The organism is Arthrobacter sp. SLBN-53, assembly GCF_006715585.1.
Lineage (GTDB): Bacteria > Actinomycetota > Actinomycetes > Mycobacteriales > Mycobacteriaceae > Mycobacterium > Mycobacterium neoaurum_A.
Map to the genome: position 1 here is coordinate 567,800 of NZ_VFNN01000001.1, position 115,343 is coordinate 683,142.

At 65.9% G+C, this 115,343-nt stretch carries 101 protein-coding genes, 1 tRNA gene and 3 rRNA genes (2 of these 105 running past the window's edge); 35 read left to right on the forward strand and 70 right to left on the reverse strand.

Features of this window, described 5'->3' with window-relative positions:
* The 5 genes in view from FBY28_RS02785 to FBY28_RS02805 are tightly spaced (at most 47 nt apart) and all read right to left on the reverse strand, a layout consistent with a single transcriptional unit that may run on beyond the window.
* On the reverse strand, nucleotides 1-812 hold the start of the coding sequence (locus FBY28_RS02785) for a heavy metal translocating P-type ATPase (RefSeq protein ID WP_030133923.1). The gene continues 1,156 nt to the left of window position 1, outside the view; only the first 812 of its 1,968 coding nucleotides appear in the window; its start codon is at nucleotides 810-812; the stop codon falls past the left edge of the window.
* Complete coding sequence (locus tag FBY28_RS02790; protein ID WP_036469507.1) at nucleotides 812-1,213, reverse strand: ArsR/SmtB family transcription factor; 402 nt, start codon at nucleotides 1,211-1,213, stop codon at nucleotides 812-814. The genes FBY28_RS02785 and FBY28_RS02790 overlap by 1 nt, the downstream gene beginning before the upstream one ends.
* A gap of 23 nt (nucleotides 1,214-1,236) precedes the next feature.
* Nucleotides 1,237-2,205 carry a sterol desaturase family protein gene (locus tag FBY28_RS02795; protein WP_030133921.1) on the reverse strand — a complete coding sequence of 323 codons (969 nt, stop codon included), beginning with the start codon at nucleotides 2,203-2,205 and terminating at the stop codon, nucleotides 1,237-1,239.
* A 47-nt stretch (nucleotides 2,206-2,252) separates the two neighbouring features.
* On the reverse strand, nucleotides 2,253-3,026 hold the full coding sequence (locus FBY28_RS02800; RefSeq protein WP_042509753.1) for a helix-turn-helix domain-containing protein: 774 nt from the start codon (nucleotides 3,024-3,026) through the stop codon (nucleotides 2,253-2,255).
* 10 nt (nucleotides 3,027-3,036) lie between these two features.
* Entirely contained in the window at nucleotides 3,037-3,396 is a 360-nt protein-coding gene (locus FBY28_RS02805; RefSeq protein WP_081843341.1) for an ArsR/SmtB family transcription factor, read from the reverse strand.
* A gap of 87 nt (nucleotides 3,397-3,483) precedes the next feature.
* Here FBY28_RS02805 and FBY28_RS02810 point away from each other — a divergent pair, with 87 nt between their 5' ends.
* Complete coding sequence (locus FBY28_RS02810; protein ID WP_030133918.1) at nucleotides 3,484-4,833, forward strand: NAD(P)-binding domain-containing protein; 1,350 nt, start codon at nucleotides 3,484-3,486, stop codon at nucleotides 4,831-4,833.
* Nucleotides 4,830-6,053 carry an MFS transporter gene (locus FBY28_RS02815; protein WP_141864116.1) on the forward strand — a complete coding sequence of 408 codons (1,224 nt, stop codon included), beginning with the start codon at nucleotides 4,830-4,832 and terminating at the stop codon, nucleotides 6,051-6,053. Before FBY28_RS02810 ends, FBY28_RS02815 begins: the two co-directional genes overlap by 4 nt.
* A gap of 40 nt (nucleotides 6,054-6,093) precedes the next feature.
* Here the strand turns inward: FBY28_RS02815 and FBY28_RS02820 are convergent, their stop codons facing one another.
* From FBY28_RS02820 to FBY28_RS02840, 5 genes are all read right to left on the reverse strand, one after another.
* Nucleotides 6,094-7,503 carry an FAD-dependent oxidoreductase gene (locus FBY28_RS02820; RefSeq protein ID WP_141864118.1) on the reverse strand — a complete coding sequence of 470 codons (1,410 nt, stop codon included), beginning with the start codon at nucleotides 7,501-7,503 and terminating at the stop codon, nucleotides 6,094-6,096.
* Nucleotides 7,504-7,574: 71 nt separating this feature from the next.
* Nucleotides 7,575-8,000, reverse strand: a complete 426-nt coding sequence (locus FBY28_RS02825) for an arsenate-mycothiol transferase ArsC (RefSeq protein ID WP_141864120.1) — start codon at nucleotides 7,998-8,000, stop codon at nucleotides 7,575-7,577.
* A 14-nt stretch (nucleotides 8,001-8,014) separates the two neighbouring features.
* Entirely contained in the window at nucleotides 8,015-8,686 is a 672-nt protein-coding gene (locus FBY28_RS02830) for an arsenate reductase ArsC (protein WP_141864122.1), read from the reverse strand.
* A 4-nt stretch (nucleotides 8,687-8,690) separates the two neighbouring features.
* Nucleotides 8,691-9,806 (reverse strand): ACR3 family arsenite efflux transporter, encoded by a 1,116-nt coding sequence (gene arsB / locus FBY28_RS02835; protein WP_030133913.1) that lies wholly within the window; start codon nucleotides 9,804-9,806, stop codon nucleotides 8,691-8,693.
* Nucleotides 9,803-10,177: an ArsR/SmtB family transcription factor gene (locus FBY28_RS02840; protein WP_030133912.1), complete on the reverse strand. Its 375-nt coding sequence runs from the start codon at nucleotides 10,175-10,177 to the stop codon at nucleotides 9,803-9,805. Before FBY28_RS02840 ends, arsB begins: the two co-directional genes overlap by 4 nt.
* Before the next feature lie 356 nt (nucleotides 10,178-10,533).
* Here FBY28_RS02840 and FBY28_RS02845 point away from each other — a divergent pair, with 356 nt between their 5' ends.
* A complete protein-coding gene (locus FBY28_RS02845; RefSeq protein WP_286177680.1) occupies nucleotides 10,534-11,688 on the forward strand; it encodes a L,D-transpeptidase in 1,155 nt (384 codons plus the stop codon).
* Nucleotides 11,689-12,303: 615 nt separating this feature from the next.
* Entirely contained in the window at nucleotides 12,304-12,975 is a 672-nt protein-coding gene (gene ripB / locus FBY28_RS02850; RefSeq protein ID WP_216847463.1) for an NlpC/P60 family peptidoglycan endopeptidase RipB, read from the forward strand.
* Between the two features lie 33 nt (nucleotides 12,976-13,008).
* On the opposite strand, the gene FBY28_RS02855 is transcribed toward ripB, so the two are convergent.
* From FBY28_RS02855 to FBY28_RS02880, 6 genes are all read right to left on the reverse strand, one after another.
* On the reverse strand, nucleotides 13,009-13,635 hold the full coding sequence (locus tag FBY28_RS02855; protein ID WP_216847464.1) for a winged helix-turn-helix transcriptional regulator: 627 nt from the start codon (nucleotides 13,633-13,635) through the stop codon (nucleotides 13,009-13,011).
* A 260-nt stretch (nucleotides 13,636-13,895) separates the two neighbouring features.
* The gene (locus tag FBY28_RS02860; RefSeq protein WP_141864128.1) at nucleotides 13,896-15,158 is read right to left on the reverse strand and encodes an MFS transporter; all 1,263 of its coding nucleotides are present in this window, start codon (nucleotides 15,156-15,158) and stop codon (nucleotides 13,896-13,898) included.
* Entirely contained in the window at nucleotides 15,155-16,336 is a 1,182-nt protein-coding gene (locus FBY28_RS02865; RefSeq protein ID WP_286177684.1) for a PLP-dependent cysteine synthase family protein, read from the reverse strand. The genes FBY28_RS02860 and FBY28_RS02865 overlap by 4 nt, the downstream gene beginning before the upstream one ends.
* Nucleotides 16,337-16,377: 41 nt before the next feature.
* Nucleotides 16,378-16,788, reverse strand: a complete 411-nt coding sequence (gene lpqS / locus FBY28_RS02870; protein WP_141864130.1) for a putative copper homeostasis (lipo)protein LpqS — start codon at nucleotides 16,786-16,788, stop codon at nucleotides 16,378-16,380.
* A gap of 374 nt (nucleotides 16,789-17,162) precedes the next feature.
* Nucleotides 17,163-18,083, reverse strand: a complete 921-nt coding sequence (locus FBY28_RS02875; protein WP_141864132.1) for a M56 family metallopeptidase — start codon at nucleotides 18,081-18,083, stop codon at nucleotides 17,163-17,165.
* Nucleotides 18,080-18,580, reverse strand: coding sequence for a BlaI/MecI/CopY family transcriptional regulator (locus FBY28_RS02880; protein WP_286177686.1), 501 nt, complete (start codon nucleotides 18,578-18,580; stop codon nucleotides 18,080-18,082). The genes FBY28_RS02875 and FBY28_RS02880 overlap by 4 nt, the downstream gene beginning before the upstream one ends.
* Before the next feature lie 257 nt (nucleotides 18,581-18,837).
* On the opposite strand from FBY28_RS02880, the gene FBY28_RS02885 reads away from it, so the two are divergent.
* From FBY28_RS02885 to FBY28_RS02905, 4 genes are all read left to right on the forward strand, one after another.
* Complete coding sequence (locus FBY28_RS02885; RefSeq protein WP_064896048.1) at nucleotides 18,838-20,082, forward strand: IS110 family RNA-guided transposase; 1,245 nt, start codon at nucleotides 18,838-18,840, stop codon at nucleotides 20,080-20,082.
* Between the two features lie 263 nt (nucleotides 20,083-20,345).
* Entirely contained in the window at nucleotides 20,346-21,722 is a 1,377-nt protein-coding gene (gene ripA, locus FBY28_RS02890) for an NlpC/P60 family peptidoglycan endopeptidase RipA (RefSeq protein WP_216847465.1), read from the forward strand.
* Between the two features lie 410 nt (nucleotides 21,723-22,132).
* On the forward strand, nucleotides 22,133-22,879 hold the full coding sequence (locus tag FBY28_RS02900; protein ID WP_216847466.1) for a response regulator: 747 nt from the start codon (nucleotides 22,133-22,135) through the stop codon (nucleotides 22,877-22,879).
* Between the two features lie 116 nt (nucleotides 22,880-22,995).
* Nucleotides 22,996-24,060, forward strand: a complete 1,065-nt coding sequence (locus FBY28_RS02905) for a HAMP domain-containing sensor histidine kinase (RefSeq protein ID WP_286177688.1) — start codon at nucleotides 22,996-22,998, stop codon at nucleotides 24,058-24,060.
* Between the two features lie 19 nt (nucleotides 24,061-24,079).
* Here FBY28_RS02905 and FBY28_RS02910 read toward each other — a convergent pair whose 3' ends face one another.
* Entirely contained in the window at nucleotides 24,080-24,769 is a 690-nt protein-coding gene (locus FBY28_RS02910; RefSeq protein WP_141864138.1) for a DUF305 domain-containing protein, read from the reverse strand.
* A gap of 353 nt (nucleotides 24,770-25,122) precedes the next feature.
* Here FBY28_RS02910 and FBY28_RS02915 point away from each other — a divergent pair, with 353 nt between their 5' ends.
* Nucleotides 25,123-25,866 (forward strand): F510_1955 family glycosylhydrolase, encoded by a 744-nt coding sequence (locus FBY28_RS02915; protein WP_216847468.1) that lies wholly within the window; start codon nucleotides 25,123-25,125, stop codon nucleotides 25,864-25,866.
* A gap of 57 nt (nucleotides 25,867-25,923) precedes the next feature.
* Entirely contained in the window at nucleotides 25,924-26,721 is a 798-nt protein-coding gene (locus tag FBY28_RS02920; protein ID WP_030133898.1) for an alpha/beta fold hydrolase, read from the forward strand.
* Between the two features lie 21 nt (nucleotides 26,722-26,742).
* Here the strand turns inward: FBY28_RS02920 and ripC are convergent, their stop codons facing one another.
* Together ripC and FBY28_RS02935 are read right to left on the reverse strand one after the other, a co-directional pair.
* Nucleotides 26,743-27,834 (reverse strand): peptidoglycan hydrolase RipC, encoded by a 1,092-nt coding sequence (gene ripC, locus FBY28_RS02925; RefSeq protein ID WP_141864141.1) that lies wholly within the window; start codon nucleotides 27,832-27,834, stop codon nucleotides 26,743-26,745.
* A 1,374-nt stretch (nucleotides 27,835-29,208) separates the two neighbouring features.
* The gene (locus FBY28_RS02935; RefSeq protein ID WP_216847469.1) at nucleotides 29,209-29,676 is read right to left on the reverse strand and encodes a hypothetical protein; all 468 of its coding nucleotides are present in this window, start codon (nucleotides 29,674-29,676) and stop codon (nucleotides 29,209-29,211) included.
* A gap of 394 nt (nucleotides 29,677-30,070) precedes the next feature.
* Here FBY28_RS02935 and FBY28_RS02940 point away from each other — a divergent pair, with 394 nt between their 5' ends.
* The 3 genes from FBY28_RS02940 to FBY28_RS02950 all read left to right on the forward strand — a co-directional run bounded on the left by FBY28_RS02940 (nucleotide 30,071) and on the right by FBY28_RS02950 (nucleotide 32,983).
* Entirely contained in the window at nucleotides 30,071-31,198 is a 1,128-nt protein-coding gene (locus tag FBY28_RS02940) for a tyrosine-type recombinase/integrase (protein WP_046363131.1), read from the forward strand.
* On the forward strand, nucleotides 31,188-31,520 hold the full coding sequence (locus FBY28_RS02945) for a helix-turn-helix domain-containing protein (protein WP_141864143.1): 333 nt from the start codon (nucleotides 31,188-31,190) through the stop codon (nucleotides 31,518-31,520). Before FBY28_RS02940 ends, FBY28_RS02945 begins: the two co-directional genes overlap by 11 nt.
* A 332-nt stretch (nucleotides 31,521-31,852) precedes the next feature.
* Nucleotides 31,853-32,983, forward strand: a complete 1,131-nt coding sequence (locus FBY28_RS02950; protein WP_216847470.1) for a hypothetical protein — start codon at nucleotides 31,853-31,855, stop codon at nucleotides 32,981-32,983.
* Nucleotides 32,984-33,332: 349 nt separating this feature from the next.
* On the opposite strand, the gene FBY28_RS02955 is transcribed toward FBY28_RS02950, so the two are convergent.
* Nucleotides 33,333-34,025 (reverse strand): TetR/AcrR family transcriptional regulator, encoded by a 693-nt coding sequence (locus FBY28_RS02955; protein WP_011856876.1) that lies wholly within the window; start codon nucleotides 34,023-34,025, stop codon nucleotides 33,333-33,335.
* Nucleotides 34,026-34,244: 219 nt separating this feature from the next.
* Between FBY28_RS02955 and FBY28_RS02960 the strand changes: the two genes are divergently transcribed.
* The 3 genes from FBY28_RS02960 (at nucleotide 34,245) to FBY28_RS02970 (ending at nucleotide 35,851) form a co-directional block, all read left to right on the forward strand.
* Nucleotides 34,245-34,640, forward strand: a complete 396-nt coding sequence (locus FBY28_RS02960; RefSeq protein ID WP_216847471.1) for a PaaI family thioesterase — start codon at nucleotides 34,245-34,247, stop codon at nucleotides 34,638-34,640.
* The gene (locus FBY28_RS02965; protein ID WP_011856878.1) at nucleotides 34,637-35,308 is read left to right on the forward strand and encodes a TetR family transcriptional regulator; all 672 of its coding nucleotides are present in this window, start codon (nucleotides 34,637-34,639) and stop codon (nucleotides 35,306-35,308) included. Before FBY28_RS02960 ends, FBY28_RS02965 begins: the two co-directional genes overlap by 4 nt.
* Before the next feature lie 78 nt (nucleotides 35,309-35,386).
* A complete protein-coding gene (locus tag FBY28_RS02970) occupies nucleotides 35,387-35,851 on the forward strand; it encodes a DUF6188 family protein (protein ID WP_059166595.1) in 465 nt (154 codons plus the stop codon).
* 48 nt (nucleotides 35,852-35,899) lie between these two features.
* Here FBY28_RS02970 and FBY28_RS02975 read toward each other — a convergent pair whose 3' ends face one another.
* On the reverse strand, nucleotides 35,900-36,949 hold the full coding sequence (locus FBY28_RS02975) for an LLM class flavin-dependent oxidoreductase (RefSeq protein ID WP_011856880.1): 1,050 nt from the start codon (nucleotides 36,947-36,949) through the stop codon (nucleotides 35,900-35,902).
* Nucleotides 36,946-37,542, reverse strand: coding sequence for a TetR/AcrR family transcriptional regulator (locus FBY28_RS02980; protein WP_011856881.1), 597 nt, complete (start codon nucleotides 37,540-37,542; stop codon nucleotides 36,946-36,948). The genes FBY28_RS02975 and FBY28_RS02980 overlap by 4 nt, the downstream gene beginning before the upstream one ends.
* Nucleotides 37,543-37,624: 82 nt before the next feature.
* Here FBY28_RS02980 and FBY28_RS02985 point away from each other — a divergent pair, with 82 nt between their 5' ends.
* The 4 genes from FBY28_RS02985 to FBY28_RS02995 are packed head-to-tail and all read left to right on the forward strand — an operon-like array spanning nucleotide 37,625 to nucleotide 40,388.
* The gene (locus FBY28_RS02985; RefSeq protein ID WP_286177690.1) at nucleotides 37,625-38,812 is read left to right on the forward strand and encodes a cytochrome P450; all 1,188 of its coding nucleotides are present in this window, start codon (nucleotides 37,625-37,627) and stop codon (nucleotides 38,810-38,812) included.
* Nucleotides 38,813-38,840: 28 nt separating this feature from the next.
* On the forward strand, nucleotides 38,841-39,002 hold the full coding sequence (locus tag FBY28_RS25710; protein ID WP_156442342.1) for a hypothetical protein: 162 nt from the start codon (nucleotides 38,841-38,843) through the stop codon (nucleotides 39,000-39,002).
* Complete coding sequence (locus tag FBY28_RS02990; RefSeq protein ID WP_011856883.1) at nucleotides 38,987-39,439, forward strand: PaaI family thioesterase; 453 nt, start codon at nucleotides 38,987-38,989, stop codon at nucleotides 39,437-39,439. Before FBY28_RS25710 ends, FBY28_RS02990 begins: the two co-directional genes overlap by 16 nt.
* A 58-nt stretch (nucleotides 39,440-39,497) precedes the next feature.
* Nucleotides 39,498-40,388, forward strand: coding sequence for an alpha/beta fold hydrolase (locus FBY28_RS02995; RefSeq protein ID WP_011856884.1), 891 nt, complete (start codon nucleotides 39,498-39,500; stop codon nucleotides 40,386-40,388).
* A 133-nt stretch (nucleotides 40,389-40,521) separates the two neighbouring features.
* On the opposite strand, the gene FBY28_RS03000 is transcribed toward FBY28_RS02995, so the two are convergent.
* Nucleotides 40,522-41,391, reverse strand: coding sequence for a metal-dependent hydrolase (locus tag FBY28_RS03000; protein ID WP_011856885.1), 870 nt, complete (start codon nucleotides 41,389-41,391; stop codon nucleotides 40,522-40,524).
* A 104-nt stretch (nucleotides 41,392-41,495) separates the two neighbouring features.
* On the opposite strand from FBY28_RS03000, the gene FBY28_RS03005 reads away from it, so the two are divergent.
* From FBY28_RS03005 to FBY28_RS25945, 5 genes are all read left to right on the forward strand, one after another.
* Nucleotides 41,496-42,131, forward strand: coding sequence for a TetR/AcrR family transcriptional regulator (locus FBY28_RS03005; RefSeq protein ID WP_011856886.1), 636 nt, complete (start codon nucleotides 41,496-41,498; stop codon nucleotides 42,129-42,131).
* Between the two features lie 330 nt (nucleotides 42,132-42,461).
* Entirely contained in the window at nucleotides 42,462-45,584 is a 3,123-nt protein-coding gene (locus FBY28_RS03010; RefSeq protein ID WP_011856887.1) for an MMPL/RND family transporter, read from the forward strand.
* A 182-nt stretch (nucleotides 45,585-45,766) separates the two neighbouring features.
* Nucleotides 45,767-51,574: a MobF family relaxase gene (gene mobF / locus FBY28_RS03015; protein WP_174241523.1), complete on the forward strand. Its 5,808-nt coding sequence runs from the start codon at nucleotides 45,767-45,769 to the stop codon at nucleotides 51,572-51,574.
* Nucleotides 51,575-52,445: 871 nt separating this feature from the next.
* Nucleotides 52,446-52,628, forward strand: a complete 183-nt coding sequence (locus FBY28_RS26350) for a helix-turn-helix transcriptional regulator (protein WP_216847472.1) — start codon at nucleotides 52,446-52,448, stop codon at nucleotides 52,626-52,628.
* Nucleotides 52,629-52,750: 122 nt separating this feature from the next.
* Nucleotides 52,751-54,151, forward strand: coding sequence for a tyrosine-type recombinase/integrase (locus FBY28_RS25945; protein ID WP_216847473.1), 1,401 nt, complete (start codon nucleotides 52,751-52,753; stop codon nucleotides 54,149-54,151).
* 109 nt (nucleotides 54,152-54,260) lie between these two features.
* Here the strand turns inward: FBY28_RS25945 and FBY28_RS03035 are convergent.
* A tRNA-Pro gene (locus FBY28_RS03035) sits at nucleotides 54,261-54,337 on the reverse strand.
* Nucleotides 54,338-54,438: 101 nt separating this feature from the next.
* Here FBY28_RS03035 and FBY28_RS03040 point away from each other — a divergent pair.
* Nucleotides 54,439-55,929, forward strand: a complete 1,491-nt coding sequence (locus FBY28_RS03040; RefSeq protein ID WP_286177691.1) for a cryptochrome/photolyase family protein — start codon at nucleotides 54,439-54,441, stop codon at nucleotides 55,927-55,929.
* Here FBY28_RS03040 and FBY28_RS03045 read toward each other — a convergent pair.
* From FBY28_RS03045 to FBY28_RS03115, 14 genes are all read right to left on the reverse strand, one after another.
* The gene (locus FBY28_RS03045) at nucleotides 55,909-56,835 is read right to left on the reverse strand and encodes a sulfite exporter TauE/SafE family protein (RefSeq protein ID WP_141864152.1); all 927 of its coding nucleotides are present in this window, start codon (nucleotides 56,833-56,835) and stop codon (nucleotides 55,909-55,911) included. The two genes, FBY28_RS03040 and FBY28_RS03045, sit on opposite strands and share 21 nt — an antisense overlap.
* 208 nt (nucleotides 56,836-57,043) lie before the next feature.
* Nucleotides 57,044-57,826, reverse strand: a complete 783-nt coding sequence (locus FBY28_RS03055) for a sulfite exporter TauE/SafE family protein (RefSeq protein ID WP_141864154.1) — start codon at nucleotides 57,824-57,826, stop codon at nucleotides 57,044-57,046.
* A gap of 103 nt (nucleotides 57,827-57,929) precedes the next feature.
* Nucleotides 57,930-59,348: a ribosome biogenesis GTPase Der gene (der, locus tag FBY28_RS03060; protein WP_019512130.1), complete on the reverse strand. Its 1,419-nt coding sequence runs from the start codon at nucleotides 59,346-59,348 to the stop codon at nucleotides 57,930-57,932.
* Nucleotides 59,345-60,031 carry a (d)CMP kinase gene (gene cmk / locus FBY28_RS03065; protein ID WP_141864156.1) on the reverse strand — a complete coding sequence of 229 codons (687 nt, stop codon included), beginning with the start codon at nucleotides 60,029-60,031 and terminating at the stop codon, nucleotides 59,345-59,347. Before cmk ends, der begins: the two co-directional genes overlap by 4 nt.
* Nucleotides 60,028-60,771, reverse strand: a complete 744-nt coding sequence (locus FBY28_RS03070) for a pseudouridine synthase (RefSeq protein WP_030137475.1) — start codon at nucleotides 60,769-60,771, stop codon at nucleotides 60,028-60,030. Before FBY28_RS03070 ends, cmk begins: the two co-directional genes overlap by 4 nt.
* 1 nt (nucleotide 60,772) lies before the next feature.
* A complete protein-coding gene (gene scpB, locus FBY28_RS03075) occupies nucleotides 60,773-61,501 on the reverse strand; it encodes an SMC-Scp complex subunit ScpB (protein WP_174241524.1) in 729 nt (242 codons plus the stop codon).
* The gene (locus FBY28_RS03080) at nucleotides 61,501-62,337 is read right to left on the reverse strand and encodes a segregation/condensation protein A (RefSeq protein ID WP_019512126.1); all 837 of its coding nucleotides are present in this window, start codon (nucleotides 62,335-62,337) and stop codon (nucleotides 61,501-61,503) included. The genes scpB and FBY28_RS03080 overlap by 1 nt, the downstream gene beginning before the upstream one ends.
* Nucleotides 62,334-63,227 (reverse strand): ParA family protein, encoded by an 894-nt coding sequence (locus FBY28_RS03085; RefSeq protein ID WP_019512125.1) that lies wholly within the window; start codon nucleotides 63,225-63,227, stop codon nucleotides 62,334-62,336. Before FBY28_RS03085 ends, FBY28_RS03080 begins: the two co-directional genes overlap by 4 nt.
* A 111-nt stretch (nucleotides 63,228-63,338) precedes the next feature.
* On the reverse strand, nucleotides 63,339-64,286 hold the full coding sequence (gene xerD / locus FBY28_RS03090; RefSeq protein ID WP_141864159.1) for a site-specific tyrosine recombinase XerD: 948 nt from the start codon (nucleotides 64,284-64,286) through the stop codon (nucleotides 63,339-63,341).
* Nucleotides 64,283-64,903 carry an NUDIX domain-containing protein gene (locus FBY28_RS03095; RefSeq protein WP_141864161.1) on the reverse strand — a complete coding sequence of 207 codons (621 nt, stop codon included), beginning with the start codon at nucleotides 64,901-64,903 and terminating at the stop codon, nucleotides 64,283-64,285. Before FBY28_RS03095 ends, xerD begins: the two co-directional genes overlap by 4 nt.
* Entirely contained in the window at nucleotides 64,896-66,668 is a 1,773-nt protein-coding gene (gene pyrG / locus FBY28_RS03100; RefSeq protein ID WP_141864163.1) for a CTP synthase, read from the reverse strand. Before pyrG ends, FBY28_RS03095 begins: the two co-directional genes overlap by 8 nt.
* A 178-nt stretch (nucleotides 66,669-66,846) precedes the next feature.
* The gene (locus FBY28_RS03105; protein ID WP_141864165.1) at nucleotides 66,847-67,776 is read right to left on the reverse strand and encodes a copper transporter; all 930 of its coding nucleotides are present in this window, start codon (nucleotides 67,774-67,776) and stop codon (nucleotides 66,847-66,849) included.
* A gap of 26 nt (nucleotides 67,777-67,802) precedes the next feature.
* Entirely contained in the window at nucleotides 67,803-68,987 is a 1,185-nt protein-coding gene (steA, locus tag FBY28_RS03110; RefSeq protein WP_019512120.1) for a putative cytokinetic ring protein SteA, read from the reverse strand.
* 100 nt (nucleotides 68,988-69,087) lie between these two features.
* Nucleotides 69,088-69,612: a CGNR zinc finger domain-containing protein gene (locus tag FBY28_RS03115; protein ID WP_141864167.1), complete on the reverse strand. Its 525-nt coding sequence runs from the start codon at nucleotides 69,610-69,612 to the stop codon at nucleotides 69,088-69,090.
* A gap of 107 nt (nucleotides 69,613-69,719) precedes the next feature.
* Here FBY28_RS03115 and FBY28_RS03120 point away from each other — a divergent pair, with 107 nt between their 5' ends.
* Together FBY28_RS03120 and FBY28_RS03125 are read left to right on the forward strand one after the other, a co-directional pair.
* On the forward strand, nucleotides 69,720-70,175 hold the full coding sequence (locus FBY28_RS03120) for a VOC family protein (RefSeq protein WP_141864169.1): 456 nt from the start codon (nucleotides 69,720-69,722) through the stop codon (nucleotides 70,173-70,175).
* A gap of 7 nt (nucleotides 70,176-70,182) precedes the next feature.
* Nucleotides 70,183-71,064: a pyridoxamine 5'-phosphate oxidase family protein gene (locus FBY28_RS03125; RefSeq protein WP_141864172.1), complete on the forward strand. Its 882-nt coding sequence runs from the start codon at nucleotides 70,183-70,185 to the stop codon at nucleotides 71,062-71,064.
* Nucleotide 71,065: 1 nt separating this feature from the next.
* Here FBY28_RS03125 and recN read toward each other — a convergent pair whose 3' ends face one another.
* From recN to FBY28_RS03195, 14 genes are all read right to left on the reverse strand, one after another.
* Nucleotides 71,066-72,835 carry a DNA repair protein RecN gene (recN, locus tag FBY28_RS03130; RefSeq protein WP_286177692.1) on the reverse strand — a complete coding sequence of 590 codons (1,770 nt, stop codon included), beginning with the start codon at nucleotides 72,833-72,835 and terminating at the stop codon, nucleotides 71,066-71,068.
* A complete protein-coding gene (locus tag FBY28_RS03135; protein WP_141864174.1) occupies nucleotides 72,820-73,758 on the reverse strand; it encodes an NAD kinase in 939 nt (312 codons plus the stop codon). Before FBY28_RS03135 ends, recN begins: the two co-directional genes overlap by 16 nt.
* Nucleotides 73,755-74,561, reverse strand: coding sequence for a TlyA family RNA methyltransferase (locus tag FBY28_RS03140; protein ID WP_141864176.1), 807 nt, complete (start codon nucleotides 74,559-74,561; stop codon nucleotides 73,755-73,757). Before FBY28_RS03140 ends, FBY28_RS03135 begins: the two co-directional genes overlap by 4 nt.
* Before the next feature lie 19 nt (nucleotides 74,562-74,580).
* Nucleotides 74,581-74,772 (reverse strand): hypothetical protein, encoded by a 192-nt coding sequence (locus FBY28_RS03145; protein ID WP_023985929.1) that lies wholly within the window; start codon nucleotides 74,770-74,772, stop codon nucleotides 74,581-74,583.
* A 26-nt stretch (nucleotides 74,773-74,798) separates the two neighbouring features.
* Nucleotides 74,799-75,791 carry an HAD-IIA family hydrolase gene (locus FBY28_RS03150; protein ID WP_141864178.1) on the reverse strand — a complete coding sequence of 331 codons (993 nt, stop codon included), beginning with the start codon at nucleotides 75,789-75,791 and terminating at the stop codon, nucleotides 74,799-74,801.
* Nucleotides 75,792-76,673 (reverse strand): tetratricopeptide repeat protein, encoded by an 882-nt coding sequence (locus tag FBY28_RS03155; RefSeq protein ID WP_141864181.1) that lies wholly within the window; start codon nucleotides 76,671-76,673, stop codon nucleotides 75,792-75,794.
* 191 nt (nucleotides 76,674-76,864) lie between these two features.
* Nucleotides 76,865-76,977 (reverse strand): 5S ribosomal RNA (rrf, locus tag FBY28_RS03160).
* Between the two features lie 189 nt (nucleotides 76,978-77,166).
* Nucleotides 77,167-80,287 (reverse strand): 23S ribosomal RNA (locus FBY28_RS03165).
* Nucleotides 80,288-80,704: 417 nt separating this feature from the next.
* Nucleotides 80,705-82,224 (reverse strand): 16S ribosomal RNA (locus FBY28_RS03170).
* The 16S, 23S and 5S rRNA genes sit together here, the layout of an rRNA operon.
* A 407-nt stretch (nucleotides 82,225-82,631) precedes the next feature.
* Complete coding sequence (gene tyrS, locus FBY28_RS03175) at nucleotides 82,632-83,924, reverse strand: tyrosine--tRNA ligase (RefSeq protein ID WP_174241525.1); 1,293 nt, start codon at nucleotides 83,922-83,924, stop codon at nucleotides 82,632-82,634.
* A 17-nt stretch (nucleotides 83,925-83,941) separates the two neighbouring features.
* Nucleotides 83,942-84,553 (reverse strand): DNA-3-methyladenine glycosylase, encoded by a 612-nt coding sequence (locus tag FBY28_RS03180; protein ID WP_141864186.1) that lies wholly within the window; start codon nucleotides 84,551-84,553, stop codon nucleotides 83,942-83,944.
* 48 nt (nucleotides 84,554-84,601) lie between these two features.
* On the reverse strand, nucleotides 84,602-84,820 hold the full coding sequence (locus FBY28_RS03185; protein ID WP_031601564.1) for a Trm112 family protein: 219 nt from the start codon (nucleotides 84,818-84,820) through the stop codon (nucleotides 84,602-84,604).
* Between the two features lie 2 nt (nucleotides 84,821-84,822).
* Nucleotides 84,823-85,257 carry a hypothetical protein gene (locus tag FBY28_RS03190; protein WP_141864188.1) on the reverse strand — a complete coding sequence of 145 codons (435 nt, stop codon included), beginning with the start codon at nucleotides 85,255-85,257 and terminating at the stop codon, nucleotides 84,823-84,825.
* A gap of 52 nt (nucleotides 85,258-85,309) precedes the next feature.
* Nucleotides 85,310-88,279, reverse strand: a complete 2,970-nt coding sequence (locus FBY28_RS03195; protein WP_216847475.1) for an acyl-CoA synthetase — start codon at nucleotides 88,277-88,279, stop codon at nucleotides 85,310-85,312.
* A 130-nt stretch (nucleotides 88,280-88,409) separates the two neighbouring features.
* Between FBY28_RS03195 and FBY28_RS03200 the strand changes: the two genes are divergently transcribed.
* Nucleotides 88,410-90,197, forward strand: coding sequence for an ABC-F family ATP-binding cassette domain-containing protein (locus tag FBY28_RS03200; protein ID WP_141864193.1), 1,788 nt, complete (start codon nucleotides 88,410-88,412; stop codon nucleotides 90,195-90,197).
* A 39-nt stretch (nucleotides 90,198-90,236) separates the two neighbouring features.
* Complete coding sequence (locus tag FBY28_RS03205) at nucleotides 90,237-91,541, forward strand: hypothetical protein (RefSeq protein ID WP_141864195.1); 1,305 nt, start codon at nucleotides 90,237-90,239, stop codon at nucleotides 91,539-91,541.
* On the opposite strand, the gene FBY28_RS03210 is transcribed toward FBY28_RS03205, so the two are convergent.
* The 14 genes from FBY28_RS03210 to FBY28_RS03275 form a co-directional block, all read right to left on the reverse strand.
* Nucleotides 91,498-91,947, reverse strand: coding sequence for a hypothetical protein (locus FBY28_RS03210; protein ID WP_141864198.1), 450 nt, complete (start codon nucleotides 91,945-91,947; stop codon nucleotides 91,498-91,500). The two genes, FBY28_RS03205 and FBY28_RS03210, sit on opposite strands and share 44 nt — an antisense overlap.
* Nucleotides 91,944-92,510 carry a hypothetical protein gene (locus tag FBY28_RS03215; RefSeq protein ID WP_141864200.1) on the reverse strand — a complete coding sequence of 189 codons (567 nt, stop codon included), beginning with the start codon at nucleotides 92,508-92,510 and terminating at the stop codon, nucleotides 91,944-91,946. The genes FBY28_RS03210 and FBY28_RS03215 overlap by 4 nt, the downstream gene beginning before the upstream one ends.
* Complete coding sequence (locus tag FBY28_RS03220; protein WP_141864202.1) at nucleotides 92,507-93,112, reverse strand: hypothetical protein; 606 nt, start codon at nucleotides 93,110-93,112, stop codon at nucleotides 92,507-92,509. Before FBY28_RS03220 ends, FBY28_RS03215 begins: the two co-directional genes overlap by 4 nt.
* A 15-nt stretch (nucleotides 93,113-93,127) precedes the next feature.
* Nucleotides 93,128-94,537 (reverse strand): argininosuccinate lyase, encoded by a 1,410-nt coding sequence (gene argH / locus FBY28_RS03225; RefSeq protein ID WP_141864204.1) that lies wholly within the window; start codon nucleotides 94,535-94,537, stop codon nucleotides 93,128-93,130.
* 85 nt (nucleotides 94,538-94,622) lie between these two features.
* Complete coding sequence (locus tag FBY28_RS03230; protein ID WP_019511548.1) at nucleotides 94,623-95,822, reverse strand: argininosuccinate synthase; 1,200 nt, start codon at nucleotides 95,820-95,822, stop codon at nucleotides 94,623-94,625.
* A gap of 27 nt (nucleotides 95,823-95,849) precedes the next feature.
* Nucleotides 95,850-96,326 carry an arginine repressor gene (locus FBY28_RS03235; protein WP_141864206.1) on the reverse strand — a complete coding sequence of 159 codons (477 nt, stop codon included), beginning with the start codon at nucleotides 96,324-96,326 and terminating at the stop codon, nucleotides 95,850-95,852.
* A 4-nt stretch (nucleotides 96,327-96,330) separates the two neighbouring features.
* Entirely contained in the window at nucleotides 96,331-97,254 is a 924-nt protein-coding gene (gene argF, locus FBY28_RS03240; RefSeq protein WP_141864208.1) for an ornithine carbamoyltransferase, read from the reverse strand.
* 3 nt (nucleotides 97,255-97,257) lie between these two features.
* Nucleotides 97,258-98,457: an acetylornithine transaminase gene (locus FBY28_RS03245; RefSeq protein ID WP_141864210.1), complete on the reverse strand. Its 1,200-nt coding sequence runs from the start codon at nucleotides 98,455-98,457 to the stop codon at nucleotides 97,258-97,260.
* A gap of 52 nt (nucleotides 98,458-98,509) precedes the next feature.
* Complete coding sequence (argB, locus tag FBY28_RS03250) at nucleotides 98,510-99,397, reverse strand: acetylglutamate kinase (protein WP_141864213.1); 888 nt, start codon at nucleotides 99,395-99,397, stop codon at nucleotides 98,510-98,512.
* Nucleotides 99,394-100,611, reverse strand: a complete 1,218-nt coding sequence (gene argJ / locus FBY28_RS03255) for a bifunctional glutamate N-acetyltransferase/amino-acid acetyltransferase ArgJ (RefSeq protein ID WP_286177697.1) — start codon at nucleotides 100,609-100,611, stop codon at nucleotides 99,394-99,396. The genes argB and argJ overlap by 4 nt, the downstream gene beginning before the upstream one ends.
* On the reverse strand, nucleotides 100,608-101,639 hold the full coding sequence (gene argC / locus FBY28_RS03260) for an N-acetyl-gamma-glutamyl-phosphate reductase (RefSeq protein ID WP_141864216.1): 1,032 nt from the start codon (nucleotides 101,637-101,639) through the stop codon (nucleotides 100,608-100,610). The genes argJ and argC overlap by 4 nt, the downstream gene beginning before the upstream one ends.
* 64 nt (nucleotides 101,640-101,703) lie before the next feature.
* Nucleotides 101,704-104,190: a phenylalanine--tRNA ligase subunit beta gene (gene pheT / locus FBY28_RS03265; RefSeq protein ID WP_141864218.1), complete on the reverse strand. Its 2,487-nt coding sequence runs from the start codon at nucleotides 104,188-104,190 to the stop codon at nucleotides 101,704-101,706.
* Complete coding sequence (gene pheS / locus FBY28_RS03270; protein WP_174241527.1) at nucleotides 104,190-105,221, reverse strand: phenylalanine--tRNA ligase subunit alpha; 1,032 nt, start codon at nucleotides 105,219-105,221, stop codon at nucleotides 104,190-104,192. Before pheS ends, pheT begins: the two co-directional genes overlap by 1 nt.
* A 36-nt stretch (nucleotides 105,222-105,257) precedes the next feature.
* On the reverse strand, nucleotides 105,258-106,160 hold the full coding sequence (locus FBY28_RS03275) for an adenylate/guanylate cyclase domain-containing protein (protein WP_286177698.1): 903 nt from the start codon (nucleotides 106,158-106,160) through the stop codon (nucleotides 105,258-105,260).
* 235 nt (nucleotides 106,161-106,395) lie between these two features.
* Here FBY28_RS03275 and FBY28_RS03280 point away from each other — a divergent pair, with 235 nt between their 5' ends.
* Nucleotides 106,396-107,433, forward strand: coding sequence for an oxygenase MpaB family protein (locus FBY28_RS03280; protein WP_141864222.1), 1,038 nt, complete (start codon nucleotides 106,396-106,398; stop codon nucleotides 107,431-107,433).
* A 4-nt stretch (nucleotides 107,434-107,437) separates the two neighbouring features.
* On the forward strand, nucleotides 107,438-108,676 hold the full coding sequence (locus FBY28_RS03285; RefSeq protein ID WP_141864224.1) for an acyl-CoA dehydrogenase family protein: 1,239 nt from the start codon (nucleotides 107,438-107,440) through the stop codon (nucleotides 108,674-108,676).
* Between the two features lie 131 nt (nucleotides 108,677-108,807).
* Here the strand turns inward: FBY28_RS03285 and FBY28_RS03290 are convergent, their stop codons facing one another.
* The 4 genes from FBY28_RS03290 to infC are packed head-to-tail and all read right to left on the reverse strand — an operon-like array spanning nucleotide 108,808 to nucleotide 110,899.
* Nucleotides 108,808-109,590, reverse strand: a complete 783-nt coding sequence (locus FBY28_RS03290) for a TrmH family RNA methyltransferase (protein ID WP_141864227.1) — start codon at nucleotides 109,588-109,590, stop codon at nucleotides 108,808-108,810.
* Nucleotides 109,591-109,601: 11 nt separating this feature from the next.
* On the reverse strand, nucleotides 109,602-109,991 hold the full coding sequence (gene rplT, locus FBY28_RS03295; RefSeq protein ID WP_011560372.1) for a 50S ribosomal protein L20: 390 nt from the start codon (nucleotides 109,989-109,991) through the stop codon (nucleotides 109,602-109,604).
* A gap of 48 nt (nucleotides 109,992-110,039) precedes the next feature.
* Nucleotides 110,040-110,234 (reverse strand): 50S ribosomal protein L35, encoded by a 195-nt coding sequence (gene rpmI / locus FBY28_RS03300; protein WP_019511535.1) that lies wholly within the window; start codon nucleotides 110,232-110,234, stop codon nucleotides 110,040-110,042.
* A 23-nt stretch (nucleotides 110,235-110,257) separates the two neighbouring features.
* A complete protein-coding gene (gene infC / locus FBY28_RS03305; RefSeq protein WP_031601568.1) occupies nucleotides 110,258-110,899 on the reverse strand; it encodes a translation initiation factor IF-3 in 642 nt (213 codons plus the stop codon).
* A 241-nt stretch (nucleotides 110,900-111,140) separates the two neighbouring features.
* Here infC and FBY28_RS03310 point away from each other — a divergent pair, with 241 nt between their 5' ends.
* From FBY28_RS03310 to FBY28_RS03320, 3 genes are all read left to right on the forward strand, one after another.
* On the forward strand, nucleotides 111,141-111,500 hold the full coding sequence (locus FBY28_RS03310; protein ID WP_141864229.1) for a DUF1844 domain-containing protein: 360 nt from the start codon (nucleotides 111,141-111,143) through the stop codon (nucleotides 111,498-111,500).
* Nucleotides 111,501-111,573: 73 nt separating this feature from the next.
* Nucleotides 111,574-114,918 (forward strand): bifunctional lysylphosphatidylglycerol synthetase/lysine--tRNA ligase LysX, encoded by a 3,345-nt coding sequence (lysX, locus tag FBY28_RS03315; RefSeq protein ID WP_141864231.1) that lies wholly within the window; start codon nucleotides 111,574-111,576, stop codon nucleotides 114,916-114,918.
* 45 nt (nucleotides 114,919-114,963) lie between these two features.
* A protein-coding gene (locus tag FBY28_RS03320; RefSeq protein WP_216847477.1) for an alpha/beta hydrolase crosses the window boundary here: on the forward strand, nucleotides 114,964-115,343 show its 5' portion. Its footprint extends 1,093 nt past the window's final position; the window shows 380 of its 1,473 coding nt (coding positions 1-380); its start codon is at nucleotides 114,964-114,966; its stop codon lies beyond the right edge, outside the window.

Genomic DNA, 115,343 nt, shown 5'->3' on the forward strand with positions numbered 1-115,343 from the left:
ACCGCGATCAGCGCCGCGACGATCATCACCCCGGGAACCAGGGGTTTGGCGATGCGGTCAGCCAGGCGTTGGGAGGCGCCCTTGCGGGACTGTTCGGCCTCCACGATGCGCACGATGCGGGCCAGCGAGTTGTCCTCGGCGGTGGTGGTGACCTCCACCTCCAGCACCCCGGTGCCGTTGATCGACCCCGCGAACACCTCATCACCGGGCCCAGCCTCCACGGGGACCGACTCACCGGTGATGGCCGAGACATCCAGCGCGGTGCGGCCGTCGCGGATGATGCCGTCGGTGGCGACGCGCTCACCGGGCTTGACCAGCATCCGGTCGCCGATCCGCACATCGGCTGTCGCCACGGTCTTTTCGCTACCGTCACGCAGCACTGTCGCTTCGTCGGGCACCAGCGACAACAGTGCGCGCAGTCCGCGGCGAGTGCGCGCCAGCGAGTACTCCTCCAGTCCCTCGCTGATGGAGAACAGGAAGGCCAGCATGGCGGCCTCACCCACCTCGCCGAGGATCACCGCGCCCACGGCGGCGATGGTCATCAGCGTGCCCACGCCGATCTTGCCCTTGGCCAGCCGTGTGAGGGTGGACGGCACGAAGGTATAGGCGCCGGCCAGCAGCGCCACCGCTTCCAGCGTGCGCACGACCGGCTCGGCGACGTCGAGGAACCCGGCGATCACCGCTGCCAGCAGGAACACCCCCGAAATGGCGGCGAACTGCAGTTCCTTGATCTGCCACAGCCGCTCGGGCTCACGCTCCTCCTCGTCGGCGCCGCGGGGTTCGTCGTTGCCGCAGCCGCAGGCGTCGCTCATCAGCGAGTCTCCTTCGTGCTGGTCGTCGCGTCGGTGCGGGAGCGGGTGCCGTAGGTGGGGCACAGTGCGACGGCGTTGCCGGTGGCGGCGAGCAGTGTTTCGGCGGAGGCGAGCAGGTCGAGCAGTTCGGGGCGGGTCAGCGAGTAGAACACCTGCCGGCCCTCGGGGCGGCCGGTGACCAGCCCGCAGTCCCGCAGGCACGCCACATGCGCCGACACGGTGGACTGGGCCAACCCCAGCTCTCCGATCAGGTCGGCCACGCGGGCCTCCCCGTCAGCGAGGCGGCGCACGATCGCCAACCGAGCCGAATCGGAGAGGCTGTGAAATAGCGCCACCGCCGCATCCAGATTCGAGGAGTTTCCTGGGGCGCTGCCGCCGAGGCACGCATCCGATTTATTCATCGCCATATGACGATTATGACCGGTTAGCAGCGATACTTTTCGCTGGGGTCGGGCGTCGACGTCTCGGTGCCGTTCGTCGCCGCGGTGGCGGTGGGTGTGAGGGTGCATCCGCCGTCGCGGGTGAACGGGTAGATCATCTGGCGCAGGTAGCCGCTGGGGTAGTCGGGTTTGGCGGCCATGCCGAGTTGGGTGGAGTCGAATCGTCGGGCGGGGTCGTAGGAGTAGGTGCGCAGCAGGTGATCCCACACCAGGGTGAACAGTCCGAAGTTGACGTCACCGATGCCGGCCCACTTGAGGTGGTGAAAGCGGTGGCCTTCGTTGAGGGCTAGGACGTACTTGGCGGGACCGATGCGGTAGTCGGCGTTGGAGTGCTGCAACAGCAGCTGGATTGCCACGGCCAGCGCCAACACGGAGGCCACGTTGACGGGCAGGCCGATCAGGATCAGGGGGGCCACGCCGGCGGCCATCTCGGCGGTTTGGTGTAGGGGGTGTTTCATCAGGCCGTTGAGGCCGTAGAAGCGGGTGATGCTGTGGTGCACCGCGTGGAATCGCCACAGCACGCCGATCTTGTGGCTGGCCAGGTGTACGACGGTGATGCCGAAATCCGCGACCAGGATCGCGGCTAGCACCTGTGCGACGAACGGCCAACTGTACGGCCACAACTGGGGCGCGGGCACGATCGCGGCGAGCAGCGGGATGGCGGCCACGCTGCCCAGGATGAGGGTTTCGTTGACCGCGACGTGGATGCGGTCGCGGGTGCTATCGGCACGGTCGTGGTTCCACTCGGGGTCATACGGGATGACCCGTTCGACCAGAAACGCCGTCGCGATCGCGACGACCAGAATGACCATCAACCAGTACTTCGGTGCCCCGGCCGCGGCCACGGCGATACCCGCGCCGTTGAGGCCGATCAGCATGAACGGCACATAGCCGTACCGGGCCACCACCTGAACCGCGCTGGTGGCCATCGATGTCATGGAAGTCGTACTCATGCCTTGATCGTCGCGGCCGCCGCCACGGCGGGGCTTGAACGATTCGGCTAACCGGTGCTGTCGAGATCCCAGGACACGTGCCGGCTCAACACCGAGGGCGCCAAGCCGAACATCTCGCGGGTCGTGCGAGAAAGGTGCGCGCTATCGGCGAAACCCGCACCGTGCGCCGCCCCAGTGAGGTCGTCCCCGGACTGCACGCGGGTGATCGCGATCCGCAGCCGCGACCACAACACGTAACGGCGTAACGGAATCCCGACCTGCTCAGTGAACAAATGCGTCAGCCGACTCGGCGAAATCCCGACCCGTGCAGCTAATTCTGTACCGCTGACCGGGCCCGCCGCCACAAGGTCAGGCAACAGCCGCAACGCGTCAACGATGGCGGGATGGTGCGCCCTGTCGTCTACGGCAAGGACGGGCGCCAGGTGCGCGATCAGCTCGTCGACCACCGTGGCCAGCGCTCGCCGACGGGTGAACGTCAGCACCGGGGCAACAGTCCACCCAGAGTGGACCGCACGCAGCTGCGCAGACCGTCCCGGCGCGGACTCCGGCTCCAGGAACACCACCGTGCCCTCCGGCGCTCCGACCTCGACTCGATGGGGGGCATCGGCGGGCACGACCACCTTCGTGCCGCGGTGCCGCGCGCCGTGCTCGTCAAGCACCGTGAACGCCGTTGTCGCGGTGATGATCTGCACGGCGTGATGGGCGTGGGCATCGGTGGTGCCGATGGACCCGGTGAACGCCAACACCCCCGGACGCAGCAGTGCCGCACCGCCCCAGCGCGGCTCCACGCCGAGATCAAGGCCGGACCTATTCATCGCCATCGAACGATGGTCATTCTGAATGCGTCGACATTGCGGTGGCGATGCGGTCCAGGGCTGCGACATTGACGCGGTAGTAGGCCCACTTGCCGCGTTGGTCGCGGCTGACGAGGCCGCTGTCGACGAGCAGCTTCATGTGATGGGACACCGTGGGTTGGCTCAGCCCAAGTGGCTCGGTGAGGTCGCAGATGCAGGCTTCCCCACCGTCTGATGCGGCGATGAGCGACACCAGTTTGACCCGTGCCGGGTCGGCAAGCGCCTTGAACACCGAGGCGAGTCGTTCGGCGGCAGCGGTGTCCAGCACGCCGCCGGTCAGCGGTGAGCAGCAGCTGGCCACATCACTTGAGGTCAACGGTGCGGTCGCGGTTGCCATGTCCTCATGATGGCACACGCATTGACAAACGTCGATGCGTCAAGCACGATCAGTCCCATCGAAGAACGTCGATGAGAGGAGTGGGGCATGTCAGAGCTGCCCGTCGTAGTGATCGGGGCCGGACCGCTGGGTCTGGCGGCGGCCGCGCATCTACTGGAGCGCGGACTCACCCCGCTGGTGTTGGAGGCCGGCCAAGGTCCAGGATCGGCCGTCGAGCAGTGGGAGCACGTGCGCACGTTCTCCCCGTGGCCCGAACTGGTGGACCCCGCCGCCGAACGACTGTTGGAGCCGACGGGCTGGACGGCCTCCGCTTCCGGATTCCCGACCGGCCGGGAGTGGATCGACGACTACCTGGCACCGTTGGCGGGCGCCTTGGGTGAACGGGTCCAGTACGGCGCGCGAGTGGAGGCGGTGTCCCGGTTGGGCCGGGACCGGCTCGTCACGCCTGGTCGTGCCGAGACGCCGTTCGTCGTGCACGTGAGCAACGCTGACGGAACGGAGTGCCGGGTGCAGGCCCAGGCGGTCATTGACGCCTCGGGCACCTGGGGCCAGCCCAACCCTGCTGGCGCTGACGGGGTTCCGGCGATCGGGGAACGCGCGGCAGCGACCTCCGGGGTGCTGACCTATGTTCCGCCGACCCTCGCGCAGGCCTCAAGTTTGGCAGGCAAGCACGTGGTGGTGGTCGGCAGCGGGCATTCGGCGATGACCGCGGTGATCCAGCTCGGCGAGGTGGTCCGCAAGGATCCCTCGACGACGGTGACGTGGGTACTGCGCCGCGGGGTCTCCGAGGACACCTTCGGCGGGGGCGCCGCCGATGAACTGCCCCAGCGCGGCGCTCTGGGTGTGCGATCCAAGGAAGCGGTCGAGGCGGGCCGGGTGTCGCTGTCGACCGGATTCCGCACCGAGCGCATCGATCTGGTCGACGGCCGCGCGGTGGTGACCGCCGAGGACGGGCGCGCTTTGGCGCCAGCCGATCACGTGGTGGTGCTCACCGGGTTCCGGCCGGACCTGTCGTTCCTGTCGGAGATGCGCATCGCGCTGGACCCGATCCTGCAGGCCCCGATCAACCTGGCAGGCTCGATCGATCCGAACATGCACTCCTGCGGCAGCGTATTGCCGCACGGCGCCGCCGAATTGGCCCACCCCGAGCCGAATCTGTACATCGTGGGCATGAAGTCCTACGGCCGGGCGCCGACGTTCCTGGCGATGACCGGCTACGAGCAGGTCCGCAGCATCGCCGCCGAGCTGGCCGGCGACCACGAGGCCGCGAGCCGGGTCGAGCTGACGTTGCCCGATACCGGGGTGTGCAACGGGGCGGGCTTGTTCGACAGCCCCGAGGGCGAGAACGCCGGGGGCGGGTGCTGCGGACCAGCCCCGACGTCGCAGAACTCGGCACCGCAGCTGCTGTCGTTGTCGCTGAACCCCATTGGCGGATGACCCAGGCCAATCCTCATCCGGCGCCCGGTGCAGCTCACGGGCTGCGCTGGGTGTTGGTGACGTTGTGTGTCACCGAGATCAGCAGCTGGGGCGTGCTGTACTACGCCTTCACCGTGCTTTCGGAGCAGATCAGCGCCGACACCGGCTGGTCCCCGCCGGCGGTGACGGCCGCGTTCTCCGCGGGGTTGGTGACCGCGGCATTGGTGGGCATCCCTATTGGGCGGTGGTTGGACCGGGTGGGTCCGCGCTGGATCATGACCGCCGGCTCCATCCTGGGCAGCCTCGCGGTGGTGGCGGTTGTGACGGCGCCGAACTACGGCTGGTTCGTCGCGGCCTGGGTGCTGGCCGGGGTGGCGATGAGCGCGGTGTTCTATGCGCCCGCGTTCGCGGCGCTGACCCGGTTCTTCGGCACCGACGCCGTGCGTGCACTGACCGCGTTGACGCTGGTGGCTGGTTTCGCCAGCACCGTGTTCGCCCCTTTAACCGCGGCACTGTCAGCCCAGATGAGTTGGCGTCACACGTATCTTGTTCTGGCTGCCGTGATGGCGGTGATCACCATCCCGGCGCACTTCTTCGGCTTGCGGCGCCCATGGCCGGCGGTGACCACCACGCATCAGCATGTCGAGGCGCCGACCCGCACCGCTCGGAGCGGGCCGTTCCTGGCGTTGATCGCGGCGTTCGCGCTCGCCGGGCTCGCCTCGTATGCGGTGATCGCGAACCTGGTGCCGTTGATGAGTCAACGTGGCATCAGCACCGGTGCCGCGGCGGTTGCGCTTGGCTTGGGCGGCGCCGGGCAGGTGTTGGGCCGCCTGGGCTATCAGAGGTTGGTGCGCCGCGTCGGTGTCGTGCCCCGCACGGTGCTCGTCATGGCCGGCGTCGCCGCCACCACCGCGCTGCTGGGGCTGTTCAGCAGTTTCGCTGCGCTGGTCGTGGTGGCGATCGGGGCGGGAGTGATCCGCGGCATCATGACCTTGCTGCAGGCCACCGCGGTCACCGAAAGGTGGGGCCCCACCCATTACGGCCATCTCAGCGGCATCCTGTCCGCGCCGATCATGATCGCTACCGCGGTCGGCCCGTTCGTCGGCGCGGCTCTGGCCAGCCTTCTCGGTAGCTACGCCGCGATGTTCGTCGCCCTCGGTGCGATCGCCGCAGCGGGGGCACTGATAGCGGTGGCCACCAGGCCCCGGGTTCAGACCCCCGCTCCGGTCGTCCGGATCTAGCCGCTTTCGGCGTGGGCTCCGATCCGGTGCAGCCGGGAGGTCAGCTGAATGCCTTCGCCCGGAGGTGGCGCGCCCAGGTCTGGGTGGCCATTTGCGTTGCATCCCAGGGTGATCCCAGCGGCGGGGTGTAGGACAGGTCCAGCTCGGAGAAGCCCTCGACGCTCATCTCGTGAAACAGTGCGGCAGCGTAGGTGTCGACCCGCTTGGACACCTCGGCGCTGCGGTGTCCGACCAGCTGGGCACCCAACAGCCGGCCGGTATGTTCGTCGCCGGTGATTCGGATGTGAATCGGGGTGGCGCCCGGGTAGTAGGCCTTGTGGTCATCCGGGGTGGCCGTGGTGGTGACCGGTGTCCACCCGCGGTCGGCGGCCAGCACTTCGTGATCACGCAGCCCGGTCCGGGCGGCCACCAAGTCGAAGACCTTGACCACCTGGGTGCCGAGGCTGCCGGCGAACCGCGCTGAACCGCCGACAGCGTTCTCCCCCGCGACCCGGCCTTGCTTGTGGGCGGTGGTGCCCAGCGGCAGCCACGTCACGCCGAGGAGGCGGTGGTGGGTGTGTACGCAGTCCCCGGCGGCGAACACATCCGGCAGGTTGGTGCGCATCGCCTCATCGACGGCGATCGCGCCTTTGATTCCGAGTTCGGCGCCGGCGTCGACGGCCAGCTCCACATCAGGCTTCACACCGACCACGACGAGCACGAAATCGACTGTCTGCTGCAGTGTTTCACCACCACGGTGGGCGGTCACCGTGATCGCTCCGGTGTCTGTGCGGGTGACGGCGGAAACGGTGGTGTGGGTGAGGACCTGCACGCCGTGGCGTTCCAGTGCGTCGTGGACCAAGGCGCCCAGCTCGGGATCGACGGTCGGCAACACCTCGGCTAGCGCCTCGATCTGGGTGACGGCAATACCGCGGGTGGTGAGCCCTTCGGCCATCTCCAGGCCGATGTAACCGGCGCCGATGATGACCGCGGTGGCTGGTTGGCGTTGCTCCAGGGAGTCCATGACGGCGAAGGTGTCGCCCATCGAATGCAGCAGGTGCACGCCATCTTTGGGGCCGAGGGCGTCCGGTCCGGTCAGTCCGGTGATGGGTGGGCGGGCACTGACGGCGCCGGTGCCCACGATCAGGGCGTCATAGGACAGTTCGGTGGGTGCCCCGGTGGGGTCGAGGACGTCGAGGGTGTGTTCGGCGGCGTTGATTCCGGTGGCGCGGGTGTCGGTGAGGACCCGCATGCCGGTGGCGGCCAGGTCGTCGGCGGTGCGGTGCGCCAGATGGGTCCAGTGCGAGACCTCCCCGGAGACGTAATAGGGGATGCCGCAGATGGAGAAGTTGGGATAGGCGTCGGCGACGACCACGGTGACGTCGGTGCTGGGGTCGAGTTCACGGATGCGCAGGGCAGCGCTGATTCCGGCGTCGCTGCCGCCGATGGCGACGATATGGCGTGCGGGCATGACGAAGTCTCCTCGGTACATCGAGTGGGAAGGGTGGGTGCTGCCGCGGTGCAGCGTGAAAGCGAGCTGCGTCAGGCAGATGCGTTGGTGAGCGTGGTGTGGAGGCGTTGCACGCGGGCGATGATGTCGTCGCGGACCAGGCGCATCCGGTCTAGGCCGTCGATGCCGCGCTCAGACGGTTCGTCGGTGTCCCAGTTCTCCACCCGGGTGCCCGGCAGCGGATCGAGTAGGGCTTCCCGGCCGAGGGTGACCACCAGATCGACGTCGCGGGCCAGCTCGTAGTCCACCGGCGTGGGCTGCTCACCGGCGATGTCGACGCCCACCTCCAACAGGGCTTGGGCGGACAGATCGTTGACCGCGGCACCAGGTTTGGTGCCGGCCGAATACACGGCCACGGTGTCCCCGGCGAGCTGACGCATGAGACCAGCCGCCATCTGCGACTTGCCGCCGTTCTTCACGCACACGAACAACACCGAAGGTGTCGAAGAGTCAGTCATCGGGTCCTGTGCTCCTAGTTCTGCCGTGCGGTGACATGGAGTTCCGCGAGGAGGCGGCGGACGCGTTCTTCGAGGTCGTCGCGGATCGGGCGGACCGCATCGACGTCCTGGCCTTCCGGGTCGGGTAGGTCCCAGTTCTCATAGCGCTTGCCGGGGAAGATCGGGCAGGCATCTCCGCAGCCCATAGTGATCACCACGTCGGCTGCCTGGACGATCTCGTCGGTCCAGGGTTTGGGGAACTCCCCGGTGATGTCGATGCCAACCTCGGCCATCGCCACGACCGCGGACGGGTTGATGGCATCGCCAGGTTCGGAGCCTCCCGACCAGGCCACCGCGTCCTCGCCGGCGAGATGGGTGAAGAAGCCCAGCGCCATCTGAGACCGGCCGGCGTTGTGGGTGCACAGGAACAGCACCGTGGGCTTGCCGTCGCTGATCTTGCCCTCGACTCGGGCCAGGGCGTGCAGGCGTTGACGGGCGAACCTTTCGGCCAATAAGGGCAGAAAGTTGGGGACGGTGGCGCGGCCGGCGAACTGGTCATAGGAGGTGCTCAGGAACCTCTCGATGGTCTCGACGCCGAAGCTGGCGCCGAAGTCGCGTTCCAACCGGGTGGCCGCGGTCTTGAGTGCGTGCTGTTGATCGATCGAGAGGTCGCGGTGCGAACGCAGGGCGGCGGGGCTGTCAAACATGGTGTTACGACTCCTGTGTCGTGGACGGGTGGATTGCGGCGGGTTCGGTGGTGTGGTCGCGGAAGCGTCGGCGCAGCGCCAGCGAGACGTAGACCAAGGCGACCAGCACGGGAACCTCGATCAGTGGGCCCACCACCCCGGCCAGGGCTTGCCCGGAGGTGGCGCCGTAAGTGGCGATCGCGACCGCGATGGCCAACTCGAAGTTGTTGCCCGCCGCGGTGAACGCCAAGGTGGTGGTTCGTTGATAGCCCAGGCCGATCGCGGCGCCCAGCAGATAGCCACCGCCCCACATGATCGCGAAGTACACCAGCAGGGGCAGCGCGATCCGCACCACGTCGAGAGGCCGGCTAGTGATCTGTTCACCTTGCAGCGCAAAGAGAATCACGACGGTGAACAGCAGCCCATAGAGCGCCCACGGCCCGATCCGGGGCAGGAACTTCGACTCGTACCAGTCGCGGCCCTTGGCCTTCTCGCCGATCCGACGCGACAAGTACCCGGCCAACAGGGGGATACCGAGGAAGATGAGAACCGATTTGGCGATCTGCCACGGCGAAGTGTCGATGGTGGTCTGCTCCAGACCCAGCCAGCCGGGCAGCACCGACAGGTAGAACCAGCCCAAGACCGCGAACATGATGACCTGAAAAATCGAGTTCAACGCCACCAACACGGCGGCGGCTTCCCGATCGCCGCAGGCCAGGTCATTCCAGATGATGACCATGGCAATGCAGCGCGCCAGCCCGACGATGATCAGCCCAGTCCGGTACTCCGGCAGATCGGGCAGCATCAGCCACGCCAGCGCGAACATCAACGCCGGCCCGAACACCCAGTTCAAAAATAACGAGCTGAGCAGCAGTTTGCGGTCCCCGGTCACGGTATTGAGGCGGTCATAGCGGACCTTGGCCAGCACCGGATACATCATGATCAACAGGCCCAGGGCGATCGGCAACGAAATCCCGTCGATCTGCACACTTTCCAGCGCGGTATTCAGACCCGGGATCCATCGACCCAGCAGCAGGCCGGCGACCATCGCGACACCGATCCACACAGGTAAGAAGCGGTCCAAAGTGGACAACTTGGCGATCACCGGCGCTGAGGAACTCGAGGCCACCGTGTCGGTCATGCCGTCACCCCCGCCAGCGCGGCCGCGTTGAGATCCAACAACGCCGAGAGGTCACGCAGCGCTTCCGGGACCACGGCGTAGTACACCCACGACGCCCTACGCTCAGAAGTGAGCAGGCCGGCGGCACGCAGGACCTTGAGGTGATGCGACACCGTGGGCTGGGAGACGTCGATGCCACCCGAGACGTCACACACGCACGCCTCCCCACCGGAATGACTGGCGATCGCACTGAACAGCCGCAGCCGCACCGGATCAGCCAGCGCCTTCAACTTCTTGGCCATCTCGGCAGCCGCCGGCTCAGTCAGTGGCTCGCGCAACAGCGGTGGCGTGACGCAGCAAGCATCTGCGGCCAGTCCCTCCGGATTCGACATACATCGATATTGACGACTATCGAACCAAGATGCAAGCGAACGATGTGTGAACACCGCACGCCGCGCGCACCCGGCCCGTCCCCGCAGTCCGCCAACACACTTTGCAGACCAACGCGGCGCCTTTATCGAATCTTCATCGAAGGACTAAGAAAGCCAAACGACGCATCAGCACACTGAGGGCATACCCGTGAACGGTGCGCCGTCGCCCGCGACCGGCCCTCACGACGCGCCAGAGGGTGCCCCGCCCGTAAGCCGATGACGACAACCCGATACGGAGAGCCCCACTCATGCCGCAGACAGGCTGTCCCCCACAGCTTCGAGCGACGACGCACTGGCTGCGCACGACCGTCGTCGCGGTGGCGGTGCTGCTGATAGCGGCCGCCTGCACCTCGACTCCGGCGGCGGCGCCCACCCCCGACGTCATCACCGACAAGGGCACGCCCTACGCAGACTTGCTCGTACCGAAACTCGAAGCGTCCGTCACCGATGGTGCAATCGGCGTCGCTGTCGACTCCCCCGTAACCGTTACCGCCGGCGGCGGTGTTCTCGGCCAAGTATCGCTGACCAACGAGGCGGGCGAACTTGTCGACGGGCAGCTGGGCCCCGACGGCGTTACCTGGTCCTCGGCGGAACCGCTTGGCTACAACAAGCAGTACACCCTGCAGGCGCACGCACAAGGACTTGGCGGAACGACAAGCACCAGCGCAACATTCGAAACCCATTCCCCCGAAAACCTGACGATGCCCTACGTGTTGCCCAATGACGGCGAAACGGTGGGCGTGGGTCAACCCATTGCGATTCGCTTTGACGAGAACATCACGAACCGAGCGGCGGCCCAGCAGGCGATCACCGTGACCACGAACCCATCGGTTGAGGGTGCGTTCTACTGGCTCAGCAATCGTGAAGTCCGCTGGCGCCCCGCCGAGTACTGGGAGCCCGGCACGAAGGTTGAGGTGTCAGTTAAGGCTTACGGTGTCGACTTCGGCGACGGGCTCTTCGGCCAGGATGACGTCACCACGCGCTTCACCATCGGCGACCAGATCATCGCCACCGCCGATGACGCCACCAAGACGATGACCGTGCGGCGCAACGGCGAAGTCGTCAAAACCATGCCCCTGTCCATGGGCAAAGCCACAACACCCACCGACAACGGCGCCTACATCATCGGCGACCGTTACTCATTCCTGGTGATGGATTCGTCCACCTACGGAGTCCCCGTCAACTCACCCGACGGGTACCGCACCGAAGTCGAATGGGCAACGCAAATGTCGTACAGCGGCATCTACGTGCACTCGGCCCCATGGTCGGTGGGCAGCCAAGGCATCGCCAATGTCAGCCACGGATGTCTCAACGTCAATCCAGCGAATGCCCGCTGGTTCTACGACAACACCCGACGCGGCGACATCGTCGAAGTGATCAACACGACCGGCCCCACCCTTTCAGGAACCGACGGTCTCGGCGACTGGAACGTCCCCTGGGAGCAATGGAAGACCGGAAACGCCAACCTCTGACCATCGAAAGGTGCTTGACAAGCCGATACTGCTTCACTGCACGGAGACTCTTAATGCCATTGTCCCGCAGTACCTTTGAGTGCCGTTCCGAAGGGCCGTTGCCATTCGGGCGGTTGTCGCGCAGCTGGAGCCCGTCAACTCCCCGGTGACCGAAGGCGGTGCGCTGCCGCCGACGATGCTTCACGTGACCGCTCGGGGCAGAACGACTGACCCCGACGACCGTCCATAGTGCCCCCTTCTCCGTGAAGCTCGCACAATGTGCGTTCACCCCAGGCGCTATTCACGCGCGCCTTCCCGACCGCGAAACGCCTGAGCCCGGTAATGCAGCATCCAAATCGCCAACTGCCGCAGCGAATTTCACCATTGTAATTATGTGGCTGCTGTTACTGGTGGGGCTTTTGTGAGTTACGCTTTTCTACGTAGGAGCTACGTATTTTGGTGCTGCGCCGTGCGTATGCGATTCAGCCCCGCTAGTGGTGCGTGATAGCTCACCGCGCGGAGCACCGAGGAGAAGACATGGGATTACACGTTCGAAGCAAGGGTGCGGCAGCTGCCCGTGCCGATCGCTGCGACCCCGCAACTCGTGTAGCGGGCCGCGTTCGACGGCTCCCCGGTGTGATCGCCATCGTCGTCGCGCTCCTCCTCGCGTGCGCACCGATCACGTCGGCCCAACCTGCCGCCGGCCCGTGGGACCCACTGCTGCCAAAGATGCCGAGCGCGGGCGCTCCCGGCGATCCGGTTGCCATCGCGAACGCATCCCTGCAGGCAACGGCCATGGCGACGCAGACAGCCATGAGCATGGGTCGCAGCTTCCTCAGCAGCCTGGGAATTGTCAGTCCCGCCGCGGATCCGTCGACGAGCGTGCGTGGCAATCGGGTCAATGGTGCGCAAGCGATCGAGTACGTGATTCGCAGGGCGGGAACACAAATTGGTGTTCCCTACTCCTGGGGTGGCGGAAGCCTCACCGGTCCCAGCCGCGGCGTCGACCAGGGGGCAGGCACCGTGGGCTTTGACTGTTCTGGTCTGACACGGTTCGCGTTCGCCGGCGTCGGAGTGCTGCTCCCGCGATGGTCCGGCGACCAATACAACGCCGGCCGCAAAGTGCCACCCGCCCAAGCGAAGCGAGGCGATTTGCTGTTCTGGGGGCCGGGCGGCAGTCAGCACGAAGCAATCTACTTGGGCGGCGGCCAAATGCTTGAGGCGCAGCAGACGGGCGTCCCGATCAAAATCTCACCGGTGCGCATGTCAGGGATGACTCCGTACGTCGTTCGCATCATCGAAAGCTGACTGCTCCCCCGCAACCGGTCACCAGTTGGATCGCTACGACGCACCCGGCATTCGCTGCCCCCCGTCGGCTGTGAGGCAGTAGCCGGTCCCGCGCACCGTACGGAGGTACCGCGGTGATGCCGGATCGTCACCCAGCTTGCGCCGAAGCTGACCCACATGCACCCCCAGAGTGTTCCGGCCGCCGGCAGACGCATCCCCCCACAGGCTCAACTGCAATTGACGACAGGTCACCGCTTCACCCGGACTCTCCGCCAGCGTGCAGAGAACCTCAAACTCTGTGCGGGTCAGTGGCAGCGCCTCGCCGCGGAGGAACACCCGGCGCCCGACCAGATCGATAAGGAGATCTCCGATCTCACGACGGTGCGTCTCGTCGCTGCGGCCGCCGTCACGTCGTTCGCCGTGGACACGGCACTTCCTCAGCGCCAACCGAATTCGCGCGTTCAGCGCCTCGATGTCGTCCACCGAGACGGTGCCGGCGGTAAGGAGCAGGGGGGTGACATCGCCGTCGCTGAGAGCAACCACGCCGACCTGAGTTTCCTGACGGATGCGGTCAAGCATGGCCGCGCCCAGCCCCTGAGTGCCGACGCACACCACGACCACATCGGGATCACACTCGCGCAGCGCTGTGAGTGCAGCGCCAGACGAGTAGGCCACCTCCACGGCGAAATCGCCGGCGAGCAGGTGTCACGCCACAGTGGTCGCATAGATGCGTCGAGGCTCCACTAGCAGCACACGGATGCGGCCGGCGGCCGCCGCTGGCGGTATGGAATCAGCGACAAGACGGTGCGACTCGATCGTCGTGGCACTCTCCTCGCCGCTCAAGAAAACCCAACGCGCCCGCATTCCTTACTGCGCCGCTCACGAGACAGCCTACCGTCATCTACGTAGTTACTACGTAGATGACGCGTCGACCGGAGAGTTCAACGTTGGTTCGCTTCGGTTACGGCCTCCGGCGCTGACCCCAGCCGTCCTCGCAGATCCAGTCGGTACAGCGCAACCGCCGACAGTAATCCGATAACTGTCAACAACACCCACAAAAGTTCCGGCCGCCCCGCCTCACGGGTGAGTTGCATCAACGAGCCTGTTGCCAGGTTGCCGACGAGGATGCCAACGCCGACGATCGTGTTATAGAAGCCGTAATGAGTTCCGACGAGCCGGTTGTCGGCCAGGGAGACGACGGTATCCATTTCGAACGGGAACACCGCAGCCGAGCCGACCGCCAGCACGGCCGCCGCGATGAGCAGCGCTGTCGCCGCAGCAACACGGCCGACTCGCTGATCATCAGGAAACACGATCAGCGGCAGAAACGACAACGCCAGAATCAGCATGCCGATCGCCAGCGACCGCCCCGAACCCCAACGACGCGCAAACCACCGTGTGATCCGCATCTGTCCAAGCACCGCCACCACCCCGGAGACAACGAAAATCATTGCGGTGACCACGGAGTCGTTTTGGGGAAACAAGTATCGCGCCTGCAGCGGCATCGCCAGATACACCTGGAACGACAGCACATAGGAACCGATCATCGCCACGGCGAATAACAGGAACGAGCGATTGGCCGCGACTGCCCGCCAGTCCTGAAGCACCGAGGTCTTCTCCTGTGCTGGAGTCACAGCACGTTGCGGCAGTGCGAACAGCTGCGCCACTGTCAGCGCCGCGAAGACGAGCGCCGCGGCCGCAGCAGTCATCTTGAAGTCAACGAACATCAACGCCAGGCCCACCAACGGCCCCGCGAGGATGCCCGCTTGATAGAACACGTTAAACAGCGCGAACGCTTCCACCCGTCGAGGGCCCGCATCGGCGGCCAAGTACGCACGCACCGCCGGGTTGAAAAGCGCTCCGGCGAAACCCGTTGCCGCCGAAGCCACCAACACTGCCGGTAGCGAGTCGGCGACCACCAGAAGCCCGAATCCTGCGGTGCGCAGCACGCATCCGCTCACAATGAGGGGTTTGTAGCCCAGGCGATCGGCCAGCGTGCCACCGATGATGAACATGCCCTGCTGGGAGAAGTTGCGGACCCCGAGCACGAGCCCGATGGCCCATGCAGCCAGGCCCAGGGGCCCAGCCAGATAGCCAGCCAGATAGGGCATGAGCATGTAGAAACCGAGGTTGATCCCGAACTGGTTGATCATCAACATGCGGCTTGGCCAGCCGAAGCTGCGGAACCCAGACAGCAGTGTCATCGCGGCACCACCTGCGTGGGGTCAACGACCACGGGGCACCGCGTCCAGGTCGTGACCGCGTGTGTCATCGGGTCGTCAACGGTGGCTGGTTCATTGGACGGAACCTTGTCCAACAGACCATGGGTGCGGCAATAGTCGTCGTTATAGACGGTGTCGAAATAGCGCTGCGGGCCGTCAGGGAAAATGGCGGCGACCGTGGTGCCCGGGTCGCTATTGCGCGCAGCCCACCCGGCCACCAACGCGACCGCGCCCACACTCCACCCGCCACTGGCATAGTGGGTGGCCGCCAGGGTTCGGCAGGCCCATACCGCATCCGCCGGCGCGACCCAGTGCACTTCGTTGAAAGCGCCGTAATCGACGTTGCCCGGGAAGATGCTGGAGCCGAGGCCGCGCATGAGTCGAGTGGTGGCGCGCTGCCCAAAGATTGTCGAGCCCACCGTGTCGACGCCGATCAGCTGCAGGCCGGGATTGAATTCCCGCAAGACCCGGGCCACGCCTGCCGAGTGTCCCCCGGTGCCGACCGAACACACCAACACATCCACAGATCCAAGCTGGTCATTCAATTCGACCGCCAGCCCGCGGTAGGCCTCCACGTTGTCCGGATTGTTGTACTGGTCGGGATGCCACGCGTGCGGATCGGTGGCCAGAATCTCCTGCACGCGTTGCGTGCGGGCCTGCTGCCAGCCGCCGCGCTCGTGAGGCTCGGTCACCAGTTCGATGTGCGCGCCGAACGCGGCGAGCATGTGTTGGATGATCGGTTCCATGCCGGGGTCAGTGACCAAGGTGACGGGGTGACCGTACACAGTGCCCGCAAGAGCGAGCCCCAATCCTAATGTGCCACTTGTCGATTCGACGATACGGGCGCCCGGGGCGAGCACCCCGCGGGTGCGCGCGCGTTCGACCATATGCAGCGCGGGCCGGTCCTTCATTCCGCCCGGGTTGAAGCCCTCAAGTTTGGCCCAAAAGCCCTGCCCTGCGGTGGTGAACGGCGCGCCGATCCTCAGGACGGGCGTCTGCCCGACCATCGTGGCCGGCCGCTCAAAGCGGCCCAGCCGTAGGCGCTCGAATCGGTCTGTGTCGTGGGCATGGTTGATCGAAACGGCGTGATTCATGTCGGGGATATCGCTTCTGTTGACGCCGCGACTGACGCGCGGCTGCTGGTGGCGGGCAGCAGTCACCGGCCCCCGGTCCAGAAAAGACGGGGCCTGACGCTAGCCGATCAGCGACGCGCGATGCACAGCCGGACAAGCACGTCGCGTCCGGTCTGTGCGACGGGTGAGCGCGGAGGACCGCGAATAGGAGCAAGCGGCGCGTAGCGCCAGAGCGCCGGCAACACAGCCAGAGCGCCGACCAAGGCCAGGGCAATCAGCGTGATTGTCCCCCGCGGCAGGACAGCTTCCGCAAAAGACTCCGGTGACGGCGCACTTCCGCCCTCGGAGATGTGCGGATGGTCGAGCTGGACGGCCACCGGCGCGCCCACCGCGCTCGCAAGGGGGTGGGGTCCGTGGGCTGGCGCCGCCTCGGTCCCCGGCAGCGCCCATTCCGCAGCCACAATGATGGTCCAGAACGCGAGGAACACAGCGACGACTGCGCGTCGCCGCTGCGAGGAACTCCCGTCGATATAGCTCACGATGTTGCCGACTGTAGCAGCGGATCGCCGAACGGAGTGGCGGCCGTGCAGTCGACGCCGTGTCGTGACCTGCCCGCGACAGTCCTCGTCGGCGGCCCGTGCGAAGCGATCAGAACCTTCACATCATTCGCCCGATAACGTTGCCGTACTGCTTATTTCACCGCTGCGCATGCCATCACTCCAACCTCGGTGACACCAGCCTTTACACTGGTCATCTACGGTTTGACTACGGAGATAATTGGCGATGTGAACTCAAGCATCAGGCAGCCAGGGAGAGATTTGCTGAGTGGGCAGACACCCGACTGCCGAAGGTCCTCGTCCGTCCAAGTGCGCATCACCGACCCGCACCCAGATCGGATGGGTTCGACCGACACCTAGTGGTGGCAGAGCACCTGAATGAATGCCGGAGTGGCGAGCATGGTGGTGATGGCGGCGACCAGCAGAGCGCGGTGACGCCACCGCACGTGCCGACGGGTTGGGGTGACCAGACGCTCGGCTCGGGCGATGACCGCCGTCGCCGCCGCGGCCAGACCTTCAGCCACAGGAGGTCGGTGACCGGCCAGCGCAAGCAACCCCGTGAGTAAAGGACGAGTCCCGACGCGACGAGCGGCGGTGTCGTCGGCACACATCTCCAGCAGTTCCGCCACAGCCTCATGCGCGCAGGCGAACAAAGGAAGGCGAGGAAGGGTGGCGGCGAGGGCACGCAGCACCATCAGAATGTGGTGATGATGCCCTGACAGGTGGGCATCCTCGTGCGCAAGAACCGCCTTCAGTTGCGACCGGTTCAACGATTTCACGGCCGCCGAGGTCACGACGATCGCATGGGGGCGGCCGATGACACAGTAGGCGGCGGGGAGGTCGGCCTCCACGACAACGACGTGAGGATGGTCGGTGGGCCGACCGACGATCCGCGCGGCCTCTGCGTGCTCATGGCTTCGGGTGCGCAGCCTGGCCAGGCAGCGTCCCAGTCGCAGCGCCACGACCGCAGAGGCCAGCAGTCCCCCACCGATAAAAGCAATGGACCCGAGGCGTCCCGCCAGCGGGGTGTGATCGGAGAACCCGAACAGTTCCAGGCAGAGGGTCACGACCGAGCCGTCCAGCACGCTGTTCGACGTCGCGTTGACCACCAGCACCACTGCCGCCAGCCACGCCGCAAGCACGGCGGCAACCGTGGCCAGCCAGGCGGCCACACCCATAGACGGACTCACTCCGCCACCGGTGAGGCGCCGCAGTACCGGTGGAGCAAGCCACGCCAGCACGGCGCCGTAAAGCACCAGCCACAGCGCCGTCGTCATGACCGCCGGCCTTTACGCAAAGCCGCCTTCAGCTGCGCGGATTGCTCAGCGCTCATCTGCTCAAGGAAAAATGCCAGCACGGTGTTGGTATCGCCACCGGAGTCGAACGCGGCTTTCATCAGACGCGCTGACCGCTCCTCACGAGTCATCGCCGCCCGGTACACATAGGCCTTGCCGCTGCGCTGCCGCTTGAGCCACCGCTTGCGATACAGGTTGTCCATGGTCGACAACACGGTGGTGTACGCGATGGGTCGCTGCTGAGCCAAATCCTCGAACACATCACGCACCGTGGCCGGCTCCTGGTGATCCCACACCCAGTCCATGACCACCGCTTCGAGATCGCCGAAAGCTCGCTGTTCCATCCGCCGCAACTCCTGCCCGCTCTGACGAGGTGGCCGATTCGCACAGCGCGGCACCTGCAGCTCCCTAATGTAGCCGCCAACAGCCCAGATGCCGGGACCTCGCCGCGGCGGCGCCACCGATGTCGATCCGCTCACTGGTGCACCATCCTTGTGTCGGTGATCTTGGATGGATTGCCGATGCACCCGAGGTGCCGCTGATCTATCGCCCTGCTCGCTCGACGCTGTTGATGTCCAGCATGAGTTCTGCGGAGGTCAGTGGTTACCCGGGGCGCGTTGACCGTCGACAGGGCTATGCGCCACCGAGCGCCGCTCAGTGAGCGAACCGGCAGTCGTGCCCCGGAACCTGCACATAAGGGTGCCTCCCCACTGGGCTTAGCAGCGAGGAGGCTGTCATGAAGTCTGCCCGAAATACCCTGCCAACGGAACCCGCCAATGGGCTCACGTGTGGAATCGACTGGGCCTGCGATGATCACGCGGTCTCGATCGTCGATGCCAAAGGCCGCGAGATCACCCGCAAAACGATCGGTCACAACGCCGTTGGGCTGCGAGATCTGCTCACCACACTGCAACGCGCCGGTGTCAGCGAAGTCGCCATCGAACGCCCCGACGGTCCGGTCGTACACGCCCTGCTCGACGCTGGGATCACCGTCGTGGTGATCAGCCCCAACCAACTCAAGAACCTGCGCGGGCGCTACGGATCGGCCGGCAACAAAGATGACCGCTTCGACGCGTTCGTCCTGGCCGACACCTTGCGCACCGACCGGACCCGGCTGCGGCCCCTGCAGCCCGACAGCCCGGCCACGGTGGCCCTGCGCCAGACCTGCCGAGCCCGTAAAAATCTGGTCGCTCACCGCGTGGCGATCGCCAACCAGCTGCGGGCTCATCTGATGATCGTCTTTCCCGGCGCGGTCGGGCTGTTCGCCGATATCGACTCGCCGATCAGCCTGGCCTTTTTGGCCCGCTTTGACTGCCAGGACCGCGCCGATTGGCTCTCGGTCACCCGGATGGCCAACTGGCTGGCCAGCGTCGGCTACAGCGGCCGCACCCACGCCAGTGAACTGCACCGACGACTCACCGCCGCGCCTCGCGGTGCCGCCGGTATCGACGGTGCCACCATCACCGCGACCTTCGTCGAGGTGTTGAGCACTGTGAGCGCCCAGATCAAAACCCTCGACCAGAGCATCGCCGAGCAACTCGACGCTCACGCCGATACTCATATCTTCACCAGCCTGCCACGCTCGGGCACCTTCCGTGCCGCCCGACTGCTCGCCGAAATCGGCGACTGCCGCGCACGGTTCCCCACACCCGAATCGCTGGCGTGCCTGGCCGGAGTCGCCCCCTCCACCCGCCAATCCGGGAAAGTCAAACACGTCGGATTCCGCTGGGCTGCAGACAAACAGCTCCGCGACGCCGTATGCGACTTCGCCGGCGACAGTCGTCGAGCCAACCCCTGGGCGGCCGATCTCTACAACCGCGCCCGAGCCCGCGGACACGACCACCCCCACGCCGTGCGCATCCTCGCCCGCGCCTGGCTCTACATCATCTGGCACTGCTGGCACGACGAAGTCGCCTACGATCCCACCCAACACAGGGCCCTCCAAAAGCTGATCAACCAAGATCAACCCAGGGCGGCTTGACACAGGGCAACTCATGCGTGCGCCATCGAAATCATTCCAAGGCCACGGCCCCATCGGACCAAAAGCACATGCTGCCGCCCGCTCAGGTGTTACCGAGTTGAGACTGTGACAGGCGTTTCTCCTGATGCTGCAGTGATGTACGTTCCAACTACGTACTAAGTAACTACGTAGATAGATGGCGCTAGAAGGCAGTGGGATATGACACCTCGGCGCACTGGCCCGACCGACTCGCGGCCACCGGCAGCCACCCCACAGGAGAACTGATGCAGCGCTTCACGTCGCTTCTCACCGCTGGGGCGCTGGCGTCAATGCTGGTGCTTCACCCCTCGGGGATCGCCACAGCCGGGCACGGAAGCGAACCTGATGGTGACAACGAAACGGTCGCAGGACTTGTCGCCGCCGTCGCCGAAGCCAACCAGCACGTCGCCGACATCGGCGCGGACATCCAACACCAACAGGAGAGCGTCAATCGGGCCCTGGTGGAGCTTGCCGCTGCCCGCGAGGCGGTCTCCGAGGCGCACAGCAGACTCGCCGACAGCGAAAAAGCACTCGCCGACAGCCAGAGCGCCATCGACGCCACGCAGCAGCGTTTCGATGAGTTCGCCGCCTCCACCTACATGAACGGTCCTTCCCGCGCACTGCCGCTGGCAACTAGCTCCGAAGACATCCTCTCAGCAGCATCGACGCAGCAGACCTATCTCATCGCCTTCAACAGCGTCAAAGACGATCTTCGCCGAAGCCAGACCGAACGCGCCAACAGACTCTCAGCCGCCAAGCAGGCCCGCCTGGACGCCGACGCAGCAGCAGCCGACGCGCAACGACGACAAGACGGTGCAGTCGCCGAACTCATTGCCGCGCAAAACGCATTCACCGATCAGCAGTCCGACCTCACCCGGTTGGCCGCCGAACGCGACTCCGCCCAAACCCGACTCACTGCTGCGCGGCCGGTCGCTGCCACCACCAACCAGCCCACGGCCGCGCAAACCGGTACCACCGTGGCCCCGAGCGGCCAATGGGACCGCTCCACCCCGACACCAGCCGACAGCCCGGGCACCGGCCAATGGGACACCACGCTGCCGATGGTGCCCAGCGCCAACGTGGCCAGCGATCCGATAGCCATCATCAACGCCGTCCTCAAAATCATGGCGACCTCGCTGCAGCTCACCGCCGACATGGGTCGAAACTTCCTCGTCAAACTGGGCATCCTCTCCCCAGCGACCGCCGCCGCCGATCCCGGCATCACCAACGGACGCATCCCGCGCCTGTACGGCCGCCAGGCCTCCGAATTCGTGATCCGACGCGCCATGTCCCAGCTCGGCGTTCCCTACTCATGGGGCGGTGGCAACGCCAACGGACCAGCTCGGGGAATCGATCAAGGAGCCGGCACCGTCGGCTTCGACTGCTCCGGCCTCATGCTGTACGCCTTCGCCGGCGTGGGCATCAAACTCGACCACTACTCCGGATCGCAATACAACGCCGGCCGCAAAGTACCGTCATCGCAGATGCAACGCGGTGACCTCATCTTCTACGGCCCCAACGCCAGCCAGCACGAAGCCATGTACCTCGGCGACGGCATGATGATCGAAGCTCCCTTCACCGGATCAGTGGTCAAAATCTCCCCGTACGCACCTCCGGCATGACGCCCTACGTCACGCGCTTGATCGAGTACTAACACCTCGCGGCGAGCCATGGGCACGTGCGCCTCTGGTGGGTCAGTCCCCTCCGGAGAGGCTGCCGGTGCGCGTTCCTCCGGTGGCTTACGCCGCTCGCTGCGGCACGGCCGCCCAGAAGCCTGAAACAGGGCCGTCGCGCCGGCAATAGCAGCGGCCCACAGCACGACAATGACGGCGCACAGGATCAGCCACACTTCCCATCCGAGACTGTCCGGGCAGACGTCCATCAGCCAGCGCATGTCAAGCCCACCTCCACAGTGAGCGTCTCCCGCTTCCAGGACGCAATCGGTATGAGTCTGATAAAGATCTGCTGAAGATCGCCGCCGCTCCGGCAGTCGCGTGCCGCCGCACCCGTGTCAGCAGGCACCATGATGACCATGGAGCACCATCCGGGTACACCGCCTGAGCAGGCAAAGGGATACCGCGCCCTGGTCGTCGACGACGAACTTCCCCTGGCCGAAGTGGTGGCCAGCTATCTAGAACGCGAGCAGTTCGAGGCAGTCGTGGCCGCTAACGGCGTCGACGCGATCGCCATCGCCCGCGACCTTGACCCCGATGTCGTCATCCTCGACATCGGCCTACCCGGCATCGACGGACTGGAAGTCTGCAGACAGCTACGCACATTCTCCGATGCCTACATCGTCATGCTCACCGCCCGCGACACCGAAATCGACACAGTCCTCGGCCTCACGGTCGGCGCCGACGACTACATCACCAAACCCTTCAGCCCACGCGAACTCGTCGCGCGCATTCGCGCCATGCTGCGTCGACCCCGCGTCCTGCAATCAGCTACCACTACCGCCGAAACTGAACTCACGCCACCTCGTCGCTTCGGCGCGCTGAGCATCGATGTCGCCGCCCGCGAGGTAGGCATCGACGACGAACGAATCGTGTTGACTCGCACTGAATTCGACATTCTCGAAGCTCTCTCCGGCCGGCCAGGCAATGTGCTCAGTCGGCGACAACTACTTGAAATCGTGCGCGACGGACCCTGGGTCGGCAACGAGCATCTCGTCGACGTCCACATCGGCCATCTACGGCGCAAACTCGGCGACGACGCAGCCTCTCCCCGCTACATCGCCACCGTGCGAGGAGTCGGATACCGGATGGGAACCGGACAGTGACTCCCCCACCTGCACCCACACCTGGCCGACGTCGACGCTGGGGTCGCCCTGGTATCGGCATGCGGCTGCTGGCAGCCCAAGCCATCGTGTTGGTCGCTGGGGCCGCGACGACCGCAGTGGTGGCCGCCGTCGTTGGCCCACCCCTGTTTCGTGAGCACCTTCACCTCGCGGGCGTGCCGATGGACTCGCCGGAGGAAGTGCATGCCGAGGAGGCCTACGGCTACGCCACGGTCATGTCCATCGGGGGCGCCCTGGCGGTGTCGGCGTTAGCCGCGCTCGCCGTCAGCTTCTACGTCAGTCGACGGCTCCAACGGTCCATCACCGAGGTCGCCTCCGCCGCCACCGATGTCGCTCAAGGAAATTACGAGATTCGTGTGTCATCGCCGCGCCTCGGCGACGATTTCGACGCGCTTTCGACCGCCTTCAATCAGATGGCTTCCCGTCTCCAAGCGGTTGATTCGACACGACAGCGACTATTCGGAGACCTAGCGCACGAAATCCGCACACCGGTCGCGGTACTGGAGGCCTACATCGAAGCCCTCGAAGACGGGGTGCGTACTTTGACTCCGCAGACGGCGGCCATGCTGCGCGACCAGACCCGCCGGCTGGTGCGGTTCTCCGATGATGTCGCGGCGCTGGCCAAGGCCGAGGAGAGCTCGGTTTCCATGTCGTACGCCACGATTGACGTCGACCGCTTGACGCGCCAATCCGTCGCCGCGGCCCAGGAACGCTACGACACCAAAGGGGTTGCACTACGCCTACGCCTCCAGCAGGCGCTGCCGCCGCTGTGGGCCGACGAGCAGAGGCTCTCCCAAGTCCTGGGCAATCTGCTGGACAATGCGCTGCGGCACACACCGTCCGGCGGTTCGGTCTACGTCAACTGTGTCCGCGACGGCGACCGGTTGAGAATCGCCGTCGCCGACACCGGTGAAGGAATTGCCCCCGAGCACCTCACCCGACTGTTCGAACGGTTCTATCGGGCAGACGCCGCCCGCGACCGCGAGCACGGCGGCGCCGGTCTAGGGCTCGCCATCGCCAAAGCGCTGGTCCAGGCCCACGACGGATCCATTTCCGTAGCGAGCGCCGGACTGGGCGCCGGCGCAACATTCACCGTCGACCTACCCACTGCTCAGGTACGCGCCGACGAGTTCCCTGTCACGGGTGCCTCAGCGCGGACCTGACCGTCGTGCCTCTGAGCTGTTACTTGTCCAGCATTCCCTGCATCGTGTCGATCTCCGCTTGCTGAGAGGACACGATGGCTCGCGCCATCTCCACCGCCGCCGGGAACTGGCCAATTTCAATCTCCTCCTGCGCCATCATGATTGCACCCTTGTGATGGGCGATCATCTGCGTCAAGAAAAGTCGGCTCGCCTCCGCACCCTGCGCGTTCTGCAGCGCAGCCATGTCGGCTTCAGACATCATGCCGTGGCCGCCACCACCCATGCCAGGCATGTCGCCCATATCGCCGCTAGGCATCTGGTGGCCCGGCATATTGTGGCCAGGCATTGCGGTGCTAGTCGGCGCAGGTGCAGGCGAGGACGACGCTCCCCACTCCTGAAGCCAGCCCTGCATCGTCTCGATCTCAGGGCCTTGTGCGTTCTTGATTTCGTTCGCCAACGAGATGAGCTCGGGATCGATGCCCTGCTTGCCGAGAAGCATGTCGCTCATCTCGATCGCCTGCCGATGATGAGGAATCATGCCTTGGGCAAACGTCACATCAGCGTCGTTGTGGGTAGCGTCGCTGCTCGCAGCACTCGGCGATGCCGATGCTGCCGCCGAGGTGCTGCTGGCCGATGACTGAGAGTCTGTTGCCGCATTCGAACAGGCGCCGACGAACAGGGCCGACACCGCCAACGCCGCCACCCCAACTCCAAATCGCTTGTGCTGCATCGCACATCCTTTCTCACACATCTTCGTGACGCCAAGCGTCTACGCAGCGAGCGCTCTCGCCGCCTCATTCCAGCTTCAGGACTTCGCATATGGGTCGGTTCGTGTTCCGATGAAGATTTGATGAAGACGCCTTCACGACCCGCCGGTACCCGCTGCGCCGCCCAGGGCTCCGAACCGGCATCGCGGCGGTGCCCCATGCCACCCATCTACTATTGCACTACGTAGATTGTCCGTGATCGGAAGGTGTCAGTGTGCAGCTCCGTAGGTTCATCGTCGCAATTCTGACCGGAGCCCTGGCTGCGGGGTGTTCGTCGAACGCCCCCGGCAGCGCGGCACCCGCGATAGAGCCGGGGATGGTGCATATCCACGGTCTTGGCATCAATCCGTCCGATGAAACCCTCTATGTGGCAACTCATTACGGCCTCTACACGGCAGAGACCGATCAGGCGCCACAGCGAGTCGGCGATCTCATCCAGGACTTCATGGGCTTCACCGTCACCGGGCCCGACGAATTCTTGGCCAGCGGCCACCCCGATCCGGCTGACCGTCAACAACCACCACATTTGGGCCTGATCAAGAGCAGCGACGCCGGCCAATCCTGGGAATCTCTGTCGCTGCACGGCAGCGCCGATTTTCATGCACTCGAGTACCGCCACGGGCGGGTCTATGGTCACGACAGCCAGTCGGGCACGGTGATGGTCAGCCTCGATCAGAAGTCCTGGCAGCGGCGTGCAGAAATCCCTGCCTCCGACCTCGCAGTATCACCCGCGGACGCCGACGAGATCCTCGCGGCCACACCCCAAGGGCTCCTCCGAAGCAACGACGGCGCAATGACATTCGCCGCAATCACCGATACACCGGCACTGGCACTCGTCAGCTGGCCCCAGCGCGGCCCCCTGCTCGGGGTCGACCTCCAAGGAACCCTCTACACCAGCACCGACAACGGGCAGACCTGGCAACCACGACACACCCTCAGCGCCAAACCTCAGGCCCTTCTCGCCGCCGGCGACGGCCAGGTCTACATCGCCACAGATACCGCCATCTACACCTCCACCGACGACGGTGCCACGGTGAACGTCCTCACCGCTGTGGAATAGACGGCCAACAACCGAAACCCCCGCGGAACGTCGCACCAACGCATCTGAGGAGCCGCAATGCCGGATGACCACCATCTCATCACCGATGGCGCCACCATCGCCTACCAGCTCAGCGGACCCCCCAACACGGTACCGATTGGCTATGGGCACGGCGTGCTCATGAGCCGGCAGATCGTGCGCGGCCTGGGCATCTTCGACGTCGACGCTATCGCCGAGGGCCGCCACCTGATCACCTACGACCAGCGCGGACACGGCGCATCACCGGGCCGCCCAGAACCCGAGGACTATCGCTTCGAGCAAGCAGCCAACGACCTCCTGCGCGTCCTGGACGCGGCCGGCCTCGACGAACCCATCGATTTCGCCGGATCCTCGCTCGGAGCCGCTGCTGCACTGCATGCCGCCCTCAACGCTCCTCGCCGATTCAGGCGGCTGGCGCTGGTGATCCCTCCCGTCGCCTGGGAAACAGGGCCCCAACAAACGCGCCAGTGGTACTTCGACACCGCTGACCTCATCGACTCCATTGGACCAACCGCGTGGCGACAACAATGGGCCGACGCTCCCCCACTGCCGATCTTCGCCAACTACCGGCAAGGCAAGTTCGAACCCGGCGTCGACGACGATGTGGTCTCCGCCGCCATGCGCGGGGTTGGCTCCTCCGACCTACCCGACCCTGATCAACTCACCCAGATCCGCCAGCCCACTCTGGTCCTGGCCTGGGACACCGACCCCCTGCACCCGATCTCTACCGCCGAGCGCCTCGCTGATCTGATCCCCGACTCGACCCTGCACGTCGCACACACCATCGACGAGATCCGCGAATGGACCCAGATCACCACCCGTTTCTTCAACGATTGACGCCAGCGCCGCGGCGGCGGCCTAGTACCGCCGGACGTTGTGAATTGGTGCGGAAGAGATCGGCGCGACTTTCACCGGCGTTCCGAACGTGGACGCGTGAACCATCATCCCGTCACCGATGTAAATCCCCGCATGAGAGACATCACCATAAAAGGTCACGATGTCACCGGGCTGCATATCAGAAACAGCCACCGCCTGCCCGCCCTGCGCGAGCGCTTGACTTGACCGGGGCAACGACTTCCCGTTCTGCAGGAACGCCCACTTGATCAGCCCTGAGCAATCGAACGCATCCGGGCCTGTGGCGCCCCACGAATACGGTGATCCCACCCGTGTCAGGGCAGCTTGCACGACCGCAGTTCCGCCCCCGAAGGGTTCGCCGCCGGCCGGGCCCGGCATGGCCACGATGCTTGGATCGTTCGACGGCGAGGACGGCGGCAGCGGTGGGGGCGGCGGCCCCGGATCGGCCAAGATGGCCCGCTGATCAGGCGTCAGAGCCTCGTAGCGAGCCTGCACGGCAGCAATCTGCTCCTGCATTCGGCGTTGTTTGGCATCGAGGTCCGTTCGCACCGCCGCGGCCTCGTCGGACGCGATCCGTGCTTGTGCTGCCGACTTCGAAGACTGATCTGCGGCTGCGGCTGCACGCGTACTCGCCGATCGGAACGCGGCCATTTGCACAGTCAGCTCCGAGGCAACCGTCTTCTGGACCGCCAGCTGATCTATGAGGTCCTGGGGAGACGTTGCCGTCAATGCCGCCGCCAAGGTGTCGGTACGGCCACCCATGTATGCAGAGGCGGCCAGCTCATCGACTGCAGCCTGATACGTCGCCAGATCGGCCGACGCCACATCGACGGTCGCACGATCAGAGGCCGCCTTTTTCTCCGCGACCTGCTGAGCGGCGAGCTTCTCGTCGAGGTCGATTTGCGCGGTGTGAATCTGCTCTGTGGTCTGCTCAGCAACACGCGATAATTCGGTCAGTTCGGCAAGCGCATCAGCCGCAGGCTCAGCGTTCACGTCGGTCGCCAGAAGCGCAGCAACAATACCGATCGCCGCCAAGATGAAGGCGAGCCGTTTACCCAGCGCGCGCGATGGGGCCTCAAGCACAGGCAAAGTCACAACAGCGGAAACCTTCGGTGAGGTACGAAAGTACGTAGCAGGTACGTAGGTCACGGTTAGGTTACGAGGTCGCCGGGCTGCTGTCCAGCCGGCAACAACGGGGCGACGGCCCTCTTCTTGAGGTCTCGACACCCCTCATGTACCGCGCGCCGCGATTACGAGACATGGCCGAGTTGGGTCTCCGGACTGTCGCACCAGCTGTGCGTGGACCCGTTCTCTCGACTGTCCCCCATCGCACGTTTGACCTGGGGTCCGCGGCTGCCATCCACCTCGGTCAGCATCCACCAGACAACTGGTCTGTCCCTAAACCAGCTGGGCAACAAGGCGGGGCCGACCGCCGCCTTACCCTGCTGAGCTTCAGCAACTCGCTGCGTGTTTACATCGACGATCTTCGTCGAGAGACGATGCGCGCCACACTGCTGTGCCCGGATAGCCGGCGTCGCCGCCCTGGCCGTGGCTCGACGCCCCACGGAGCCGCCCCCACCGCGGTGGTCCTCCAGCGCGGCTGAGCGCCCCAGCGCAAGCCTCGCGTCGACCGTTCCAGCTTCCTCGGCTCGACGTTGCGACAACCGCCGCCACGGCCCGTCTAGCACCGCCCAGGGCGTTCCCGCCGAGACCGCAGGAGACCACATCAGCGACCGCAATTGCTTGCCACGGTGTGGGCTGGGCGCCAAGCAGCGCCGCCTGCACCGCGGCGGCATCCCAGTCGTGCCGCATCGCATCGCGCAGCGCCACCGATCATGCGCGCCGCACGCCGCGACTAGCGAAGCGCCGCACCGCATGCCGGCCGCCGCGACACATTCGCGCCACCCGCACCCTGTTGTCGCCCTGGGAGCTCGAAACGACGCGCTGGGTCAGCCGCGATCTTCACGCACACCGGCACTCGTGCAAACCCAGCACTCTCACGGCCATGCTTCCGATGCCGATCGCCAACGCGTACTGACGCGGACGCACGCAGAACCCCGCGCCGTCGCGGGTCAAAAAGAGGCCGTAAGCGTTTCTTGCCGATCGCCCCGGTCCAGATATGCAGTCTGAAGGCATTGGGCTGCAACCGCGTGACTCTCGTAGCGCACATTCGGGGGCGTGCAGCCGTCGACCGACGATGAGTTGGCCTGCGCTTCTCCTGGCCCTCGACCAACACCAACACGCGGCGCGGCCAAATCGGCGTTCGAAGACACCACAGGCCGGCCACCGTGGACCAGGAGCTGACCGCTGCCAGGTGTGGTTCCTCAACGCACGTCGGTCTGCTCATCACTGCCCCGCCAGCACCGTGCTGCTCCTGGCGGGAGCCGTCGCGCGCCGCGCACCGCGGCCGGGTGGTCACGCCTCCCGTGCTCCACGTTGTCAGCCCATTGCCGACCGTCAACGTAGTTGTCACGCCGAGGCCGCCTCGGGATTGTCTGTAGCTCCGCCGCCGGGGCCTTCTGACGGACCGACAACACCAAAGCCGCCTAGTGCATGCGAACCCTTTCTCGCCGTGCGCTTCTCGATCTTCGGTGCGTGCCTCAGCATGGCCCTGACTTCGCCGAGACCGTCGCCGGTCAGTTCAGCGATCGTCGTCAGCGTCTCACCACTTTCCCGCAACAGCCTGATTGCCGCGCCGGCCGCGGCCCGAGTGCCGGCACGCCGCTTGGTGGCCTCGGCGCGTACCAGTTCGGTCACCGCGGCCAACCGTTCGGTCTCCCAGGCGTCGATCTCGGCCAGCCGAGCCTTGGCCACCATGTAGTTCGCCGCGTTCTCGATGTTCGCCTTCTCCCGAGCCGCGCGGGCCTCGTTGGCGCGCCTGGTCGCCTCGCGCGCTCGTCGCCGGGCTTCCACCTTGGACGTTCCTGCAGCTGTCATGACCGCGACACTAGGAGCAACCGAGGCGTGACGGCCACCACCACAGCCACATTCGCTGTCCACCAATTTTTGCCGGCGCGCCTGAAGAACCAATGCCACACCTCGCCCGACATTCACCCTCCGCCTGACCGCCACCCCGCCGCCGTACCCCAGCTGCCTCGCCATCACCCCTGCTTCTGCGTTCCCTCAAAGCCAACACACCTCTTGCATTTAGGGGTGGAAGGTCGCGAATCAACCTGAAGTTGACGCGTATATCTGGCGCATGGGACCAGCGCCGGATGCGCTTCATTGAACCACTTTCGTGTTCCTCCTGGTAGACGGATTTCGCTCGCAGGTGTGGTAACTTGCGGTTGTCATTGACAACTCTAAGTTGACGATAGATGGAGGTTCTCTTGTGAGCGTTCCGGGGTCGGCGCACTTGGTTCTTGCCTCGGGCGTGGTTCACCTGGACGAGGCCAGCGCAGTCTTCGAAGCGATGCTGTCTGGGTGGGGTCGTCAACAGGCGTCTCGGCTACTCGCTGCTGAGGCCACGATCGAGCCGCGGCTGGCGTTGGTGCGGCGGTTCGCAGAGTTCGCCGGGGCGCCTCCGTGGGACTGGACTGCCGGCGATGTCGAAGACTTCACGGCCGCTTTGATGTCGGGCCCGGAACGCAAAGCACCGTCGACCATTCGCGGCTATCACATGTCGTTGCGGATGTTCTGCGACTACCTACTCGATAGCCGCTACGGTTGGATCGCGCAATGCGAGAACAGGTTCGGACGGATCCCATCGCAGGTCTGTCACGACTACAACACCGCCGCGCATCTGGTCGACTACGAGGGCAAGCCCGCGCGTCGCCCGTTCACCTACGACGAACTGGAAACATTGTTCGATTTCCTCGATGATCGCGTCGATGTTCTCGCTCGGTCCAGGAACAAAGGCGCGTTCGCGGCGCTGCGCGACGCACAGATGATCAAGACGGCCTACGCCTTCGGTTTACGCCGCCGCGAGCTGTGCTATCTCGATCTCGCCGACCTGCGTCCGAACTCGCGGATGCCGGCCTGGGGCACGTTCGGCGCCGTCCACGTTCGCTACGCCAAATCACGTCGCGGCAGCTCTCCCAGGCGTCGCACCGTGCTCGCCGTTCCGGAGTTCGACTGGGTGATCGACGGACTGCGCCAATGGGTCGACCACGGCCGCCCACTCCTCAGCCCCGGGAACCGTCAAGAGCTCTGGCTGACCGAGCGTCGACGGCGCGTGGCGACCAAGACCATGGATAGGCGATTCGCCGTCGCACGGGTGCAAGCGGGACTGCCTGCCGAGCTCACCTTGCACTGCCTGCGGCACTCCTATGTCACCCATCTGATCGAGTTCGGTTATCCGGAGCGGTTCGTCACCGAACAGGTGGGGCACTCGTATGCCTCGACCACCGCGATCTATACCTCGGTGTCCGACGACTTCAAGACCAAAACACTGCAGGCGGCGCTGCGCCGCGTCTACGGATCATCCACGACGACAGGTGAAGGCGGAGATGAGCACTAGGACCGTGCTGCGGTGGAACCTGCGTCAGCTGATGGCCCAGAACGGAATGTTCGCCACCACCGACCTTGTCGCACCGCTGCACGAGCGTGGCGTGGAGATCTCCCGACAGATGGTGCACCGGATCGCGACCAAGCCCCCGCAGCGCATCAATCTCGACCTGCTCGCCGCCCTCTGCGACATCTTGTCGTGCACGCCCAACGACCTGCTCGAGCTCGTCGCCGAACAAGTCCGTGAGGCGCCCGCGGTCAGCGACAGCGGACCCGGCATCGGCGACCTGCGACCCATCCGCGCCACCATCCGCCGCCCCCACGACAACCAGTGACTCAGCGGGCCTGCTGGGAGTGTGCAAGCACCATCCGGCTAACCCCACTGACGCACGGGCGTCGCATCTGTGTCGCATGCCGTCGCAGACGGCACTATCACCCCGAGAAATGCCCGCGGTGTGAGACCGTGCGGCCACTGGCGTGGCAGCTCGACGATGCCATCGTGTGCGCCTCCTGCGCCGGTGTCGCATCGATCTTCACCTGCAGCGAATGCGGCCGCGAAGAACACCCCTACGGGTTCTACCGATGCGCCCGCTGCTTCCTACGCGAGCGCCTCACCGAGCTGCTCACCGACCCGATCAGCGGCACGATTCATCACCGACTACGGCCCGTGTTCGACGAACTGATCAACGCCGACCGCCCACAGACGGTGCTCTGGTGGCTGCGAAAGAAGCCCGGTACCGGCCCGCAGCTCCTTCGCGACATGGCCTGCGGAACGCGTGAAATCAGCCACGACACCTTCAGCGATCTTCCCTCGGACCGAGCCCACGATTACTTGCGCAGCCTCCTGGTCGCGGTCGGCGTTCTGGGCCCGATCGACATCCGCGTCGAACGGATGCTGCCCTGGATCGAGGACGTTGTAGCCGAGCTTCCGGCCGAAGACGCCGCCATCGTTCGCCGATTCGCGCATTGGCATGTACTGCGCCAGATGCGCAAGGCCTCCCACGAGAACCGGCTGACGAGATCGATGACCGATGCCTGCCGTCGTCGCGTCCGCGTGGCGATTCAGTTCATGGCGTTTCTGCACACCCACGACGCCACTCCGGCGACAGCGACACAGGAGATGCTGGAGCGCTACCAGGCGCTCCACCGGAGGCCGCTCACTGCCGAGTACGCCTTCCTCGTCTGGCTACGCCAATCCCGCATCAACACCACACTGAGGGTCACCGATCCGCCACGGTCACCTCCCTCGGTAACCGTCTCGGATTCCCAGCGGTGGGCCGCCGTCGGGCGGCTGCTGCACGACGACACAATCCGCCGCAAAACCCGCATCGCGGGACTGCTCACATTGTTGTTCGCCCAACCTCTTTCGCGCATCGTCGCCCTGCGATCAAGCCAAATCTCGATCTCCGACGATCACGCCGTGCATGTCGTCTTCGCCGCCATCCCCATCCAAATGCCTCCCCTACTCGACGACCTCATCCGCGAGCATCTGGAGCAGCAATGCGAAAGCCGCTACACCCCATCCCATACGGGCTGGCTGTTCCCCGGCCGACTTCCCGGCACCCACCTGTCCACCGAGAACATCCGCACCCAGCTCGTCGCGGTCGGGATGAAACCCTACGAACATCGCAAAGCCGCCCTCTTCCAGCTCGCCAGCGACATGCCCGCACCCGTGCTGGCCGAACTGCTCGCGATCACCACCAAGAACGCAGCCGCCTGGGCCAAACTCGCCGCCCGCGACTGGACCGATTACGTCACCGAACGCGGCAGATCAATGCCGCATCGAAGGCGGAGCTAACTCGCAACAGCGATGTCGTAACCACTCCATGCCGCCGAGGCCACGATTCGCCTGCTCTCGTCAAAGTTGTTCTTTGTCAATCCTCCTCGCCACAAGTCAAGCAATCGAGAAACGGGTTCAAGCAGTTGCGCGCCCTCAAGCGTCTGAGACGCCGAACCGCGGGTGACCTGCACTTCGGGTAGCTCACTACCCTGCTGCGAGTCTCCGCACCTCGCTGTGGAACGGAAACCAGCGTACGGCCTCGCCGATGATGGCGACGAATGGTCCTTCGATGCCATCACCGACGCGATTTGCGAGAGGCGAAAAGGGCCCGAAGACCAGCCGGCTCGACATTGTGATTTCGTTGTGCCTAGCGAGCTGAGCGCGCCGGGCGGCCCGTCTTCTTGGTGGCGATGTTCGATTTTATGGCGTCGCTGTCGGTGTTGCGGTGGGCGGCGAGAAAGTCATCGACGATGTTCGCGCAGTCATTGTGAGTGATAGTGCGAAGCCCGGTCATTCGGGCGAAGGCGAGTGGTCCGACGAGTTGGCAAAGCGCCAGTTCCTGGTCGAAGTCGTTGAGTTCGGCTTGAGCTTTTGGGCTGGTGAGTACGGCGTCAAATGGTTGACGATATTGATCGACAACTCGGGTCCGTAGCGCCCCGGATGTGTGGCGGTCTTCCGCTTGGGCATTGGAGCCGGTGGGCCCCAATGAGAGCCACGCGAGTGTCGTGACATGCAGCGGTGCGTCGTTGAAAAGGGCGGCTTGGCGGCTGAGCAATTCGATCAGCTGCTCACGGAGGGGTCCGCTGGTCGGTGCCGGAGTGGTCACTTGTGGAAGTAGGCGTTCGAACGTGGCTGCCAGTAAATGCGACGAACTGTGGAAGTGGCGGTACAGCGTGGTTCGGGCCACTTTGGATGCTTTGGTGACGGCATCGATAGTGACCGCTTCCACCCCACCGGTGCTCAGTAGCGTTGCCGCAGCATCCAGCAGCCGGGTGCGTGACCGGATGAGCCGAGGGTCCACGTCGTCGTCAGGGACGGGCACTGCCTGACTGTCGCTCACTCGTTCACCTCGGCGGTCGATCTTCACGCGATGCTGTCACGGCAGTCTAGCAGTGTGGTACTAACGGTAGCGCAGCGAAACCGATCGTATTGGAGGGTGACGGTGCCCGAAAGCCTGTTGCCGCCCGAGCGACTGCCCTCGCACACCACGACATGCATGGGTTGCGGCCCGGACAACCCCCACGGACTGCGGTTGGTGGTGCATCGTAGCGGCGACGCGGTGTACACCGATGTGACGTTCGATGAGCGCCATATCGGGGCCCCGGGCCTGGCCCATGGCGGGGCAGTGGCCGCGGCATGTGATGACGTCCTGGGCTTCACGTTGTGGATCGCCGGAACCCCGGCGGTGACCCGCACCCTGACGGTCGAATATTTGCGGCCGGTGCCGCTGCATCAGACCCACCGGATTACTGCCCACATCGTCTCTCGTGAAGGGCGGGCGCTGCATGTCACGGCGACAGGCACGGGTGAGGGTGGGATCGCCCGCTTCACCGCCAGTGCAGTGTTCATTGTCGTCAGCCCTGAGCACTTCGCCGCACACGGCGATGTCAGCGCTTTCGGCGATCTTCTGGAGCAGTTCTCGCGCCGCGGCGGCCTCGACCCGGAGCCGTCATGACTGTCCCTCAGGCGCGCAGCCACGGGAAAACCCCGCCTTCGGAAGCGAACTCGGTCGCTGCAGAGAAGCGAGCCGCTAACGCGTCGCGTTCACGCGCGTCCGCACGGCGCCGGGAGACCATTCTTGATGCAGCTTTGGTCGTGGCCGCGGCGGGTGGTTACGAGGCGGTTCAGATGCGGACAGTTGCCGAGCGGGTCGGCATCGCCGTCGGCACGCTTTACCGCTATTTCCCGGCGAAAACCCACTTGCTGGTGGCAGCGCTGACGCGCGAGTTCCGTCGACTCGACTCGGCCGGGGACTGGGCGAGTGGTGAGGGCACACCGCTGGAACGGCTCGAACGGCTCACCGCACATCTGCATGACCGCTGGCAGCGCGACCCATGGCTGACGACGGCCATGACACGGGCCTTCGCAGTCGCAGATACCCGCGCCGCCGCGGAACTCGACCGCGCGGCCGATGAGATCCAGATCCTGCTGGCCCGCACGCTCAGGGGCGGCGAGCCCACTCCTACCGATCTGCACGTGGCTGGGATCATCTCCGACATCTGGCTGGCCAACCTCGTGGCCTTCAGCGGCCACCGCGCGACAGCCGCCGACACCCGCGACCGCATTGACCGAGCCACCAGGCGCGTCGTGACCAGCGCTGCTAGGCCAGCCGTCTACCGGTAACGATACTGCTGGTATCGCAGCGATACTTGGCGTACTCTTTGGGGATACGGCTCAACGATGCGTCGAAAAGAGACTGCCATGTACACCCAATGGATCGAAAACCTTGTCGTACAACGCCTCTCGCTGCACGGCGGCCTGGTTCTGGATTTCGATGATTACAACGAAATCGTCATCTCCTGCCCCCTACTATTGACGCTTCCTGCCGTCGGCACCTACCCCATCGAGGCGGTGCGTATTGACCCCCTCAGGATCGCGACCCACGAACGCCCGCTGCTGAACCTCGCCGGCGCACTGTGCACCCAGGCCTGGTCCAGCGACGATGGAGGGCTACACCTGAGCTTCTCGCGCGGACATCGCATCGATGTCGATCCCGACGCTGAACAGACAGCGTGGGAGCTCTATGGCATGCGCCACGGCTACATGGCCTGTCTACCTCAAGGACGGGTACGCGTGGTCCGCCATGACCTCCCCGACACCGACGACGCCAACATCGTCAACAGCGTCAGGCAATCATCGGCGGGGTCGGCGCGGCATACCCACTAATCCGGCCGCGGACACTGCGACGGGTCGACTTGGGCGGCAATACGTGGATCAGGTTGAACGTGGACAGGACCGCCCTGGCGACATCGAGGCGGGCGAGCATTCCCGGATGATGCTGTCGAGGTTTTGTTGCACGCGTTCGGCAGTGATGCCGACCGATGGTGAATACAGCATGATGTGGTCGAGGACGCCGTTGTACCGTCTCAATTGTTCACGGACCTCGTGCGCCGTCCCGGCGACACCCATGGCGTCGATCATCTCCTCGGACACAGCGGCGAACATCGCCGGGAAATCGCGCTGGGCGAATGCTTGCCGGATGGCTCGGCCTTCGCTGGCGAAGCCGTTCACATCGAGTACCGTCTCGTAGGATTTGACCGAGGAGTAGAACGCAATCTGCTGCGCCAGTTCGCGCCTGGCGACCTCGGCGTCGTCGTGGATGGCGCACATCACCATGGAAATGATTTCCACGTCATTGGGGTCGCGGCCGGTGTGCGCGGCGCCCCTGGCGATAGCGGGCCGGACGACCTCTTCGACGTAGGTGGTTGTGAACAGCGGATGTCCGGCTAGGCCGTCGGCCACCCGCCCGGCCGCCTCGCACATCCGGGGCCGGACACCGGCAGTGACGATCGGGATCGGCCTGCTGGAGGGTCCCACGTCGCCGGTCGGGGTGAGATTCATTCTGTAGAAACGGCCCTCGTGATGGATCGGGCCTTCATGCAGGTTCCATATCCGGCGCAGCAGCATCACGAGTTCTTCCATCCGCAGGGCGGGTGCGGAGGTGTCGGGCACGCCGTGCCAGTCGCCCATCATCCGTTTGGTGCCGTTGCCGATGCCGAGTACCAGTCGTCCGTTGGAGAGTTCGTCGAGGTCGCGCGCCTCGGTGGCCAGCACCAGGGGGCTTCGGCCGACGCCGTAGAGAATGGAGGAACCGATCCGACAGTTCTGGGTGCTGTTGGCCATCGCGGCCATGGAGATCGATCCGGACCGAGAATAGAACTCCGAGGCCCATACGGCGTCGAACCCGGCCGCATCAGCGGCCTGGGCGGTCTGGGCCAGTGACTTCAGATCCGCGCCGAGAACCGACAGGCCGTAGGTGCTCATGACTGGTCTCCTGTGCGCGGGCGCAGCCCGTCGAACATGACGGCGCTGAGGGTGCTGGCGACCACCGTCTCGTCGAGGTGGTTATCGGTGACCAGGTACATGAGTGCATTGATGGTGACCGCGCCGAACAGCGCAATCGACGTCGATCGCGCATCGGGCTGAGCGACGAGGGATCCGTCGCGGGCCCCTTCGATGAGCAGGGTTTCGACGGGTTGTTGGTAGGCGGTATTGATCATCTCGGCGATAGCCGGCATGCGGGCCGCTCGTCCCAATTCGCCGATGAGTGCACGGCATACCGCTGGCCGCTGCGCCATTGCCCGCAGTTGTGCGCGGATCACGAGTTCGAGGCGTTCGGCACCGGTGCCGCCGGTGTGCACGATCGCGGTCACAGCATCGAAGATGTCCTTGAGGAGGTCTTCGAGCAGGAAAGCAAGGATGTCCTCTTTACCGGCGAAGTAGTAGTACAGCGTCGCTTTCGGCACACCGGTCACCGCGGCGACGTCTTCGATCTTGGAGTCGTTGAGCCCCTTCTCGGCGAACAAGTCCGCCGCGGCGGGAAGCCGGTCAGAGATCTGACGTGGAATCTTGCGCATTGCCCCCCTGTCCCGTTCGGCCGGTTTAGACTGCGAGTCTAAACCGTCGTTACTTTGGTGGTCGGAGGTCTTGGTGGTCTCGGTGCAAATTCGTTACGACCCGTTCGACGCCTCGATTCTCAACGACCCCTATCCGACGTATCGGTCGTTGCGTGACACGGCTCCGGTGTACCGCGCCGAGGAATCCCATACCTGGGTGTTGAGCCGGCACGCCGACGTCCAGGCCGCAGCACTGGATCACGGCACGTACTCCTCGGTGGACGGCATCTTCCCCACCCCACCGGGATCGGACTTCATCGGCTCGTTCCTGCCGATGATGATCGTGATGGACCCTCCGCGCCACGACCAGTTGCGTGCCCTGGTGAGCCGGGCGTTCACTCCCCGGCGGGTGGCCGGGCTGCAGGGCGCCATCACACAGATGGCCGCGGAGTTGTTCGAGCGCCTCGACGAGGGCTCTGGTTCGGCGGACTTCGTGACCGACTTCGCCGCGATCCTGCCCGCCGCGGTGATCGCCGATCTACTGGGCATTCCCGCCACCGATCGTGATCAGTTCCGATTGTGGTCGAGCCAACTGGTCCAGGTCGACGTCAACCACGGACAAACCACCGACGCACTGACCGCCGCCACCTCGATCTACGCCTACTTCACCGACTTCCTCGCCGACCGCCGCCAAACCCCCCGCGAGGACATGATGTCGGCGTTGGCGAACGCCACAGTCGACGGGATCAGACTGACCGACGAGGAAGTCCTCGGCTTCTGCGCGCTGCTGCTCGTCGCGGGCTACGAGACCACCACCAATCTGCTGGGGAACTCCGCGGTCGTGCTGGCCCAGCATCGGCAGACCCGCCGACGCCTGGCCGCCGATCGAACACTATTGGGGCCGGCAGTTGAGGAGTTGCTGCGCTACGACTCACCGGCACAGGGACTTTCACGAACCCTGACCCGCGACGTCACACTGCACGACACGACCATGCGTCAAGGTGAGAAGGTGCTGCTGCTGTTCGGGTCGGCCAACCGCGACGAGCGCGCCTTCCCCGATCCTGACGTGTTCGACATCGAGCGCACCAGTGAGCACCAGGTCGCCTTCGGTCGCGGCATCCACTTCTGTCTGGGCGCGGCACTGGCGCGGATGGAGGCCCGCATCGCTCTGGATGCTCTGTTGGACAAGGTGCCCGACTGGGAGGTCGATCTTGAATCGGCGCGGCGGCTGCGGTCCGGACCGATCCGCGGCTACACATCGCTGCCCATCACTTGGACCACACCGGTCTAGCCCGTGCCCCTCCTCGACGACGCGTCGTGTGCATCACCGCGCGGCCAGGTTCTTCATCGCCGTCGATATCGAGCACTCCGCCGCGCACGGCGACCTCGGCGCATTCGGCGACATGCTCAAACGATTCGCGGGCTCGAACGGTGATCGACCCATGACCGGACAGGAGAAAGGGGCATGGTGGTGGCAGTGACATTCGCGCACTTCGATGAGCAGATCGCCGACCAGCTGCTCAGATCGCCGAACACAGCAGGTGGACTGTCGAGGTTTCTGAGCTTTCGGCACACCGAACTCGCCGCCGGTCGGCTGGTGGCAGAGATGGAAACCCGTGCCGAACTGCTCACACCCTTCGGCACCCTGCACGGCGGATGTCTATCGGCGATGGTCGACCACTGTCTCGGAGTCGTGTTCTACCCCGTCATTCCGGCCGGATCATGGGTCGCCACCACCGAATTCAAGCTAAACCTGCTGCGACCCGTGTCCACCGGTGTGTGTGTCGCCGTCACCGACATCGTGTCGCTGGGCAAGCGCAGTGGAGTGGCGCGCATCGACATTAGCAACGGCGACAAAGCCGTCTGCGTAGCCCAGGGCACGGTCACGATCGTGAACGCCGCGGGCAACGCACTATGAAGGCGCTTGCTGCCGGGCCCACGCTTCGGGCGGACGACGATCTCGCCAGGAAGGTGTCATGACCTCCGCCGTGCAGCATCGGGTCCGAACCCAGGACGGGATCGCCCTGGCTGCGGACTGCTACGGCCACGATGACGCCCGTCCCGTCGTGCTGCTCCTGCACGGCGGCGGCCAGAACCGGCACGCGTGGAGCACTTCAGCGCGTCGCCTCCACGCATGCGGATACACAGTCGTCGCCTACGACACCCGCGGTCACGGCGACAGCGACTGGGACCCAGCCGGCAGGTACGACATCGAGCGACTCGCGACCGATCTTCTCGCCGTGCGCGAGCACTTCAGCGCCTATACCGCCCCTGCGGTCGTAGGTGCATCCCTTGGGGGCATGACCGTGCTCGGCACGCATCTGTTGACATCCGGGGCGTCGTGGGCGGCGGTCGTCCTGGTCGACGTCACCCCGCGACTTGAATTCCAGGGCGCCCGTCGCGTGGTGACGTTCATGGCCGCACATCCCGATGGCTTTAGCACCCTCTCTGACGCCGCAGAGGTGATCGCCGCGTACAACCCCCATCGCTCGCGCCCGGCCAACGTCGACGGCCTGCGCAAGGTGCTACGGCAGCGTCACGACGGCCGCTGGATCTGGCGGTGGGACCCGGCATTCATTCACTCCAACTTCGACTTTCTCCGCGACGAATCGACCACGGGAACGGAGCAATTCGACGCAATCAGCCACCTGCTGATCGACGGAGCCCGACGGGTCAATGCCCCAACACTTCTCGTAAGGGGCCTCTTGTCCGACGTGGTCTCCCAAGCCACCGTCGACGAGTTCAAGCAACTGGTTCCCCACGCCGAGACCGTCGACGTATCCGGCACCGGACACATGATCGCCGGCGACGACAACGACGCCTTCGGCTGCGCCGTCACCGAGTTCCTCGGCCGGAACCTCCTGTAGGTCGCGACGTTGGTCGAGCACCATCGATCGGCCAGTAGTCAGAACCGATCTTGACTTCACAGCGCGCGAAGCGGAGCCCATGAAGTGTTCTTCGGTTAAGGCCGACTTTGAACTGTGCCGGGCTCTGGTCGAGCTAGACGCCACTACGCACTTGCTGGCCACCATCGGCGTCGAAGAGTTCCTTGGTCCAGCGTTCGAGGATTTCTGCGCTGTCCCAGTCGTCGGGATGAAATCCGGCGCGGGTGTAGGAGCGAAAGCGCGCAATTGCTGCTGGGCTGAATAGCGGGTTATGACGGAAGGCTCGAAGGCTGCGCAGCAAGCGCACCGGGTTGTAGGCGGAACGGTCACCAGCCAGAGAGCGGGTGGTCTGGATGACCAACTCGCTGAACAAGAGGAGGCTGGCGATCCGCATCCCCCAGACCCTGGTGCGTTCGCTTCCACCGACCGTCTCGTAGACATCGAAAGCAACGGCCTTATGCTCGCATTCTTCCAGTGCGTGCCAGAGCAGAATAGGCCGCACTTCGGTGTCGCCGATCAGTTCTTGAGCTTCGTCGCTGGTGAGAATGATCTCGGCGAATGTCGCCGTGTAGTGCTCGAGGGCGGCCGTCACAGCCAGGCGCATCTTGGGAGAAAAACGCTTCTCAAGTCGGCCAACCAGCTTCTTGACATGCCGATCGATCCCCTCGGTGGGATAGCCCATTGCTTGAAGCCGATCGTTGAGCAGCCGATGCTGGTGTCGGTGGGTGGCCTCTTGTGCGATAAACCCCTTGACCGCCTCCTTGAGGTCAGCGTCGCTGATGTGGTCCCGGTACTCGCGGACTGACCGGATAAAGAAGTCTTCGCCTTCGGGGAACGTGGCCGACAAGGTGGACACAAAGTGGCTCATCACCAAGTCGCCATCAACGAAGTGCTGCCGACTGGTCCCAGCAGGCATATCGAATCGAACACGGCGGGGCTTCGGGACGACCCGTGCGGTGGGCCGTGTGGACGAATCGTCGCTCATGTTGTTCTCCCATTCGCCAAGGACGCGCGGTCAATCTGACTCTAAGCCTTGTCAGAATTAGATGGCAAGCTATCCACGTGGTTTCGGCGCGGGTGTATAGCGGAATGTCCGCCGAGGAGCGTCACCGGAACCGGCGCACCCGTCTCATCGAGGCCGCAACGGAGTTGATCGGCACGCGCGGCGTTGCCGCCGCCACTGTGACTGCCGTCTGCGCTGAATCGGGTGTCACGTCACGGTACTTCTACCAGCACTTCTCCGACCGAGACGCACTCCTGCGGGCTGTCTACCAGCAGCTCTATGCCACCTTCCAGGAGGTGATAGTCGACGCGATCCCCGATGCCGGCGAGCCACCGGAGGTATTGGCGTACGCGCCAATCCGCAGGCTGGTCGGCATGATCGACAACGACCCGCGGCTGGGTCGGATCCTGTTCGTGGAATCTGCAACCGAGCCGCTGCTCCGAGAGCTACGCAGCGAACTAATGGCAGGTTTCACCGACCTTGTCTTGCGCGAAGCCAGACTTCACCTCGACATCGCCGACTCTGCCGTGGGGGTTGCCCATTTGGCTTCGACCTTGGGCGTGGGAGGGCTATTCGAAGTCTTGCGCCGCCGACTCGACGGAGAACTGGAATTCACCACAGATGAACTCGTTCAGCACTGCGCAGGTTTCCTGGGCAGCCTAGGCAATTACGTGCTGCTGCAGAACACGGGCCAGTCGGCCACAACCGAAGCGCAAACCTAGAGCTAGCGGCCCCGCTACGCGATGTGGCCGTGCGTGCGCCCGACGACCAACGTCCGAGAACAGCAACAGCAAGACCCTGAACGGCATCCAAGGCCAGTGTCGTCGACTTACAGCGTCAGCCCTGGCTTCCAGAAACCCACTGAGTGTTCGATCATTCCTCTGCCCACTGCGACCGTCGGCCCGGTCCCGACTCGATAGCGGTCGCCGGCCCCTTCGCCAGCCGCGCGCTTTGCGCGGCCTGGCGACGACGGCCCCGCCACCACTTGCACTACATGCGGTAGCGTAGCGATACCGATAGTATCGCTACGATTCGCTACTAGTGGAGGCCCAGTGACCGACGGCACTGCAGATTCCCCAGGCCAGGCCACGCGCCGTGGCCAGCGGGACAACGGATCCCCCAACCCGGCCGAAACCCGCGAGTACAGCGAACGGTTGGCAGCGCTAGCCCGATTCACCCTCCGACACAAAGCGCTGGTCATCGGGGTATGGCTAGGCGCCGCGGTCGTCCTCGCGTTGCTGTTCCCCCAGCTAGAAACCGTGGTGCGCCAACAGTCGGTGGACCTCATCCCTCGCGATGCGCCGTCCTTGCAGACGGTTGACCGCATGAGCGCCGCTTTCGGCGAAGAAGGCTCAAAAACCATGGTGTTCGTCGCCATGGAAGACCCCAATGGCTTGACTCCGACTGCACGGCAGCGCTACGGCGAACTCGTGCGCCGGTTGCAGGGCGAAGGCAACCACGTCCTGCTGGTGCAGGACCTACTGTCCGATCCGATTACCGAAGCCCAGGCAGTCAGCGCCGACCGCAAAGCTTGGTACCTGCCCGTAGGTGTCACCGGCACCCTCGGAGACCCCACGGCCGCCGAATCGGTAAACGCGGTGCGCAACATCGCCGCCGAGGTCTTCACCGGCTCGACCACGACTGTGCAAGTGACGGGACCACCGGCAACCTTCAGCGACATGATCGCATCCGCCGAGCACGACCTGCTGCTGATCTCAATCGCTACCGCGGGCGTGATCGCCCTGATCCTGCTGATCGTCTACCGGTCGGTGTTCACCGCGCTGTTACCGCTGCTAGTAATCGGGTTGAGCCTGGCAGTCGGGCGCGGCGTGCTGTCCGCCCTCGGCGAGATGGGCATGCCCGTCTCCCAGTTCACCGTCGCCTTCATGACTGCGATCCTGCTCGGCGCGGGAACCGACTACACCGTATTTCTGATCAGCCGATACCACGAACAGCGCCGCGCCCAAGTACCCGCCGATCAGGCCGTCATCCACGCCACCGCCAGCATCGGGCGCGTCATCCTCGCCTCCGCCGCCACCGTCGCACTCGCGTTCCTGGCCATGGTCTTCGCGCGGCTCAGCGTCTTCGCCGCCCTTGGCCCCGCGTGTGCCATCGCCGTACTGTTCGGATTTCTGGCCACCGTAACCCTGCTGCCACCGGTGCTGTCGCTAGCCGCCAAACGCGGCATCGGTGAACCCAAACCCGATCGCACCCGCCGCTACTGGAACAGCGTCGCCGTCGCCGTGGTCCGCCGTCCCGTGCCACTACTCATCGTCAGCCTGGTCATCTTGCTCGCCCTGTCGGCAGCGGCAGCAACCATCAAAATCAGCTACGACGACCGCAAGGGCCAACCAGACACCACGGCCAGCAACCTGGGCTACCACCTGCTGGACCGCCACTTCCGCAAAGACGTCGTCATCAGCGAATTCCTCGTCGTGGAAAATCCGACCGACATGCGGACCGGCAAAGGACTGGCCGATCTTGACGAGATGGCCTCCCGCGTCTCCCAGATCCCCGGCGTCACCAAGGTTTCCGGAGTCACCCGCCCCACCGGAGAGCGCCTCGACCAAGCAGAACTGGCCTGGCAGAACGGCCAGATCGGCGACAAAATGGCCGGCGCCGTCGCCGAGGGCAACTCCCGCAAGGACGACCTCACCAAACTCACCGACGGCGCCGACCAGCTCGCCGACGGCCTCGCCCAACTCGACAGCACCGTGCGCACCGCCTTCACACCACTAGCCGGAATCCTCACCCAAGCCCAATCCGCAGGAACTCAGGTCAACCAATTCCGGCCGCTGCTGCAACAACTTTCCGCCACTGCCCCCGCCGTCGACCAAGCCATCCAATCCGGCCCAGGACTACGACCGCTGGCCAACCAAGCCCAAAACGCAATCACTCAACTCGACCCACTCGTCGGCGCCCTCAACACCTCACCCTGGTGCGCCACCACCCCACAATGCGCCCAAATCCGCAACCAGGTCCAGATCCTGGTCACTCTGCGCGACAACGGATTCTTCAACCAAATCGCCGACCTCGGGGACCGCTACGATCCCGCCACCAATGCCACCGTTGGTGGCACCCTCGCCAACGTCCAGAACGCAGTCGCCTCACTGGACAAGGCATTCGGAGCCCTGGGTGACCCCGCCGACCTGACCACAAATCTCCGCCGATTGCAGGACGGAATCGGACAGCTGGCCTCCGGCGCCCAAGCACTCGCCACCGGCGTCCGCACCCTCGCCGACAGCAACATCGAAATGCTGTCCGGCATGAGCCAGATCGCCACCCAACTACAGAACTCCTCGCGCGCAGCGGCCGACTCCGACTCCTCGAGCGGTTTCTACCTGCCCGCCAACGCATTCGAGAACCGGCAATTCACCGACGTCGCCGAACAATTCCTCTCACCGGACGGCAAAACAGCGCGGTTCATGATCGAAAGCAGCCACGACCCATACAGCGTTGAAGCCATGGACCTCGCCAGCCGCATCACCGACACCGCCAACACCGCACGACCCAACACGTCACTCGCCGACGCCACCGTGTCCGTAGCCGGCTTCCCCGCCGTCAACTCCGATATCCAACGACTCCTCTGGGCCGACTTCGCACAACTAGCCATCGCCACCATCATCATCGTCGGCGTCATCCTGGTCCTACTACTGCGCGCACTCCTAGCACCGCTCTACCTACTAGGCACCGTCGTGCTCAACTACCTCGCATCACTCGGCATCGGCGTCGTAGTCTTCCAATGGGGACTGGGCCACGAAATCGCCTGGCCCGTACCGCTGCTGGCGTTCATCATCCTCGTCGCCGTCGGCGCCGACTACAACATGCTGCTCGTCTCACGGCTCCGCGAAGAATCCGGAACCAACATCCGCGTCGGCGTCCTGCGCACCGTGGCAAACACCGGAGCCGTCATCACCTCCGCTGGCCTCATATTCGCCGCCAGCATGTTCGGCCTCATGGTCGGCTCAGTCGCCATCATGATCCAAGCCGGCCTCATCATCGGCTTCGGGCTGCTGCTCGACACCTTCCTCGTGCGCACCCTCACCGTGCCCGCCATCGCCACACTCCTACGCGAAGCCAGCTGGTGGCCCACCAAAGCAACAAACCCGCGACCCGGTCAGACCAACCCAGGAGGCATTAAGGACGCACCTCACGTGCTGGTCCAGGAGAGGTGAAAAGCGAACAGAGCAATACCCGGCGCTACATGCCGACCAGCGTGAAGGCGTATTCACCCCGAATGAATACGACCCCTGCGCCGGTACTTTCTGAGAGTTGTTTAAGAACTGCCGGTTTGGTGGTGGAAATTTCGAAACCAACGGAGTTTCCTCCCGGACATGGTGGCATCCAGGTGCGCGTCATGGTGATGACGCTGCACAAGCTGACCGCCGGGGACGGATACCTGTACCTGGTGCGCCAAGTCGCAGCAGCCGACGATACTCAGCGCGGCCGATCCACATTGGCCGACTACTACTCGGCGAAAGGCGAAGCGCCGGGCCGCTGGCTCGGGCGCGGTTTGGCCGCTTTATCCGAGACCAGCGGGACGGATATTGATTCGCATGTCCGTCACGACATCTGGTCGGTCGAGGCGGGATCGGATGTCGGCGAGGAACAGATGCGTGCCCTTTTCGGAGAAGGCCTGCACCCCAACGCCGATCGCATCGAACGGTTCGTCGCCGGCCGCGGAGTCGGTTCTCAGCGCACCGCGGGCCGATTGGGCCGCAAGTTCTACGTCCGTGACGGGGAACCCGAGTTCGCTCGACGGCTCGCGGTCGCATACCGCGAACACAACACTGCCGCCGGTGCCCAGTGGAACACCACGATCGACGCTGACCTGCGTGCTCGCCTCCGCACCGGTATCGCTGTCGACATGTTTGGCGAGCAGTACGCCCGCCCACCGGCCGATGATCGTGAACTGTCAGGCTTCATCGCCCGCAATACCCGCGCCCGTACGACCGCTGTCGCCGGGTACGACCTGACCTTCTCCCCCGTGAAATCCGTTTCCGCACTGTGGGCTATCGCGCCACTGACTGTCGCGGAGAAAATCGAGACAGCCCACGATGCCGCCGTTGCCGAGGTTCTTGACTGGTTGCAGGATCATGCGGCGTTCACCCGGCTGGGTACCAACGGTGTCGCTCAAGTCGACACCGAAGGACTGATCGCCGCGGCGTTCACCCATCGCGATTCGCGCGCCGGGGACCCAGACCTACACACCCACATCGCCGTCTCGAACAAGGTCTGCCACGTCGACGCCAACGGCGTGCGCCGCTGGCTCGCCCTCGACGGCCAACCGCTGCACCGAACCGTGGTCGCCGCCTCCGAGTTGTACAACACGCGCCTGGAAGCTCATCTGTCTTCCAGTTTGGGTGTGTCGTTCACCGAAAAGTCGCGCGGCGCCGGGAAACGACCCGTCCGCGAAATCGTCGGACTGCCCGGAGAATTGCTATCCAGGTGGTCGAGCCGACGCGCCATGATCGAAGGCCGCACAGCCGAGCTCGCAAAGCAGTTTCAGACCGATCATGGTCGCGAACCGACACATGTCGAGATCATCGCACTGGCCCAACAGGCAACGTTGGAAACGCGCGAGGACAAGCACGAGCCCCGCTCGCTGGCCCAGCAGCGCGCGACCTGGCGGAACCAGGCCGTGGAGGTCCTCGGCCGCGACGGCGTGCAGCGGATGCTGGCCGACATCCTCGACCACCCCGCGCGGCAATATCGGGTCCCGGTGACCGATGATCGGTGGGTGTCGGCGCGCGCCGACGAGATCATCGCGACGGTGGCCCAAAATCGCGCGACCTGGCAGCGCCACCACGTCCGCGCCGAAGCACTGCGCGTTGTCCGCCACCACAACGTGTCGCACAATGTCGGACTCGTCGATCGCATCACCGATACCGCACTGTCGGAATCTTTCTCGGTGCCGCACGCCAGTGTCGGGGACGGCCTGTTGGGTGAGCCTGTCGCATTGCGCCGCCGCGACGGCGCAAGTGTCTACACCCGCCACGGAACGCAAACATTCACCAGCCGAGACATCCTGGCCGCCGAACGCCGCATCCTGACCGCTGTCGCACGTGTCGACGGCCGCTGCGCCACAGACCTCGATGTCGAATTCGCCCGCGCCGACGCAGAGCTGCGCGGACGCACTCTCAACCCCGGCCAGGTCGCACTCGTCGCGGAGATGGCGACGTGCGGGCGGCGGCTGGCACTCGCGCTCGCACCCGCGGGCACCGGCAAGACCACCGCCATGGCTGCCCTGGCCCATGCGTGGCGCAGCTCCGGAGGCCACGTCCTCGGTTTGGCCCCCACCGCCGAAGCGGCAATCGTCCTCGACGAAGACCTCAAATCCCGCACCGACACCATCGACAAGTACGTGCACACCATCGACCAGCCGGCCAACGCACAGCCCAGCTGGTTTCGCCGTGTCGGACCCGACACGCTGATCATCGTCGACGAAGCCGGAAAAGCCTCCACCGTCGGACTCGACCGCCTGATCGCCGATGCACTATCGAAAGGCGCCAGCGTGCGTCTTATCGGTGATGACGGACAGCTTTCCTCGATCTCGGCCGGCGGTGTCCTGCGCGACATCGCCGAAGCCACCGACGCTCTCACCTTGTCCGAAGTCGTGCGCTTCAAATCGCCCGCCGAAGCCGCTGCCGGGCTCGCACTGCACGACGCCGACCCCGCCGGCATCGCCTTCTACATCGACCACCACCGCATCCACGTCGGCACCGAAGACACCGCCGCCGACATGGCCTACCGGGCATGGCGCGACGATCTGGCCGCCGGCACAGATTCCATCCTGCTCGCCCCCACCAACGACATCATCACCACCCTCAACGCCCGCGCCCGCGCCGACCGCATCGCCACCACCCCCCACGCACAACACCAACCCACCGTCGTCCTGTCCGACGGGCTGCACGCCAGCGTCGGCGACACCATCCGCACCCGCCGCAACAACCGCCGCATCCCCATCGGCCGCGACGATTACGTCCGCAACGGCTACCGCTACACCCTCACCGACGTCCGACCCGACGGCGCCATCGTCGCCCACCATTTGCGCAGCGGACGCCACGTCACCCTGCCCGCCGGTTACCTCGCCGAGCACGTCACCCTCGGCTACGCCGCCACCATCGACTCCGCACAAGGCCTGACCGCCGGAAGCCGCACCACCACCGGCACCTGCCACATCGTCGGCTCCGACCAACTGACCCGCCAACACCTCTACGTCGCGATGACCCGCGGCACCGACGAAAACCACCTCTACCTGTCCACCGCCGAAGCCGATCCCCACCGCCTGCTCTCCCCCAAAGCCACCCACCCCGACACCGCCGTCGACGTCCTCACCCGCGTGCTGGCCCGCGACGGCGCACAGGTTTCGGCGACCACCGCTGCCCGACAGGCCGCCGACCCGGCCACACGCCTGCACGCCGCCGCCGACATGTTCTACGACGCCCTCGGCGTCGCCGCCGAACACCACCTCGGACCCCGCACCCGCGACCACCTCGACACCCTCGCCGACACCGTCCTGCCCGAACTCAGCACCCGAGAAGCCTGGCCGGTGCTGCGCCGCCGCCTCGCCCTCCACGCGGTGGAGGGCGCCGACCCCCGCCAACTACTCACCGACGCCCTGGCCAAAGGCGACATCCACAACGCCGCGGACCCCGCCGCCGTCCTGGACTACCGCATCGACCCCGCCGGCGCCCACTCCGCCGGCGTCGGTGTCCTGCGCTGGCTTCCCGCCATCCCCGACACCCTCACCCACGACCCGCACTGGGGCAACTACCTAAGGCGCAGGGAAGCCCTCGTCGAGGACTTGGCCAACGACATCCGCGCCCGCGCCCGCGACTGGACCCACGCCACCGCACCCGCCTGGGCAAGACCCCTCATCACCGTGAACACCGCACTGACCGCCGAGATCGCCGTCCTGCGCTGCGCCACAGGAATACCCGACTCCGACACCCGCCTCACCGGCGCTCCGCAGCGCCCCGTCCGCACCCGCGCCGTCCAGACACTGCTGCAACGCCACGCCGCCGCCGGCATCAGCCGCCACAGCGCCGACACCACCCGCTGGAACGACCTCATCGACCACCTCGACCCGCGACTGCGCGCAGACGCCTACTGGCCGCAGTTGGCCACCAAACTCGCTCACGCCGCCCGCACCACCCCGCACTTCCGCGAAACCCTCATCAATGCGGCGCACCAAAAGCCCCTGCCCGACGAACAACCCGCTGCAGCACTGTGGTGGCGCATCATCGGCGCCCTGTCCCCCACCACCACGCTGGCCACCACCCACTCCCGGCTACGGCCGGCCTGGCTGCGAGACCTCGACGACACCTTCGGCACCGCGCTGGCCGAAACCATCTGCGCCGACCCCGCCTGGCCCGGCCTGGTCGCCGCCATCAGCGCCGCCGACCCACACACCTGGACCCCACGCGACCTGCTGCAACTGGCCGCCGAGCACCTCGCCGACGACGACGAACCGATCCCAGCCGCCGACTACGCCCGACTCATCACCTACACCATCGACGCCTTCACCCACCACCCGGCACTGCACCCCGGCGCTGCCGAGGTACCCCTACCTGATGACATGCCGGCCGACCCGTTCGAGGAAGAGGCGCTGTTCCCGCCCGACCCTGCCCATCCCGTACCGCCCCACGACGCCGCGTACTACTTTGACCAACAGAACTCTGCCGACGTCGGGAACACCTATGAGTACGGCACCGGCCCCATCGACGGACTTCGATTCGAAGAGCTCACCACCACCGCGCCGGACCGCGAACCCCTGGTCACCATCGAGCTCCTACACTCGCTGCAACAGCAATACCGCACCGCCAGCGAGCAATTGAACGTTCTCGACGTCCAGATCAAGGCTGACAACGGCCCCGCGATGAAGGCCGTCGTCGAAGAGCTGGCGCGCATGCGTCGCCAGGTCGATGCCGATCGACCGTACCGACATGCCGTCACCGAGATCGTCGCGCAGTGGTCAGACGCGGACGCTGCGTTCAACAACGTGCTCCTGATGATCGAACATGCCCAGAATCGCCTGCTGTCGCTGCGCGCCGACCCGGATGCCGATGAACTCGATATCGCCTCCGCCCAAGCCGATCTCGCGTTCCACAACGCCTTCCTCCCCGACACCAACCCCGCCACGCAGTTCCAGCCGTTACTTGAGAACGCGCGCGCCGCACGAGCACACGCCGGCGGCGGCGAACCGATCGCCACCGAACGCGACATCGACACACTGCGCAACACCGCAAGAAACGACGACCGCACCGCCCGAACAGCACTACGCGCACGCTGCAACACCCTCACCGCACAGATCACGCGCGCCGAACGCGACATCGCCCGCGCCTTCGCATCCGCACATACCGCAGCCGAAACGGCATTGGAGAAGCTGCGTGAACCCGCAGAGCAAGAACTCGACGTCCTGCGCGCCGCACGCCACGTCGATATCGACCACGCACCGCTCGCCATCACCGACTCTGCACTCGAATCGATCGACTCGACCATCGCCACGCAGATCACAACACTCGCCGCCCAGCCCTACCTCGTCGGCTACCTGTACGCCGACCGCACCCATCCAGACACCGCTGCAGCCCTCCGCACCCTGCGCATGGTAGCCAACACCCACGATCGAAAAGTGCTGTGGCTCAGCACCACCCAAAACAGTTCAGACACCGACCCTGGGCTCGACTCCGCAGACAGCCTCCGCCCACTCGACAACAACATCGAAGGCCTCGCCGAAGAACTTCACACCCTGGGACCGCACACCATCGTCGTCATCGACAACCCCACACACACCCACCCCGGCCATCTCGCCGACGTCCTCCGATGTGTCACCGCGAACAACGCCCGCGCCATCATCCTCGACCCCAGCACCAGCACACCCGGACCAGCCTCAAGCGCTCTGCGACTACTGGCCACGACCCTGCCCTGGGCCACACAACTCGGACCCACCGACCACCGACGGACGGCCAATCCAACGCCAGCCATCACGCTCGCCGCCGGCCACGACCGCACCCAGCTCGCCCAGGACTGGCGACATCTGCTCAACGACTACGACGCCGCCACCCGCGCCATCCGCTCCGCACACCGACTACAACTCACCCTCTCCTGGAACACCCCGCGTAACGACCGGGAGCAAGATCTCGGCGCAAGCATCGACGACTAGCTCCTCGGTTCTTCTCAAGGCGTACCTACACGCAGAAATCGCTAATGTGCAACATGTTTCGGCAAGCTGCGGAGTATCGTGAGGAAATGGCATGCAAGGCCTTCCCCCACCGTTTGGCCTGTGGTGGCTACCGCTTCCAGGCCCCGCGTCGCCGGGGACGATCATGACCGGGCAACACGCCCTCGCGCTGCGGCGTCGGACGTCAGGGGTACGAGCGTGCGGCACCGAGTCAATGCCGCTGGCTATCGATCCGGAAGTCCTGCGCACGGTCCAGGCGGTATACAACTCCGAGCTCGGCCTTCCTGACGATTGGAGTGACTCGCGCCGTGCAGCTTTCCTCAACGCTGAAGCAGAGAAGATAACTTGGATGGTTCGCGCACAGGCCGGTGCCATTGGCGACGAAAGGGTCTATCAATGGACTCGGCAGCACGGCGTGCCACCGGATTTGGAACTACAGCGTCATTTATTTGGATCCGCACGATCAGAGGCACTGCGCGCAGTTTTGCGAAGCGAGTTATACGAGCTCATTGATTACGGGGTCGACAACTGAGCGAAATATGTTCGCCATCTATCCCCATAGATAAACGATTCTCACAATTGCAGGGCGCAGCCTAGCCGGATCCGAATCGAAATCTGACGGCATTCCACTACGACAGATTTTTCGCCGTTTGTCCGCTCGCATTGTGGACAAATAGCGAAATACGTTAGTAGCCAAATTTTCTCGCAGCGGATACGCCTAGCGTGGTGGACAGCACGTCACGATTGCGCATACCGTCAATCAAGCCGACCGAATCTTGAGAAAGACGCGTGAAGCCCAAGCACTGGCCCTGAGGCAACGTCGCCTCTCTGGCTTTTGAGGAGGTGAATAGCGTTGAATAACAGTTCTTTAGATGGCCTGCCTCTACTCCTCCCGGTACCGCGTGCAGCAATACTGCTGGGTATCAGTCGCGCGTCGGCATACCGGCTCGTGTCCACAGGCGAACTTCCGTCAAAGCGGCTGGGCGGGCGCGTCTACGTTGTGACCGCCGAACTTCGTCAGATCATTGCGGCATAATGGATTGAGTTCCTCGTCGCTGCTCGGTATCCGCGCCGGCGCTCCCCGGTGTAGGCGAGGTTTTCCTCCATCGCAGTAGACGGTGCCCGGTCCACTGCCTTCGAACCCGCAGGATCGGTCTCGTGAATCCAAGCCCCAACGCCTCGGCGGATCAGTCGAAGCGCGACTCGTCGAAACGTGCCCGCCGAGCTGAGCCGATTACCAAACGGACGTCCAAGGATGGCTCGATCAGCTATGAGTTCCGGGCCGACGTCGGCAGTAAGCCGGACGGCAGCCGAGACAGGCGCCGATTCACCTACCGCACCCTGACCGAGGCGAAGCGCGAATACCGTCGCATCACAACTGAAGTCACGATCGGTGTCTACGCACGAAAGTCAACACTCACGGTGGCCGAAGCATGTGATGAATGGCTGGCGGGACGCCGGGGAATCCGCAGCGTCACACTGCAGGGCTACAGGCACGACCTCGCCGTCGTCAGACGCTTCCTCGGCGGCAGGAACCTTCAGCAGCTCACCAAAGCTGACGGCGATGCACTTGTGGACTACATGCTGACCAGCGGTCGAAGGTCTCGCCGCTGCTACCAGCCGGGGAGCTTGGCCGGACGAGTCATCGAGCAAATTTCTGCCCATCCCGGAGGCATCTCCGCGGCCGATCTCGTCGCCGCATTCCCGAACGAGAACGTGCATACATGCCTGTCCGGCCTGAAGCGGGCGAACCGCGTCGCACGTCCCAGCCGAGGCATGTACATAGTTCAAGACCCTGAGGCAGAGAACACTTCGAACGCCGGAGTCAAACCCATCACTGTCCGCTCGACGTTGACCACCTTCGGCATGGTCATCCAGTCCTTTGTCGACCAGGGCACGCTCAGTCGCAATGTCATCGCACTGGTCGAGCGGCCAGCCGACCCCCTCGTTGACGACAAACCCGCGACGGCCAAGTCGTGGACACTCGCCGAAGTCGACGAGTTCCGTAAGTCAGTGCGCGATGAACGGCTCTTCGCCTGCTGGCTGCTGAGCTGTTACGGCTTGCGCCGGTCCGAGGTGCTCGGCATCCGATGGTCGGCCCTCGAGGGCGACACGTTGTCGATTCGCCGAAGCCGTGTCCTGGTCGGCAACGACGCCGTCGAGGGCATGCCCAAATCTCGACGCAGCCTCCGCGAGCTGCCGCTACCTCCAGAGCTCTCGGCGGCGCTAGAAAGGCTGAAGGTGCAGCAGCAGGAAGAGACGCGCGTCGCGGGCGACACGTGGTCCGATGACCGTCTGATCGCTGTCCGGGCCGACGGCACCCCCATCCGCCACGAGTGGTACTCCGATGAGTTCCAGCGACTGCGTGCCCGCGCCGGCCTGCGTCGTCTCCACCTGAAGGGTCTACGCAACACGAGCGTCAGTCTGATGCTGGCCGGCGGTTTGCCGGTCCACGTCGTCGCCGCGTGGCACGGGCACGACCCCGCCGTGTCTCTGTCCATCTACTCCGATGCTCAACGCGAGGATCTGCGCGCCGCTGGCGCCGCACTCTTCGGTTGACCCTCGGCCCACTGAGATCCGCTTGGGACACTGTTGGGACACTGGGCAAAATCCGAGGACTCGCCGAAATGACAAAACCCGCTCCGACCGAGGTCAGAGCGGGTTTTCTTGGTCGGGCTGACAGGATTTGAACCTGCGACCACTTGACCCCCAGTCAAGTGCGCTACCAAGCTGCGCCACAGCCCGAGTGCCTTCCGGGATCGCCGGTAGGCGAGCGAAACTCTACCTCAGGCCCCCACCCAAATCCCAACCGCGTCATCCGTCACGGATCTGGGTACTGATCAGTGGTGCCAGACACCCGTGACGACACTCCCCTGTGGCTGTTCGCCGACCAGCTCGGGCCGGCCGTCTACGGCGGTGAGCACGCCCACCGCGAGGTGCTGCTCATCGAGTCCACCGCGGCCTTGGGTAAGCGCCGCTACCACCGCCAGAAGCTGCACCTGGTGCTCTCGGCGCTGCGCCATGCCGCCCATGACCTCGGCGACCGCGCCACCCTCATCCAGGCCGACAGTTACACCGAGGCCCTGGAGAACTTCAACAAGCCCGTCGTGGTCCACGAACCGACTTCGCACGCGGCCGAGAAGTTCGTCCACCGACTACAGAAGCAGGGTCTGGTGACCGAGGTCCTGCCGACCCCGACCTTCGCGCTGCCGCGCAAGGACTTCCAGAGCTGGGCCGGCGAGCGCACCCGCTTCCGCATGGAGGACTTCTACCGCGACCAACGTCGCCGCTTCGACGTCCTGATGGAGGGTAAGGACCCCGTCGGCAGCCGGTGGAACTACGACGAGGACAACCGCGAGTCGCCGCCGAGAAAACAGCGCACCCTCGACGTCCCGGCGCCCTACCAACCGCGCGAGGACGATATCGACGCCCAGGTCCGCCGCGACCTCGATGCCCTCGACCTGGACACCATCGGCAACGACGGTCCGCGCCTGTTCGCCGTCACCCCGGCAGAAGCGCGCCGCGCACTGAAGAGATTCATCGAACACCGGCTGCCGGCCTTCGGCCGCTACGAGGACGCCATGATGAGCCAGGACTGGGCGATGTCGCACTCACTGCTGTCGGTTCCCCTCAATCTCGGCGTGCTACACCCCCTGGATGCTGTCGAGGCCGCCGAGCGGGCCTACCGCGACGGCGACGCGCCGCTGGCCGCCGTCGAGGGCTTCATCCGCCAGATCCTGGGCTGGCGTGAATACATGTGGCATCTGTACTGGCACTTCGGCCCGGACTACACAACCAACAACGAACTCGAGGCCCACACCCGGTTACCCGACTGGTGGGCCGACCTGGATGCGGACGCCGTCACCGCCGCCTGCCTACGCTCCGCGCTGGAAGGGCTGCGCGACCGCGGCTGGAACCATCACATCCAGCGGCTGATGATCCTGGGCAGCCACGCGCTGCAGCGCGGATACCGGCCCGACGAGCTCACCGACTGGTTCGCCACCGCCTACGTCGACGGCTTCCGCTGGGTCATGCCCACCAACGTCATCGGCATGAGCCAGCACGCCGACGCAGGCCTGCTGGCGACCATGCCCTACACATCAGGCGGCGCCTACATCAACAAGATGAGCGACCACTGCGGCGACTGTGCCTACGACCCGAAGAAACGCGTCGGCGACGATGCCTGCCCCTTCACCGCCGGCTACTGGGCCTTCACCTACCGTCACCGCGACCGGCTGGCCAAGAACATGCGGACCCGGCGGGCGGTGTCGTCGATGGATCGACTCGGCGATATCGAGGCGGTGTTGGAGCAGGAGTCAGCGCGGGACCGTTTCTGACGCGACGTCCGATGCGGCCTCGTCGGCCTCGGCCGGGGCGAACTTCGGTGCGCGCGACACCCGCCACGCATAGACCACCAGCGACGCCCACACCACCACGATGACCGAGTAGATCGCCGTCGACCACGGCCACTGCACGTCGAAGAAGTGCACCAGCTTCTGGCTGTTGGTCAGCACGATGACGCCGCCCACGGCGGAGCCCAGCAGCGCCGGGCTGACCTTGGTGACCAACCACGCCGCGAACGGCGCGGCGATCACACCGCCGACCATGAGACCGACGACCACCGGCCAGTTCTCCAGGAATTCTTGACGCAGACCGATCAGGAAGCCCAGCGACGCCGAGACCGCGACCAGGAACTCCGAGGCACTGACCGATCCGATGACGGTGCGCGGCGCGGTCTTGCCCTGCGACAGCAGCGTGCTGGTGGTCACCGGTCCCCAGCCACCACCGCCGGAGGCGTCGATGAACCCGCCGAAAAGACCCAGCGGGGCAAGGAACTTGACGCTGTGACTGGTGCCCTTGGCACCAAAGGTCAGCGGTGTGCGCAGCGAGAACCGCAACAGCACGTACACCCCGATACCCACCAGGATGGCCGCCATCAGCGGGGCCGCATGCTCGGTGGACAACGAGGACAGCACGGTCGCCCCCAGGAAGGCACCCACCGCGCCGGGCCCGCCGAGCTTGCCGACCAACTTCCAGTCGATGTTCTTGAACTTCCAGTGCGACAGACCGGAAGCGAACGTCGTGCCCACCTCGGCCAGGTGCACCGCGGCGCTGGCCTGGGCCGCGCCCACCCCGGAGAGCACCAGCAGCGTGGTGGCGGTGACACCGAAGGCCATTCCCAGCGCGCCGTCGACGAGTTGGGCACCGGCACCGACAAGGGTGAAGATCAGAAGCGAACGCATGGCTGCTCTCGGGGATGGTGGTCACCGCACACGGGGACCGCGACGAATGGGACGCGTCAGGGACGCGGACAACACCATTCGTCGAACGCCATCAACCGGCGGGAAGGCCAGAACGGCTCAAGGGCGAACGCGTCCGACGGCGACGGCGTGATGAACACGCGATCAGCCATCTGAACAGTCCCTTCGTGAGCCGTAAATCGGAGTCAGCCTACACGGTCAACAATCGATAGAGCCCGATCAATCCCACCACGACGATCACCGCGCGCAGCGCCCCGGGAGACAGCCGTCGGCCGTAGTGTGCGCCCAGGAAACCGCCGATCAGCGACCCGATGGCGATCAGGCCGGCCGCAGCCCAGCTGATCCGGTCGAAGGCGACCACCGTGTACGCCACCGCCGCAACGATGTTGACCAGCAGCGACAACAGGTTCTTGGCGGCATTCATGCGCTGCATGTCCTCGGGCAGCAGCGCACCCATCACCGCGATCAGCAGGATGCCCTGGGCGGCGGTGAAGTAGCCGCCGTAGATCCCGACGACGAAGGTCCCGGTGATCAGCGCCGCCATCCGGCCCACGCTGATGTCGTGCACCGACTGTCCCTGGGCTTCGGCACGGCGGCGCGCCCAAGCCTGGATGCGCGGGCCGACCACCACCAGCGCCAGCGCCAGCACCAGCAGCACCGGCACGACCTGTTGGAACACCTTCTCCGGCAGGTGCAGCAGCAACCACGCTCCGCAACCGGCACCCACCAGCGAGGCCGGGATCTGCCAACGCAACCGGTTCCACTGCCCGCGCAGCTCGCGGCGATATCCCCAGGTTCCCGACACCCCACCGGCGACCAGGCCGACGGCGTTGGACATGGTCGCGGTCACCGGCGGAAAACCAAGTGCCACCAGGGTCGGGAAGGTGATCAACGTGCCGGAACCGACGATCGCGTTGATGGCGCCGGCTCCCACTCCGGCCAGAGCAATGAGGATCATGTGGGTCGTCGACACTTCGGCCACCCTACCCAGGTGCTCCAGCGCCGCTGCCAGCGCTTGGCTCCGCGCCGTCGGGTCGCTCCGCTAGCGCTTCGCTGCCCGCCCCTAGGTCGCTCCGCTAACGCTTCGCTCCGCCGGCCTTGGCTCCGCGCTTCTCGCGCACCCGCACGTTGATCCGGATCGGGCTGCCCTCGAAGCCGAACGTCTCGCGCAGCTTGCGCTCCAGGAACCGGCGATAACCGGCCTCCAGGAACCCACTGGTGAACAGGACGAAGGTCGGCGGGCGGGAGGCGGCTTGCGTGGCGAACAGGATGCGGGGCTGCTTACCGCCGCGCACCGGCGGCGGCGTCGCGGCCACGATCTCCTTGAAGAACGTGTTGAGTCGGCCGGTCGGGATCCGCATGTCCCAGGACCGCAGCGCCGTCTCCAGGGCAGGCACCAGCTTCTGCACGGCGCGACCGGTCTTGGCCGAGATGTTGACCCGCGGTGCCCATTGGATCTGCACCAGTTCCCGGTCGATCTCCTTGTCCAGCAGGTAGCGCCGGTCCTCGTCGACCAGATCCCATTTGTTGAAGACCAGCACCAGCGCCCGGCCTGCCTCGATCACCATGGTCAACACCCGCAGATCCTGCTCGGTCAACGGCACCGATCCGTCGACGAGCACGATGGCCACCTCGGCGGAATCGATGGCGCTGTGGGTGCGCACCGAGGCATAGAACTCGTGCCCGCTGGCCTGACCGACCTTGCGCCGCAAACCGGCGGTGTCGACGAAACGCCAAGGCTTGCCGTCCAATTCGATCAGCGAGTCCACCGGGTCGACGGTGGTGCCCGCAATATCGTGGACCACCGAGCGCTCGTCGCCGGCCAACCGGTTCAGCAGCGAGCTCTTGCCCACGTTGGGCTTGCCCACCAGCGCGACGCGCCGCGGCCCACCGGGACCGCCGCCGCCCACCTCGGACACCTCGGGCAGCTCGGCCAACACCGCGTCCAGCAGGTCGGCCACGCCACGACCGTGCATCGCGCTGATCGGGTGCGGCTCCCCCAGGCCCATCGACCACAGTGCGGCCGCGTCGGCCTCACCGCGTTCGTTGTCGACCTTGTTGGCGGCCAGGTAGACCGGCTTGCCCGAACGCTGCAGCTTCTTGGCGGCCGCCTCATCGGCCGAGGTGGCCCCGGTGGTCGTATCGACGACCATGATGATGGCGTCGGCGGTCTGCATCGCGATCGCCGCCTGCTCGGCGACCTTCTGCTGCAACCCCTTGGCGTCGGGCTCCCAGCCGCCGGTGTCCTGCACGACGAACCGTCGGCCCGACCAGCTCGCGTCGTAGGACACCCGGTCACGGGTCACCCCGGGGATGTCCTGCACGACGGCCTCGCGGCGGCCGAGGATCCGGTTGACCAGCGTGGACTTACCCACATTGGGCCGGCCCACCACGGCCACCACCGGAGGTGGCGCCGATTCTTCTTCGTCCGCGCCTTCTTCGAAAACGACCGAATCCCAGTCGCTTTCGTCGTTCCACGTACCGTCCTCGGTCATCGGTGTGCTCCCACCCGTTGTGCCACAAGGTCCTGCAGGTGGGCCACCACGGCGGCCTCGTCCATATCGCTGGTGTCCACGATCACGGCGTCCTCGGCCGGACGCAGCGGTGACACCGCCCGCGTCGAATCCAGATGGTCGCGGCGCTGCACATCGGCCAACACGGCCTCGTAGTCGTCACCGAGCCCGGCCGCGATGTTCTGGACGTTGCGCCGGCGCGCCCGTTCCTCGGCCGAGGCGGTGAGGAAGATCTTCACGTCCGCGTCGGTGAGCACCACGGTCCCGATATCGCGGCCCTCGACCACCACGCCACCGTCACCGGCGGCCAGCTCCCGCTGCAGCCGAACCAGATGGGTGCGCACGGCGGGTACCGCCGAGACGGCCGACACCGCACCGGTGACCTCGTCGCCGCGGATCTCCTGCGAGACGTCCTCACCGCCGAGGAATGCCTCGTCGTGGTCGGGGTCATAGCTGACCGCCAGGTCGACATCAGCCGCGACCGCTGCCACCCGCTCGGCATCGTCGAGATCGACCCCGGCACGCAACACGGCCAGCGTCACGATGCGGTACATCGCTCCGGTGTTGAGGTAGCGCATGCCCATCGCGCGGGCCAAACCTCGCGACACCGAGGACTTACCGGTGCCGGCAGGCCCGTCCAGCGCGATCGTCGGTCCCGTGCTCACATTCCCACCGCCTTGTACAACTCGCCGATCTCCTTGCGGGTCAACACCCGGATGCTGCCGGGGCGCATGTCCCCCAGGTTCACCGTGCCGATATCGGTGCGCACCAACGCTTCCACCGGGAAACCCACCGCAGCCAACGTCCGGCGGACGATGCGCTTGCGTCCCTCGTGCAAGGTCACCTTGACCAGCGTCTTGCCGGGCAGGGTGTCCACGACGGCGAAATCGTCGAGCGTGACCGGGCCGTCGTCTAGTTCGACGCCCTCGCGCAGCTTCTTGCCCAATCCGCGCGGCACGCGTCCGATGACGGTGGCGACATAGGTTTTGGGCACCTCGTAGGACGGGTGCATCAGCCGGTGCGCCAGCTCACCGTCGTTGGTCAGGATCAGCAGCCCCTCGGTATCGGCGTCCAGCCGGCCGACGTGGAAGAGGTTCTTGTTACCGCGCACCCGGTGCTCCACCAGATCGCCGACACACGGCCTGCCCCGGTCATCGGACATCGTGGAGTGCATGCCGCGCTCCTTGTTGATGGCCAGGTAGACCAGATCCTCGTTGACGATGACGCGGGTACCGTCCACCCGGATATCGGCGTTGTCGGGGTCCACCCGGGTGCCGAGCTCGGTCACGATCCGGCCGTCCACCTCGACGCGACCGTCGAGGATCATCCGTTCGGCCACCCGCCGGGAGGCAACCCCGGCTTGCGACAACACCTTCTGTAAGCGGACACCGTCCGGCTCGTTCATGTCAGTCCTTGTCCACGTCGATGCCGGCGGGCGGCTCGGGTACGGCAGCCGCGGCGCCGAGTTTGGCGAAGCGCGGCTCATCGTGCAGGTTCTCGCTCAGATCGTCGATGACATCGACATCGGGCAACAGCGGTGCGATATCGGGCAGATCCGCCAACGACGACAGCCCCAGCCGCTCCAGGAACAGCTCGGTGGTCGCGAAAGCGACTGCCCCGCTGTCTGAATCGGTACCGGCCTCGGTGATCAGACCGCGCGCCAACAGCGTTCGCATCACGGCGTCGACGTTGACGCCACGGACCGCGCTGACCCGGGCACGGGTGACCGGCTGTCGGTAGGCGACCACCGCGAGGGTCTCCAGCGCCGCGCGGGTCAGTTTCGAGCGCGCCCCGTCGAGCAGCAGCCGCTCCACATAGGGCGCGTACCGGGCGCGGGTGTACATCCGCCAGCCGCCGCCGGCCTCACGCAGATCGATACCGCTGTTGCGCTCGGTGAGTTCGGCGGCCAGCTGGGTCACGATGGCGGCGATCCGGTCGATCGGCTCACCGGTGGCCGAGGCCAGCGCGTCCAGCGACGCCGGGGTATCCACCACCAGCAGCAGGGCTTCCAACACCGACCGCAGTTCGGCATCGTCGAGGGATTCGGTCTCCGACTCGGCGTCCGTGGCGTCGGCCGGACCGAGCTCGCCGATATCGGCGGCGTCCAGCTCGGTGTCGGTCACATTGTCGGTCATCAGTCTTCTTCCACTGCGGCTGCCAGGTGTTCGTTGGTTGGCCGATCCCCGGTCCACGAAACCTGGAGCACACCGAGCGGTTCTACTTGCTCGAATGCTACCGCCCTGGCCCGGTAGAGCTCCAATAGCGCCAGGAAGCTGCCGACGATCTGCATCACGTCACACCCGTCGACCAGATCACCGAAGGACGCCCAACCCCCGATCCCGCGCTGTTCCAGCAGACCCATCAGGCGCATGGCCTGCTCGGGCACCGATACCGGCTGCACGTGCAGGTGGTCCAGCCGCACGCTGGGCACCGGCCGCGGGGTGAACGCCGCCGCCGCAATCTGAGCGAAGCGATCGGCGTCCACACCGATCATGACCTCGGGTAACAGCTCTTCGAAGCGCGGTTCCAGGGATACCGAACGCGGGTAACTGCGCAGCGCCGCAGCCTCCAGCTCGGCGAACATCAACGCGACGTGCTTGTACGCGCGGTACTGCAGCAGTCTGGCGAACAGGAGATCGCGGACCTCCAGCAGCGCGAGGTCCTCCTCGTCGTGCACCTCGCCGGCGGGCAACAGCCGGGCCGCCTTGAGGTCCAGCAGTGTGGCCGCAATCACCAGGAAAGCGGTGGTCTCGTCGAGTTCGAGCTGGCGGCCGATCTCCTTGGTGTACGCGATGAACTCATCGGTGACCTGATGCAGCGCCACCTCGGTGACGTCGAGGCGGTGGCCGAAGATCAACTGCAACAGCAGGTCGAAGGGGCCCTCGAAATTGCTCAGCCGAACCTGGAAGCCCGCTTTGGCCTCACTGGTTTCGGACGCCTCGGCGGTCGCGGGAGCTGTGTCGTCGCTCACGAACCGAACCGGGCGATGACCTCGCGGGCCAACGACCGATACGCCACGGCCCCAGTGGATTTCGGCGCCCACGTGGTGATCGGCTCACCGGCGACACTGGTCTCCGGGAACCGTACGGTACGGGTGATCACGGTGTCGAAGACCAGATCGCCGAAGCGCTCGACAACCCGTGCCATCACTTCGCGCGCGTTCACGGTGCGCGGGTCATAACGGGTGACCAGGATGCCGCTGATGTCCAGTTTGGGGTTGAGCCGGTCGCGGACCTTGTCCACGGTGTCGGTCAGCAGCGCCAGCCCGCGCAGTGAGAAGTACTCACACTCGGTCGGGATGATCACGCCGTCGGCGCAGGCCAGGCCGTTGACGGTGAGCAGGCCCAGCGACGGCTGGCAGTCGATGAGGACGTAGTCATAGCGGTCGAGGACCGGGTAGAGCGCCCGCGCCAGCGACTGCTCGCGGCCGACCTCGTTGACCAATTGGATCTCCGCCGCGGACAGGTCGATATTGCTGGGCACCAGGTCCAGACCGCTGACGCGGGTCTTGATCAGCACCTGGTCGATCGAGACGCGCGGCTCGATCAGCAGGTTGTGGACCGTGTGGTCCAACTCGTAGTGCGGCACACCCAACCCCGCCGACAGCGCACCCTGCGGGTCCAGGTCGACCAGCAGCACCCGCCGGCCGTATTCGGCCAGGCTGGCACCCAGATTGATGGTCGATGTCGTCTTGCCGACGCCGCCCTTCTGGTTGCACATGGCGATGACCTTGGCCGGACCGTGGATGGTGCGGGGCGCCGGTTCCGGGATCTCTCGGACGGGCCGTCCGGTGAGGCCCAGCTCCACCTGCGGCTCGATGCCGAGGTTCAGGCTGCCACCGCCGCCGACGTCGTCGCTCACGGCGCAGCCACCGAGGTCAGGCGGCACTCATCCATGGCGAACATCGCAGCAGAGTCTAGCTGTGCACAACCCGCCGTGACGGCAGACCCGCTGGCTATGCCCCCGGCGACTTCAGCGCGCCCGGGGGTGCGCCCCGGCCCACACCTCGCGCAGCGCGCTGACGGTGACCAGTGTGTAGATCTGGGTGGTGGTCACCGAGGCGTGACCCAGCAGTTCCTGCACGACGCGCACGTCGGCACCGCCTTCGAGCAGGTGGGTGGCAAAGGAGTGCCGCATGGTGTGCGGGGAGACTGCCGAGGCGATCCCGGCGGCCGCGGCCGCGTCCTGCAGCACCTGCCAGGCGCTTTGCCGGGACAACCGGCCGCCCCGGGCGTTCAGGAAGATCGCGGGGGTGCCCTTACCGCGCCGGGCCAGCTCCGGGCGGCCCCGCACCAGGTACGCGTCGAGTGCGCTGATGGCCGGCCGGCCCACCGGCACTAGCCGGTCCTTGCCGCCCTTTCCGCGCAGCAGCACCGACCGGTACTCGGTGTCGACATCGTCGACGTCCAGGCCGACGGCCTCGGAGATGCGCGCCCCCGTCGAATAGAGCAACTCCAGCAGCGCCCGGTTGCGCAGACTCAGCGGCCCGTCGGCGTCCCGATCGCCACCGGCAGCCTCCAGCAGGGCCAGCACCTCGTCGACCGACAGACTCTTGGGGAGGCGCCGCGAGGGGGTGGGTGGCTTCACCGCGCGCGCGACGTCGACCTCGACGACGCCCTCGATGGCCAGGAACCGGTGCAGGCCGCGGACGGCGACCAGCGCTCTGGCCGCCGAGACCGCCGACAGCGGGACCGCACCGAGGTCGGGATCGCCTTTGCGCAGCGCGACGAGGAACTCACTGACATCGTTCTCACCGACCGCACGGAGGTCGACGATGCCGCGACCCTGCAGATACTCGGCGTAGCGGCGCAGATCGCGCCGGTAGGAACTGATGGTGTTGGCCGCGACCCCGCGCTCGATGGCCAGGTGGTCCAGGTAGCCCTGCACCTGATCGTCGAGCGCGCCGGTCGCGGTGGTCACCGGTGGTCCTGCCGCGCGGCGAAAGCGGTGGGACGGTCCAGCCACGGCGCATCGACAGGACGCAGCGCCGATCGGTCGGGTGCGGCATTCGCGGCCAGAATCCCGGCGACGGCAATCGAATTGACGATCTCACCGCTCAGGACGCGGCGCACCGCGTCGGCCAGCGGCACCCACTCCATCGTGAGGTCGGCCTCTTCGTCGTCGGCCTCGGGACGGCCGATATCGGACAACCCGGTGGCCAGGAACACCCGCACGCTCTCATCGCTGAAGCCCGGCGAGGTCACGATATCGACCAGCACCGACCAGTTTTCGGCTGTCAGGCCGGCTTCCTCGTGCAGCTCGCGGGCCGCCGTCGACGCCGGCGGCTCACCACCCATGTCCAGCAGTCCGGCCGGCAGTTCCCACAACCGGCGGCCGACGGGATGGCGGTACTGGTAGACCATCGCGATGCGGTCGTCGTCGTCCATCGCGACGACGGCGACCGCACCGAAGTGTTCGACCACCTCGCGGCGGGCACCGTGCCCTCCGGGCATCTGCGCCTCGTCGATGCGCAGCGCGAGGATCTTGCCGACGTGCGCGGTCTCACTCGCTCGGGTGACGAACTCGTGCTCAGCCACGCTGCGCCGGCTCGGGCGAGGGCTGATCCGCGTCCTCACCATGCTCGACACCGTTGCTTGAGCGTTCCACGTCCTCCAACGGAAGTCGTTCGGCGGCCTTGTAATCCAACGCCGCGCCGATGAACGCCGCAAACAACGGATGGGGCCGGGTCGGCCGGCTCTTGAGTTCGGGATGGGCCTGCGTGCCGACCAGGAACGGATGCACGTCGGCGCCGTACTCCACGAACTCGACGAGGTGCCCGTCCGGTGAGGTCCCGGAGAACTTCAAGCCACTCTCGGCGATGCGGTCGCGGTAGGTGTTGTTGACCTCATAGCGGTGCCGGTGCCGCTCGGAGACCTCGGTGGCGCCGTAGGCAGTCGCCACGATCGAGCCCGGCTGCAGCACCGCCGGGTAGGCCCCCAGCCGCATGGTGCCGCCGAGGTCGGCGTCACCGGCGACCGCATCGAGCTGATCGGCCATGGTGGCGATCACCGGATCCGGGGTGTCCGGATCGAACTCGGCCGAACTGGCCTCGGTCAGGCCGACCGAGCGGGCGGCCTCGATCACGATGCACTGCAGCCCCAGGCACAGGCCGAGCACCGGCACCCCACGTTTGCGGGCGTACCGGATGGCACCGATCTTGCCGTCGATGCCGCGGATGCCGAAGCCACCGGGAATCAGCACACCGTGCACGCCGTCGAGCGCGGCGATCGCGCCGGCGTCGAGCTCGCAGTCATCGGAGGCGATCCAGTCGATCTGCACCTTGGCGTAGTGCTTGAAACCACCCGCGCGCAGCGCCTCGGCGACGGACAGATAGGCATCGGAAAGGTCGATGTACTTGCCCACCAACGCGATTCGCACCGTCTCACGAGGCTCGTGGACACGCTGCAGCAGATCGTTCCACTGCGTCCAGTCGACATCACGGAAGGGCAGGTTCAGCTTGCGCACCACGTAGGCGTCGAGTTCCTCGCGGTGCAGCACCTTGGGGATGTCGTAGATGGACGGGGCGTCGGGAGTGGAGATGACGCCGTCGATGTCGACATCGCACATCAGGGCGATCTTGTTCTTCAGGCCCTCCGGCACATCGCGATCGCAGCGCAGGATCAACGCGTCAGGGCTGATACCGATGCTGCGCAATGCGGCCACCGAATGCTGGGTGGGCTTGGTCTTGAGCTCACCCGAGGGCGCCAGGTAGGGCACCAGCGAGACGTGCAGGAAGAAGCAGTTGTCACGACCGACCTCGTGGCGGACCTGACGGGCGGCCTCCAGGAACGGCAGCGATTCGATATCGCCGACGGTGCCACCGATCTCGGTGATGACGATGTCGGGCCGGTTGCCCTGGGCGTCCGGCTCGGCCATCTCCAGGATGCGACGCTTGATCTCGTCGGTGATGTGCGGGATGACCTGGACCGTGTCGCCGAGGTACTCGCCGCGGCGTTCCTTGGCGATGACCGTCGAGTAGACCTGTCCGGTCGTCACGTTGGCCGAACCGGACAGATCCCGGTCCAGGAAGCGCTCGTAATGACCGACGTCCAGGTCGGTCTCGGCGCCGTCCTCGGTGACGAACACCTCACCGTGCTGGAACGGGTTCATGGTGCCCGGATCGACGTTGAGGTAGGGATCGAGCTTCTGCATCGTCACCTGCAGACCGCGTGCGGTGAGCAGCTGGCCGAGGCTACTGGCCGTGAGGCCCTTACCCAGTGACGACGCGACACCACCGCTGACAAAGAGGTGTTTGGTCGCAGTCTGCGGGTGCTTCCGTAACGGTTTGGCCTGGCCGGGCAAGTGCAACCTCCGTGGCGATGGGGCGAATAGGTTTTGGCCTACTCAGGGCCTGCCGACCCACGGAATCTCACCTTAACACCAGCGCGGACATGCGGATACTGACGCGCCGTAACCCGGGCGAGCGAAGCGACGGGAAATCAAGTCCCGGGCGAGCGAAGCGACGAGATGTAACCCTGAGTTACTGCGGCACCGTGACCGACGTCGCACCCTGGCCGATGCCGTACCGGCCGGGCTGGCTCCCGCGCAACAGATCGCTGAGGGCCAGCGCCGTGGTGATCCGCCCGGATTCGGCACCGATGTCGTCGACGGTGGTCACCGTGTTGGACAGCGCCGCGTCCGATCGGGTGACCGCCACCGCCGCGGTCCCGGTCGCCGAACCGTCACGGCCGGCCAGCACCGTCCCACCACCGTGTGGTGCCAGTGCCCCGGCGAACCGCGCGACCGTGGCGCCCCGGTTGCCCGCGTCGTCGCCGAGTGAGCCGCCGGTGATGATCACCGCGGTGTCGGCGGCACCGATCTGGCCGTCATAGGTGATGAATCCGGTGTCGCGCAGGGTCTGCAGGACGACATCACGCTGATCATCGGGCACGGCCGGATCCTTGCCGGACAGCAGGGCGATGCCCAACAGGTCACCGGCCTGCGAACCCTGGTCGACGGAGGTGGTGGCGAGCTGCCGACCGGCGGGAACGATCGGCGAGTTGACCACCGACAGCAGCTTCTCCGAGGAGTTGGCGTCCACGAATTGCGGTGTCAGGGAAATGGTTCCGGTGGCAGTCCCACCGCCCTGGGTGACCATCCGAGTGACCGCCTCGACATCGTCGTCCGCGGCATCGGGGGTTCGGAACATCACCACCGTGGTGCCGCGCAGGGTATCGCGCAGCATCCGCGGAGCCATCAGCGCATCGAATTCACCGGCTGCGCTCAGCTTTTCGTTGAGCTCATTCTTCTCGTCGGTGAGCGTCTCGATTTCCGTCCGCAGATCGGCCTTGTCGTTGCGCAGTCCCGACAGCACGGTATCGGCGAAGAGGCCCGATCCCAGGACCACGCCGACAGCCAGCGCCAGGAAGACGGCGGCCAGCGAAATGGCATGTGAGCGAAGAGAAATCACGATCTGCTCCCGTCAACTGAGAATGGCTAGGAAACCAGGCCCTGTACCCAGATCAGGAAACGGTTCCAGTAGTCGACAACCCAGTCGATGACCGCGGCGTCGGCCTGGGTCACCCACAGTGCCACGATGACCGCCAGCAGCATCGCCAGCACCAGCAGGGCGATCGCGCCGCCGGAAACCCGGCTGCGGTACAGAGTGGAGACCGCCTTGGCGTCCACGAGCTTCTCGCCGACCTTGAGCCGGGTCAGGAACGTCGAGGGATTGCTCTGCTGGCGCGAGCGATCGAAGAACTCCTCGATGGTCGCGCTGTGCCCGGCGGTGACGATCAGCGAGGCGCCGTGGTGGTGGCACAACAGCAGCGCCAGATCGGCAGCCGATCCGGCCGCCGGGAAGGTCATGGCCCCGACACCGAGATCCTGGATGCGCTCCAGGCCGGGCGCATGCCCGTCGGCGTCGGCCGGTAGCACCACCTGGGCGCCGCAGCGCAGCGCGTCGGTGCTGATGGAGCTGGGATCGCCGACGATGAGCGCCGGGCGGTAGCCGGCCTTGCGCAGCAGGTCTGCGCCGGCCCCGACACCCACGAGCACCGGCTGGTACTCCTTGATGAACGGTTTGAGCGCCTTGAGATCATCGGCGGCCGATGCACCCTCGGCCACGACGACGACGTGGCGCCGGTCCATGTCGACGTCGATATCGGGGATGCCCATGCCGTCGATCAGCAGCGGACTCTCGCTGCGGATGAACTCGATGGTGTTGCCCGCGAACGCCTCGAGATGGGCGACCAGACCGCTCTTGGCCTCCACCATCAGCTCGTGGATCTCCAGATCGGTGCGCTCGGCGCCCAGACCGATGCGTCGGTCACCGGAGTAGACACCACCATTGTTGAGCCGGATCTTGGCGCCGTCCTTGATCTTCTTGAAGATCTCCGGCCCCGCCTCGTCGATGAGGACGATGCCGTTGGCGACCAACACCTCGGGACCCAGATTGGGATAGCGTCCGGAGATCGACGGCGAGGCGTTCACCACACCGGCGACCTCGGCTTCGACGAGCGCATCGGCGGTGATGCGATCGAGGTCCTGGGCGTCGAGGACGACGATGTCGCCCGGCCCGATACGGCGAAGCAATCGGTCGATGTCGCGATCAACGCGGGCCGTACCGATGACGCCCGGCTTTGAGCTGGCATTACGCGATAGCAACGCTGACATCTTCATGAGCCGATTCTGGACTCGAACCCTCAAGTTGAGGTGGAGGCGCGCCGTAACATCAGCCCCAGTAGTTTTCTTTTGTCACAACTGCAACACCACAACGGTGTCAGTCTCGCTTCGCCGCCGCGTAGTGCCGGGCCGCCTTGGCACGGTTGCCGCACGTCGTCATCGAATGCCAGCGCCTCGTGCCGTTCTTCGACGTGTCGTAGAACCACAGCACGCAATGCTCATGGGCACACTGCTTGATCCGATCGGGAGACGCGGCGAGCATCCGCAGCAGATCCTCGGCGGCCAACCATCCCGGGAGCCATTCCGGCTCTGCCACATCGGCCTCATCGCGGGGACCTCCCTCGGTCAACCGGCGCCGAATTCGACCGTGCTCGAGGACCGCGTTGAGCTGGTCCACCGCGCCATCGGCGAGGACACGCAGCACCGCGTCGCGGGTGCGCACCAGGGCGACGCGCATCTTCTCGTCGGCCACGCACCGTTCGGCCAACCCGTTGGTGTCCAGCCAGCACTGCAGGCCCGACACATCGACCAGCAGATCCTGCACCCGGCCGTCGGACATCCAGTTGGTGTTGAGCAGATCCAGCGCCAGGGGCTCGCCGAGGTGCGGGCGGGGATCGCGCATACCTCAGCCTACGTGACTAACCCTCGAAATAGATTTGACCGGTTGACCGTTGTTCATCGACAGACCTAACCTTCAATTTGAGTTCCAACGGTTAGAATGGAGTAGAGATGTCCAGCACCCCCACCACCAGCCCGGGACACATCGGACTGAACGTCACCGACATCGACCGAAGCGCCGACTTCTACCGCCACGCGTTCGGGTTCGAGGTGTTGCGCCGCGGCGGCGAAGGCGACCGCCAATTCGCCTTCCTCGGCGCCGACGGCGCACTTCGCCTCACCCTCTGGCAGCAGAGCGATCATGAATTCTCCATCCGTACAGCGGGTCTGCACCACCTCTCCTTTCAGGTCGACACCCTCGACGATGTCCGCACCGTGGAGGCGGCGCTCAAGGAACGCGGTGTGCAATTCGCCCATGACGGGATCGTCGCCCACGGTGAGGGTGCGTCCTCGGGAGGCATCTTCTTCACCGACCCCGACGGCATCCGGCTGGAGGTCTTCGCACCCGACGGCGCCGACAGCGCACCGGCACCGCACGGCGAGTCACCCACCTGCGGATTCTTCTGAGCCCGCGATGACCATCTACCACGCGGGCGAGCTGGCGGTGCAGCGTCGACTGGGCCAGAGCGATATTGCACAACGTCTGAGCAGGATGGTGCGCGACGAGATACCCCAGGCCGCAGCTGATTTCCTAAGCGAGCAGCCGATGGCCGTCCTCGCGGCCACCGACGACGCCCGCCGAGTCTGGGCCGGCCTGCTCACCGGGCCGGTGGGATTCATGCACGTCGACGACGATGTCGTGCACCTCGACGCGCTGCCCGTCCCCGGCGATCCCCTGCACGATGTCCTGAACGGTCGCCCACGGCAGGTGGGCATGATCGCCATCGAACCGCAGAGCCGGCACCGGATGCGCATCAACGGCATCGCGACGAACACCGGCGCCGGGCTGTCCATCCATCCCGATCAGGTGTATTCGAACTGCCCGAAGTACATCTCACGCAGGCACATCGAGGGAGTGTCGGCCCCGCCCGCACGACGAGATCTGCGTAGGACAGCTGTCCTCGATGACGGCCTGCGACGCCGGATCGCGGCGGCCGACACGTTCTTCATCGGATCCGCCGACCCCGACGGCAACGCCGATGCCTCACACCGCGGTGGGAATCCCGGCTTCCTGGAGGTCCTCTCCCCCACTCGGTTGCGCTGGCCCGACTATCGGGGCAACTCGATGTTCATGACGCTGGGCAACATCGCCACCAACCCCAGCGTCGGTCTGCTGATCCCGGACTGGGACACCGGAAGCACCCTGCAATTGACCGGGACAGCCGAGATCGTGTGGGAAAGTGCCGAGGGCGCACAGTGTTTCGTGGAGTTCGACATCGCCGAGGTGATCGAGATCTCCGACGTCAGCCCGTTGCACTGGAGCACCGCGGCGTTGTCGCCGGCCAACCCGGCCTGATTCAGCCCTCGGCGCGGTCACGCTGGGCGGACTCCCACAGCTCGCGGGCATGTGCGCGTCCGCTGTCGGTATCACCGAGACCGGCCAGCATGCGCGCCAGCTCGGCCACCCGCTCCTCGTCGTCGAGGCGCACCACCCGGCTGGACTTCGGTCCGCTCTCGACCACCAGATGGGTGTCGGCATACGCGGCCACCTGGGGAAGATGCGTGACGACGATGACCTGATGGGTCCGGGCCAGCCGGGCGAGCCGGCGACCGATCTGCACGGCGGCGCGCCCACCCACACCGGCGTCGACCTCGTCGAACACCATCGTGGTGCCCTCGTCGGAGGCCGAAAGCACCACTTCCAGAGCGAGCATCACCCGGGACAACTCACCGCCCGATGCGCTCTTGGCCAACGGCAGCAGCTCGGTGCCCTTGTGCGCGGCGAAGCCGAATTCGACAGCGTCCACCCCGTCGTGGCCCGCGTGTGCAGCGGTACCGTCGGCCAAGGTCACCGGCGCCGAATCGTCCGCGCGTGCGGGCAGCGCGGAGACCGAGATGCCGAAATCCGCCCCGGCCATCGCGAGCCCGGACAGCTCGGCAGACACCGCCTTGGCCAGTCCCTTGGCGGCCTTGGTGCGCGCTTTCGTCAGGTCGGCAGCGGCAGCGACGACCGTGGCGTGCAGTTCGTCCACGCGGGCCTGCAATCCGGCGAGCGCCTCCTCGGAGACGTCGAGTTGGGCCAGCCGGGTCCGCGATTCCGCCGCCCAGGCCAGGACGCCGTCGATATCCGGGGCGTACTTGCGGGTCAACCCCCGCAGCTCGGCCTGACGGGCCAGCTTGGATTCCAAGGTGCTGGCATCACTGGGCAGTTCGGCAAGGAAATCGCCCAGCTCGCTGGACACGTCGCCGATCACGGCGATCGCCTCGACCAGCCGCTCACCCAACGCCTGCAACGCTGCGTCATCAGTGGCGCTCAACGTGGCTCTGGCCTGAGCCACACCGTTCGCGGCCGAGGCAGATTCGGAGCCGTCATCGTCGATGGGACCCGCCAACCATCCCCGGGCCACCGCTGCGGCATCGCGCAGCGCATCGAGTTCGGAGAGTCGGCGGATATCGGCGACCAGTGCCTCGTCCTCACCCGGCGACGGATCCACGGTGTCGATCTCGTTGAGCCCGAAGGTCAGACGGTCCGACTCCATCGCCAGTTCGCGCGCGCGCTCGGTGCGGTCGGTCAGGTCCCGGCGGGCGGCCAACCACTGCTCGCGCGCCGCGCGATATCGCCGCAACGGCGCGGTCACATCGGCATAGCGATCCAATGCGCCGCGTTGCTCGTCGGGCCGCATCAGGCGCAATTGGTCGTTCTGCCCGTGCAGGGCCAGTAGTTCATTGGTGAAGGTGCTCAACGACTTGGCCGGCACGCTGCGCCCGCCGAGGTACGCCCGCGAAGGCCCCTCCCGGTTCACCGAGCGCGCGGCGATCACGCTGTCGTCGTCATCGCGCTCGGCACCCGACGATTCCAGGATGTCGTCGATCCGCGATGCCACGTCGGCACCGAGTTCGGTGGTGCTGAACCGGCCCTCCACCACCGCCCGGCCGGCGCCGGTGCGCACCCTGCTGGCATCGGCGCGGGCGCCGCCGAGCAGATGCAAGCCTGTCACGACCATCGTCTTACCGGCGCCGGTCTCACCGGTCAGCACCGTCAGGCCGCGGTCGAACTCTGCGGTCGCCGAGCTGATCGCACCCAACGACTCGATTCGGATTTCGGAGAGCACTACTGGCCGCGCCATCCCTTGACCGGCAGCCGGAACTTGCGCACCAGCCGGTCGGTGAACGGCGCACTGTCCAGGCGAACCCACTTCAACGACGTACCGCAGCGGGTCACTTCCAGACGAGCCCCGGCAGGCACCACCATCTTGCGTCTCCCATCGCAATAGGCAATCGCGTCATTACCACCGGCTTCGACCTCGATGGCGATGGACGCATCCGGACTGGTCACCATCGGGCGGGCGAACAACGCGTGAGCATTGTTGGGTACCACCAGAATCGACTCCAGGTCGGGCCACAGAATGGGTCCCCCCGCGGAGAACGCGTAGGCCGTCGAACCCGTCGGCGTCGATACCAGCACACCGTCACAGCCGAACTGCGATACCGGGCGCCCGTCGACCTCGAGCACCACCCCCAACACACCCAGGCGCGGGCCCTTCTCCAGGCTCGCCTCGTTGAGGGCCCATCCGCGGTCACGCACCGCACCGTCCTGGCGGACCGCGACGTCCAGTGTCATGCGCTGCTCGACGCGATAGTCCCTGGCGATGACGTGATCGAGCACCTTGTCGATAGCGTCGGCCTCCGCCTCGGCCAGGAAACCGATCCGGCCGAGATTGATTCCGAGAACCGGGATCTCGACATTGCGGGCAAGTTCGGCGGCGCGCAGGAAGGTACCGTCACCACCGAGGGCGAGAACCAGCTCGCATCCCTCGGCGGCCTGCTCGTCGGCATCGACGACGTCGATGTCGACGCCGAGGGCACGCATCTCACCGGGCGCCAGGTGCAGCGACCCTCGGTCGACGGCTTCGGCCGTCAGCACCCGCAGCGCGATGCCGTGCTCACCGAGCACCTTTTCCACCCGGCGGGCGGTCTCGGTGGCCTCTTCGCGCCCGGTGTGCACCACCAACAGGATGGTGCGGCCCGGGCTCGATTCCTGGGAGGTCATTGCGGCCCTTCATCGATCGCTTGCTGGATGGTCCGTTCGAGATCGGCACCGGTCAGTGCGGTGTCGTCGCCGGTGCGCAACCGGAGAAAGATCTCCACGTTCCCCGACGGCCCCGGAAGCGGGCTCGCGGTGACAGCCACTGCGTGCCAATGCAATTGGGCGGCTCGCTGCGCAACAGCCAGCACCGCCTCGGCGCGCAGGGCGGGATCGGAGACCACCCCACCGGCACCCACCCGGTCCTTGCCGACCTCGAATTGGGGCTTCACCATCGGAACGATATCGGCCTGCGGGGAGGCACAGGAAGTCAGCGCGGGCAGCACGGTGGCCAGTGAGATGAAGGACAGATCGGCGACGATGAGGTCCACCGGTCCGCCGATCAGGTCCGGGGTGAGCGAGCGGACGTTGGTGCGTTCCAGCACCTGCACCCGGTCATCGGAACGCAGCGACCAGGCCAGCTGCCCGTATCCGACATCTGCCGCCACGACCTCGGATGCGCCGCGGTCCAGGAGCACCTCGGTGAATCCACCGGTGGACGCCCCGGCATCCAGGCAGCGCCGACCGGTGACGGAGACTCCGAACGCGTCGAGCGCACCGATCAACTTGTGCGCACCGCGCGACACCCACACCCGTTCGTCGGCGGCGACGGTCAGTTTGGCGTCGACGGCAACCGTGGTGGCCGGCTTGGCGGCCGGCATTCCGTCGATATGAACCCGGCCGGCCGAGATCAGTTCAGCCGCCTGCTGACGCGAGCGCGCCAGCCCCCGCCGGACCAACTCGGAATCCACCCGTGCACGCCGCGTCATCGGATCGCCGTCATCGGAATCACAGCCCCCGATTCGCGTCGCCTCGGCCCTCCACGGATTCCAGAGCACGCACCAACAGGTCATGCGCCTCTTCGAGGCGTACGGCCACCGCATCGATATCGGCGTCTTCCAGCCCGCCGGCTTCGAGATCCGGCAGGTCGGCCAGCAGCGCCGCGATACCGGCGCGGATCTGCTCGGGTTCGGTACTCATATCGCTGATCACGCTAGCCGATGGGCTCAGCCCAGCAACGACCAGCGGTGCAGCGCCGACCGCGCGGTATCGTCGCCGGCCTCGATCACGAGTGCCGAGGCCGACCACACGGCGTGGGCAGTGGCGCGCACGATACTGAGGTCGTCAGCCGTCGCGACCCCGGTCGACCGTACGGTCGCAGTCGTGCCGTCGATATCGACCTGCCAGGCCGGGTGCGCCGTGATGCGCAGGTCATCGGCGGCGGTATGCAGAGACCGCAGGTCCGCGGCGAGGAAGTCCGGTCGACTACCGGGCGCCGCCCGCACCATGTCGGCGGCGTCGTTGACCCCGGTCAGGACCATCAGGCTCGGCAAGCCAGCGGCATTGGCGCCCTCGATATCGGTATCGAGACGGTCGCCGACCACCAGCGGTGTGCCGAACTCCCCGCGTGCCAGTGCGTCCTTCATCAGGCTCGGTGCCGGCTTTCCGGCGACCTGGGGCTCGGAATCGGTGGCGGTGCGCAGCGCGGCGACCATCGACCCGTTGCCGGGCAGCAGCCCGCGCTCGGAGGGCAATGTGCGGTCCACGTTCGCGGCCACCCAGAGCGCGCCGGCCCGGATGGCCAGGGCAGCCTCGGCGAGAATGGACCATCCGGTGTCCGGGTTGTGGCCCTGGACCACGGCGACCGGATCGGCGGCGAACGTGCGGACAGGCACGAGACCGACAGCGTCGATCTCGGCGGCAAGTGCATCCGTCCCGACGATCAGGACCGCAGAACCGGCGGGCACCTGTTCGGCGACCAGTCGTGCCGCACTCTGGGCGCTGGTGACGACATCCTCATCGCGCGCGGTGAACCCGAGCTCGCCGAGATGCTCGGCCACCTGGGATGCCGAACGGGACGCGTTGTTGGTGACGAACAGGGCGCGGGATTGCACCGCGGCCAGACTGTCCACGGCCCCCTGTGTGGGTTCGTGTCCGCGGAAGACCGTGCCGTCCAGATCCAAGAGCAGGCAATCGTGCTCCTGCGCCAGCGAAGCCATCTAGGTGAGCTCGGCGAGTCGTTCTTCGGCGTCGGTGACGCCCTCGACATCGGCCGCCGCGGCGTTGATGAGCGCCTGGACCGCCTCGTCCGCGCGGCCCAATGCGAGCAGAGTCTCGGCCGTGGCGTAGAACAGCCGGGCACTGGTGGTCCCCGGCCGAGCCGGATCCGGCGGCGGGCTCGACAGGATGGCCAGCGCCTGCTCGTGCTGACCCAGATCCGAGCGGGCGCCCGCCACGACCATCCGCAATTCCTCGGCGTCGTCACCGGTGAGCTCGTCGGCTTCGGGACTGCGCGCCAGCTCGATCGCCCGCTCCGGGCGTCCGACCCCGCGCTCGCAATCGGCGATCAACGGCAGTAGTGCGGACTTGCTACCCATCCGCCGCGCGGCGCGAAGCTCGGCCAACGCCTGTGCCCAGTCACCGCAGTAGTACGCGGCGATCCCGACGGCCTCGCGCACCGCGGCGATCCGGCCCGAACGGGCCCGCGCGGCCCGCGCATGCTCCAGCGCCGCAGCGGGATCCTCCTCGAGGAGTTCACCGGCCGCCACCAGGTGACGGGCGACCACATCGGCGGTCGACTTGTCGAGGGTGATGAGCTCGCTGCGGATCTCCGGGGCCAGCTGCTTGGCCTCGATCTCGTTGGGGATACGCGGTCCGGTGGTGATGTTCTCGCTACCGCCCCGGAAGTCTCGCCGCGGACCGTCCGACCGTGGCGGCTTCGGCCGATCGCGTCCACCGCGACGCGCGTAACCGCCGCTACCGGAACGCTGCGCACCGTCGGCGCTCGAGCGTTGACCGCTGTTCCCTCCGGAACGCGGATTGTCGCCCGTTGCCCGGCGCTGCCGCCGATCGTCGCTGTTGCCTTGTCTGTCCTCGGCCACAGTCGCCTTCCTGATTGATCAACCGTCTCGCAGAAAGGATAGCCGGGAGGCGGCTAATCACGACAGTTGCACTGAATACAACCATTTCTTGCCAATTGATTCGGTCAATAAAAAATGGCTGACAAATGGTCATAGATGCACAAATGCCTCGGCCCTCCAATTGTTGGTTGGAGGGCCGAGGACCAATTTGTGTTCGGCGGTGTCCTACTTTTCCACCCTGTTGGGTAGTATCATTGGCGCTGGTAGGCTTAGCTTCCGGGTTCGGGATGGGACCGGGCGTTTCCCTGCCGCTATGGCCGCCGTAACTTTATTCACCCTTTTCTGGGCGTCCCACTGTGTGTCGTGGGAAATCTTTGTGTTTTGGTGGTGGGGTGTGGAAACCATTGCTGGTTTCTACGTATCCGATGTGGATGTGTGTGGTTGCGGGCGTCACGTTTGAGGTGCGTCATCTTTTCTTACACATGGTGTGTTTGCTACCCACCCGGGGGTGGGTGTGTGTAAGTTTTCGGCCGGTTAGTGCCAGTTCCCTGCGACTATTACTAGTCTTCTAGGTCTGGTCTATCGATCCCGTGGTCTGCGGGGGGCCTTATCCCTCTAAAAGGGTGAGAAGCCTGGTCTTGGAAGAGGTTTCCCGCTTAGATGCTTTCAGCGGTTATCCTGTCCGAACGTAGCTATCCAGCAGTGCCCCTGGTGGGACAACTGGTAGACCAGAGGTTCGTCCGTCCCGGTCCTCTCGTACTAGGGACAGGTTTCCTCAAGCTTCTGACGCGCGCGGCGGATAGAGACCGAACTGTCTCACGACGTTCTAAACCCAGCTCGCGTGCCGCTTTAATGGGCGAACAGCCCAACCCTTGGGACCTGCTCCAGCCCCAGGATGCGACGAGCCGACATCGAGGTGCCAAACCATCCCGTCGATATGGACTCTTGGGGAAGATCAGCCTGTTATCCCCGGGGTACCTTTTATCCGTTGAGCGACACCCCTTCCACTCAGAGGTGCCGGATCACTAGTCCCGACTTTCGTCCCTGCTCGACATGTACGTCTCGCAGTCAAGCTCCCTTGTGCACTTACACTCAACACCTGATTGCCGTCCAGGTTGAGGGAACCTTTGGGCGCCTCCGTTACATTTTAGGAGGCAACCGCCCCAGTTAAACTACCCACCAGGCACTGTCCCTGAACCGGATATACGGTTCGAAGTTAGAGGCCCAATACGATCAGAGTGGTATTTCAACAACGACTCCACACACACTGGCGTGCATGCTTCACAGTCTCCCACCTATCCTACACAAACCGTATCGAGCACCAATACCAAGTTGTAGTGAAGGTCCCGGGGTCTTTTCGTCCTGCCGCGCGTAACGAGCATCTTTACTCGTAGTGCAATTTCGCCGAGTCTATGGTTGAGACAGTTGAGAAGTCGTTACGCCATTCGTGCAGGTCGGAACTTACCCGACAAGGAATTTCGCTACCTTAGGATGGTTATAGTTACCACCGCCGTTTACTGGGGCTTAAATTCTCCGCTTCACCCCGAAGGATTAACGGGTCCTCTTAACCTTCCAGCACCGGGCAGGCGTCAGTCCGTATACATCGTCTTGCGACTTCGCACGGACCTGTGTTTTTAGTAAACAGTCGCTTCTCACTGGTTTGTGCCACCCCCTCCCGCTACCCACCGCAAAGGTGTTGACGGTATGGAGGTCCCCCTTCTCCCGAAGTTACGGGGGCATTTTGCCGAGTTCCTTAACCATAGTTAACTCGTACGCCTTAGTATTCTCTACCTGACCACCTGTGTTGGTTTGGGGTACGGGCCGTGTGTGAGCTCGCTAGAGGCTTTTCTCGGCAGCATAGGATCACCGAATTCGCCTCACTCGGCTATGCATCACCTCTCAGACATATGAGCGACGGATTTGCCTATCACTCGTCCTACAGGTTTGCCCCAGTATTACCACTGACTGGTACGGCTACCTTCCTGCGTCACCCCATCGCTTGACTACTACCAGAGAAGGTCCCACGCAGCCGGCGACTTTCCGCTCCCGAAGGATTGGATAGGCCACCATTTGGGCGGTTAGTACCTCTGATTCATCATGGGCGCGCACACACGGGTACGGGAATATCAACCCGTTGTCCATCGACTACGCCTGTCGGCCTCGCCTTAGGTCCCGACTCACCCTGGGCGGACTGGCCTGCCCCAGGAACCCTTGGTCTTTCGGCGGGCAAGGTTCTCACTTGCCTTATCGCTACTCATGCCTGCATTCTCACTCCCACACCCTCCACAGCTCCATTACCAGGCTGCTTCACTGGGTGCAGGACGCTCCCCTACCCATCAAAAACAAGTTTTGATGCCGCGGCTTCGGCGGTGTGCTTGAGCCCCGCTACATTATCGGCGCACAATCACTTGACCAGTGAGCTATTACGCACTCTTTCAAGGGTGGCTGCTTCTAAGCCAACCTCCTGGTTGTCTTCGCGACTGCACATCCTTTTCCACTTAGCACACGCTTAGGGGCCTTAGCCGGCGATCTGGGCTGTTTCCCTCTCGACGCACGGAGCTTATCCCCCGCCGTCTCACTGCCACGCTTTCACTTACCGGCATTCGGAGTTTGGCTGACGTCAGTAACCTTGTGAGGCCCATCGGCCATCCAGTAGCTCTACCTCCGGTAAGAAACACGCAACGCTGCACCTAAATGCATTTCGGGGAGAACCAGCTATCACGGAGTTTGATTGGCCTTTCACCCCTACCCACAACTCATCCCCTCAGTCTTCAACCTAAGTGGGTTCGGTCCTCCACAACATCTTACTGCTGCTTCAACCTGGCCATGGGTAGATCACTCCGCTTCGGGTCCAGAACACACCACTACACCAACCCCTCTGGATTGGATACGCCCTATTCAGACTCGCTTTCGCTGCGGCTACCCCACACGGGTTAACCTCGCGACATGTCCCTGACTCGCAGGCTCATTCTTCAAAAGGCACGCCATCACCCCACCACGAAGGAGGGCTCTGACGGATTGTAGGCACACGGTTTCAGGTACTATTTCACTCCCCTCCCGGGGTACTTTTCACCATTCCCTCACGGTACTAATCCGCTATCGGTCATTAGGAAGTATTCAGGCTTACCGGGTGGTCCCGGCAGATTCACAGCAGATTTCACGGGCCCGCTGCTACTCGGGGAACAGTCTCACAACAGAGTGCATGTTTTCGCCTACGGGACTCTCACCCTCTACGACAGACCATCCCAGGCCCTTCGACTAACACACACTTTTCTCACTGTCGCCCAGCACGGCGGTGCTGAGAAGAAACGCCCCACAACCCCGCACACACAACCCCCGCCGGGTATCACATGCATACGGTTTAGCCATCCTCCGCTTTCGCTCGCCACTACTCACGGAATCACTGTTGTTTTCTCTTCCTACGGGTACTGAGATGTTTCACTTCCCCGCGTTCCCCCCCAACGCCTATATATTCAGCGTTGGGTAACACGACATCACTCGTGCTGGGTTTCCCCATTCGGACATCCTCGGATCCACGCTCGGTTGGCAGCTCCCCGAGGCATATCGCAGCCTCCCACGTCCTTCATCGGCTCCTAATGCCAAGGCATCCACCATGCGCCCTTAAACACTTACAACACAAAAAACCAGATCAAAAAAAAGAAATTGCACATCAAACACACACAACAACACCCCAACCAACAACACCAGCCAAAAGCCAGCGCCCCAGTCAGGGTCTCCTTGCGTGCTAGATGCTCGCAACCACTATCCACAAATCAAACACCACACCCCACCACCAAAGCAGGGCAACAACAAACACCGTCCGAACACCAGAACAACGCCTGGTCCCTCGCGGCCGACCCACACACTCCAACGAGCATGCGATCGCAGGGCCTGTTGTCTCAAAGCCCAATAGTGTGTCCGGCAGTTTCATAAAAGTTTGTTGTCGCACCAGACCCCCACCCACTACAGGCGAAGGCCATCCAACGAATCGACCAAAGGTCACCGAACTCCCACACGATGTGGGCGGGCCTGGTTCTCGTGGTGCTCCTTAGAAAGGAGGTGATCCAGCCGCACCTTCCGGTACGGCTACCTTGTTACGACTTCGTCCCAATCGCCGATCCCACCTTCGACGGCTCCCTCCCACAAGGGGTTAGGCCACCGGCTTCGGGTGTTACCGACTTTCATGACGTGACGGGCGGTGTGTACAAGGCCCGGGAACGTATTCACCGCAGCGTTGCTGATCTGCGATTACTAGCGACTCCGACTTCACGGGGTCGAGTTGCAGACCCCGATCCGAACTGAGACCGGCTTTGAAAGGATTCGCTCCACCTCACGGCATCGCAGCCCTTTGTACCGGCCATTGTAGCATGTGTGAAGCCCTGGACATAAGGGGCATGATGACTTGACGTCATCCCCACCTTCCTCCGAGTTGACCCCGGCAGTCTCCTACGAGTCCCCGGCATAACCCGCTGGCAACATAGGACAAGGGTTGCGCTCGTTGCGGGACTTAACCCAACATCTCACGACACGAGCTGACGACAGCCATGCACCACCTGCACACAGGCCACAAGGGAAACCACATCTCTGCAGTCGTCCTGTGCATGTCAAACCCAGGTAAGGTTCTTCGCGTTGCATCGAATTAATCCACATGCTCCGCCGCTTGTGCGGGCCCCCGTCAATTCCTTTGAGTTTTAGCCTTGCGGCCGTACTCCCCAGGCGGGGTACTTAATGCGTTAGCTACGGCACGGATCCCAAGGAAGGAAACCCACACCTAGTACCCACCGTTTACGGCGTGGACTACCAGGGTATCTAATCCTGTTCGCTCCCCACGCTTTCGCTCCTCAGCGTCAGTTACTGCCCAGAGACCCGCCTTCGCCACCGGTGTTCCTCCTGATATCTGCGCATTCCACCGCTACACCAGGAATTCCAGTCTCCCCTGCAGTACTCTAGTCTGCCCGTATCGCCCGCACGCCCACAGTTAAGCTGTGAGTTTTCACGAACAACGCGACAAACCACCTACGAGCTCTTTACGCCCAGTAATTCCGGACAACGCTCGGACCCTACGTATTACCGCGGCTGCTGGCACGTAGTTGGCCGGTCCTTCTTCTGCACATACCGTCACTTGCGCTTCGTCTGTGCTGAAAGAGGTTTACAACCCGAAGGCCGTCATCCCTCACGCGGCGTCGCTGCATCAGGCTTGCGCCCATTGTGCAATATTCCCCACTGCTGCCTCCCGTAGGAGTCTGGGCCGTATCTCAGTCCCAGTGTGGCCGGTCACCCTCTCAGGCCGGCTACCCGTCGTCGCCTTGGTAGGCCATTACCCCACCAACAAGCTGATAGGCCGCGGGCCCATCCCACACCGCAAAAGCTTTCCACCACCGACCATGAAGCCGATGATCATATTCGGTATTAGACCCAGTTTCCCAGGCTTATCCCAAAGTGCAGGGCAGATCACCCACGTGTTACTCACCCGTTCGCCACTCGAGTACCCCGAAGGGCCTTTCCGTTCGACTTGCATGTGTTAAGCACGCCGCCAGCGTTCGTCCTGAGCCAGGATCAAACTCTCCAAACAAAAACCCCTCGAACAAATCGAGGCAGAATTCGAATCAGAAAAATCCGATCACAAACAAAAGACACCAAAAACTGGCATCAAAAAAACAAACCATCCCACGTGGCAGGAAGACGGGGAGTCCCCCACCAAGATGGCAAAAAACAACAAACAAAAACCACCAAACACACTATTGAGTTCTCAAACAACACGCCCGATTCCGACCGCGCAACAAGTCCGCGGCTAAAAGCCGCGGTCCGTAGTGCGGGCAGTGAGGTACTCCCCGGTTAAGGGTTTCTCTCTCGGATTTGGTCTTCGCTCTCCGGCTTGCGGCCGTGTCGCTCTGACTTGGAATAAGTTACGGCAGGGCTAACAGCGAGTCAAATCGCCTGGTCAGCTCGGCATCTTCGCTGGTCAGCGCGTCGGCCCCGTCACGAACCGGCGGCCACCCGCACCACTCCGGCAATGTTGCGCTTGCCACGTCGCAACACCAGCCAACGATCATGCAAAAAGTCCGATGGTTGTGGTATCCACTCGTCACTTTCGATTCGCACGTTGTTCACGTACACACCGCCCTCGGCGAGCGTGCGTTTCGCAGCACCGCGGCTGGCCACCAATCCGCTGGCCACCAAGAGGTCGAGAATGCCGTCGGCCCCGCCGGCCGGCAGTTCGGCCACCGCGCCGTCACCGGCCTCCTTCAACGCCGCACCCAAGGTCGACTCATCGAGATCGGCCAACTCCGCGCGACCGAACAGCGCCTGACTTGCCAGCTCGACGGAGTCGGTGGCGGCCTGACCGTGCACCAGGGTGGTGAGCTCGCGCGCCAACCGGCGTTGGGCGGCTCGTTCGTGCGGACGTGATTCGGTGGCCTCGGCCAACTCGTCTATCTCCTGCCGGCTCAGGAAGGTGAACCAGCGCAGATACGGCACGACATCGGCGTCGGCGGTGTTGACGAAGTACTGATACCAGGCATATGGGCTGGTCAGCTCCGGATCCAGCCAGAGATTCCCGCCGCCGGTCGACTTGCCGAACTTCTTACCCGTCGAGTCGGTGACCAGCGGCGTGGTCAGTGCGTGGGCGGTGGCCCCGCGCTGCTGGCGCACCAGGCGCACGCCGGCGACGATATTGCCCCACTGATCGGATCCGCCGATCTGTAGTGCGCATCCGTGCCGGTCGTACAGCTGCACGAAGTCGTTGGCCTGCAGCAGCATGTAGCTGAACTCGGTATAGGACATGCCGTCGCCCTCCAAGCGGCGGCGGACCGTGTCACGGTCGAGCATGACGTTGACCGAGAAGTACTTGCCCACGTCACGCAGGAACTCGATGGCCGACATCGGCCCTGTCCAGGACAGGTTGTTCTCGACCACGGCGCCGGTCGCGGACTCGTCGAACTCCACGAACCGTTCCAGCTGACCGCGGATGCGATCGGCCCAGTCGGCGACGGTGTCGACGGTCTGCATGGTGCGCTCGCCACTGTCGCGCGGGTCACCGATCATTCCGGTGGCTCCGCCGGCCAGGACGATGGGTCGGTGCCCCGCCTGTTGGAACCGGCGCAACGTCAGCAGCGGCACCAGATGACCGGCATGCAGGCTCGGCGCGGTCGGATCGAAACCCGAATACAGCGTCAACGGGCCGTCGGCCAGCGCGCCGGCCAGCGCCTCCAGGTCGGTCGATTGCGCGATCAGTCCGCGCCATTGCAGCTCATCCAGGATGCCCGTACTCACGCTGCCATCTTCGCCCATCAGTCGCTGTCACCCGGCGCGGGTGCCCGCGGGCTGCGCCGATATGCCGACACCTCCCGCCGTTCGGGTAACCAGAACCGCCAGGGGCGGTCGGCGGCCGTGCTGACCCCGACCCGCGGTCCGTCGACCGCGACTGCCGGGTCGGCCAACTCAAGACGCACCGCCGCGGTGTGCTCGAAAAGGTCAATCCCGTTGTCGTCCATGGTGATTCCCAGTGCCGAGCACAGGTTTCCCGGGCCTCTGGCCAGACCGTGATCGGGTGCGACGACACCGCGCCGCGATCGCGCCACCGGCTCACCGTCGTCGATCACCGCTGCACGCAGCAGCACTGCGGCGGCAACCCCATCGGGTCCGCAGGACACATTGGCGCACACATGGATCCCGTGGCTGCGATAGGTGTAGAGCCGACCGGCGGGACCGAACATCACCGCGTTACGCGGCCGAATCCCACGGAACGAATGCGCGGAGGGGTCCGGCCACGGTCCGTCGGGCGGTCCTCCGTAGGCCTCGACCTCGACGATCGTGGCGCTGACCCCGCGTCCGAACAGTCGCGCACCGACCAGGCGACGTGCCGAGCGCACCGGGTCTCCGGACAACTCGGCTGCGCTCACGCACCGATTGTGCCCGCAGCCGGATCCGTCGTCACCAACCGCGCTGCGTCAGCGCGGGTCCGTCTGCGCCGAGCCGATCAGGCGCGCGTGCTCGGCGTCATCGGTGATGGTGACCGCCTCGTCGATCAGCAGCACCGGAATACCGTCGTCGATGCGGTACGCACGGCGCAGCCGAGGGTTGTACAGACACTCGCCGGCGACATGATGAAGCGGGCCGCGATCCTCGGGGCAGACCAGGATCTCCAGAAGCTTGGCGTCAAGAGTCACGATCAGCCGAACGGTGCGATGCTGCTGCCCCACCCGGGAGGCGCCAGCGGCTGATCATTGTTGGGGTCCGGCGGCACCCACGGCGCGGCCGGACCGACCGGCGCCGGGCTCGCCTTGCCTGCCGCAGCACGCTGCAAGGCCTGCCGTTGCTGCGCGACGGTGGCCTGCAGCGCCTCGGTCAACGGCACCAGATTGGGACGCTGATCCATCGCCGCCCGCAACGCCGCCTGATTTCCCGGCGACGGCGGGATGCCACGATTGCGGAGCGTGATCGCGGAGTCCAGCAGCTTGGACACCTGACCGCCGGAGGAGCCCGAGGCGTAGATATCGGCGAGGCTGTCCAAGATGTCGGCATGTGCGGTCGCGGTGGTGCCGCCGGTCAACAACCCGGCGGCGATCATGGCTGCCGCCAGCGAACGCCGAGTGAATGATGTCATCACGATCCTCCTAGCCGGGAGCCTAACAGCGCACCGCACGTCGGGCTCGGTCTCACAGATCCAGCTCGGCGCGCACCGCAGCGGTCATGCGCTTGTACTGCAACGTATCGCCGTCGAAGTACCAGGCGTTACGCGTGGACTTCGGGATGCCCGCCGCACGCAGCGGACCCACCTCGGGCCGGTACGACGCACCGAGGGTCATCTCCGGTGCCGCATACACCACATCAGGGCCGCGGCCGACCGGCATGGCGGCAAGTGCCTCGGTGACCTCCGCGCTGGGAACGCTGCCGCCGGGACGTAACGCCACCGCCGTCAGCACCAGCGGCCCGTCCGGACCGTCCACGCAATAGGTGACCGCGAGATCGACTGCGCCGATCCGGCCGACGGCATCGTTGACCGCGGCGGTGAACACCACACCGCGCGGGGTGCGGATCACCGCGCTGCGGCTGTCGACCAGCCAGTAGTCACCGTCATCATCACGCCGGAAGAGCTGCTCGGTGGACACCCAGGTGTCGGCGGGCGCGAAGACGCCCCGCTTGACCGAGGCGGTCGGATCGATGGGACCCCGCGGGCGCGCGAGCAACAGACCGACCTCGCCGGGCTGGGCCCGCAGCACGAAACCGCGCTCGTCCTCCAGGATCAGATCCTCGTCGACGTCATAGGCCGCCAGCTCGATGAACGGCCCGCCCGGCAACGGGCGGCCCTTGCAGCCGGGCTTCACATCGGCCACGTTGGCCAGCACGGCCTGCCCATCGGTGGTCGCGAAGAACTCGACGACGTGGGCCGGGGCGAACACCTCGCTGACCCGCCGCCACAGCCCTGTCGGCATGCCGGCACCGATGAACAGGCGTACCGACAGCGTGCCGTTGACGACGAACGAGGGGTCGTCGATGACCTCGCGCAGCATCGCCCAGGTGTAGGACACCACGGTGACGCCGTACTGGCGGATCTCGTGCAGGAAGCGGTCGGGAGCCAGCCCGCGCGACAGGGCGATCCGTGCGCCGCCGACCACCGCGCCACCGAGGCTGACCAACAATCCGGATGGGTGATGCAGCGGGGTGAGGCAGTACAGGGTGTCGCGGTTGCCGAGGTTGGCCGCCGACGCGGTGCCGAACGCCGACAGCGCCCAGCGATAGTTCGTGATCTGGCGGGCCACCAGCTCACCGTTGACGGTGGCGAAGGCGATATAGGCGACATCGCGGGCGAAACCGGGGTTGGGACGGTACCAACCGGGCAGCTCGACACGATCCGGGTCGATGCGCTCCATGTCGATCACCTCGGCGGAACCACTGCCCGGTTCGGGCAACTGCAGCTCACGGGTCTCGCCACCACCCAGCACCAACACCCGACGGTCCAGTGTCCGGGCCGCCTCCAGGTTCGCCGGATCGGTCAGGATCTCGACCACTCCGCCGAGCCGGGCCGCCAGCGCCAGATCGGCGTCCGGGGGCATCAGCACCGCGACCGCGCCCAGGCGGGACAGCGCGGCGATCGCGACCAGGGCGCTGGGCCGGGTCTGCATCAGCACCCCGACCCGCACGCCCTGGCGCACACCGACGTCGATCAGACCGCGCACGACGTTGTTGACGCGCCGGTCGACCGCCTCATAGGTGTGCACACGACCGTCGAACAGCAGGAACTCGCCGTCGGGATGACCGAGCGCCTGTTCGGTCATGATCCGGCCCAGCGAGATCCGGGTGTGGTCGTTGATCTGGCCGAGCCGAGCGAGCCTTGGCAGGGTGCGCGCGGTCTCCACGAGCAGCGTGCGCGCCGACTTGTTGGTCGCGACAACCGCATCGGCGGCCGAGCGGGCCAGCTCGAAGGCCAGCTCGGAAGCGGCCGCCGCGCCGTGCGCGACGCGTGAGGCCAGGGCCACACCGCTGTCGGAGGACTCGGCAGGCTGCTCACCCATCGGCACGACGGCCTCGGGCAGCTCGCCGTCACCGCTACGCCACTTGACCCAGGACGCCACCGTCGGCCAGGTCTGCGTGGCCGCCTTGGACCCGACGACCAATCCGAAATGCCCTGCGCGGATCAGGTATTCGTAGGTGTCGGCCTGTGGCGCCGCGGTTTTGATCCCGCGTACCGCCGCGGGCTGGCCGATATCGTCGACCTCGCCGACGACGGCCAGCACCGGGCATTTGATATCGGCGAGCGTCACCAGCTCGCCACGGATGTTGAACCCGCCGGACATCATCCGGTTGTGCGCGATGAACTGCTTGAGCAGCTCCGAGATGGCCGGTCCCGACCAGGCGATCCAACCCTCCGAGTCCAGGAACCGGCGCTGCTGCTCGCGCGGGAGGAGCGCCTCGCGGTCATGGAGTTGGCGCAGGAAATCCAGCCGGGCCTGGGTCGTCTTGATCGGGTCGAGCATCTGGAACCCGGTGCGGGCCAACCACCCCGGGATATCGATCCGGGAGAACACGTGGTCGGCCATGAAGTTGGCGGCGACCGCACCGACATTGGGCGGTATACCCATCGGCAAGGCGGCCAGGGTGTCGACCGGGGACCCGAATCCGATGATGCTCGCCAGATCCTTGGACCTGCGATACGCCGCGGTCTGATAGCAGAACATGCCGCCCTGCGAGTACCCCGCAAGGTGAACGTCACTGCCGGTAACGCGCTTCACCGTGTCGATGGCCTCACTGAGAGCCACCACGTGGTCGGCCAGGTTGCGTCGCATGCCGCCCTCGACCTGATCGGGTGAACCGAAATCGATCACCCACGGGTCGATGCCCGCGGCGCGCAGGATGCCGACGGCACCGTCCTCGCGCGTCACATCCCACATATCGGCCGACATCATCATCGGATGCACCATCAGCACCGGCGGGCCCGCGGGGGCGGTGCCCGGCCGGGAGTCCGGCGGGAAGTAGCGCCGCAACCGGTACATCGGCACGCTCTCGACGATCTGGTACGGCGAGGGCACCGCTCCGGTCTCCAGGCCCCCATAGCGCAGCACCTCGATGCCGTTCTGCGCGGTGGCCAGCAAGCGGCTCACCGGACCGGTGACCAGTGAGAAATCCACCACAGTGCTCCCCTACCGTATGAGTCCAGACACCAGCGCCAATCCCCCGATTGCCCCGACATCATGGCACAGCGCCACTGGTCGGCCGCCGCGAATGTCCAGCGCGCCCCCGCCTAACCTGGACTCCGACATGGCGCATCTTCTCGGGGCCGAGGCCCTACATCTGGAATATCCCACCAAGGTGGTCTTCGACTCGGTCTCCCTCGGGGTCAACGAGGGCGACCGGATCGGCATCGTCGGACGCAACGGCGACGGAAAGTCCAGCTTGCTGGCCATGCTGGCCGGCCGGGTGCGACCCGATTCGGGCCGGGTGACGGTCCGCGGCGGAGTGCGCGTCGGGGTGCTCGATCAGGCCGACACGCTCGATTCCGACGACACCGTCGGGCATGCCGTCGTCGGCGACGTCGCCGAACACGTGTGGGCAGGTGATCCGCGCGGACGCGATGTCATCGCCGGGTTGCTCGGCGACCTGAGCTGGGATGCGGTGCTCGGGACGCTCTCCGGCGGTCAGCGGCGACGGGTTGCGCTGGCCCGCCTGCTGGCCGGTGACCACGACGTGCTCGCACTCGACGAGCCGACCAACCACCTCGATGTGGAGGCCATCACCTGGCTGGCCGAACATCTCAAACGACGCTGGTCGGCTTCGGCCGGTGGGCTGCTGGTCGTCACGCACGACCGTTGGTTCCTCGACGAGGTGTGCAACACCACCTGGGAGGTGCACGACCGGATAGTCGAGCCGTTCGACGGGGGCTACGCGGCTTACATCCTGCAGCGCGTGGAACGCGACCGGCAGGCCGCCACCATCGAGGCGCGCCGGCAGAACCTGGCCCGCAAGGAACTCGCCTGGTTGCGGCGCGGCGCACCGGCACGGACCTCCAAGCCCAAGTTCCGTATCGACGCCGCCAACGCGTTGATCGCCGACGTACCCGAGATCCGGGACAAGGTCGCCCTGCAATCGCTGGCGGTCACCCGGTTGGGCAAGCAGGTGGTCGACCTGTTGGACGTCTCGGTCAGCTATGGCGAGAAGGCCGTGCTGCGCGATGTCGAATGGCGGATCGCACCGGGTGAGCGGACCGGCATTCTCGGGGTGAACGGCGCGGGCAAATCAACCCTGCTCGGTCTCGTCGACGGCTCCGTGCACCCCACCGAGGGTCGCGTCAAAACCGGCAAGACGGTCCATATCGCCACCCTGACCCAGGGTTCGGACCGGTTGGCCGACCATCTCGACGAGCCGGTCCGGGTGGTGCTGAGCCGGCTGGCCACCACCTACACGTTCGGAGCCGGTTCCAAGGCCCAGGAGCTCACCCCGAGCCAACTCCTCGAACGGCTCGGGTTCGGCAGCGCGCAGCTGTCGACTCCGGTGAAGGATCTGTCCGGTGGCCAGCAGCGGCGTCTGCAGCTGCTGCTGATCCTGTTGGAGCAGCCCAATGTGCTGATCCTCGACGAGCCGACCAACGACCTGGACACCGACATGTTGGCGGCCATGGAAGATCTCCTCGACTCGTGGCCGGGCACGCTGATCGTGGTCAGCCACGACCGGTACTTCCTGGAGCGCGTCACCGACCAGCAATACGGCATCCTCGGTGGGCATCTGCGGCATCTGCCCGGCGGGGTCGACGAGTATCTACGGCTGCGGGCCGCGCATGCGTCGCAGACCGGTCCGGCGGCCGCGAAACCGACGGTCCAGGAAGGGTTGTCGGGCGCCGACCTGCGCACCGCGCAGAAGGAGATCTCGGCGATCGAACGCAAACTGGAGAAGCTCGCCAGCCAGATCGAAGCCGCCCATGTCCGGCTCGCCGAGCACGATCAGGATGACTACGAAGGGCTGCAACGGCTCAGCGGTGGGCTGCGGGAGCTGGAATCCGAGGTCGCAGCTCTGGAGGAGCGCTGGCTCGAGTTGTCCGACAGCGTAGGCTGACCCGAGATTTCGGTCGGGGGGCCTCCTACGATGAATGCCGTGCGATACGTGCTGGCACCGCTGACGTTGTGCGTGCGCTATTTCCCGCAGTTGGTGGCGTGTTACCTGGTCGGGTATCTCGGCCGTATGGGCGCCATCGAGTGGGCCGCGTGGGCCGGTTACGACAACTACGTGTGGGCCTCGCTGATCATGCCGCTGGCCGGTATGGCCCGGCTCGGGTCCTATGTGGCGATGTTCCTGGTGATCCGGCCGGGCATCCCCGCGCTGGCCGCGTTGGCGCGGCGACCTGCCCGTCAGATCGACATCTTCGCGACCATCATCGTGCCGTTCTTCGCAATCTATCTGGCCTGGCAGATGTTTCGGGAAGACTGGCTGTCCTTCGAGTACCGCGCCATGGAGTACCGCGCAGGTGCGGCGATGATGTCACCGGATTCGTCGCCCACCCTGCATCCCAGCATGCTGCCGGTCGGCAGCGTCACCCTCGTCATCATCGGCTTGGCGCTGGTGGCCCGGTTCGCCCTCGGCCGACTGAAGGACCGCACACCGGCCTGGCTGTTGCCGGTTCAGGTCTACCTGGACACGCTGTGGGTCTTTCTGGTGCTGACATACTCGGCCAGCCAAGGTCTCACCATCCTGATCAACCCGTCGGCCTGGATTGCCGAGCGACGGATCATCGTGTGGTTCAACGACACCCGCGAGAGTCTGTTCTCCCACGTGCAGTTCCTGCAGAAGTTCTGGGATGCCGTGACGTGGGCCGTCAGCACCGTCTTCGGTGGCGCGGCGGTACCACTGATCTGGCTGGCCGTGGCGTGCATCGTCTACGGCGCCACCACAAAGGCCGACTGGCGTGTCGAGGCACAGCGAATCGGTGGTGCCCGTGTCGACCGGTGGATGCAGCGGGCTCAGACGCGACGCACCCAGCTGAGCTCAGGATGGAAACGCGTGCCCGGCAAGGTACGCACCGAGGTGCGCAATCAGCTGACCGGTCAGATCGGCAAGTTCAAACCGATCACCGATTCCGCCCATGTCATCACCGCAGGCGGCCTGCTCGCGTTGTCGATGTATGTGCTCGGTTATCTCGGCCTGGCCTGGCTGGACATGGCAGGCAGCTTCTACCGGGCACAGTTGGGGCCGGGTTACCTGTTCCGGGGCATGGCATGGTTGATGGGACCCCACGACATCGGGTTCTGGTTCGCCACCTGGGACGTGATGGCCTTGATCTCCCATTCGATCATCGAGCCGCTGCGGATCTGTCTGGTGGCCACCACGCTGGCCTGGTGTGTGCAGCGCTCCGCCGCGGCTACAGCTCCAGCCGGAGCAGAATCGAGCCGTCCGGTCTCATGACGTCCACCGCCGTCGGCTCCACGCTCGACGGCACCAGGAACGTCCACGGCAGCGACATCGCCGCACCACAGGGCGGGCCGCTGCCCCGCCACGAACGCTGCCCCTCGATCAGGTAACCGGTGCAGCCCAACTCCCCTGTGGCCGTGCCGGATCGCTCGATCAGCACGTTCAGTTGGACGGTGCCCTCGGGTAGGGCGGACCCATACTTGGTCGTCGTCCGGCTGACATTGCGCACCGACCACTTCTGCCCGTCCACCTCGATGGACTGCCGCGGTGCGGCAATGTGCTCGGGCACGACGGTGCGCCGGTAGTCGGTCCATTCCGGTTCCAGGATGAACACGGTGGTGGTGATCGCCGCCGCCACGGCGACGGCGGTGCCGATCAGATTGCGTTGCCAGAGTTTCATGTCCCGACCTGCTTTCCCGGGCCGATATCGATCCGGTCGGTGCGTTGCACCCGCGGATCGGCCAGATCGATATCGATGACCAGCCGGGAGTTCAGCCGCCAGTCTCCGACCCACATGCGCAGCGTGACCCGGTCCCTGCCCGGCGCCACGAGATCTGGCGGGACGTCGAACACCCACGAACCGCTCGCCCGGATCCCGGGGGCCAACGACCCGCTGACCGCGACGACCCCGAGTCGACTGGTGGGCGCATAGGTGTTGGGCCCGACGATCAGTTCGACCGAGGGCACCTGATCTCTGCGGGTCGTCATCGCCGTGCCATCGACGGCGACCCATACACCGACCGCATCGACGGTGCCCGGCGGATAAACCGTCTTGTCAACCCGTGGTCCGATCCGGACACCGTCGACCTGCGCGGTGACCGCCGCGCCGGTGGCCTGCTGTCCCATCGCAACCTCGACATCGAAGGGGGCGAACACTTCATCGGGGATCGGCAGGCCGTGCCACGTCCAGGCCGCGGCAGCGATGACCGCGGCGGTCGACAACGCGGCCAGCGAGCGCCTCATCGATTGCCGCCGACCGGGACGGTGAGCTGTGCGTAGTCGGTCAGGCTGGACACCCAGCCCTGACCGACGGTCGCGTTGATCTTGCGGACCTCCTTGCTGATCCGCAACGGCAACTGCCCGCCGACCGCCAGCGCATCGGCCGGAACATCCCACATCAGCACCACGTCGTCGGTGAGGCCCGGCCCCAGGCTTATCGAGAGGGTGCCGTCGGCCAGCCGGATGGCCGCCAGGTTGACGACACCGGTCAGCCCGACCAATTCCACCGGCTGCGCCACCGGGCCGGGCAGGGTGCTGGTGTTGTGCACCTTCATCACCACGCCGAGATAGCGGCGGCCCGGCTTCGCCCCGAAAACTCGGCGCTCGCCGGCACGGACCTCGTCGACCAGGGTGGCGCGCAGCACCGTCATCTCGAACCGTCCGGTGTCGAACTGTTCGCCGACCTTGATGTCGGTGACTTTCTTGTTGACGGTGTCCAACCCACCGAACGCGGCGGTGGCCACCAGGACGGTCACCAGCCCCGCGCGTCGCCACTCCTTGAATCCCCACCCTGCCAGCCACTGCCGGACACGCCCGGGCGCGGCGCTCCCCCGAGCCGGTTCCATGGCTGCAGATACTACCTAGCGCAACCTGATCCGTAGCCGGTCGGCGGTGTCGCGCACCACGACAAGCTGACGGGCCACCTGGACCGGCGCCGTGCCGCCACGCGCATCCCGCGAGTCGACCGACCCCGCGATGGTCAACACCGCGCGCACCTCGGCCGTCAGCCCTGGGTGGATACCCGCCAGCTCATCGTCGGCGAGTTCCTCCAGCCCGACGTTGCGGGCCTCGGCCGCCTTGACCGCCGCGCCGGCCGCCTCGTGCGCAACGCGGAACGGAATACCTTGGCGCACCATCCATTCGGCGATATCGGTCGCAAGCGTGAAGCCCAGCGGCGCCAACTCGGCCATCCGGTCGGTGTCGAAGGTGAGGGTGGCGACCAATCCGGCCATCGCCGGCAGCAGCAGCTGCAGCTGCCCCACCGAATCGAAGACGGGTTCCTTGTCCTCCTGCAGATCCCGGTTGTAGGCCAACGGCTGCGCCTTGAGCGTCGCCAGCAGGCCGGTCAGATTGCCGATCAGCCGCCCGGACTTCCCGCGGGCCAGCTCGGCGATATCCGGGTTCTTCTTCTGCGGCATGATCGAGGAGCCCGTCGACCAGGCGTCGTGCAGCTTCACATAACCGAACTCGGTGGTGCTCCACAGGATGATGTCCTCGGCCAACCGTGAGAGATCCACCGCGATCATCGCGAACACAAAGGCCGCCTCGGCCGCGAAATCCCTTGCCGCCGTGGCGTCGATGGAGTTGTCGGCAGTGGCGTCGAAGCCCAGCTCGGCGGCGATGGCATCGGGGTCGAGCCCCAGCGAGGATCCGGCCAACGCACCGGAACCATACGGCGACACCGCGGTCCGCTTGTCCAGGTCGACGAGACGTTCGGCGTCGCGCAACAGCGGGTGCGCATGGGCCAGCAGGTGATGGGCGAGCAATACCGGTTGCGCGGACTGCAGATGCGTCTTGCCCGGCATGATCGCCGTCGGGTGCGCGGCCGCCTGGGTGGCCAGCGCCGCCACCACGTCGAGCACCCCGTCGCCGACGGCCTTGACGGCGTCGCGCAACCACATCCGGAACAGGGTGGCCACCTGGTCGTTTCGCGAGCGGCCGGCACGCAGTCGGCCACCGAGCTCGGGTCCGACCCGATCGATCAGACCGCGCTCCAGCGCCCCGTGGACGTCCTCGTCCGTCGGCAGCGGCCCGAAGCTGCCGTCGGCCACATCGGCGCCAAGGCTGTCCAGACCGGCCAACAGGCCGTCGCGCTGCTCGTCGGTGAGCAGGCCGGCGCGATGCAGGACCCGCGCGTGCGCCTTGGAGGCGGTGACGTCATAGGGGGCCAGCGCCCAGTCGAAGTGGGTCGACTTGCTCAGCGCGGCCAGGGCGTCGGACGGTCCGTCGGCGAACCGTCCGCCCCACAGCGATCCTTCGTTGGTGCTCATGCAGATTCCTTCCGCGAGCGTGCGTGAACTCCGGTCTGGCAGCGGCGTGTCGCCAGCAGACGCGCACGCTCGCGAAGGAGTGGGGTCACAGGCCCAGGTCGCGCTTGGCCGAGATCTTGCTGCTCAGCCCGTGCACGTGCACGAAGCCCTTGGCGCTGGACTGGTCGAAGCTGTCACCCTCGTCGTAGGTGGCCAGGTTGAAGTCGTACAGCGAGGTCGGGCTGCGACGGCCGTTGACCGCGATGTGCCCACCGTGCAGGACCAGTCGGATCTCGCCGGTGACGTGCTCCTGGGTGTGCGCGACGAAGGACTCCAGCGCGCGCTTGAGCGGCGAGTACCAGAGGCCGTCATAGACCAGCTCGCCCCACTTCTGATCGGTGCCGCGCTTGTAGCGGCCCAGCTCGCGCTCCAGGGTGACGTGCTCCAGCTCGGTGTGCGCGGTGATCAGCACCATGGCGCCGGGCGCCTCGTAGATCTCGCGGCTCTTGATGCCGACCAGGCGGTCCTCGACGACGTCGAGCCGGCCGACGCCCTGGGCGCCGGCGCGCCGGTTGAGCTCCTCGATGGCCTGCAGCACGGTCACCGGGCGACCGTCGATGCTGACCGGCACACCCTTGTCGAACCCCACGATGACCTCGTCGGGGCTGCTCCAGTTGATGGTGGGGTCTTCGGTGTAGTCGTAGACGTCCTTGGTGGGCGCGTTCCACAGATGCTCCAGGAACCCGGTCTCCACCGCGCGACCCCAGACGTTCTGGTCGATCGAGAACGGCGACCGCTTGGTGACATTGATCGGGATGTCGTTCTCCTCGGCGAAGGCGATGGCCTTCTCGCGGGTCCAGGCATAGTCACGAACCGGGGCAAGAACTTGCAGATCCGGTGCCAGCGAAGCGAATCCGACCTCGAACCGGACCTGGTCGTTGCCCTTGCCGGTGCAGCCGTGTGCCACGATGCCGCCACCGTGCTCACGCGCGGCCTTGACCAGATGCTTGACGATCAGCGGCCGGCTGATGGCCGACACCAGCGGGTAACGGTCCATGTAGAGCGCGTTGGACTGGATGGTCGGCAGGCAGTACTCGTCGGCGAACTCGTCGCGGGCATCGACGACCACGGCCTCGACAGCGCCGCAGTCCAGGGCGCGCTGACGCACGACATCCATGTCCTCGCCGCCTTGGCCGAGGTCGATGGCGACGGCGACGACCTCCTTGCCGGTTTCCTTGCCGATCCAGCTGATGGCCACCGAGGTGTCCAGACCGCCGGAATACGCCAGGATGACGCGCTCGGACATTGGTTGATCTCCCTTTTTAGTGAACTGTTACTTCAAGTTTTCGAACATGCTCGCGAGCTCTGCGCCGGTCATCGGCTCACGGGCTATCACGAAGATGGTGTCATCACCGGCGACCGTGCCGACAACCTGGGGCAACGATGCCCGGTCGATGGCGCTGGCCAGGTAATGCGCCGCCCCGGGCGGAGTGCGCAGCACGGCCAGGTTGGCGCTGGAATCGGTGGAGACCAGCAGTTCACCGAGCAGCTTCGTGACCCGCTCGGTTCCCCCTGAAACGCCCCGCACCGGGCTGCCGTCCTCGGGCACCACATACACCCCGACACCGCCGTCGGCCCCGCGCAGCTTCACCGCACCGAGTTCCTCCAGGTCCCGGGACAGGGTGGCCTGGGTGACATCGATACCCTCGGCGGCGAGCAGGGCGGCCAGCTCGGTCTGGCTGCTGATCGCGTGCGACGACAGCAACGTGACGATGCGGGCCTGGCGGCCGGCCCGGGTCGGGGAGCTCATGATGTCAGGAACGCTCCAACAGCCAGGCCAGCAGCGCCTTCTGGGCGTGCAGCCGGTTCTCGGCCTCGTCGAACACCGCACTCTGCGGGCCGTCGATGACCTCATCGGTGATCTCGTGTCCGCGGTGCGCCGGAAGGCAGTGCAGGACAACGGCATCGGGGTCGGCAAGCTTCAGCAGGTCGGCGTTGACCTGGAACGGGCGGAACGGGCGCACCCGGTCCAGGCCGTCGTTCTCCTGGCCCATCGAGGTCCAGGTGTCGGTGACCAGGACGTCCACACCGTCGACGGCAGCCCTCGGGTCGGCGCTGACGGACACCGTCGCTCCCGTTTCACTGGCGCGGCGGCGGGCGGCGTCGACGAACTGCGGATGCGGTTCGAAACCCACCGGTGCGGCGATGGTGACATCGATCCCGGCGGTGACCCCGCCCAGCATCAGCGAGTGGGCCATGTTGTTGGCGCCGTCACCCAGATAGGTCATGGTCAGGCCACCGAGCGCGCCCTTGCGCTCGGCGAGGGTCTGCAGGTCGGCGAGCACCTGGCACGGGTGGAACTCGTCGGAGAGCGCGTTGACGATCGGGACGGTCGACCCGGAGGCCATGGCGCTCAGGCGTTCCTGGGCGAAGGTCCGCCACACGATGGCGTCGACATAGCGCGAGAGCACCGCGCCGGTGTCCTCCAGGGTCTCCTCGCGACCGAGCTGGGTGCTGCGGCCGTCGACGACGACGGCGTGCCCGCCGAGCTGGGCGATGCCCATCTCGAAGGAGAACCGGGTGCGGGTGGAGTTCTTCTCGAAGATGACGGCGACGCCGCGCGGCCCCTCCAGTGGGCGCCGCGAGAACGGCGCCGCCTTGAGTTCGGCGGCCAGGGCGAGCACCTCGGCCTGCTCGTCGGGCGTCAGGTCGTCGTCACGCAGGAAATGGCGGGTCATGCTTTACCCCTTGGCTCCGTTGTCGAGTACCGCGGGCAGTGCGGTGAGGAACTCGTCGATCTGGGCATCGGTGATGATCAGCGGCGGGGCCAGTCGGATCACGTCGGCCGCGGCGGCGTTGACCAGGAAGCCGGCCTCGCGGGCGGCCGCCTCCACGGCCTTGGCCTTGTCCTGGGTGAGCGCGATGCCGATGAGCAGACCCTTGCCGCGGACGTGGTCGACCAGCGGATGGCCGATCTCCTCGACGCCGTGGCTGATCGTCTTGCCCGCCGCACCGGCCCGATTGACCAGGTCCTCGGCGTCCAGCGTCTGCAGTACCGCCAGCGCGGCCGCGGTGCTCACCGGGTTGCCACCGAACGTGCTGCCGTGCAGACCCGGGGTCAACAGGTCTGCCGTTGCGCCGATGGCCAGGCACGCGCCGATCGGCAACCCACCGCCCAGCCCCTTGGCCAGGGTGACGATATCGGGGGTGATGCCGTCGTGCTGGTGGGCGTAGAAGGCTCCGGTCCGTCCGACGCCGGTCTGCACCTCGTCGAGGACGAGCAGGGCGCCGTGTGCGGCGGTGATCTCCCGGGCCGCGACCAGGTAGCCGGGCGGCGGGACGACCACGCCGCTCTCCCCCATGATCGGCTCCAGGAACACCGCGGCCGTCTCGTCGTCGACGGCGCCACGCAGCGCGTCGACATCGCCGTAGGGCACGAAGCTGACCTGTCCGGGCAGCGGCTCGAAGGGTGCGCGCTTGGCGGGCTGGCCGGTCAGCGCCAGCGATCCCATTGTGCGGCCGTGGAAACCACCTTCTGCCGCAACGACTTTGGTCCGTCCGGTGAGCCGCGTGATCTTGAATGCGACCTCATTGGCCTCGGTGCCGGAGTTGCAGAAGAACGCTCTTGCTGTGACATCGGCCGTCGCTTCGCTCGCCCCCGACGCTCCGAGGTGATCGACGAGCCGCTCGGCCAGGGCGATACCGGGCTCGGTGGCGTACAGGTTCGAAGTGTGCCCCAGCGTGTTGAGCTGGGCGGTGACGGCCTCGATGACGGCCGGATGACGGTGGCCGAGCAGGTTGACCGCAATACCGCCGAGCAGGTCCAGATAACTCTTGCCGGATTCGTCGGTGACGACGGCGCCGTCGCCGGCGACCAGCGCCAGGGGCGGGGTGCCGTAGTTGTTCATCATGACCGCTTCCCAGCGGCTGGCGAGGGTCATGCGGCCACCTCGCAGGCTCGGGTGCCGCATGCGACATCCATGATTCGCTCGCTCATGCGGGCACCACCTTTGTTCCGGTTCCTTCGTCGGTGAAAAGCTCCACGAGCACACAGTGTTCGACGCGACCGTCGATGACGTGCGCGCTGGGCACACCACCGTCGACGGCGCGCAGACACGCCTCGATCTTGGGCACCATGCCCGATTCGAGCCTGGGCAGCAGCTGCGTCAGCGCCGCACTGTCGATTTCGCTGACCAAGGAGGTACGGTCCGGCCAATCGGTGTAGAGGCCTTCGACATCGGTGAGCATCAGCAGCTTCTCGGCACCGAGCGCCTCGGCCAACGCCGCGGCCGCGGTATCGGCGTTGATGTTGTGCACCACACCGTCGATATCGGGTGCGATGGTGGAAACCACCGGAATACGACCTGCGGCAATGAGATCCAGCAGCGAATCGGCGTTGACGCGTTCGACGTCGCCGACCAGCCCGATATCGGTGGCAACACCGTCGACGGTCACGCTGCGCCGGACCGCGGTGAACAGTTGAGCGTCCTCGCCGGTGACACCTACTGCGTAGGGGCCGTGCGCGTTGATCAGGCCGACGAGTTCGCGGCCCACCTGACCGAACAGCACCATCCTGGCGACGTCGAGCACCTCCGGTGTGGTGACCCGGAACCCGCCCTTGAAATCGCCTGCGATGCCCAGCTTCTTGAGCATCGCGCTGATCTGTGGGCCGCCGCCGTGCACGACGACCGGCCGGATCCCGCAGTTGCGCAGGAACACCATGTCGGCGGCGAAGGCCGCCTTGAGCGCGTCATCGGTCATGGCGTTGCCGCCGTACTTGACCACGACGATCTTGCCGTGCAACTGCTTGAGCCAGGGCAACGCCTCGGCGAGAATCGCCGCCTTCGCCCGCGTCGAATGCTCTTCGCCGGTGTCACTCATGAGCTGTAGGCCGAGTTCTCTTCGACATAGGCGTGCGACAGGTCGGTGGTCCGGATCGACGCGCAGGCATCACCGGAGGCCAGGTCGACCAGTACCTCGATCTCGTCACCGGAGAGATCGACCTCGCGGGCGCCGGGGGCACCGGCACCGTCGATGCAGACCGGAGACCCGTTGAAGGACACGCTGATCCGGAGCGGATCGAGCGTCACCGGCGCGATACCGACGGCGGCCAGCACGCGGCCCCAGTTGGGGTCGGACCCGAAAAGTGCGGTCTTGACCAGGCTGTCGCGGGCGATGGCCCGCGCGGCCAACAGCGCGTCATCCTCGGAGGCGGCACCGCCGACGGTGATAGTGATGCGTTTGGTGACACCTTCGGCATCGGCCTGCAGCTGGGCGCACAGGTCGTCGCAGACGGCGAAGACGGCCGCGTCCAGGTCGTCCTGGCTCGGGGTGACCTCACTGGCGCCGGAGGCCAGCAGGAGCACTGTGTCGTTGGTGGAGCAGCTGCCGTCGACGTCGAGGCGGTCGAAGGTCCGCGCCGCGGCATTGTCCAGAGCGGCCCGCAGCATGTCCGCACCGGCCACGGCATCGGTGGTGATCACCACCAGCATGGTGGCCAGCGACGGGGCGAGCATGCCCGCGCCCTTGGCCATCCCGCCGACGGTCCAGTTGTCCGCGTGCAGCGCAACCTGTTTGGGCACCGTATCGGTCGTCATGATGGCCCGGGCGGCCTCTTCGCCGCCGGTCAGCCCACCGGCCATCTCGTGCACGATCTCGGTGACACCGGCGAGCACCTTGTCCATGGGGAGCCGATCACCGATCAGGCCGGTAGAGCACACCGCGACCTCGATGGCCCCGGTCTCGGTGCCCCAGTCGCTCAGCGCCGCGGCGACCGCCTCGGCGGTGGCATGGGTGTCCTGGAACCCACCGGGACCGGTGCAGGCGTTGGCACCTCCGGAGTTCAGGATGACCGCGCGCAGCCTGCCCGTCGTCAGCACCTGCTGCGACCACTGCACGGGTGCGGCCTTGATCTGGTTACGGGTGAACACGCCGGCGGCGTGATGATCGGGCCCCTCGTTGAACACCAACGCCAGATCGAGCGCTCCGGAAGCCTTGATACCGGCGGAGATACCGGTGGCCCGGAAGCCGGCCGGGGCGGTGACGCCCTGTGTACGTACAAGCTTGCCCGGAATCTCTTGGTTCGCTCCGCTCACGGTGCCACTCCCACGGTCGACAATCCTTCGGTTTCGGGCCATCCCAATGCCAGATTCATCGACTGCACCGCGGCACCGCCGGTGCCCTTGGTGAGGTTGTCGATGGCGCAGACGGCCACGAGGGTGCCCGCGTCGGCGTCGACGGCGACGGCGATCTGGGCGGCATTGCTGCCGATCACCGATCCGGTCCTGGGCAGCTGCCCCTCGGGCAGCAGATGGATGAATGGTTCGTCGGCATAGGCCTTCTCATATGCCGCCCGAATCTCGGACTCGGATGCCTGGGTCGGTGCGGTGCAGGTGGCCAGGATGCCGCGCGAGGTGGGGATGAGTACGGGGGTGAACGACACCGTCACCGGCTTGTCGGTGACCTTGCGCAGGCCCTGGGCGATCTCGGGGGTGTGCCGGTGCTTTCCGCCGATGTTGTAGGCCCGCGCCGATCCGATCACCTCGGCTCCGAGCAGGTCGACCTTCGCGGCCTTGCCCGCGCCGGAGGTGCCGCTGACCGCGACGACGGTGACGGCGGGTTCGGCGAGGCCCGCCTCGATGGCGGGCAGCAGCGCCAGCAGCGCCGAGGTCGGGTAGCAGCCCGGTACGGCGATGCGGGTGGCCCCGGCGAGCGCCGCACGACCCCCGGGAAGTTCGGGTAGCCCGTAGGGCCAGGTGCCGGCGTGCGCGCTGCCGTAGAACTTCTCCCAGTCCGCCGCGTCGGTCAACCGGAAGTCGGCACCGCAGTCGATGATGACGGTGTCGCCGAGTTGTTCGGCCAGCGCGGCCGAGTGGCCGTGCGGCAGGCCGAGAAACACCACGTCGTGCTCGGCGAGCAGGGCGGCGTCGGTGGCCTGCAGCACCCGGTCTGCCAGCGGCAGCAGGTGCGGGTGATGCTCGGCCAGGGTGCTGCCAGCGCTGGCCGCGGCCGTGAGCGCCCCGATGGTCAGTCGCCCGTCTGCGTAGGCGGGATGGCCGAGCAGCAGACGCAGGATCTCGCCACCGGCGTATCCGCTGGCACCGGCGACAGCTACGGATGTCATGAGTGCGATCTTTGCATCGTTATGCAGGCGAATGCAAACTCATTACAGCGTGTGTCCGCGCGTGTCAGGCGCGCTGGACCGCGCCGACCCGCTCGGCCGCGGCGGCGACCGCGGCATCCCTTGCGGCGCTGGCCTCGTCCTCGGTCAACGTCCGGTCCGCGGCCCGGAACCGCAGCGCCAGGGTCAGCGACTTTCGCCCCTCCCCGATCTGCGGGCCGGTGTAGACGTCGAACAACCGGACATCCTCCAACAGCGCACCGGCGCCGCCGCGGACGGCGTCGATCACCGACTGCGCGGCCACCTCGTCGGCGACGATGAGGCTGATGTCCTGGAAGACGGCCGGGAACGGGGACACCGAGGGCGCGGGCAGCCGTTCGACGATCGGGATGCCGTCGAGATCGATCTCGACCGCGCACGTACCCGCCGGCAATCCCACCCGCTCGATGACGGCCGGATGCAACTGCCCGGCGTGACCGACGACCACGTCTCCGACGAGCACCGCCGCACACCGCCCCGGGTGCCAGGGCAGCCGCGCGTCGGAACGCAGCGTCAGCTCGACCCCCACCGCCCGACCGATGGCCCGTACCGCCTCGAAGGCGTCGGCGGCCTCGACCTTGCGGCCCGGGCCCCACGGCCCGGCCGGTTCACGCAGCCCGGCCATCACGATGCCCACATGCTCGGGCTGGCGGGGAAGCGAGCGGTCCAGCCCGGCGATCTCCTCGTCGGTGGGCCTGCGGTCGGTGGGGATCCGTTGCACCGCACGGGTCTCGACCGTCTGCACGGCGACATGCGAGATCGCGAACAACGAGGTGTCCACGGCACCACGGGAGACATTGCGCGTCAACGCCTCCAGCAGACCCGGGAGCAGCGTGCTGGCCAGCTGGGGCCGGTCGGCCTCCAGCGGGTTGAGCAGTGTGACCACCGATCGCCGGGGATCGTCGGCATCGAGGCCCCAGGCATCGAACACCCCCGTCGGCAGGAACGGTGTCGGCAGCACCTCGACGAAACCCTCCAGCGCCAACGACTTGCCGACGGCTCGGCGACGGCGCTGCACCGGGGTGAGACCCCGCCCTGGCGGGGCCAGCGGCAGCACCGAGGGGATGACATCCAGCCCCTCCAGGCGCAGCACCTCCTCGACCAGATCGGCAGGCTCGCGCAGATCGGGCCGCCAGCTCGGCGGTGTAGCGGTGATGGTGCCGTCGGCCTCACTCACCTGCGCGCCGATCTGGGTGAGCCGGCGCACAGCCACCCCCGCGGGATATGTCACCCCGGCGACCCGGTCGGGCAGGTCGGCGGCCATCCTCACCGGAGCCGGTGACCAGTCGTTACGCGGCGGGTCGCCACGCCAGTCGGTCAGCGTCGGATCGACGGTCCCGCCGGCGATCTCGGCGAGCAGCGTGGCGCAGCGGTCCAGTGCGGCCACCGAGATGGCCGGGTCGACCGTGCGCTCGTAGCGCCGGCCTGCCTCGCTGACCAGACGGAGCCGGCGCTGGGTGCGCGACACCGCGGCCGGATCCCATACGGCAGCCTCCAACAGAACATCGGTGGTCGACGACCGCACCTCGGTGGTGCCCGCGCCCATCACCCCGCCGATCGCGGCGGTCGCGACATCGTCGACGATCAGTACATCGGTGTCGTTGAGCGTGCGGGTGACATCATCGAGCGTGGTGACCTGCTCCCCCGCCGCGGCGAACCGGACGTCGAAGCCGCCGGTGATCAACGACCGGTCATGGGCGTGCATCGGGTGGCCGAGTTCGAGCATCACGTAGTTGGTCACGTCCACGGCCGGTGAGATGGCCCGGATACCGGAGAGCAGCAGCCGACGCTGCAGCCACCAGGGTGATACCGCCGCCGGATCGATACCGGTGACCGGGCGCAGTCCGAAGCGCTGCACACCGGTTCCCGGTTGGATGGTCAGCGGCCATGCCTCGCCCTGTGCGGGCAGCGGCGGTACATCGGCCGGGTCGACGAATTCCAGGTCGGCGGCGCACGCGATATCGCGAGCCAGGCCACGCATGGACAGGCAGTAACCCCGGTCCGGGGTGATCGCCAGATGGAACACCACATCGTCGAGACCGACGACCTCGATGGCCGACGCGCCGGGCTCGGCGGTTCCTGCGGGCAGCACCATGATCCCGGAGTGGTCACCACCGAGGTTCAGCTCCGAGGCCGAACAGATCATGCCGTCGGATGTGCGGCCGTAGGTCTTGCGCTTGGCGATCGCGAAATCGCCGGGCAGCACCGTGCCGGGCAGCGCGACGACCACCAGATCACCGACGGCGAAATTCCTTGCACCACAGACGATATCGCGATGTTCCACTTCGCCGACATCGACCTTGCAGGCGCGGATGGGCTTCTTGAACTCGGTGAGTTCCTCGATCTCGGCGACGCGGCCCACGGTCAGCGGTCCGGTGACCGGTCCGACCGGGATGATCTCCTCCACCTCGTGGCCGATCCGGATGAGGATCTGTTCGAGTTCCTCGACAGAGACGTCCCAGCCGGGGTTGCCGAGCCGGACGGTATCGCGCAGCCAGCTGTAGGGAACGCGCATCAGGCACCCACTCCGAACGGCAGCGAAAAGCGCACGTCACCCTCGACCATGTCACGCATGTCCGGAATACCGTTGCGGAACTGCAGAGTTCGCTCCAATCCCATGCCGAAAGCGAAGCCGGAATATTCGGCCGGGTCGATACCGCAGGCGCGCAACACGTTCGGGTTCACCATGCCGCAGCCACCCCACTCGACCCAGCCCGGGCCGCCCTTCTTGTTCTCGAACCACACGTCCACCTCGGCCGACGGCTCGGTGAACGGGAAGAAATGCGGCCGGAACCGGGTCCGGCCGGCCGGGCCGAATTCGGCGCGGGCCAGCGCGTCCAGGGTGCCACGCAGGTTGGCCATGGTCAGGCCCTTGTCGACGGCCAGACCCTCGACCTGATGGAAGACCGGGGTGTGGGTGGCGTCGAGTTCGTCGGTGCGAAACGTCCGCCCCAGCGAGATGATGTAGACCGGCAGTTCGCGTTCCAGGAGCGCACGAATCTGCACCGGTGAGGTGTGCGTGCGCAGCACCTGCCGTGATCCCTCGGGGGCGATCTGGAAGGTGTCCTGCTCGCTGCGGGCCGGGTGGTCGGGCGGGAAGTTCAGCGCGTCGAAGTTGAACTGCTCGGTCTCGACCTCCGGGCCCTCGGCCAGCTCCCAGCCCATCGCCACGAAGGTGTCGGCGATCCGCTCGGTGAGCAGCGTGATGGGGTGGCGCGCCCCGACCGGGCGTCGCGTCGACGGCAACGTCACGTCGATACGTTCGGCGACGAGCACCGCGGCATCGCGCTCGGCACGCAATGCGGCGAGCCGCTCGTCGAAGCTCTGCTGCGCCTCGGTGCGCGCGATGTTGACCCGCTTGCCCGCGTCGGCGCGTTCGGTCTTGGGCAGGGTGCCCAGCGCCTGACGGGCCACGGCGATCGGGGAACGATCCCCGAGATGTTCGGTCTTCGCCCTGGCCAGCGCTTCCAGGTCCGCGGCGGCGTCGAAGGCCTGCCGGGCCGCGGTAACTGCGCTGATCAGGGCATCTTCTGAGAGCTCCGTCACCCGGCGATCATAGGTGATGCCCTGTTGAGAGCGACGTCACGCACCCTCGGGGCCGTCACCGGCGGTGCCGGGGGCGGCGGGCTTGGCCAGCGGTTTGACCCAGTACATGACCAGATCCTCGGGAACCCCGCTGGGCTTGGTGGCGAACAACTGCTTGCGCACTCGTTTGACCGAGACCCCGAACGCGGCCAACGCGTCCGCGCCACCGACCGCGTCAAGGGTGGTGTGCGAGATGACGAGTCCGCCGCGGGTGGCCCGCTCCATCACCCGTGCGGCGATGTTCACGTCAACACCCAACCAGTCGGACCCGATGCGCTGTGGGTGCCCGGTGTGTATGCCGGCCCGCATGCGCGGTGTGTACCCATCGACCTCGACGGACTGCACCGCGTCGAGCGCGGCCAGTACCGCGCGGACGGCGGTGGCGGGATCGGTGAACACGACCATCGCACCGTCGCCCATGCGTTTGACGATGTGTCCGCCCTGGGCCAACAGCGGCGGCTCGGTGACCTGTGCGACGCGGCGCAACAGTCGCAGCGTGGCGTCGTCGCCGGAGCGCAATGACCACGCCGAGAAGCCGACCAGATCGGTGAAGACCAGCGTCATCTCCCGATTGGCCGGTTTGCCCGAGACACGTTCGGTGAGCGCCTGCCAGACCTGCAGGGCGCCGAGGCTGATCTCCCGGGAGACGGCCTCGCGCTCGAGTAGTCGGTCCGCGGCCCGGGCTGCGGCACGCGGGCCGCCCTCCCCGGCTGCCGACAGCGGGTCGCCGAACTCCGGATCGCCGGGTAAGGCGCGCCGCGCACGCCTGATCATCGCCACGACACCGGGGTTGTGGTTGGTGGCCGACAGCCATCCGAAGGGACCGGCCGGGCGCGGCGTCTCCGGCGGCGGCACCGCCGGGGCGTGCGCGGATCGTTCCTCGAACGATTCGGCGGCCACAGCGCAACCCTAGGTGGCACCGCCGGTACCGGCAACGACGTTGCGCGACGACCTTGCTCACATCCTTGCTCACATCGCGCCGCGGGCAGGGAAGGTCCTGGTCACGGCGGTGTGGCAACGGTATCGCCGACCGGTAACGACACCCCGCAGCCGCATGCGGCACCATAGACAACGGGTGTTGTCAGGCATATCGTGGCCGGACACCCGTGGTTTTCGAGGCTCGACGAGGACGCCCATGACCGCTGCATCCGCCGGCACCGACCGGACCGCTGTCCCCAAGCCGATACCACTCGGCCCCGACTCGTTGACCTGGAGGTATTTCGGCGACCTGCGCACCGGGCTGCTCGGCGTGTGGATCGGCGCGATCCAGAACATGTACCCCGAGCTGGGCGCGGGCGTGGAGGATCATTCGATCCTGCTGCGTGAGCCGTTGCAGCGGGTCGCCCGATCCGTGTACCCCATCATGGGCGTCGTCTACGACGGCGACCGCGCGGCGGACACCGGCGCGCAGATCAAGAGTTTTCACCACGACATCAAAGGAGTGGACGGGCAGGGGCGGCGCTATCACGCCCTGAATCCGGAGACCTTCTACTGGGCGCACGCCACATTCTTCATGCTGATCATCAAGACGGCCGAGTATTTCTGCGGAGGACTCACCGAGGCCGAGAAGCACCAGCTCTTCGACGAGCATGTGCAGTGGTACCGGATGTACGGCATGAGCATGCGTCCCGTGCCCGGCTCCTGGGAGGAGTTCTGCCGGTACTGGGACCACACGTGCAGCGAGGAACTGGAGATCAACAAGGCCACCCTCGACATCTTCTCGATCCGGATCCCCAAACCCTGGTTCGTGCTGGTGCCGACCCCGGTGTGGGACCAGATCTTCCGACCGCTCGTCGGCGCCCAACGGTGGGTGGCCGCCGGGGTGTTCGATCCTGCCCTGCGCGAGAAGGCCGGGATGCACTGGACCGCGGGCGACGAGATCATCCTTCGGCTGCTCGGCAAGGCCGTCGAACTCGCGTTCGTGGCGGTCCCCGACGAGATCCGATTGCATCCGCGGGCGGTGTCGGCCTACCGGCGGGCCGCCGGACGCATAGCCGCCGACGCCCCGCTGGTTGAGGCGCCGGGCTTCATGGCTCCCCCGTCCGACCGTCGCGGTCTGTCGATGCACTACCAGCCCCCGCACAAGTCGCTGCTCGATCGTGCGGGCTCTCTACTGCACACCACATTCTCACTGGCCGGGTTGCGTCCGGCCGCCAAACGGAAGGCTGCCTGACTCGATGCTGGAATGGTCTGATGTCGACATCGCCGTGCGCGATGCGGTGCGCGAATTCGTCGACAAGGAGATACGGCCCAACATCGACGCGCTGGAGAGCGGCGATATGGAGCCCTATCCCATCATCCGCAAGCTGTTCGCCGCCTTCGGTATCGACGTGATGGCACGAGAATCCTTGGAGCGCAGGCTCTCCCGGCTCCGCGATGGCAGCTCCGGCGGCCAGTCGAGATCCTCCGGCGGCATGTTCGGCGGCGGACCCGACCAGGCAGGCATGGGTTTTGTGCTGATCAGTGAGCTCTGCCGGGTGTCGATGGGCCTGGTCACCGGGCTCGGCGTCAGCCTGGGTCTGACGGTGCCGACCATCCAGAGTCGCGGCACCCTGGCCCAGCAGGAACGCTGGCTGCCCGGGTTGGTCACCTACGAGAAGATCGGCGCGTGGGCGATCACCGAGCCGGATTCGGGTTCCGACGCTTTCGGCGGCATGAAGTCCTATGTCGTGCGCGACGGTGAGGACTACATCCTCAACGGGCAGAAGACGTTCATCACCAATGGCCCCGACGCCGATGTGGTGGTGGTGTACGCCAAGCTCGACGAAGGCGACGGGACGGACCGGCGCGACCGTAAGGTCCTCACCTTCGTACTGGACCGCGGCATGGAGGGTTTCGTGCAATCGAAACCGTTCCAGAAGATGGGCATTCACTCCTCACGCACCGGTGAGTTGTTCTTCAACAACGTGCGCTTGGGCCAGGATCGGCTCCTCGGCGAGACCGAGAACAGCGCCGCCGGTGACGGCAGGGACAGCGCGCGGTCGAATTTTTCCGCCGAGCGGATCGGTGTGGCGGCGATGGCGCTCGGGGTGATCGAGGAGTGTCTGCGGCTGTCGATCGATTATGCGAAGACGCGGGTGCTGTGGGGCAAGGAGATCGGCCAGTTCCAGTTGATCCAACTCAAGCTGGCCAACATGGAAGTGGCCCGGATGAACGTGCGCAACATGCTGTTCCGGGTCATCGAGTCCGCCCAGAAGGGCTCCCCCATTTCGCTGGCCGAAGCCTCGGCCATCAAATGGTATTGCTCGCAGGCCGCCACCGACGTCGCCATGGAGGCCATCCAGCTGTTCGGCGGCAACGGATACATGACCGAGTACCGGGTCGAGCAGCTGGCCCGCGATGCGAAGTCGCTGATGATCTACGCGGGGTCCAACGAGGTGCAGATCACCCATGTGGCCAAGGGGCTGCTCGCCTGAAATGGGTAGAAACCCTCAGCGCTGACGCGACTCGCGCCATCGAGACTGAAATCAGGTAGACATCTGGGCCGTCCGACCTACACCAGTGCAGTACGACCGGTACCCGGTCCGTCATGGCTGAACTCAGGTAGTCAGGACAGCGCCCGCGAGCTCTCATAGAGGCAGATCGCCGCGGCGGCAGCCACATTGAGGCTCTCTGCGCCGCCCTTCATCGGGATCTGCACCCGGACATCGGCCGCAGCAGCCACCTCGCCGGGCAGTCCGTGGGCTTCCGAGCCGAACAGCCACGCCGTCGGCACGTCGAGGTCCAGGGTCGCCAGCGAGGACTCGCCGTCCAGCGTCGTGGCCATCACCACCAGGCCGGCGTAGACCAGATCCGATATCAACGCCAGTGTGTCGTCCGCGGACACCACCGGCACCGAGAAGATGCTGCCCGCCGATGCGCGTAGGCATTTCGCGTTGTACGGGTCGACGCTGTTGCCTGCCAGGATCAGCGCGTCGGCGCCCATCGCGTCGGCAAGGCGGATCAAGGTGCCTGCGTTACCCGGATCCGAGGTTTCCACGGCGACCGCCACCAGGCGCGGAGACCCGGCGAGCAGGTCGGTCAGTGACACCTCGGGAATGTGGCAGACCGCCACCAATCCGACGGGGGTCACGGTGTCCGACAGCGCCTTTGCGGCCTTGTCGGTCACGATGTGGGTCGGCGCGTCGCCCAGCAGAGACGCGAAGCGAACCGCCGCGTCCTCGGTGACGAACACCTCGGAAACGACTCCGCGCCGCAACGCCGCCTCGACGAGGTTGGGTCCCTCGGCGAGAAAGCGTGCGGCGCGGCGACGTTCGACAGGTCGCTGCAGCTTGATCGCTGCCGCTACCCGGTCTGCGCGCTCGGTGAGCGGCGTGGAGAAGCCACTCATTCAGCGGTGTCTCAGGCGGCTTCGCCCGACGGCGCGTTGACATCCTCGGGCAGGGCCGCCTTGGCGACCTCGACCAGAGCGGTGAACGCGGCCGCGTCGCTGACGGCGATCTCGGCCAGGTTCTTGCGGTCCACCTCGACGCCCGCGGCCTTGAGGCCCTGGATCAGGCGGTTGTAGGTGATGTCGTTGGCGCGGGCCGCGGCGTTGATACGCGAGATCCACAGCTTGCGGAACTCACCCTTGCGCGCACGGCGGTCGCGGTAGGCGTAGGTGAGCGAGTGGAGCTGCTGCTCCTTTGCCTTGCGGTAGAGCCGCGAACGCTGTCCGCGATAGCCCTTGGACGCCTTGAGTACTGTGCGCCGCTTCTTCTGAGCGTTGACTGCGCGCTTCACGCGTGCCATGAGAGTGTTCCTTGTCTTACGGGGTGAAAGTTGGTCGGTGAAGCGGTATTAACCGTTCAGCAGCTTCTTGACGCGCTTGGTGTCGTTGGCGGCCACCACGGTGCGGCCGTCGAGGCGACGGGTCTGCTTGCTCGGCTTGTGCTCGAGCAGGTGGCGCTTACCGGCCTTCTGGCGGACAACCTTGCCGCTTCCGGTGACGCGGAAGCGCTTGGATGCGCCGCTGTGGGTCTTTGCCTTGGGCATGTGTCCTCAGTTCGTGTGGTGGATCAGTTCTGCGTGGGCTCTGCGGTATCGGCGGGGGGCGCCTCAGCAGCTGGGCGGCGCGTCGGCATATCGGCATCGTGGGCCGCCTTGGCGCGAGTCTTCGCACCGCGGTGCGGCGCCAGCACCATCGTCATGTTGCGGCCATCCTGCTTGGCCGAGGTCTCGACGAAGCCGTAGTCGGCCACGTCGGCGCCCAGGCGCTGCAACAGTCGGTAGCCCAACTCGGGCCGGGACTGCTCGCGACCACGGAACATGATGGTGACCTTGACCTTCGACCCGGCTTCGAGGAAGCGGACCACGTGGCCCTTCTTCGTCTCGTAGTCGTGGTCGTCGATCTTCGGCCGCAGCTTCTGTTCCTTGACGACGGTCTGTTGCTGGTTCTTGCGAGACTCGCGTTCCTTGAGGGCCGTCTCATATTTGAACTTGCCGTAGTCCATGATCTTGCACACCGGAGGCTTGGCGTCCGGGGCTACTTCGACAAGGTCGAGATCGGCGTCGACGGCGACGCGGAGGGCATCTTCGATGCGAACAATGCCGACCTGTTCGCCATTGGGTCCGATCAGGCGGACTTCAGGTACGCGGATACGCTCGTTGATGCGGGTCTCAGTGCTGATGGGGCCTCCTACGTTGTCTTCTCGTGCCACGACCGTGTGGAATACCGGGTCAGTAGCGGAAGAACACCACGCCATCAGCAGAAAGGCCCTGCATATAGCAGGGCCCGATGCCGACCGATCACGGCTCTCGCCGTCTGCGTAGACGCAGAACAGGACATCCGCAGATGCCTGTGACCGGACCGCTGGACCGGTGTGGTCAGCGGTGGGAGCGGGACTCCACTTACTGTCCCTGGCGTTCGCCGGGACGGTCGATCGTGCCACTCTATCAGGCATGACCGACGATCAGAAAACCCAGTCCGCCGAAGACCCGCAGGTGAGAGAGCTCGCGGAAATCCCGGCCGTCGAGGTGATCACCCGTTCGGCCGTCATGTTGATGAGCGCGGCCGCCGAAAAGCTGGGTCTGGGGTCTGAAGACCCCGACGAAAGCCCGCACCGCGACCTCGACGAAGCCCGCCGTCTGATCACCGCACTGGCGGGCCTGGTGACGGCCTCGGCGGAGTTCCTCGGGCTGCACGCCGGCCCCCTGCGCGACGGCCTCAAGAGCCTGCAACTGGCGTTCCGCGAGGCCAGCGCCGCACCCGAGGAGCCGGGACACGGTCCAGGAGAGAAGTACACCGGCCCGGTCTGGTGATCCCGGCCTCGACACACCACCCGGCGCCCCCAGAATCACCCGTCCCGTCCGGTTAGCGCATATTCTCGCGCCCATGACGGCCACCTCAGCTGTGCCCTCGCCCAATCCTGCGGCGACACCCCGCCGGCCATCGGGTTTCGCCTGGGTGCCCACCGCCGCGGGCTGGATCGTCGGGGTCATCGCCACGCTGTCGTTGGTGGCGAGCATCTCGCCATTCGTCCGCGCGGTCATCCGGATACCACGCGAGTTCGTCAACGACTACATCTTCAACTTTCCCGACACCAGCTTCGCGTGGGCATTCGTGTTGGCGTTGCTGGCCGCTGCGCTGGCCGCCCGCAAGAGCATCGCGTGGTGGATCCTGGTGCTCTACATGGTCAGTGCCGCGGCACTGAACGTCGCCGACCTGGTGACCGGCGACGAGACGGTCATGGAGGACATCGGCGAGATCGTCGGCCTGGTGTTCCACCTGGCAGCGATCGGCTTCCTGGCGCTGGCGCGTCATGAGTTCTGGGCCAAGGTCCGGCGCGGTGCGCTGATCAAGGCGGTGGGCACGCTGGTGGCCGGGATGGCGGTGGGCATCCTGATCGGCTGGGGCCTGCTCGAACTGTTCCCCGGTTCACTGGAGCCCGACTACCGGCTCGGCTACGCCGCCAACCGGGTGGTCGCATTCTCGGGAGTCGACGCCGAGGTCTTCGACGGTCAGCACCCCGGCGTTCTCGTGCGGGCACTGCTCGGCCTCTTCGGCGCGCTGGCACTGATGGTCGCGGCCATCGTGCTGTTCCGCTCTCAGCGGGCGACCAATGCGCTGACCGGTGAAGACGAGTCCGCCATCCGTGGCCTGCTCGAGCTGTACGGCAAGAACGACTCGCTCGGATACTTCGCCACACGGCGCGACAAGTCGGTGGTCTTCGCGCCAAACGGCCGGGCCGCCATCACCTACCGCGTGGAGGTCGGGGTCTGTCTGGCCAGCGGTGACCCGGTGGGCGATCCGCGGGCCTGGCCCGCGGCCATCGCGGCCTGGCTCAAGCTGTGCGAGTCCTACGGGTGGGCACCCGGCGTGATGGGTGCCAGCGCCACCGCCGCCCAGGCGTTCCGCGAGGCCGGACTCAACGCCGTGGAACTCGGCGACGAAGCGATCCTGTACCCCGACCGGTTCAAACTCTCGGGGCCGGACATGAAACCCGTGCGCCAGGCGGTCACTCGCGCGCGCCGGGCCGGGCTGACGGTACGCATCCGCAGGCACCGCGATCTCACCGCCGACGCGATGGCCATGGTGATCGCCAGGGCCGATGAATGGCGGGACACCGAAACCGAGCGCGGCTTCTCGATGGCGCTCGGGCGGCTCGGCGATCCGGCCGACGGTGACTGCCTGCTGGTCGAGGCGGTATCCGAGGGCGCGGCGGACGGCTCCGAGGATCAGGTCGTTGCCATGCTGTCGTTGGTGCCCTGGGGCGCCAACGGCGCGTCCCTGGACGTCATGCGCCGTTCACCTCAGTCACCCAACGGCACCATCGAGCTGATGGTCAGCGAACTGTGCCTGCAGGCAGAGGACCTGGGGGTCACCCGGATCTCACTGAACTTCGCGATGTTCCGGTCCGCGTTCGAGCAGGGTGCCCAGCTCGGTGCCGGGCCGGTGGCCCGGCTCTGGCGCGCGCTGCTGGTGTTCTTCTCCCGCTGGTGGCAGCTGGAGACGCTGTACCGGTCCAACATGAAGTACCAGCCGGAGTGGGTACCGCGGTACGCCTGTTACGAGGAGACCCGCGAGATCCCGCGAGTCGGAGTGGCCTCGGTGATCGCGGAGGGCTTTTTGGTCCTGCCGTTCTCACGGCGCAAGGAACACACCGGCGAACATGTCGCCGCGCCGAAAGCCCTGGTGGACAGCGGCGTCCTGCACGAAGACGGCAGTGCGCCCGATGCGAGCCCATTGGCCGACGACCTGCCCGGCGGGCGGGAGAACCGGTTGCCCGAGCAGGTCCGGGTCCGGATGGCGAAGCTGAAGTCCCTGCAGGACAGCGGGATCGATGCCTACCCGGTCGGCGAGGCGCCCAGCCACACGGTGGCCCAGGCGTTGGCGACCACGGCTCCCGACGAGACCGTCACGGTGGCTGGGCGGATCCTGCGGTTACGCGACTACGGCGGGGTGCTGTTCGTCCAGCTTCGGGACTGGTCGGCCGAAGTGCAATTGCTACTCGACGATTCGCGACTGATCCAGGGGCGCAACGCCGATTTCACCGCGGCGATCGACCTCGGCGATCTGATCGAGGTCACCGGAACCATGGGGCACAGCCGCAACGGGACACCGTCGCTGTTGGTGACCCGATGGCGACTGATCGGCAAATGCCTGCGCCCCCTGCCCGACAAGTGGAAGGGTCTGACCGACCCGGAGGCCCGGGTACGCACCCGCTACGTGGACCTGGCCATCAACACCGATGCGCGGGATCTGATCACCGCGCGCAGCCGGATCCTGCATGCCATCCGGGAGACGTTGGTCGGCAAGGGCTTTCTCGAGGTGGAGACACCGATCCTGCAGCAGATCCACGGCGGCGCGAACGCCCGCCCGTTCATCACCCATATCAATGCCTACGATCTGGACCTGTACCTGCGGATCGCGCCCGAGTTGTACCTCAAGCGGCTGTGCGTGGGTGGTGTGGAGCGCGTCTTCGAGTTGGGTCGCGCGTTCCGTAACGAGGGGGTGGACTTCAGCCACAATCCCGAGTTCACACTGCTGGAGGCCTACCAGGCGCATGCCGATTACAACGTCTGGATGCATGGTTGCCGTGAACTGATCCAGAACGCCGCGCAGGCCGCCAACGGGTCGCAGGTGGTGCTGCGCCCCGGCGCCGACGGTGCGTTGGAGGCGGTCGACATCTCCGGGGACTGGCCGGTCAAGACGGTGCACGGTGCGGTGTCCGAGGCGCTCGGCACCGAGATCGGCCCCGACACCGACCTGCAGACGCTGCGTCGGTTGTGCGATGGCGCCGGGGTGCCGTACCTGACGCACTGGGATGCCGGTGCGGTGGTGCTGGAACTCTACGAACGACTGGTCGAAGGTCAGACCGAGCACCCGACGTTCTACAAGGACTTCCCCACCTCGGTGTCACCGCTGACCCGGCCGCACCGCAGCATCCCCGGGGTGGCCGAACGGTGGGACCTGGTTGCCTGGGGGGTCGAGTTGGGCACCGCCTACAGCGAACTCACCGACCCGGTCGAGCAGCGGCGCCGCCTGCAGGAGCAGTCGCTGTTGGCCGCCGGCGGAGATCCCGAGGCGATGGAACTCGACGAGGACTTCCTGCAAGCGCTCGAATACGCGATGCCACCGACCGGCGGCCTCGGTGTGGGTGTCGACCGGGTGGTGATGCTGATCACCGGGCGCAGCATTCGGGAGACCTTGCCGTTCCCGCTTGCCAAGCCGCGCTGAGGGGTTCACAGCTACTTTCCAGCCAAGCCCGTCAACATAGGAGGCGTGACCCATCCGACGCTGATGTCGCTCACCCACGGTTCGGTGCCGACGACGATCCAAATCGTCACCGGCACCATCGTGTTGATCGCACTCCGCAAGCAGCGCCCGCGCGTACTGATCGCCGCGGCCGCAGTCGGCCTCGCCGCGATCCTCGCGACCAACTGGTACATCAACAGCCAAGGCCTTGCCGACGAACCCGCGCCACCGGCACTGTGGATCTGGGTGGGGACAACCGGATTCGCCTGCTGCGCACTGCTTGCCGGCTGGCGCGGCGCCCGATTCCTGCGCCGGGCCGCGATGTTCAGCGCCGTTCCGCTCTGCGCCGTCTGTGTGGCATTGGCCGTCAACGTCTGGACGGGCTACTTCCCCACCGTCGGTTCGGC

Excerpts from the sequence above, each read along its gene's own strand:
- FBY28_RS03230 (WP_019511548.1), bottom strand. The coding sequence starts at position 95,822 with ATGTCCGAGCGCGTCATCCTGGCGTATTCCGGCGGTCTGGACACCTCG.
- FBY28_RS02970 (WP_059166595.1), top strand. The coding sequence starts at position 35,387 with ATGTACACCCAATGGATCGAAAACCTTGTCGTACAACGCCTCTCGCTG.
- argH (WP_141864204.1), bottom strand. The coding sequence starts at position 94,537 with ATGAGCACCAACGAAGGATCGCTGTGGGGCGGACGGTTCGCCGACGGA.
- argF (WP_141864208.1), bottom strand. The coding sequence starts at position 97,254 with ATGACCCGCCATTTCCTGCGTGACGACGACCTGACGCCCGACGAGCAG.
- FBY28_RS02805 (WP_081843341.1), bottom strand. The coding sequence starts at position 3,396 with ATGGCAACCGCGACCGCACCGTTGACCTCAAGTGATGTGGCCAGCTGC.
- FBY28_RS03120 (WP_141864169.1), top strand. The coding sequence starts at position 69,720 with ATGTCCAGCACCCCCACCACCAGCCCGGGACACATCGGACTGAACGTC.
- FBY28_RS03285 (WP_141864224.1), top strand. The coding sequence starts at position 107,438 with ATGCTGGAATGGTCTGATGTCGACATCGCCGTGCGCGATGCGGTGCGC.
- FBY28_RS02920 (WP_030133898.1), top strand. The coding sequence starts at position 25,924 with ATGCCGGATGACCACCATCTCATCACCGATGGCGCCACCATCGCCTAC.
- FBY28_RS03125 (WP_141864172.1), top strand. The coding sequence starts at position 70,183 with ATGACCATCTACCACGCGGGCGAGCTGGCGGTGCAGCGTCGACTGGGC.
- FBY28_RS02800 (WP_042509753.1), bottom strand. The coding sequence starts at position 3,026 with ATGGCGATGAATAGGTCCGGCCTTGATCTCGGCGTGGAGCCGCGCTGG.
- FBY28_RS02820 (WP_141864118.1), bottom strand. The coding sequence starts at position 7,503 with ATGCCCGCACGCCATATCGTCGCCATCGGCGGCAGCGACGCCGGAATC.
- FBY28_RS02900 (WP_216847466.1), top strand. The coding sequence starts at position 22,133 with ATGGAGCACCATCCGGGTACACCGCCTGAGCAGGCAAAGGGATACCGC.
- recN (WP_286177692.1), bottom strand. The coding sequence starts at position 72,835 with ATGGCGCGGCCAGTAGTGCTCTCCGAAATCCGAATCGAGTCGTTGGGT.
- FBY28_RS03200 (WP_141864193.1), top strand. The coding sequence starts at position 88,410 with ATGGCGCATCTTCTCGGGGCCGAGGCCCTACATCTGGAATATCCCACC.
- FBY28_RS03190 (WP_141864188.1), bottom strand. The coding sequence starts at position 85,257 with ATGACATCATTCACTCGGCGTTCGCTGGCGGCAGCCATGATCGCCGCC.
- FBY28_RS02810 (WP_030133918.1), top strand. The coding sequence starts at position 3,484 with ATGTCAGAGCTGCCCGTCGTAGTGATCGGGGCCGGACCGCTGGGTCTG.
- FBY28_RS02790 (WP_036469507.1), bottom strand. The coding sequence starts at position 1,213 with ATGAATAAATCGGATGCGTGCCTCGGCGGCAGCGCCCCAGGAAACTCC.
- FBY28_RS03235 (WP_141864206.1), bottom strand. The coding sequence starts at position 96,326 with ATGAGCTCCCCGACCCGGGCCGGCCGCCAGGCCCGCATCGTCACGTTG.
- FBY28_RS03000 (WP_011856885.1), bottom strand. The coding sequence starts at position 41,391 with ATGAGCGACGATTCGTCCACACGGCCCACCGCACGGGTCGTCCCGAAG.
- scpB (WP_174241524.1), bottom strand. The coding sequence starts at position 61,501 with ATGACCGACAATGTGACCGACACCGAGCTGGACGCCGCCGATATCGGC.
- FBY28_RS03280 (WP_141864222.1), top strand. The coding sequence starts at position 106,396 with ATGACCGCTGCATCCGCCGGCACCGACCGGACCGCTGTCCCCAAGCCG.
- FBY28_RS02815 (WP_141864116.1), top strand. The coding sequence starts at position 4,830 with ATGACCCAGGCCAATCCTCATCCGGCGCCCGGTGCAGCTCACGGGCTG.
- argB (WP_141864213.1), bottom strand. The coding sequence starts at position 99,397 with ATGAGTGACACCGGCGAAGAGCATTCGACGCGGGCGAAGGCGGCGATT.
- FBY28_RS02975 (WP_011856880.1), bottom strand. The coding sequence starts at position 36,949 with ATGAGCACCTACGGCCTGTCGGTTCTCGGCGCGGATCTGAAGTCACTG.
- arsB (WP_030133913.1), bottom strand. The coding sequence starts at position 9,806 with ATGACCGACACGGTGGCCTCGAGTTCCTCAGCGCCGGTGATCGCCAAG.
- FBY28_RS02875 (WP_141864132.1), bottom strand. The coding sequence starts at position 18,083 with ATGACGACGGCGCTGTGGCTGGTGCTTTACGGCGCCGTGCTGGCGTGG.
- FBY28_RS02840 (WP_030133912.1), bottom strand. The coding sequence starts at position 10,177 with ATGTCGAATCCGGAGGGACTGGCCGCAGATGCTTGCTGCGTCACGCCA.
- FBY28_RS03140 (WP_141864176.1), bottom strand. The coding sequence starts at position 74,561 with ATGACGCGGCGTGCACGGGTGGATTCCGAGTTGGTCCGGCGGGGGCTG.
- FBY28_RS03005 (WP_011856886.1), top strand. The coding sequence starts at position 41,496 with ATGTCCGCCGAGGAGCGTCACCGGAACCGGCGCACCCGTCTCATCGAG.
- rplT (WP_011560372.1), bottom strand. The coding sequence starts at position 109,991 with ATGGCACGCGTGAAGCGCGCAGTCAACGCTCAGAAGAAGCGGCGCACA.
- FBY28_RS03290 (WP_141864227.1), bottom strand. The coding sequence starts at position 109,590 with ATGAGTGGCTTCTCCACGCCGCTCACCGAGCGCGCAGACCGGGTAGCG.
- FBY28_RS02995 (WP_011856884.1), top strand. The coding sequence starts at position 39,498 with ATGACCTCCGCCGTGCAGCATCGGGTCCGAACCCAGGACGGGATCGCC.
- lysX (WP_141864231.1), top strand. The coding sequence starts at position 111,574 with ATGACGGCCACCTCAGCTGTGCCCTCGCCCAATCCTGCGGCGACACCC.
- FBY28_RS02795 (WP_030133921.1), bottom strand. The coding sequence starts at position 2,205 with ATGAGTACGACTTCCATGACATCGATGGCCACCAGCGCGGTTCAGGTG.
- rpmI (WP_019511535.1), bottom strand. The coding sequence starts at position 110,234 with ATGCCCAAGGCAAAGACCCACAGCGGCGCATCCAAGCGCTTCCGCGTC.
- FBY28_RS03150 (WP_141864178.1), bottom strand. The coding sequence starts at position 75,791 with ATGGCTTCGCTGGCGCAGGAGCACGATTGCCTGCTCTTGGATCTGGAC.
- FBY28_RS02935 (WP_216847469.1), bottom strand. The coding sequence starts at position 29,676 with ATGACAGCTGCAGGAACGTCCAAGGTGGAAGCCCGGCGACGAGCGCGC.
- FBY28_RS03210 (WP_141864198.1), bottom strand. The coding sequence starts at position 91,947 with ATGAAACTCTGGCAACGCAATCTGATCGGCACCGCCGTCGCCGTGGCG.
- FBY28_RS02910 (WP_141864138.1), bottom strand. The coding sequence starts at position 24,769 with ATGCAGCACAAGCGATTTGGAGTTGGGGTGGCGGCGTTGGCGGTGTCG.
- FBY28_RS03220 (WP_141864202.1), bottom strand. The coding sequence starts at position 93,112 with ATGGAACCGGCTCGGGGGAGCGCCGCGCCCGGGCGTGTCCGGCAGTGG.
- FBY28_RS02915 (WP_216847468.1), top strand. The coding sequence starts at position 25,123 with ATGGTGCATATCCACGGTCTTGGCATCAATCCGTCCGATGAAACCCTC.
- FBY28_RS02965 (WP_011856878.1), top strand. The coding sequence starts at position 34,637 with ATGACTGTCCCTCAGGCGCGCAGCCACGGGAAAACCCCGCCTTCGGAA.
- FBY28_RS02990 (WP_011856883.1), top strand. The coding sequence starts at position 38,987 with ATGGTGGTGGCAGTGACATTCGCGCACTTCGATGAGCAGATCGCCGAC.
- mobF (WP_174241523.1), top strand. The coding sequence starts at position 45,767 with ATGGTGATGACGCTGCACAAGCTGACCGCCGGGGACGGATACCTGTAC.
- der (WP_019512130.1), bottom strand. The coding sequence starts at position 59,348 with ATGACCGAGGACGGTACGTGGAACGACGAAAGCGACTGGGATTCGGTC.
- argC (WP_141864216.1), bottom strand. The coding sequence starts at position 101,639 with ATGACATCCGTAGCTGTCGCCGGTGCCAGCGGATACGCCGGTGGCGAG.
- FBY28_RS03045 (WP_141864152.1), bottom strand. The coding sequence starts at position 56,835 with ATGCGTTCGCTTCTGATCTTCACCCTTGTCGGTGCCGGTGCCCAACTC.
- FBY28_RS02885 (WP_064896048.1), top strand. The coding sequence starts at position 18,838 with ATGAAGTCTGCCCGAAATACCCTGCCAACGGAACCCGCCAATGGGCTC.
- FBY28_RS02825 (WP_141864120.1), bottom strand. The coding sequence starts at position 8,000 with ATGACTGACTCTTCGACACCTTCGGTGTTGTTCGTGTGCGTGAAGAAC.
- FBY28_RS03070 (WP_030137475.1), bottom strand. The coding sequence starts at position 60,771 with ATGAACGAGCCGGACGGTGTCCGCTTACAGAAGGTGTTGTCGCAAGCC.
- FBY28_RS03145 (WP_023985929.1), bottom strand. The coding sequence starts at position 74,772 with ATGAGTACCGAACCCGAGCAGATCCGCGCCGGTATCGCGGCGCTGCTG.
- pheT (WP_141864218.1), bottom strand. The coding sequence starts at position 104,190 with ATGCGCGTTCCCTACAGCTGGCTGCGCGATACCGTCCGGCTCGGCAAC.
- FBY28_RS02945 (WP_141864143.1), top strand. The coding sequence starts at position 31,188 with ATGAGCACTAGGACCGTGCTGCGGTGGAACCTGCGTCAGCTGATGGCC.
- FBY28_RS03135 (WP_141864174.1), bottom strand. The coding sequence starts at position 73,758 with ATGACCTCCCAGGAATCGAGCCCGGGCCGCACCATCCTGTTGGTGGTG.
- FBY28_RS02830 (WP_141864122.1), bottom strand. The coding sequence starts at position 8,686 with ATGTTTGACAGCCCCGCCGCCCTGCGTTCGCACCGCGACCTCTCGATC.
- FBY28_RS03115 (WP_141864167.1), bottom strand. The coding sequence starts at position 69,612 with ATGCGCGATCCCCGCCCGCACCTCGGCGAGCCCCTGGCGCTGGATCTG.
- FBY28_RS02980 (WP_011856881.1), bottom strand. The coding sequence starts at position 37,542 with ATGCGCAAGATTCCACGTCAGATCTCTGACCGGCTTCCCGCCGCGGCG.
- FBY28_RS03245 (WP_141864210.1), bottom strand. The coding sequence starts at position 98,457 with ATGACCCTCGCCAGCCGCTGGGAAGCGGTCATGATGAACAACTACGGC.
- steA (WP_019512120.1), bottom strand. The coding sequence starts at position 68,987 with ATGAAGATGTCAGCGTTGCTATCGCGTAATGCCAGCTCAAAGCCGGGC.
- FBY28_RS03310 (WP_141864229.1), top strand. The coding sequence starts at position 111,141 with ATGACCGACGATCAGAAAACCCAGTCCGCCGAAGACCCGCAGGTGAGA.
- FBY28_RS02860 (WP_141864128.1), bottom strand. The coding sequence starts at position 15,158 with ATGACACTGCTGTCTGGGTTCCGCAGCTTCGGCTGGCCAAGCCGCATG.
- FBY28_RS03215 (WP_141864200.1), bottom strand. The coding sequence starts at position 92,510 with ATGAGGCGCTCGCTGGCCGCGTTGTCGACCGCCGCGGTCATCGCTGCC.
- ripA (WP_216847465.1), top strand. The coding sequence starts at position 20,346 with ATGCAGCGCTTCACGTCGCTTCTCACCGCTGGGGCGCTGGCGTCAATG.